The organism is Micrococcus sp. TCR-5 (genome assembly GCF_052220525.1).
GTDB lineage: Bacteria > Actinomycetota > Actinomycetes > Actinomycetales > Micrococcaceae > Micrococcus > Micrococcus luteus.
In genome coordinates, this window is record NZ_JBQPDO010000006.1 from 1 (window position 1) to 112,480 (window position 112,480).

Sequence of the window (112,480 nt, forward strand, 5' to 3'; positions counted from 1 at the left end):
GTCCGGGTCGGGAGCAACGGGGCGATCAACTCCCATTGGGCGTCGGAGAGCATCTGGAACCGGGACATGTCCCCAGGGTCTCAGCTGACTCGTGCATCTATTCTCAGACACGCCCTAGGACTGCAGTGACGATGAACAGCAGCCCCAATAACCCGACCATGACGGTCAGCACCCGCTCGATCAGTTTGTAGCTGCCTGTCCAGAGCAGAATGCCGATCGTGAGGACGATCCCGATGACGACCACGGGCTGACTGAGTCCGGTCACACTAGTCAAGGCGAGGGCGGTGCCGACTGTGTCACCACCGGCGTAGGACGCCCCTCCGATGCCGATCGCCGCGACGACGAGGATCGCCATGACAAGTCGTGCCGGCACCGAGGAGAACACCTCGCGCAGAGCGTGTCCGAGACTCATGCGGGTCGCGAGGCCCAACCGTCCCGACATCTCCTGCAAGACGATGGTGGCCAAAATTGAGAAGACGACAGCCCAGGCCAGGACGAATCCCTGCTCGGCTCCGGTAACGATGGAGGTTGTGATGGTCCCCGGCCCGATGAAGGACGCGGCGATGATTAGCCCCGGACCGAAACGACTAGGCCTCTCGTCTTGGGGCAACACCTCATTGGAGAACCGGCCATCCCTCGCCTGCGTTGCCATCGCGTCTCCTCCATCTCCGGCCCGCATGGGTCAAGATGAAGCGTATGCCGGGTATGATGCACGTCATAGTGGATCTGGACTATTTCATCCCATATGAGCCCCCACGTGTTGCCCCTTATGGTCTGAGACGGGCATCCCTACGATGGAGCCAGGGCTACGGCCCTTTGCCCGACCCGCAGAGCTCGCCGAAAGGAACGCCATGTACACCCGTAGCCGGAACGACGTCGAGAAGGTCGAGTGGGGCGGAGGCACCTCCGAACGCCTCATCACCGCGAAGGACGAGATGGGTTTCGCCGTCGCCCACACGATCGTGCGCGCCGGATCGTCCTCGAAGCTCCAGTACCGCAACCACAAGGAGGCCTGTTACTGCATCGCGGGCAACGGCTCCGTGGTGGAGCCGGACGGCACCGTCCACGAGATCACGCCGGGTGTCATCTACGTCCTGCCGGACCACGAGCCGCACGACCTGCGCGGCGGCACCGAGGACATGCACCTGATCTCGGTGTTCAACCCCGCCATCACCGGCGACGAGAAGCACACCCTGTCGGAGGACGGCTACTCCAGCTACTGAGCCCGGGCACGGTGACGGGAGGCGTCGACGACGGCGCCTCCCGCGTCGGCGCCGACGGCGGCGTCCGGTCGTAGGGTGGCGGGGTGCTCAACCTGTGCGCCCCCGAGCGCACCGTGCGCCGCAACACCCACCTGGCGCTGGTGCTGACCGCGATCGCGGGGATCCTCAACTCCGTGGGCTTCGTCGCCGTGGCCACGTACACGTCCCACATGACGGGGATCGTGGCGTCCATGGCGGACGCGGCGGTCCTCCACGCCCCGGGTCTGGTCGGCACGGGCCTGCTCGCGCTGGCCATGTTCATCCTGGGCGCGGTCGTCTGCGCGCTGGTGTTCAACTGGGGCCGGGTCAACGGCCTCCGCTCGCGCTACGCCAACATCCTCCTGCTCGAGGGCGTCGGCATGCTGGTGTTCGGCCTGCTCGCCGAGCACGTCCGCGATGCGCACCGGCCGCTGGTCGTGGTGGCCGTGCTGTGCTTCACCATGGGCCTGCAGAACGCCTTGATCACCCGCATCGGGGCGTGGCCGATCCGCACCACGCACGTGACGGGCATGGTCACGGACATCGGCGTCGAGCTCGGCAAGATCCTGTACCGCAACGCGCCCGCGGCCGCGGCCCCCGTCGTCGGGGAACCGCGGCGCGTGGGACTGCTGGCGCTGCTCGTGGCCCTGTTCTTCCTGGGCGGGGTGGCGGGCGCGGCCGGCTACCTCTGGCTGGGCTTCGAGGTGGTCATCCCGGTCGCCGGCGTGCTGCTGCTCATCGCCCACCGCCCGCTGATCCAGGACCTGCAGGACGCGTGGCTCACACGAAGGCCGAGACGCCCGTGAGGGCACGCCCCACGATCAGGGTGTTCATGCCGTAGGAGCCCTCGTAGGAGTAGATGGCCTCCACGTCCCCCATGATCTTGGCGATCTCGTGCTCCGTGAGCAGGCCGTTGCCGCCGAGGGCGTCGCGGGCGAGCGCCGCCGAGGACCGGGCCAGCCGGGTCGAGGTGGCCTTGGCCATCGCCGCGTGCATCATCTCCATCCGCCCCTCCTGCCGCAGGGCGTCCACCTGGAGCATCATCCCGGCGGAGGCGGCCAGGTTGCCGGCGACCTCGGCGATCTGGGCCTGGATCAGCTGGAACGCGGCCAGCGGGCGACCGAACTGCTGCCGCCGCAGCGCGTAGGAGCGCAGCACGTCCAGCACGCCCATCTGCGCGCCGACGCCCTGCCAGCCGACCCACATGCGCGAGTCGCGCAGCAGGGCGCGGGTGGCGGCGAAGGTGGTGGCGCCGGGCAGGATCGCGTCCGTGGGCAGGCGCACGTCCAGGGTGATGTCCGCGTTCTGCATGATCCGCAGGCCCATCTTCCCGCTGATCTTGGTGGCCTCGTAGCCGGGGGTGTCGGTGGGCACCACGAAGCCCTTGATCTCGCCGTCGGCGGTGTCGCGCGCCCAGACGAGCGCGACGTCGGCGATCGTGCCGGCCCCGATCCAGCGCTTGGCGCCGCGGATGACCCACTCGTCGCCGTCGCGGGTGGCGGTGGTGGCGAGGCCTCCGGCGATGTCCGAGCCGTGGTCCGGCTCGGTGAGGCAGAACGCGCCCAGGGCGTCGAAGGATTCGAGGCGCCCCTGCCACGTGGCCTTCTGACGCTCTGAGCCCAGGCCGGCGATCATGCCGAGGTTGAGCTCGTTGTGGATGCCCACGAGGGCGGACAGGGACAGGTCCACACGGGCGATCTCCGCGTGCACGAGCTGCTGGAACAGCGAGGACGAGCCGTCCAGGACGAGGCGCCCCAGACCCAGCTCGGCCAGGCCCGGCAGCAGGTCGAACGCGAACTCCTCGGCGTCCCAGTAGCGGGTCAGGTGTGGCCGCACGCGGGTCTGCAGGTGGTCCTCGATCGCGTCGAGCCGGGCACGCTCGACCGGTTCGAGGCGGTCCCGCAGGCGCAGCAGGTCCACGTGGGGCAGGCCGGGGGGGACGGCGGGCGCGCCGGAGTCGGGGACGGGGCGGTCGGCGATGGCGGTCATGGCTCTCCTTCGGGGGCGGTCCGACGACGGCGGGCGGTTTCGCCGCGAATCCGACTGTAGGACTTCCAACTATCCAGGTCTGCCAGTAGTGTTCCAGATCACAGGCCCCCGGCCAAGGATCCGTTCAGCAGCCATCCCGAGGAGGGACCCATGACCGTCCAGGACCCCACCGCCGTCGCCGCCCCGTCACCGACGGAGGTGTTCCGCGCGGCCCGCGACCTGCTGGTCGAGTGCCAGACCGACTATGAGCGCGCCCGCGCCGAGTTCGAGTGGCCCCGCTTCGAGCACTTCAACTTCGGCTTCGACTGGTTCGACCGCCTGGCCCAGGACCCGGCCCGCGCGGACGTGCCGGCGCTGATCATCGCCGAGGACGACGGGCGCAGCACCGAACGCACCTTCGCCGAGCTCTCCGCGGCCTCCAGCCGGGTGGCGAACTGGCTCTCCGCGCAGGGCCTGCGCCGCGGCGACCGCCTCATCCTGATGCTGAACAACCAGGTGGAGCTGTGGGAGTTCATGCTCGCCTGCATCAAGCTGCGGGTGGTCATGGTGCCCACCACCACGCAGATGACCTCCGGGGACCTCGAGGACCGCGTGACGCGCGCCGGCGCCGCGTGGGCCGTGGCCGGCGCCGAGGACCTGGCCAAGTTCGCCGGCGTCGGCGAGGACCTGCACCTGGTGCACGTGCCGGGCGTCTTCGCGGAGGGCCCGGCGCGCCGCGCCCCCGAGGTCGCCGGCCACACCGTGCTCTCCTACGACGACGCCGACGACGCCGCCACCGAGCTGACCCCGGCCGAGCCGACCCCCGCCGACGAGACGCTGCTCTTCTACTTCACCTCGGGCACCACCTCGAAGCCGAAGCTCGTGGAGCACACCCACACCTCGTACCCGGTCGGCCACCTCACGACGCTCTACTGGATCGGTCTGGAGCCGGGCGACGTGCACCTCAACGTGGCCTCCCCGGGCTGGGCCAAGCACGCGTGGTCCAACTTCTTCGCCCCGTGGATCGCGGAGGCCACGATCTTCGTGCACAACGCCCGCAAGTTCGACCCCGCGGCCCTGATGGCCAACATGGAGCGCTACGGCGTCACGAGCTTCTGCGCCCCGCCCACCGTGTGGCGCATGCTCATCAAGGCGGACCTGGCGCAGCTGACGACCCCGCCGACCAAGACCATCTCCGCGGGCGAGCCGCTCAACGCCGAGGTGATCGACCAGGTGCACAAGGCGTGGGGCACCACGATCCGCGACGGCTTCGGGATGACCGAGACCACCCTGCAGATCGCCAACACCCCGGGCCAGAAGGTCGTCATCGGCTCCATGGGCCGCCCGCTGCCCGGCATGGACGTCACCCTGCTCGACCCGCTCACGGGCCAGGAGGCCGAGGAGGGCGAGATCTGCCTGCGCCTGGACCCGCGTCCGGTGGGCCTGCTGAAGTCCTACTACGGCAACCAGGAGAAGACGGACGAGGTGTTCCGCGACGGCGTGTTCCACACCGGTGACATCGCCCGCCGCGACGAGAACGGCGTGCTGACCTATGTGGGCCGCGCGGACGACGTCTTCAAGTCCTCGGACTACAAGGTGTCCCCGTTCGAGCTGGAGTCGGTGCTGGTCAAGCACCCGGCCGTGATGGAGGGCGCGATCGTCCCCACCCCGGACGAGCTGCGCCTGGCCGTGCCGAAGGCCTTCGTCACCCTCGCCCCGGGCCATGAGCCCACCGCGGAGACCGCCCGGGCGATCCTGCAGTTCACGCTCACCCAGCTGCCCCCGTACAAGCGCATCCGCCGCATCGAGTTCCTCGAGCTGCCGAAGACCATCTCGGGCAAGATCCGCCGCGTGGAGCTGCGCAAGGCCGAGGTCGAGCGCGCCCAGACGGGCGCCGCCCCGGACGGCTACGGCACCGAGTTCCGGGAGGAGGACCTGGACCTGCAGCGCTGACCGGCCGTTCCCCGCCACCGCCCCGTCCGTGTCCGGCGGTGGCGGGGGACCCCCGGTGCGCCGCTAGTCTGGAGCGCCATGAAGAAGCCACCCCTCGCCCAGGACCCCATCCGGGAGGCCGCCCGGAACTGGGAGCGTCACGGATGGGGTGACGTCGCCCGCCCGATGGCCGCCATCACCTCGATCATGCGGGCCCAGCAGATCCTGCTGGGTCGGGCGCAGGCCGCGCTCAAGCCCTACGGGCTCACCTTCGCGCGGTACGAGCTGCTGGCGCTGCTGAACTTCTCGCGCGAGAAGCGGATGCGGATGTCCAAGGCGTCCGCGCTCCTGCAGGTCCACCCCACCTCGGTGACCAATGCGGTGGACCGGCTCGAGGCCGCCGGGCTGGTGGAGCGCACACCCCACGAGTCGGACCGCCGCGCGCTCGTGCTCGCCCTCACGGACGAGGGCCGGCGCGTCGCCGTCGCCGCCACGGAGACGCTCAACGCCGAGGTCTTCGGCCGTTCCGGCTTCGGTCCGGCGGACGTGGACACCCTCATCGACGTCCTCGGCCGGTTCCGCGCCGAGGCCGGCGACTTCCAGGCCGACGGCCCCGACGCCGGCGCGCCCGCGACGGCGGAGCACACCTCCTCCTGACGCGCCCTCCGGCCTCCGGACCGTCCGACTCAGCGGGGCTCGAGGCGCACGGCGCCGTCGAGCCGGATGACCTCGCCGTTCAGGAACGGGTTGGACACGATCTGCTCGACGAGCAGCGCGTAGTCCTCGGGCCGGCCGAGGCGGGCCGGATGCGGGGTCTTGGTGGACAGCGCCTCGCGGGCGGCCTCGGGCAGGCCGGCCATCATGGGCGTCTCCATCAGACCGGGGGCGATCGTGACCACGCGGATCTGCGAGGAGGCGAGCTCGCGGGCCGCGGGCAGGGTCAGCGCGACCACGGCGCCCTTGGAGGCGGAGTACGCGATCTGGCCGATCTGCCCGTCGTAGGCCGCCACGGAGGCGGTATTGACGATGACGCCGCGGTCCTCGCCGAGCGGCTCCTGCGCCTTCATCGCGGCGGCGGCCTGGGCCATCATCGACACGGTGCCGACCGCGTTGATCGCCAGGACCCGGCTCAGCACCTCGGCGGGCAGCGGCCCGTCGCGACCCACGAGCTTGCCCGGCGTCGCCACGCCGGCGCAGTTGACCAGCACCCGCAGCGGCCCGGCCTCCAGCGCGGCGGCCACGGCCTCCCGGGCGGTGTCCTCGGCGGTGACGTCGCCCGTCACGAAGCGCGTGCGGGGGCCGAGGGCGGCCACGGCGTCGGCACGGACGGTCTCGCCCTCGCGGTCCGGCAGGTCGACCACCACGACGGCGGCGCCCGCGTCCGCCAGGCGGCGGGCGGTGGCATGGCCGAGGCCCGAGGCCCCGCCGGTGACGATCGCGCTCTGGTTCGACAGGTCCATGGGCGGACCCTCCCTTCCTCCTCGGGATACCCCCCGAGTTCGATAGTTGCATGTCCTACGTTCTCATCTTAGATTAGCGGATGAGTAACCCAGATCACACGCACGGCCGGGCCCGCCCCGCCCGCCGTGGGCGGCGCCGCCCGGCGTCCGCCTTCCGCCTGGACCCGCGAGGAGCCCCCATGTCCGAGAAGACCGCGCCCACCGAGACCGCCCCCGTGATCCCCCACTTCGTGCACGGCGAGCGGCGCGAGGGCGCCTCCGGCCGGCACGGCGACGTCTACCACCCGGCCACGGGCGGCGTGGCGGGGCGCGTGCCGCTGGCCTCCGCCGAGGAGATCGACGCCGCCCTGGCCTCCGCCGAGGAGGGCTTCGCCGCGTGGTCGAGGCTGAACCCGCAGCGCCGCGGCCGCATCCTGCTGCGCTGGGTCGACCTGATCAACGAGAACATGGACGAGCTGGCCACCGTGCTCGCCCAGGAGCACGGCAAGACCTTCCCGGACGCCCAGGGCGACATCCAGCGCGGCATCGAGGTCGTGGAGTTCGCCGCGGGCGCCCCGCACCTGCTCAAGGGTGAGTTCACCGCCGACGCGGGCACCGGCATCGACGTGCACTCCATCCGCCAGCCGCTCGGCGTGGCCGTGGGCATCACGCCCTTCAACTTCCCGGCGATGATCCCGCTGTGGAAGGCCGGCATCGCCCTGGCGGCGGGCAACGCCTTCGTCCTCAAGCCCTCCGAGCGCGACCCCTCCGTCCCGGTGCGCCTGGCCGAGATGGCCCTCGAGGCCGGCATGCCCGCCGGCGCCCTCAACGTGGTGCACGGCGACAAGGCCGCCGTGGACGCGCTCATCGAGGACCCGCGCGTCAAGGCCGTCGGCTTCGTCGGCTCCACCCCGATCGCGCAGTCCATCTACGCCCACGCCGGCCGCATGGGCAAGCGCGCGCAGTGCTTCGGCGGGGCCAAGAACCACGCCGTGGTCATGCCGGACGCGGACCTCGAGATGACCGCCGACGCCCTGGTCGGCGCCGCCTTCGGCTCCGCCGGCGAGCGCTGCATGGCGATCTCCGTGGCCGTCCCGGTCGGCGAGGAGACCGCCGACCGCCTGATCGCGCTGCTCCGCGAGCGCATCAAGGACCTCAGGGTCGGCCCGTCGCTCGAGGCGTCCTCGGACTTCGGCCCCGTCGTCTCGAAGGACGCGAAGGAGCGCATCGAGGGCTACATCGCGGCCGGCGTCGAGGCGGGCGCCGACCTGGTCGAGGACGGCCGGGGCGTCGTCGTCGAGGGCCACGAGGACGGCTTCTACGTGGGCGCCACCCTGTTCGACCGCGTCACCCCGGAGATGAGCATCTATCGCGAGGAGATCTTCGGCCCGGTGCTCTCCGTGGTCCGCGCGAAGGACTACGAGGAGGCGCTCACGCTCGTGAACGAGCACGAGTTCGGCAACGGCGTGGCCATCTTCACCCGCGACGGCGACGCCGCCCGCGACTTCTCCACCCGCGTGGACACCGGCATGGTCGGCGTGAACGTGCCGATCCCCGTGCCGATCGCCTACTACACCTTCGGCGGCTGGAAGGCCTCCGGCTTCGGCGACCTGAACCAGCACGGCACGGACGGGCTGAAGTTCTACACCAAGACGAAGACCGTCACCACACGCTGGCCCTCCGGCGTGCGCGAGGGCGCCAGCTTCGTGATGCCGGCCGGCTCCTGACCGCCCCGCAGCCCGTCCCGACCAGGAGGACCCCATGACCACCGTTCTGTTCCTCGGCCTCGGCCACATGGGCGGCCCCATGGCCGCCAACCTCGCCGCCGCGGGCCACCGCGTGCTCGGCTTCGACCTCGTCCCCGAGGCCCTCGAGAAGGCCCGTGCGGCCGGCGTCGAGACCGTCACGGACACGGCCGCGGCGGCCGCGGAGGCCGACGTCGTGCTGACCATGCTCCCCCACGGACGCCTGGTGCTGGACGTCTACCGGGGTGAGGACGGCGACGGCGGCCTGCTCGCCGCCGCCCGGCCCGGCACCGTGTTCCTGGACTGCTCGACCATCGACGTCGCCGAGGCCCGCGAGGCGGCCGCGGCGGCGGAGGCGGCGGGCATGCGGGCGGCCGACGCGCCGGTCTCGGGCGGCCAGGTGGGCGCCGAGGCCGGCACCCTCGCCTTCATGGTGGGCGCCTCGGACGAGGTGTACGCCGAGGTGCTGCCGCTGCTCGAGGTCATGGGCGCGCGAATCGTGCACTGCGGGGCCGCCGGCCTGGGCCAGGCCGCGAAGATCTGCAACAACATGGTGCTGGGGGTCACGCAGATCGCCGTCGCCGAGGCCTTCGTCCTGGGCGAGCGCCTGGGCCTGCAGCACCAGGCCCTGTACGACGTGATGAGCAAGGCCTCCGGGCAGTGCTGGTCCCTGACCACCAACTGCCCGGTGCCCGGCCCCGTCCCCGGCTCCCCCGCGAACCGGGACTTCCAGCCCGGCTTCGCCGGCGCCCTGATGGCCAAGGACCTCGGGCTCGCGCTCGCGGCCCTGGACGAGCAGGACGTGGCGGCCGACCTGGGCCGCCTCGCGCAGGCCAAGTACGCCGAGTACGCCGCCGGAGAAGGCGCCGCCCGCGACTTTTCCGGCATCATCGAGGACATCCGAGCATCCCACACGGACAGGAGCGAGGCATGAGCGAGCAGACCACCCCGGACGGCGCCGAGTCGCCGATCATCGTGGAGCGGCAGGGCCGGGTCGGCCACATCCGCCTGAACCGGCCGAAGGCCCTGAACGCGCTGAACGAGGCGACGATGCGCGCCGTCGTCGCGGCGGTACAGGAGCTGGACACCGACCCGGAGATCGGGGCGATCCTGCTCTCCGGCTCCCCCAAGGCGTTCGCCGCCGGTGCGGACATCAAGGAGATGGCCACCAAGGAGTTCTCCGAGATGTACGCGGCCGACTGGTTCGCCGGCTGGGACGGGCTCACCCGTGCCCGCACCCCCATCGTGGCGTGCGTGACCGGCTACGCCCTCGGGGGCGGCTGCGAGCTGGCCATGATGGCCGATGTGCTCGTGGCCGGCGAGGGCGCGAAGTTCGGCCAGCCCGAGATCAACCTCGGCGTCATCCCCGGCATGGGCGGCTCCCAGCGCCTGACCCGCGCCGTGGGCAAGGCGAAGGCCATGGACATGATCCTCACCGGCCGCATGATCGGGGCGGAGGAGGCCGAGCGCATCGGACTCGTCTCCCGCGTGGTGGCCGACGAGAAGGCCCTCGAGGAGGCGCTGGAGGTGGCCGCGACCATCGCGTCCAAGTCCAAGCCGGCCTCCTGGATGGCCAAGGAGGCCGTCAACGCCGCGTTCGAGACCACGCTCGCCCAGGGCATCGCCTTCGAGCGCCGCGTGTTCCACGCCGCGTTCGCCACGGCGGACCAGAAGGAGGGCATGGACGCGTTCGCGGCGAAGCGCGAGGCGGGGTGGCAGCACCGATGAGCGACGCGCAGACCACGGCGACGACGGCCCCCGCGGCCGGGCAGGACGGCGCGGCGGACGAGGTGCTCCTCGAGGTCCGCGACGGCCTCGGCCGCATCACGCTGAACCGTCCGCGCGCCCTGAACGCGCTGACGCAGGACATGGTCCGGGCGATCGACGCGGCCCTGACCGACTGGGCCGCGGACCCCGCCGTGCGCGGCGTGCTGATCCGCGGCGCCGGGGAGAAGGGACTGTGCGCCGGCGGCGACGTCGTCTCCCTGCGCGCCTCCCTCCTGGCGGGGCGGTTCGCGGAGGCCGAGGAGTTCTTCCGCGACGAGTACGCGATGAACGAGCGCATCGCCGCCTACCCCAAGCCGTACGTGGCCTTCATGGACGGCGTCGTCCTGGGCGGCGGCATGGGCGTGTCCGCGCACGGCTCGCACCGTGTGGCCACCGAGCGGACGCGCGCCGGCATGCCCGAGACGGCGATCGGGTTCACCCCCGACGTCGGCGGCTCCTTCCACCTCGCCCGCGCACCCTTCCAGGCGGGCCGGCACCTGGCCGCGACCTCGGCGCACGCCTCCGGGTCCGACGCGGTGGCCCTGGGCCTGGCGGACGTCTTCGTGGAGTCCGCCCGGCTGGACGAGCTCGAGCAGGCCCTCGCCGCGGCGTTCGGCGCCCTCGGCCCGGCCGCGGACGCGGGCGCGCGCGACGAGGCCGCCTTCGCCGCCGCCGACGAGGTGCTGGCCCGGTTCGCGGTGGCCGAGGACGCACAGCCCGCCTCCGCGCTGGTGGCCGGCCGGGAGTGGATCGAGGACGTCTACGACCGGGAGACGGCCGCCGAGGTCCTCGCCGCCCTGGACGAGCGCGCCGCCGCGGGCGGGGAGCACGCCGAGGCCGCGGGGCAGGCCGCCGAGGCCATCCGCACCAAGTCCCCGACCGCCGTCGCCGTGGCCCACGAGGCCCAGCGCCGGCTGGCCGCGCGCGGAGCGGACCTGACCGTGGCCGACGCACTGCGCCAGGAGTTCACGATCGCCACCCACCTGATGCGCGAGCCGGACATGGCCGAGGGCATCCGCGCGCTGCTCGTGGACAAGGACAAGGATCCGACGTGGAGCCCGGCCCGGCTCGAGGACGTCTCGACCGAGGACGTGGCCGGGCACTTCGAGCCCGTGTCCGGGGTGGACCCGCTGCAGCTCGGCTGAGCCCGCCCCGACGGACCGCGCCCCGTGGTCACGTGTGGGGACCGCGGGGCGCCGTGCTGGGTGGGGCGACCGGGTGGGGCCCCCGACGTCAGCCGATCAGGCCGCGGCCCACGATCATGCGCATGATCTCGTTGGAGCCCTCGAGGATCCGGTGCACGCGCAGGTCCCGGACGAGCTTCTCCACGCCGTATTCGTGCAGGTAGCCGTAGCCGCCGTGCAGCTGCAGGGCGGTGTCGGCGGCCTCGTAGCCGGACTCGGTGGCCACGAGCTTGGCCATGGCGCACAGGCGCACGGTGTCCGGGTCGTTGCGGTCCAGGGCGTCCGCGGCGCGCATGAGCATCGTGTGGGCGGTCTCCAGCTTCACGGACATGTCCGCGAGCTCGAAGACGAGGGCCTGCTTGGTGGTGAGCGGCTCGCCGAACGCGCTGCGCTCCTTGAGGTAGCGGGTGGCCTTGTCCAGGGCGGCCAGGCCGCCGCCGATCGAGCAGGCGCCGATGTTCAGGCGGCCGCCGTTGAGGCCCTTCATGGCGATGCGGAAGCCGTCGCCCTCCTCGCCGAGGCGGTCGGCCACGGGCACGCGGACGTCCTCGAAGATCACCTGGCGCGTGGGCTGGGTGTGCCAGCCCATCTTCTTCTCGCTGGGGCCGAAGGACAGGCCGGGGGTGTCCTTGTGGACCACGACGGCGGAGATCCCCCGGGCGCCCGTGTCCGCGGTGCGGCACATGACCACGTAGTAGCCGGAGGAGCCGGCGCCGGAGATGAACTGCTTGACGCCGTTGAGGACGTAGTGGTCGCCGTCGCGGACGGCGCGGGTCTTCAGCGCGGCCGCGTCCGAGCCGGCGCCGGGTTCGGTGAGGCAGTAGCTGGCCAGGTGCTCCATGCCCACGAGGTCGGGGATCCAGCGGGCGCGCTGCTCGTCGCTGCCGAAGGAGTCGATCATCCAGGCGACCATGTTGTGGATGGAGATGTAGGCGGCGAAGGCCGGGTCCGCCTTGGCGAGCTCCTCGAAGATCAGGATCGCGTCCGTGCGCGCCAGGCCGGTGCCGCCGTGCTCCTCCCCCACGTAGATGCCGCCCAGGCCGAGCTCGCCGGCCTCGGCGAGGACGTCCACCGGGAAATGCTACTCGGCGTCCCAGTCGAGGGCGTGCGGGGCGACGCGCTGCTCGGCCAAGTCGCGGACGGCGTCGACCAGGGCCTTCTGGTCGTCGGTGATGGGGAACATGGGTTCGTCCTCCTGGGGCTCGGGCCGGCCGCGCGGGCGGTCCACGACGGGGTGGTGCGGGGGTGACACCGCGGGCGGCGACAGGGTGTGACTGTCGTCACCATGATAATAGGACATCCAATGATTTGCCGTGTCGCCACCGGGCCGTGGGCTAGCGTGCTCCCCGTGCAGACCACCACCAGCCCCACCGCGGACTCGCCCACCGGCCCCCGCTCCCACCCCTCCGGCCGCACGGAACAGCTGTTCGGCATCCGCCGCCACGCGCTGATGACCGAGCGGGACGGCGCCCTCAACCCGGCCGCGTTCGAGGTCGGCCCGTGGTGCCTCGACCTGGACGGCCGGCCCACCGGCGCGGCGGCCACCGTGATCATGGACAACGCCACCGCGGTGGCCGTGCACCACGCGGCCCGGGACATCGAGACCGTGGTCACCACCGAGCTGCAGGTCAACGTGCTCGGCCCGCTGCCCGCCTTCGACGCGGCGGCCGTCACGGCCGGGGACGAGGACGGCCCGCTGCTGGAGTGCTGGACCCGCCCGCTGGCCTGGGATGCTGCCGGCGGCGTGGCCCGCGCGTGGCTCGAGGACGCGGACGGGCGTCGCGTGGTCGAGGCGACCGGCTGGTTCCAGTCGGTGCCGGCCGGAGCGCCGGAGCGGATGGCCGAGTTCGTCGCCGCCGGACGGCTGCCCCGCGGGGCCGAGACCCGCGTGCCCATGCCGGGGCTGCTGGCCGCCCGCCCCGAGTCGTTGCCGACGGCCGATCCGGACGTGCGCCCCGCCGTCGACGCCGCGGCGACCGCGGGCGCCCGCTTCGCCCCGAAGCCGGAGCTGGCCAACCCGTCGGGCGCCGTCCACGGCGGGGCCATGACGCTGCGGGCGGTCACCGCCGCGCAGGCGGCCATGCCGGACCGCGAGCGCTACGACGTCCAGGCCGTGCGCGTGGTGTTCGTGCGCCCGGGCCACGGCGAGATGGTCGCCCTCACGCGGGTGCGGCACGCCGGCCGGTCCCTGCGCCTCGTGGACGTGGACCTCGTGCCGGTCGGCGCCGACGGCGTCCCCGTGGCCGACAAGCCGATGGTCCAGGTGCAGGTCACCTTCCGCGCTGCCCGGAGCTGACGCTCCGCACGCCCGAGCACCCGAGCGCTTTCGAACGTGAGAAAGGGCCTATCTCACGTTCGAAAGCGCTCATTCCCCCGAGATCACGTTCGAAAGTCCCGGGTGGAGGAGGAGGGGCCGTCGTCGTGCGGCCGGCTCAGCGGCCCACGGTGCCGAACCGGGAGGCCACGGGGGCCGTGAAGGCGGGCTTCAGGAAGAACCACGCGGCGGCGGTGACCGCCACGCTCACGAGGAACACCACGAGGCCCCACGCGTCGGTGGCACCGCCCCGCGAGGTGTACATGTGGTTCAAGTTCGTCAGCAGGCCCGTGAAGGCCACGAGGAACACGTGCACCACGATGAACGCCACGAAGAAGACCATCACCGGGAAGTGCACCTTGCGGGCCACCTCCATGGGGAACGCCTTGTTCAGTCCCTTGGCCTCCGTGGGGAACCACGAGGACATGCGCCAGCCCGTGAGGGCGGCGAGCGGGGCGGCCACGAACACCACCAGCGCGTAGGAGAGCATCTGCAGCGCGTTGTAGTGCACCCAGCCGTTCTCCGTGGGCCAGTCCAGGGACAGGTACTGGATGCCGGCGGACAGGGCGTGCTGGAACACGTGCGGGTCCGTGGGCACGATCCGCGCCCAGTGGCCGGTGACGATCAGCAGCACCACGAAGATCACGCCGTTGAGCAGCCACAGCGCGTCGAGGGCCTGGTGCGTCCAGATGGTGAGCGAGAACTTCTTCGGGGTGTTGCCCCGCGCGGAGAACAGGCCGTCCTTCGTCGGAGTGAAGTTGGCCGGCGGCCGCGTCTCGTGACGGATCTGCAGGCCCGTCCGGATGATCAGCACCATCAGGAACATGTTCAGGAAGTGCTGCCAGCCCATCCACCAGGGCATCCCCTCGGGGGTGCCCTCGGGCAGGACCGGGTGCCCGTCGTAGGTCGCGATGAAGTCCGCCACCGGGTCGAGGCTCCGCAGCCAGCGTCCGGCCAGCACTGCGAGCAGCGCCAGCACGACGACGCCGGCCACCGCCGGCAGCGCCTTGCGCAGGCGGGACGGGGCGGCGGATTCGGCGGCGTCCGTCTCCGCGGCCCGAGCGGGCGTGCCGGTGGCGGCCCCGGGGGCGGCCCGGGGCGGCTGCGCGGTGGAGGCCGGCGGGGCCGAACGGGTGTCCGGCGCGGTGGGAGCCGGCTCCGCAGCCGGCGCCGCGGCCACGGGGGCGGCGACGGCCGGTTCCGCATCGGCCGGCTCCGCGGCGGCGGGCTCGGCGGTGGCCGGCTCGGCGACGACCTCCTGCGCCGCCGTCTCCGGCGCGGTGGGGCCGCCCACGGCGGCGAGCTCGGTGAACCACTCCCCCTCCCGGGCGAACGGCACGTACCCGGCCATGCGTCGCCGCTTCGCGAGCGGCACGAGGTCGGACTCCACGGGAGCGCCCACCCCGGCCGCGGCCGGCGCACCGGTCGCGGAGGCGACGACGGCCGCCACGTCCGGCACGACGGGCTCGGTCTCCGCGGGTGCGGGGGCCCGCGTCGGGGACGCCGAGGCGGCGATCGGCTCGGGCGCGACGGACCGCGCCGGGGCGGCGGCCGGGATCGATCCCGCGGCCGGGGCGGGGGCGCCGCCGAGCCACTCGGCCTCGCGGGCGAACGGGACGTACCCGGCCATGCGGCGTCGCGCGGACAGGGGCGTGAGGCCCGACGTCGGCGCGGTCGGCGCCACCGGGACGGCGGCCGCGGCCGAGGCGGGGGCCGCCGTCGTGGTGTCCTGCGCCGGGGCGGGGGCGGGCTCGGTCTCGGCCGGGGCGCCCTTCAGGGGGACGTAGCCGGCCATTCGCTGCTTGGGCATGCTTCTCCTCGTCCGAGGGGCGCGGTCCGCAGCGGACCGCGCCCGCACCGGTTCAGCCGCGGCGGGTGCGCAGCTGCTCGATGACCTGCGGGACCACCTGGAAGATGTCCCCGACCACGCCGAAGTCGGCGTGCTCGAAGATCTCGGCGTCCTCGTTCTTGTCGATCGCCACGATGGTCTTGGCGGTCTTCATGCCGGCCAGGTGCTGGATGGCGCCGGAGATGCCGAGGGCGATGTACAGGTTCGGGGACACGATCACGCCGGTCTGGCCCACCTGGCGCTCGGCCGCGGTGTAGCCGGAGTCGACGGCGGCACGCGAGGCGCCCACGGCGGCGCCGAGCTCGTCGGCGAGCTGCTCGACGATCGCGAAGCCCTCCTCGGAGCCCACGCCGCGACCGCCGGCGACGACGGTCTTCGCGCCGCGCAGGGGCGGACGGGCGGAGTTCTGCGTGCGGGCGTTCACCTCGAGCACCCGGGCGCCGGCGGTCACCGGGCCGAGCTCGGCGGCGGCCAGCTCCACGACCTCGGGCGCCTCGACGGCCGGGGCCCGGTCCGCGACGGCGCCGGGGCGCACGGTGATGATCCGGGGGCCGCCCTCGCCGGTGGACTCGCTGAGGTAGTCGCCGCCGAACACGGAGTGGCGGGCGATGACCTCGTCGTCGGCCCAGCGCAGCCCCACGGCATCCGCGCAGACGGGGCCGCGGGCGCGGACGGACAGGCGGCCGGCCACCGCGCGGGACTCGGGGCTGCTGGAGATCAGCACGGCCACGGGCGCGGTGCGGGCGGCCGCGGCGGCGAGGGCCTGCACGGCGGCGTCGCCGAGGGTGGTGGCGGCGTCGTCGGCCACGAGGACGTGGACGCGCGTGGCGCCGTACTCCCCCAGACGGGCGACGGCGGCGTCCCTGCCCTCCGCGCCGGTCACGAGGACGGCCTCGGGCACGCCCACGGTTGCGGCGGCGCCGAGCAGCTCGGCCACGACCGGGCGGAGCGCGCCGTCCGCGCCGATCTCGGCGTGCACCAGCACGGTCTGACCGCTGTTCGCGGCGTCGGTCTGCGTCGTCATCTCGGTCTCCTCCACGTTCGCGCTCACACGAGCCCCCGACCCGCGAGGAACTCCACCAGCCGCTCGGCGGCGGTGCCGTCGTCGGTGATCTTCTCGCCCGCGGCACGCTCGGGACGCGTGTCCGCCGAGACCATCACGGAGCGGTAGGCGGCCTCGGCCGGGCCCGCGGCGATGCCGAGGTCGGCCAGGGACAGCACGGTGAGCGGCTTCTTCTTGGCCGCCATGATGTTCTTGAAGTTCGGGAACCGCGGCTCCGCGGTCTTCTCCGTCAGGCCCGCCACGGCGGGCAGGGCGACGGCGGCGCGCACGTCCGCGTCCGAGGTCGCCACGGTGCCGGTCAGCTCGCCGTCGGCCAGCTCGGGGGCCTCGGCGTGCGGCAGGTAGGGCCGGTCCAGGAGCTCGGCGACCATGGCCGGCACCACGCCGGTGCCGCCGTCCGTGGACAGCGTGCCGGCGAGCACGAGGTCGGCGCCCTCCTTCTCGACGGCCGCGGCGATCACGCGGGCCGTCTCCACGGCGTCCGAGCCGACGAGCGCGTCGTCGGTGATCTGCACGGCGGAGTCCGCGCCCATGGCCAGCATCTTGCGCAGGGTCTTCGAGGAGTCCTCGGGGCCCACCGTCAGGGCCACGACCTCGACGTCCGCGCCGGCGTCCCGCCAGCCCAGGGCGACCTCCATGACGCGCTCACTGATCTCGTCCGGCACGGGCTCGGCCGCGCCGTCGCGCACCACCCAGCCGGTCTCCAGGCTCAGCTCACGCTCCTGCCACGTGTCCGGCACCTGCTTGGCCAGCACCAGGATCTTCACGGCCTCTCCTCCTTGGGTCGCGGTCTCGCCCCGGGGCCTCCGCCCCGAGCACGGTGACTTACGCTACAGACTACGGGTCCGCGCACGTCCGGGCCGCATGACCCCCGCGCGGGAGCGGCCGGGGCCGCCGTCGTCGGCCCGTGCGTCCGGACCATGATCGCCCGAACCGAGGAGGCACCGTGAGCCCCGCCGCCCCGCCCGCCGAGCCGCCGGCCGCCGAGGACCGGCCCCGGGTCCCGGCGGTGCCCGCCTCCTCCCTCGTGCTGGTCCGGCCCGGGGCCAGCGGCGAGATCTCGGTGTTCACCGTCCGCCGCGCCGGGACCATGGCCTTCAGCGCCCACGCCACGGCCTTCCCCGGCGGCCGCGTGGACCCCGCGGACGACCTGCCGGACCGGCTGTGGGAGGGCACGGATCTGGCCGACTGGGGCCGGCGCCTGGGGCTGCCGCGCGAACCCGTGGACGCCCACGGCACCCTCACGGAGCTCGACCCCGCCGAGGGCGCCGGTCGCGTGCTGGCCGCCGCCGTCCGCGAGACGTTCGAGGAGACCGGAGTGCTCCTGGCCCGGGACGCCGTCACCGGCACTCCCGTGGACCCGGCCCGGGTGGCCGCGTTCCCCGACGAGCTGCGCGACGCCGTCGAGCGCCACGAGGTGGACTTCGGGGAGCTGCTCGACCGCGAGGGGCTGCGCCCCGACGCCGGCGCGCTCGTGCCGTGGTCCCGGTGGATCACCCCGCACGGGGGCCCGCGCCGCTACGACACGTTCTTCTTCGCCGTCCACCTGCCGCAGGGTCAGTCCCCCGAGCGGATGTCCTCCGAGGCGGCCAGCCACGGCTGGGCGTCCCCCGCCGAGCTGCTGCGCCGCTTCCGGGCCGGCAAGGTCAACCTGATGGCCCCCACATGGTGGCAGCTGCGCACCCTGGTCGACGCCGGCGAGGACATCCACGCGGGCCGCTCCCGGTTCGAGCCCCTCGAGGGGGTCATGCTCGTGGCCGGGCAGGGGCCCGTGTTCCCCCACGCGGACGAGTATCTGCGTGACCTGACGGCGTTCCGCGCGGCCGCGCAGGTGGAGGAGTCCAAGGACAACATCCTCTGAGCGCTCCCGGCTCCGGGCCGTGCGGTGGGTGACGGGCCGGAGAGCAGCGCGGACCGCGAGCCGCGACCCCATGGCCTGCAGGGCCCCGTGCCCCTAGTCTGGTCTGCACTGGATCTCCCGGCTCCGCGCGTCCGGCCCCCACCCCCGGCCACCGCGCGTCCCGCTCGCACCCTAGGAGCACTGCATGGCGCTCAGCGTCCTCGACCTGTTCTCGATCGGCATCGGCCCGTCCTCGTCCCACACCGTGGGACCCATGCGCGCCGCCCGCCGCTTCACGGACAGCATGGGCCAGCACGGCGTCCTCGAGCGCACGGCCCGCGTGCACGCCGAGCTGTTCGGCTCGCTGGCGGCCACCGGCGTGGGCCACGGCTCGGACACCGCGGTGCTGCTCGGCCTGGCCGGCCAGGACCCTGAGACCATCGACCCGGACGCCTGCACCGGGCTCGTGGAGGAGATCGTCACGGGCGGCCGGCTGCCCCTGGACGGGCGCCACGAGATCGCCTTCGACCGGCAGGGCGACCTGACGCTGCACATGCGCGAGTCCCTGCCCGGGCATCCGAACGGCATGCGTCTGACCGCCTACGACGACGCCGGCGAACAGCTTCACACCCGCGACTACTACTCGGTGGGCGGCGGCTTCGTGGTCACCTCGGACGAGCTCGAGGCCGAGCTGGACGCCACCAAGGACGTCAACCGCACCGACGACGGCGACACCGGCGAACCGTACCCCTTCTCCACGGGCGCCGAGCTCGCCGCCCGCTGCCACGAGGCGGGCCTGAGCATCGCGGAGCTCATGCTCGCCAACGAGGCCACCCGGCACGACCTCGACGAGCTGCGCACCCGGCTGCTGGCCATCTGGGCCGTCATGGAGGAATGCGTCCACAACGGCGTGACCCGCACCGAGCCGATCCTGCCCGGCGGACTGCAGGTCCGCCGTCGGGCCCCCGCGCTGCGGGAGCACCTGCTGCAGACCACCGACCGCACCGACCCCATGTGGGCCATGGAGTGGGTCAACCTCTTCGCGCTCGCGGTGAACGAGGAGAACGCCTCGGGCGGGCGCATCGTCACCGCGCCCACGAACGGCGCCGCGGGCATCATCCCGGCCGTCATGCTCTACTACATGCGCTTCGTGCTCCCCGAGGGCGCCACGCAGCAGGAGCGGGACGACAAGGTGGTCGAGTTCCTGCTCACCGCGGCGGCGATCGGCATCCTGTACAAGCGCAACGCCTCCATCTCCGGCGCCGAGGTCGGCTGCCAGGGCGAGGTCGGCTCGGCCTGCTCCATGGCGGCGGGCGCCCTGTGCGCCGTGCTCGGCGGCACCGTGGACCAGGTGGAGAACGCGGCCGAGATCGGGATCGAGCACAACCTCGGGCTGACGTGCGACCCCGTGGGCGGCCTCGTCCAGGTGCCGTGCATCGAACGCAACGCGATCGCGTCGGTGAAGGCCATCAACGCGGCCCGGCTGGCGCTGCTGGGGGACGGCTCGCACCGGGTGACCCTGGACCAGGCCATCACGACCATGCGCGACACCGGCGCGGACATGAAGTCCAAGTACAAGGAGACCTCGCGCGGCGGCCTGGCCGTGAACGTCATCGAGTGCTGATCGCCCGGGTCCGCGGCCCAGCGCCGCTCCGGTCGGGACGGACGGGGCACCCGTCCGCTACCGTGGGGCCCGACCCGCACCCTGCCCCCGAGCGCGAGAGGACCGACGTGGCCATTCATCCTGTGGACGCGACCCTGGAGGCCGCGAAGATCGATCCCGACCAGCGTGCCGAGAGGCTCAAGGGCGTGAAGCTCGACGGCGCCGGCTGGAAGTACGCGCTCACACGCGCGCTCAAGGAGTTCGGCAACGACGGCGGCACCGACCTGGCCGCGAAGCTCACCTACTACCTGGTGCTCTCGCTGGCTCCTTCCCTGCTGGCCGTGTTCTCCATCCTGTCCCTCGTGCTCGCCTCCAACCGCGGGGCCATCGACGATCTGCTGGGGGAGCTGACCGGCCTGGTCCCGAGCGACTACCAGCCGCTCGTCACGAACCTGGTGACCACCATGAGCGACTCGGCCGGCTCAGGCGGCGGGATCATCGCCCTCATCATCGGCATCGCGACCGCCCTGTGGTCCGCCTCCGCGTACGTGAAGGCGTTCAACCGCTCGGCCAACACGGTGTACGGCTACGAGGAGGGCCGCGGCCTGGTGAAGCTGACGCTGACCAACCTGCTCACCACGCTCATCCTGATCGTGGGCATCGTGGTCGTGCTGCTCTCGCTGGCGCTGAACCGCTCGCTCGTGGACGGCTTCCTCCAGCCGATCGCCGGGCCGCTCGGCATGACCGGCGTGGTGAACTTCCTCTCGGACACGTTCCTGCCGGTGTGGGCGTGGGTGAAGTGGCCCGTCGTCGTCCTGATCCTGCTGGTGCTGATCGCGACCCTGTACTACACCACCCCGAACGTCCAGAAGCCGCGCTTCCACCTCTTCGGCCCCGGCAACATCGTGGCGCTGGTGGGCATGGTGCTGGCCGCGGTGGCCCTGTCCGTGTACTTCACGCAGTTCGCCGGCTACTCGGCGTACGGCGCGATCGGCACGATCATGGCGCTGCTGTTCGCCCTGTGGATCTTCAACATCGTGCTGCTGCTCGGCCTGGAGGTCGACGCCGAGGTGGAGCGTGCCCGCCAGCTCGAAGCCGGCCTGCCCGCCGAGGCTCGGGTGCAGCTGCCCCCGAAGGACGTGGCCGGGGTGGAGAAGCGCGCCGAGAAGCAGACGGCCGTGGAGGAGCGCGGCTACGAGCTGCGGGCGGTCCACGAGGGCCGCTGACCGCACCCGATGCGGGGCCCTCAGCGCCGGGCCGCGCGGTAGCCGCCCGCCTGCGCCGCGGAGGCGGAGGCGTAGCAGTGGCGCGCGTTGGTCTTGCCGTAGTGCTGCTGACCGGGCATGTGGTAGATGCCCGAGTTGTCGTTGGCCTTGACCGGGTGGGAGTCCGGGCACACGGAGTCGGCTCCGCTCACCGGCCCCGCGTCGCCGGCCGCGGGGGCCGCCTCCGGGGCGGGGGCCGGGGCCGCCTCCGGGATGGGCTCGGCCGCGGTGCCGCACTCCCCGGAGAACCTGCCGACGCCGTTCGCCCGGGCCTGCTCCCACGCCGCCTCGACCTCGGGCAGGAAACGGTCGTTGCCGTCGAAGACCGCCGGCTCGCCGTAGCCCAGGCGGGCCATCTCGGCGTTGAGCAGGACGCCGTCGGCGTACACGCCGGCGAGGAGGCGGTCGTAGCGGTCGTAGAGCCGGCGATCGTACCGCAGCACCACCGTGTCGCCGGGGCTGATCATCGACTTCAGCGCCGCCGTCGCCTCCGGTCCCATGCACTCGACCGGCTTCGAGGGGTGGTGGGTCTCGGGGGTGTCGATGTTGAGCAGGCGCACCCGCGTGGACACCTCGCCGAGGGTCACGCGGAGCGTGTCGCCGTCCGAGATCGACTCGACCGTGACCACGTCTCCCTCGACGTCGGCCGGGGCGGCGGGCGCCGCCGGCTCGGCACTGCGGGAGCCCTCAGCGGCACGCGACTCGGCGGCCCCGCTCGAGGACGACGCTGCGGCGCGCGAGCTCTGCGCGGCGGAGGAGGAAGCGGCCAGCGACGACGCAGCGGCACGGCTCGTCGCAGCCGCGTCGACGGAGGGGGTGGACGTGATCGGCATCGTGCTGACCGACGCGGAGGTGTCGGCATCGCTCGCCGGGGTGACGCCGTCGTCGGTGGCGGTGCAGCCGGTGAGCAGGAGCAGGGACAGTGCGGCCGCGGGGAGCGCCGCGCGCAGACGGGCAAGGGGCACGAGGATCCTGGAGGGGAAGGGACGGGGACATGACGAAGGCCCCGCCGTGAGGCGGGGCCTTCGGATCACCACATCATCGCATGTGGGAGGCACAGGTGTTGCCGCACGTCACGACAGCATCGGTCCCCGTTCCGTCAATGACGACGGGGGTCAGCGGCGACCGTCGATGGGGTCGCCGCCGCCGTCGAGGGCGTCGAGGACGAGGTCGCGGGCCTCGCCCGTCGCGGACCGGCGGGAGAGCAGCAGCGCGGCCAGCCAGCACAGCAGGACGATCGCCGCGCCGCCCCACGCCAGGAGGGCGAGGCTGCCCGAGAGCAGCCCCGTGCCGTCCGCGCGGCCGACGCCGATCCACATCAGACCCCACGCGAGCGCGAACGCCGGAGCCGGGCGGCCGCCGTTGTACACGGCCGTGAACGCACCGATCAGCACGGCCACCACGAGCATCACCTTCGCCCAGAGGGACGACTGCCCCGGATCGCCGACGACGCCGGTCGAGGCCAGCCACGCGGCCAGGTTCGCCACGGCGGCGATCGAGACCCAGCCCAGATGCAGGCCCTGCACCCCGTCCAGGAGGATCCGCTCACCCCAGCTGTGCGCGCGGACGGATTCGAGGAGCACCAGGATCCACGCCAGGCACGCCAGCAGCAGCGCGATCACCACGACGCTCAGCCCCAGCAGCCCGGCCTGCACCGTCCAGATCCACGCGGCGTTGAGCAGCACCGAGACCAGGATCCACGGTCGCAGGCGGTCGTGACGGGCGGACTGGGCCGAGGCGAGGAACTGCCACACGGCGTACGCCAGCAGCCCCGCGTAGATCACGGACCAGATGCCGAACGCGGGGGTCGCCGGGGACACCCAGGTGGCGTCCGGGCCGAGCCAGCCGCCCGCGGCCTCGGCCACGGGGGTCAGGCCGCCGACGACGCCGGAGCCCAGGAACGCGGCCACGACCGCGAGGATCACGACCACGAGCATGGCCACCCGGCCGCCCGTCGAGGACAGCCCCGTCCCCGAGCTGGGGACGCGCGCCGCGGCGTCGGGGCCGAAGGGGCTGCGGGACGGGCCGAGGTCGGTGGCGGTGCTCATGGGTGCTCCCGTGGGGTGATCGTCGGGGGTGTGCCCCGGGCGGGGCGGGTCTCAGGGTCAGCGTAGCCGCCGGGCCCATCGCGGGCACGGGCCACCGCGGCCTAGGGTGGGGGCATGCGCACTTCCTCCCCGATAGGACTCCTGCTGGACGTGGACGCCCCCGTGGCCTCCACCGAGACCCGGACCGTGCCGGAGGGGATCATCGACGTGCTCGTCCGCCTCGCGAGGCGCGGGGTGCCGGTCGGCTTCAACACGGGCCGCTCCACGGACTTCCTCCTGCACAACCTGATCGCCCCGCTGCGCGACGCGGGCCTCCCGGACGACGCTCCCTTCCACGCGATCTGCGAGAAGGGCGCCGTGTGGTTCCCGTTCTCCGCGGTGCCCTCCGGGGACCTGCCCGACGTCACCGTGGACGGCACCGCCCCGGACTGGCTCCGCACCGACCCGGACATGGCCATCGACGCGGACACCCGTGACGCGATCTGGGCCCTCAACGATGAGCGCGCCGGGGACCTGCAGTTCACCGACCGCACCAAGCTGGCCATGGTCTCCCTCGAGAAGACGGTGGGCGCGGACCAGACGGAGTACGAGCGGGTGCGCGACGACGTCGCCGCGGGCGTCGAGGATCTGCTCGCCGAGCGCGGACTCGCCGAGGAGGTGCGCGTGGCCCCCTCGGTGATCTCGGTGGACGTCGAGCACCGCTCCTCCGGCAAGGACCTGGGCGTCGAGCGCTGCTTCGACCTGCTGGCGGAGGCGGGCACCCCGGTGCCCGAACGCTGGCTCACCGCGGGCGACTCGCGCAGCGACTACGCCATGGCCGACCGGCTGCACGAGCGCGGACTCGCCGTGGAGCACATGGACGTGCGGCCCGCCGACGGCGTCCCCGAGAAGCCCTACGGCGTGGTGACGGCGGCGATCCTCGCCGAACGCGGCATCGGCGACGCCGACGACGTCCACGAGCGGGCGGGCGAGTCCCTGCTGCGCTGGGTGGAGCGCGACCTGCTGCGCTGACCAGGCCGGACGCCCCCTCCGGGCGGCCGCCCCTCCCCGGGCCTGGACCTCGACCCCTAGCGTGGAAGGCAATGCCGCGCCCCTGCCGAAACCGGCCCGGGCGCCTCCCGACCAGAGAGAGGTTCCACCGTGGCCACCGTCGCCCAGAACATCGTCGAGACCCTCCACGCCTCGGGCGTGCGCCGCATGTACGGCGTGCCCGGGGACTCCCTCAACGGGCTGACCGAGGCCCTGCGCTCCCACGGCGGCATCCAGTGGGTGCACACCCGGCACGAGGAGACCGCGGCCTTCGCCGCCTCCGCCGAGTCCCAGCTCACGGACGAGCTCGCGGTCTGCGTGGGCTCGTGCGGTCCGGGCAACCTCCACCTGATCAATGGCCTGTTCGACGCGCAGCGCTCCCGCACCCCGGTGCTCGCGATCGCCGCGCACATCCCGTCGGAGGAGATCGGCTCGGGCTACTTCCAGGAGACCCACCCGCAGGACCTGTTCCGCGAGTGCTCCGTCTACGTGGAGCACGTCTCCTCGGCGGACCAGATGCCCCGCATGCTGCGCACCGCGATGCGGGCCGCCGTCGAGCAGCGGGGCGTGGCCGTGCTCGTAATCCCGGGCGACGTGGCCCTCACCGAGCTCTCCGCGAAGCCCGAGGTGATCCGTCACACGCCGTCCCGCGTCATCCCGGCCGACTCCGTGCTGCGCGAGGCCGCCGAGGCCCTGGACTCGTCCAAGCGGATCACCATCCTGGCCGGCGCGGGTGCGGCCGGCGCCCACGACGAGGTCGTGGCCCTGGCGGAGCGCCTGCAGGCCCCGATCGTCCACGCGCTGCGCGGCAAGGACCGGATCGAGTACGACAACCCGTATGACGTCGGCTTGACCGGCCTGCTCGGCTTCGCCTCCGGCTACCACGCGCTCAAGGAGGCCGAGACGCTGCTGATCCTCGGCTCCTCCCTGCCGTACCGGCAGTTCTACCCCGAGGACGCCACGGTCATCCAGGTGGACGTGCGCGGCGAGCAGATCGGCCGACGGGTGGCCGTGGACGTGCCGCTCGTGGGCGGCGTGAAGGAGACGGCCCAGGCCCTGCTGCCGCTGCTGCGCGGGAACTCGTCGTCGGCGTTCCTGGACAAGGCGCTCAAGCACTACGCCAAGACCCGCAAGGACCTCGACCAGCTGGCCTCCCCGGGACGCGGACGCGTGCATCCGCAGTACGTGGCCCGCCTCCTCGACGAGCTGGCCGACGACGACGTGGTGTTCCTGCCCGACGTCGGCTCCCCCGTGATCTGGGCTTCCCGGTACCTGACGATGAACGGGCGCCGCCGGATCATCGGCTCCCTGTCCCACGGCTCCATGGCCAACGCGGTCACCCAGGCGGTCGGCGCCCAGGCGGTCGACCCCACCCGCCAGGTGGTGGCGATGGCCGGCGACGGCGGGCTGGCCATGATGCTCGGCGAGCTGATGTCGTTCGTGCAGAACGGCCTGCCCGTGAAGACGCTCGTGTTCGACAACGACTCGCTGAACTTCGTGGAGCTCGAGATGATGGCCGCCGGGTTCGTCCCCTACGGGACGAGCCTGGAGAACCCGGACTTCGCGGCGATCGCGGAGGCGATCGGCATCAAGGGCTTCCGCGCGGACCACACGACGGACCTGCCCGCGGTGATGCGCGAGTTCCTCGCCCACGACGGGCCGGCGCTGCTGGTGGTCAAGACCGAGCGTCAGGAGCTGACGATCCCGCCGAGCATCGAGTTCGAGCAAGCCAAGGGCTTCGCGCTCTACGCCATGCGCACCGTCCTGGACGGCAAGGGCACCAAGCTGCTCGACCTCGCGAAGGCGAACCTGCGCCAGCTCTTCTGACCTGCCGCGCACGACGACGGCCCGGACGCTGGCGGCGTCCGGGCCGTCGTCGTGGTGGGGCGGGGAGAGCCCAGCCCCGCCGGTAGGTCAGGCGCGGTGGGCGCCGCCCTCGGCGACGATCGGGTGCTCGGCCGTGCCGGCGACGCCCTGGGTGATCAGGCCGTCGGCGCGGTGCTCCCAGAAGTCCGCGTTGCGGATGCCGAGCGGGCGCGGGTCGAACTGCGGGTCGAGACCCTGGCGCTTCTGTGCGCGGTAGTCCTTGAGGGCCTTGAGGGCCGGGCCCTGCAGCACCAGGATGCCGAGGATGTTCAGCCAGGCCATGGAGCCCACGCCGATGTCGCCGAGGCCCCAGGCCGCACCCGTGGTGGCGACGGCGCCGTAGGCCACCGACACGAGGATCAGAGCCTGCAGGAAGCGCAGCGCGACGCGGCGGACCATGCCGTTGCGCAGGTTGCGCGTGAGGAACACGAGGTTGACCTCGGCCATGTAGTAGTACGCCACGATCGTGGTGAAGGCGAAGAACGCCAGCGCCACGGCCACGAACGTGGGGCCGAAGCCGGAGAACATGGCGTCGAAGCCGGTCTGGACGAAGGCCGGGCCCTCGGAGGCCGTCGGCGAGACGATGCCCTCGAACAGCAGGCCGGAGCCGGACCCGTCCGAGTACACCCGGTAGGCGCCCGTGGAGATGATGATGAACGCGGTGGCCGAGCAGACGAAGAGCGTGTCGATGTACACGGCGAACGCCTGCACGAAGCCCTGCTTTGCCGGGTGCGAGACCTCGGCGGCCGCGGCGGCGTGCGGGCCCGTGCCCTGGCCGGCCTCGTTGGAGTAGACGCCGCGCTTCACGCCCCACTGGATGGCGAGGCCGAGGATCGCGCCGAACACGGCGTGCACGCCGAACGCGCTGGCGAAGATGGAGCCGAAGACCTCGGGGATCTGGTCGAAGTTCAGGAACAGCACGATCAGCGCGAGGATGATGTACAGCACGGCCATCACGGGCACCACGTAGACGGCGAACGTCGCGATGCGCTTCACGCCGCCCAGGACGATGAAGGCCAGCAGGATGACCATGGCCAGGGCCACGACCCAGGCGGGCACGGCCCACGCCTCGCCCACGGCCGCGGCCACGCCGTTGGCCTGCACGCCCGGCAGGAAGTAGCTGGTGGCGAAGACGGTGACGACGGCGAACAGGATGGCGTACACCTTGAACGCGGGGGCGGCGGCCGTGTGCTTGTAGGCCTTCTCGAAGTAGTACGCCGGGCCGCCGCGGTACTCGCCGGTGTCCGGGTCGCGCTCCTTGTAGATCTGGCCGAGCGTGGACTCGATGAAGGACGTGGCGGCGCCGAGCAGGGCCATGACCCACATCCAGAACACGGCACCGGGGCCGCCGAACGCGATGGCTGTGGCGACGCCGCCGATGTTGCCCATGCCGACGCGGCCGGCGAGCGACATCATGAGGGACTGGAGGGACGAGGTGCCGTCCGCGGAGTCCTGGCCCTCGCGGAGCTGCTTCACCATGTCCGGGATGTTCACGAACTGCAGGAACATGGTCCGGATGGTGAAGTAGAGGCCGACGATCAGGCAGAGCCAGATCAGGGCCGGGGACCAGATGACGTCGTTCACGGCGGTGATGAGATCTGCGAAGGACATGGGGTCTCCAGATCGGGGTGGGGATGGCCGGTGCGGTGCGAGCTCCGAGCGGCGGCCGCCGGCGGTCCCGGACGACTGGGGAGAAGGATACGCGCAAATGTGACCCGCGTCTCGCATCCAGCGCGGCGGGCCGCTGCCGTCGGGCGCGCGGCCCGCGACGACAGCAGCCCCGGACATGCGAAAAGCCCCGGAACCACTGGGGTCCCGGGGCCTACCCGCGGAGGATGGGGGATTTGAACCCCCGAGGGCTGTTAACCCAACACGCGTTCCAGGCGTGCGCCATAGGCCGCTAGGCGAATCCTCCTTGGTGCGCCCTCAGGCGGCGGACCGCGCGAGGGCAGGCTCCATCATAACCAGATCGTCCTGGGCCGCGCCAATCCTCCGCGGGAGGCGCGAGCTCGGCCTGGGCCTCCCCGCGGCCCGAATCGCCGCGCCCGCCGCCGCCCTGGTAGAGTCGTCGGCGGCCCCTCACGTGGTGTCATCTCGCTGAACTCCCCCAGGACCGGAAGGTAGCAAGGGTAGGTGGGCTCTGGCAGGTGCGTGAGGGGTCTTCGCTTTCCCCAGGAGATCCCATGCCCGCCGGACGCTACGCCCCCTCCCCCACGGGAAGCCTGCACCTGGGCAACCTGCGCACCGCGCTCGTCGCGTGGCTCGCGGCGCGCGCCACGGACCGCGCCTTCCTGCTGCGGATCGAGGACCTGGACCGCGTCCGCTCCGGGGCCGAGGCCGACCAGCGGGCGGACCTGGCCGCCGTCGGGCTGGATTGGGACGCCGAGCCGGTGCGTCAGTCCGAACGCACCGGCCTGTACGACGCCGCCGTGGCCGCCCTGCGCGCCGCGCACGGCGCGGACGCGGTCTACGAGTGCTTCTGCTCGCGCAAGGACATCGCCGAGGCGACGTCGGCCCCACACCCGAGGCCCGACGACGGCGCCCCCGCCCCCGGTGGCACCGTGCCGCTGCGTCCGCCCGGCTTCTATCCGGGCACCTGCCGGGACCTGACGGAGGCCGAGCGGGCCGAGCGACGGCGGGTGCGTCCCGCCGCCCTGCGGATCGACGCGGCGAAGGTTGCGGGCCTGCCGGCGGGCGGGATCCCCCGCGCCACCGCCGTGGACGTGCTGCACGGCGAGGTCACGGGCCTGGTCGACGACCTGGTGCTGCGCCGGAACGACGGGGCGTACGCGTACAACCTGGCCGTCGTCGTGGACGACCTGGCGCAGGGCGTGGACCAGGTGGTCCGCGGTGACGACCTGCTCGACTCGGCCCCGCGTCAGCGCTGGCTGGCCGAGGCGCTGTGCGCCGGGCGCGGGGAGCCGACGCCCGCGGTGGAGTACCTGCACGTGCCGCTCGTGCTGAATGCGGAGGGGCGGCGGCTGGCCAAGCGGGACGGCGCCGTGACGCTCGAGGACCTCGCCGCGCAGGACCCGGCGTGGACCCCCGAGCGGGTGCGGGACCGGCTGCTGGAGTCCCTCGGCCTGCCCGCGGGACCGCTGGCGGCCGCCGTGCCCGCGTTCGACCCGGCCGCCCTGCCGCGTGATCCGTGGGTGTTCACCGGGCTCTGAGCGGGCCGGCGCCCTGATCCGCCGCAGGCCCGGCCCCGGTCAGAGGACCTGGGCGGCCTGGTCGAAGTCGAGGCGGCCCTGGCGGGGCTGCTGCGCCTTCTCGTCGTCTGCGGCGGCGTGGCCCACGTTGATCACCAGGAGGGACTTCCAGGCACGGTCCGCATGGAACTCGGCGTCCACGGCGGCGGCGTCGAACCCGGCCATGGGGCCGACCTCGAGCCCGTGCGCGCGCAGGGCCACGAGCAGGTAGCCCACCTGGATGAGCGCGTTCGTGCGGCCCATCCCCTCGCGCATGCCCGGCTTGCCCTCGGCATCCTCCTCGAAGCCCTCCCGGAACGGGGCGAGGTGGCCCATGTGGCGGTGCCAGTCGAGGTCGTAGGAGGCGATCATTGTGAGCGGGGCGCGCTCCGTCTTCTCCCGGTTGAACTCGATCATGAGCGGGGCCAGGCGGGCGCGGGCCTCGGGGCTGTCCACGACGTCGAGCCGCAGCGGCTGGTTGTTCATGGCGGTCGGCGCCCAGCGGAGGTCCGCGTAGGCCCGCTCGATCAGCGCGAGGTCGACGGGCTCGTCCGAGAAGAGCTGCGTCGTGTGGCGGTCCGCGAAGAGGCGGTCGATCTCGGCCTGACTCAGCGGTCCCGCGTCCGGGGCCGGCTGCGTGGGGTGGATCGTGTCCTCGGCGTCGGTGTGCATGTGCGTGGTGGTCATGGGCCAGGGAACGGGCCGGCGGGCGTGCGCATTCCCCGGCTCCCTTAGCCCGTCCGCCCGCCGGATAGGCTTTCGAGGGTGAGCACCGCCCTGTATCGCCGCTACCGCCCGGACCGTTTCGAGGACGTGATCGGGCAGGACCATGTCACGGTCCCGCTGCGCACCGCACTGGCGAAGGACCGCGTGAACCACGCCTACCTCTTCTCCGGCCCGCGCGGCTGCGGCAAGACCACGTCCGCCCGCATCCTCGCGCGCTGCCTGAACTGCGCCCAAGGCCCCACGCCCACGCCGTGCGGCGAGTGCGACTCGTGCCGGGACCTGGCCACCGGCGGGCCGGGCTCGCTGGACGTGCTGGAGATCGACGCGGCCTCGCACGGCGGTGTGGAGGACGCCCGCGGCCTGCGCGAGCGGGCCACGTTCGCCCCGGTCCGGGACCGCTACAAGATCCTCATCATCGACGAGGCGCACATGGTCACCGCGGCGGGCTTCAACGCGCTGCTCAAGATCGTGGAGGAGCCGCCGGAGCACCTGAAGTTCATCTTCGCCACCACGGAGCCGGAGAAGGTCATCGGGACCATCCGCTCCCGCACCCACCACTACCCGTTCCGGCTCGTGCCGCCGGAGCCGCTCATCGCCTACCTCGAGCAGCTGTGCGCGGAGGAGGGCGTGTCCGTGGAGAAGGGCGTGCTGCCGCTCGTGGTGCGCGCCGGCACGGGCTCGGTGCGTGACACGCTCTCCGTGCTGGACCAGCTGATCGCGGGTGCCCAGGAGGGCCAGGTCTCCTACGAGCTCGCGGTGAGCCTGCTCGGCTTCACCCCGGAAGCCCTGCTGGACGACGTGATCGACGCCGTCGCCGCGGACGACACCCCCACCGTATTCCGCGTGGTGGACCGCGTGGTGCAGTCCGGCCAGGACCCGCGCCGCTTCGTCGAGGACCTGCTGGACCGCTTCCGCGACCTCGTGATCGCCCGTGCCCTGCCGGAGGAGGCCGGGGCGATCCTGCACGGCATGCCGGAGGACCAGGTGCGGCGTCTGTCGGCGCAGGCCGCGCAGCTCTCCCGCGCGGAGCTCTCCCGCCTCGCGGACGTCACCAACCTCGCGCTGACGGACATGGTGGGGGCCACCAGTCCCCGCCTGCACCTCGAGCTGCTCATGGCGCGCCTGCTGCTGCCTGCCTCGGACGAGACGCACCGCGGCCTGGCCGCCCGCCTCGAGGCCCTCGAACGGCGCCTGGAGCTCGGTGGCGCCGCGCCCGTCGAGGACGGCGCCCCGGAGGGCACGACGACGCCGGCCCGGTCCGGCACGCCCGCCGCGGACGGCGGCGGATCGGCCGAGAACGCGGAGGGCTCCGGCACTCTGACCGGTGCCGCGCTCGCCCGGGCCGCCATGCGGCGGCCGGAGGAGCCCGCGCCGACCGCGTCCACCGCCCCGCCGGAGCGCTGGACGCCGCCTGCCCCGCAGTCCGCGACAGAGGCGCCGGAGGGGGACGCCGCCGCCGGGGCCACGGGGTCCGAGCGTCCGCAGCAGCCGCCGCAGCCCAAGCGGCCCGAACCGGCTGAGGTCGGGGCCCGTTCCGGGGACACGCGCCGCCCGGAGGCCGGGAGCCGCGCCGAGCCTGAGGGCCGGCCCGAGCCCGAGGGCCGGTCCCATGCCCAGGAGCGCACCGGTGCCGCGCCGGCCCCCGCCCACGGGCCGGAGGAGACGGCCGCGCCGTCGAGCCCCACGCCCGCCCCGGCGGCGAGCCAGGTGGAGATGATCCGCCGGGCCTGGCCGGACATCCTCACGGCCCTCGAGGACGCCTCACGCCTGGTGTGGATGCTGGTGAAGGACAACGCGAGCGTCGCGGGCTACGACGGCTCGTTGCTGACGATCGGCTTCCAGCAGGACGGGCCCCGCCAGTCGCTGCTCGGCCGGGGCGGTGACCGCGTGCTCGGCGAGGCCGTCCACCAGGTGCTCGGCATCCGCCCGCGGCTCGATCTGATCCTCGGTGGGGACGCGCCGACCGGGGACGCCCGCGCACAGTCCGGCGCTCGCCCGGCCGGCCCGGCGCGGACGGACCGGCCTGAGCGTCCGGCCCCGCAGCAGGGCCGGCCCGACCGACCGGCGGCGCAGCCGAACCGGCCCGCTCCGGCACCGGGGCAGGCCCCGCGCGAGCCGGAGTCCTCCCGCCCCACCCCGCCGCGCTCCGCCGCACCCTCCACCGCGGAGGACGACCCGGCGCCGCCGGCCGTTCCGCCCCGGGCCACGCAGCAGCGTCAGACGCCGGAGCCGTCCCCCGCCTGGACGCCCGCGGCTCCCGCCACCTCCTGGGGGCCGGCGCCGACGTCGTCGACGACGCCCGCCCCCGCCCCGCCGGCGGACGGCTGGGGCGGCCCGGACGAGGAGCCGCCCGCCTGGGACGACGCTCCCCCGCCCGAGGAGGACCCGTGGGACTCGCTGCCCGCGTTCGACCCGGACGCGGAGCAGGACGACTCGGACGGCCCCGAGGGCTGGACCCCGCCTGCCCGGGACGCCGAGGAGCGGCCCGTCGGCGCCGCCGGCTGGGACGGCCCCGTGCCGTCGGTCGAGGACTGGGGCGCGCCGCCGCAGGCCGCACCGGCCCCCGGCGGCGCCGCGCCGGACGCCGGCCAGGACTCCCCGGTCCAGCCCGACGCCCCGACCCCCGGCGAGAGCGAGCCGAGCGCCGAGGAGGTCCGTCGGGCCTACGACCCGGGGCCGCTGGTCCGCGAGGAGGAGCACTCGATCCCCGTGTTCGCCCGTCCGGAGGCGGAGCTGCGCGCCGAGTTCGCGAAGCGCTTCGGCGCGACCCGTCCCGCCGGCTTCGACGACGGCGCGGGCGCGGCCGCGGACGGTGACTCCGCCCGGCCTGCCACGCCGTCGCCCGCCCCGGACGACGACGCAGCGGCCACGGAGCGACGCGATCTCCACCCGGCCGCCTCGGGCGCCGGCCCGTCCTCGGACGAGGAGCGGCGCCCCACGGGCTCGCCCACGGCCGACGCGACCCCTGACCCGGGCGTGCCCGCCGACGACGCGGACGCCGCGCCGCGCGCGGCTGCCGGCCCGACCGGTTCGGACTTCCCGGGTTCGGGCCATCCGGCGAGCATGTACCCGCGGCTCATGGAGCGGCTGCGGGCCGGTGGGCCCCTCGAGCCTCCGGTGAACGCGGGCTCGAGCGGCGGCGGCGGGACGGGCGGCGGCCCCGGCGCTCCCGGTGGCCCCGACCCGGACGCCTCGCCGGGCTCCCCCGCCGGGGGCCGGCCGAGCGCGGCCTCGCTCGGGGCGCGCCCCGCCGACGTCGAGCCCGCCGGGGGAGCCTCGGCGCTGCCGTCGTTGGACGCGCGGGCCGCGGCCATCCGCGCCGCCCGCGAGGCCGCCCAGGGTCGCGGCCCGGCCCGGCCCGCCGACACCGGCCCCGCCGCCCCGGCGACGTCCGGTGTGGGGTGGGAGGACGAGGTCGCCAGCGACGACGACGTCCCGCTCGAGGACTCGGGCCTCGTGGGCCGGGCCGTCGTCGAACGGGTGCTCGGCGGCCGTCTGCTCGAGGAACGCCCCAACGACGCCTGAGGCGAACGCGCCCGTACGCGGTCCGGGGCCGCGGGCATGATGGACGCGGCGCCGGACCACGGCGCCGCGTCGGGGCGCACGCCCCACGAGACGCACCATCGGACGAGGGAGACGGATGTACCAGGGCGCGGTGCAGGACCTGATCGACGAGCTCGGCCGCCTGCCGGGCATCGGGCCGAAGTCTGCCCAGCGCATCGCCTTCCACATGCTGGAGGCGGACCGGGAGGACATGCTGCGGCTCGCGGACGCCATCCGCACGGTCAAGGACAGGGTGCGGCTGTGCTCGGTCTGCTTCAACGTCTCCGAGGACGAGGTGTGCTCGCTCTGCCGGGATGAGCGCCGGGACCGCTCCCAGATCTGCGTGGTCGAGGAGTCGCAGGACGTCATGGCCATGGAGCGCACCCGCGCCTTCCAGGGCCGCTACCACGTGCTCGGCGGGTCCATCAATCCGATCGCCGGCATCGGTCCCGAGCAGCTGCACGTCCGCGAGCTGCTCACCCGGCTGCAGGACGAGGCCGTGCAGGAGGTCATCCTCGCCACGGATCCCAACCTCGAGGGCGAGGCGACGGCCACCTACCTCGGCCGGCTCCTCGGCGCCACGGGCATCCGCGTCACGCGCCTGGCCTCCGGTCTGCCCGTCGGCGGGGACCTCGAGTACGCGGACGAGGTCACCCTCGGCCGTGCCTTCGAGGGACGTCGCCTGATCAGCGGCTGACACCGGCCGGTGTCGAGCAGGCCCCGCCCGACGCCGGCCCGGCTCAGGCCACGCGCGTGCCGGCGGGCAGCCGCCCGGCCGGGGTGTCCAGGCGACGGTGGCCCCACCAGACCAGCCCGGCCACGAGCACACCCTGCATCGCCAGACCGAGCGGCCACACCGGCCAGGTGCCCTGCCGGTCCGGCACGCCGGTGCTGTCGAGACCGCGCAGCTCGCCGTCGAGGCACTCGACGTCCCGGACGGGGTCTCGCTGGGTCCAGCGCAGCCCCACGGACAGCAGGTTGAGCGGCCCGGGCTCCGCCCGGGTCCCGTCCTCGAGGAGCCCGCCCTCCCAGGGGGAGGCATCCGCGAGCACGGCGTACGGGTTCGCCGCGAGCAGCCATCCGCTGCGCCGCGGGTCGGGGATCGTCCGAGCGGTCACCGGGCCGACGCACCGGTCGGCGATCCCGTCGTACAGCTCCGGGTGCGCCGCCTCCCACTCGGCCCAGGCCTGCTCCGCCTCCTCCGGGGTCATCTTCTCGAGCTCCGCCTCGGTGAACGGCTCCGCCGTCATGGAGCCGTACTCGGCGTCGTTGGCCCGCACCTCGGTCTGCAGGAACTGCAGAGACAGCCCGAAGGCCACCAGGGTGCCGATCGTCAGCGCCGCCACGATCAGGTACGTCACCACGACGGCGAACAGCGTGCGCCCGGCGATCGCCGAGACGGCCACGCCGATCCCCGCGATCATGCCGAACTCCACGAGGATCATCACGAGCCCCACCAGCACGGCCCACGGGGACACGCGCCCCACCACGGCCGCGACCGCCAGCCACGGCAGCGCGGCCGCGAGGAACGCGGCGGAGGCGATCCACGCGGCCAGCCACTTGCCCGCCATCAGGTGCCCGGTCCGCAGCAGGGTGACCTGGGTGATGGCCAGGGTGCCGCCGGCACGGTCGCCCGAGATCGCGTTGGCCGCCAGGGCGGGCGAGACCAGCAGCGAGAGGGTGAGGACGAAGAGCAGGACGCCGTCGAAGAGCGTCCGCCCCAGGGCGCGCATCTGCTGCTCCGCCAGCTCCGGCTCCAGGCCGGACGCCTCCATCTCCGCCACGCCCAGGCCGCGCAGCCCGAGGGCGCCGAGGGTCACCGCCCCCACCACCACGAAGAAGACGCCCAACAGCACGTACCAGCCACGCGAGCGCAGCCGCTGACGCAGTTCCATGCCCACCACGGTGGCCACGGCCTGGGCCGCGCCGAGGCGTCCCCCCGGCTGCGGCTGCGGCGGGCGGCGGTCGTGGATCGAGGTCGCGACGGCGGTGCTCACGGTCGGTCTCCTTCGGTGCGGGGGCCCTCCAGATGGAGGCCCAGGTAGGCGTTCTCGAGGCGGGAGCCCTCCGGGGCGAAGTGGCTGACGAGCACACCCTCGCGCACGAGGTCCGCGAGCAGCGCGGCCGCGGCGGCCTCCCCCCGCAGCTGCACCACGACCCCGTCCCGGCGCTGGCCCGCGCCGGCGCCGGTGGCCACGGTGACGGTCAGGCCGCGGGCCTCGAGGGCGCGGACGAGGGTGTCCCGGGCCGTCGGGTCGGGCCCGGCGATCCGGTAGGGGCGGGCGAGGTCGTCGGCGGCGCGGAACTCCTGGGTGGCCACCGTGGCGCCCTCACGGAGGAACACGGCGCGGTCGGACATCTCCTCGAGCTCGGCGAGCACGTGGGAGGAGACGAGCACGGCGGTGCCGGCTGCCGCCATGGCGCGCAGGTCGTCCCGCAGCCGGATGCGGGCGGCCGGGTCGAGGCCGTTGGCGGGTTCGTCCAGGAGCAGGACGGAGGGCCGGTGCACGGTGGCCCGAGCCAGGGACAGGCGCTGCTGCTGGCCGCGGGAGAGCACGCGGGCGGGCCGGTGGGCGAACTCCGTGAGTTCGACCCACGCGAGCTGCTCGTCCGCGCGCGCGGACGCCTCCGCCTTCCCCATGCCGTAGAGCCGTCCCAGGCTGGCGAGGATGTCGTGACAGGTCAGCTCCTCCCACACGCCCAGGGTGTCGGGCATCCAGCCGAGCCGCCGCCGGGCCTCGACGGGCTCGCGCACCGCGTCCACCCCGGCCATGGACACGGCGCCGGCGTCCGGGCGCAGCAGGGTGGCCAGGATCAGCAGAAGCGTGGTCTTGCCCGAGCCGTTCGGGCCGACGAGGGCCGTCACGGAGCCGGCGGGCACGGTGAGGGAGACGTCCCGCACCGCATGGACGGCGCCGAACGAGCGGGCGAGGCCGTGAGCCACGATCCCGTCGTAGGCGGCCACCCCCAGGACGGGTGAGGCGGGCAGGGGTGCTGGAGCGGTCATGGCCCCATCCTTGCCGCGCAGTGCACGGACGCGGATCCACCCGGGGGATGATCCCGGCGCCGATCCCCGCTCGCCCGGGGTCGCAGGCGGGGCCGCGGGCGCCGTCGTCCTGACCGGCCACGGGCGCCGGGTCCAGCATCCGGAACAGGGGTTCACCTGGCGGACCCGCGCGAGAGTGCGCCCCTAGACTTGGCCCGAACCGACCCTCGACCCCGTCCGGAGCGACCCATGAGTCTCATCGTCCAGAAGTTCGGCGGCTCCTCCGTGGCCGACGCCGCCGGCATCGAGCGCGTGGCCCGCCGCGTCGCGGACACGGTGCGCGCCGGGAACCGCGTGTGCGTGGTCGTCTCGGCCATGGGCGACACCACGGACGAGCTGCTCGACCTCGCCGCCGAGCTCACGCAGGACGCGCCCGCACGCGAGATGGACATCCTGCTCTCGGCCGGCGAGCGCATCTCCATGTCCCTGCTGGCGATGGCGATCCACGCCGAGGGCGTCGAGGCCCGTTCCTACACCGGCTCCCAGGCCGGCATGCTGACGGACACCTCGTACGGCCGGGCCCGGATCGTCAAGGTCAACCCCCACCGCGTGCAGGAGGCCCTCGACGCCGGCCGCGTGGCCATCGTGGCCGGGTTCCAGGGCATGAGCCCCGAGTCCAAGGACATCACCACCATGGGCCGCGGCGGCTCGGACACCACCGCCGTCGCCCTCGCCGCCGCGCTCGGCGCGGACGTGTGCGAGATCTACACGGACGTGGACGGCGTCTACTCGGCCGACCCGCGCGTCGTGCCGACCGCCCGCAAGCTCACCGAGCTCTCCTCCGAGGAGACCCTCGAGATGGCGGCCTCCGGATCCAAGGTGCTGCACCTGCGCTCCGTGGAGTACGCGCGCCGCTTCGGCGTGCCGCTGCACGTGCGCTCCTCCTTCTCCGACCACGAGGGCACCTGGATCATGCCCGACCCGAACGACACCATCACCCTTCAGGAAGGCGCTCCCATGGAACAGCCCATCGTCTCCGGCGTCGCCCACGACCGCTCCGAGGGCAAGGTCACGATCGTCGGCGTCCCCGACGTGCCCGGCAAGGCCGCCGAGATCTTCCGCGTGATCGCCGTGTCCAACGTGAACATCGACATGATCGTGCAGAACATCTCCCGCGAGGGCTCGGGCCGCACGGACATCTCCTTCACCCTGCCGATCGTGGAGGGCAAGGACGCCATGGCCGCCCTGCGCGCCGCCCAGGACCGGATCGGCTTCCAGGACATCGTCTCGGACCCGGAGATCGGCAAGCTCTCGCTGATCGGCGCGGGCATGCGCTCCAACCCGGGCGTCTCCGCCACCTTCTTCAAGGCGCTCGCCGACGCCGGCGTGAACGTGGACCTCATCTCCACTTCGGAGATCCGCATCTCCGTGGTCACCGCCGAGGACAAGCTCGACGACGCCGTCCGCGCCGTGCACGCCGCCTTCGGCCTCGACGCCGAGGAGGAGGCCACGGTCTACGGCGGCACCGGCCGCTGACGCCGCATCCGCCGCTGCCCCACCGCCCACGACGCCGGCCCCGCACCTTCAGCGTGAAGGTGCGGGGCCGGCGTCGTGCGGGCGGTTCCTCCCGTTCCGTCAGCGAGGACGGAGGGGGTCGGCGGTCACGGGACCTGGACGGTCACGTCGGTCGTGATGCCCGCGTCCCAGGTGACGAGGCCCTTCCAGGTGCCCGAGGTCAGGCCCGACCAGGAGAGGGTCGCCTCGGTGGCCTTGCCCGAGGTCACGGGCACCGGGTTCGGGGAGACGGTCAGGTTGCCCGCGTCCTCGCGCAGCTTCAGCGTCTCGAGGGTGCCGGTGTCCTTGCCGCCGTTGGCCGCGTACAGGTGGCCGACCACGGTATAGGCGCCCGGGGTGGGGTTCGCGATCGTCAGCGTCTCGGACTCGTCCGCGGTCGCCCGGGAGAGCTGCTTGCCCTCGGGGGTGATCACGTACAGGTCCCAGTCGGCGCCGGCGGCGCCCGCGTTGATCGAGGCCACCAGGGACTTGGTGCCCTCCTCCACGGTCACCGTGGACACGGCCAGTGCGCTGGACTCGAGCGAGTTGCTCGCGATGGCGGCGGCCACGGTGGAGTCCACCTTGCCCAGGCCCAGGACCTGCGGGGTCAGCTCACCGGTCACGCCGGGGGTGATCTCCACGTCGGCGGAGCCGGTGGCGCCGGAGCCCTCGCCGGCGGAGGTGACGGTCGCGGACTTCGCCTTGACGGTGACCGGGGAGGTCACCTCCGGGACGGCCTTGCCCTTGGCGGTGGTCCAGGACATGGAGCCGTGGGTCCAGGTGTTCACCGCGGCGTCGGTGCGGGTGACGGTCAGCTCGACGTCGGCGGACTGGCCGGCCTTCAGGTCCAGCACGGCCGGGGAGGCGGTCACCTCGAAGCCGGGCACGTTCGCGGAGAACTGCCAGCGGCCGTTCTCCAGGGCGGTCACGGTGCGGGTCACGGTGGCCGAGCCGACGACGTCGGGGATCGCCAGGGACGGGACGTTCACGTCACGGCCGGCGATGTCGCCGCGCAGCAGCGCGTCCCACTGCTCCTTGCCGGAGTCGTAGACCAGGCCCGGACGGGCGGCGGCGGCCGGATCGGCGGAGCCGGCGCCCGTGGCGAAGTTGTCCGTGTTCACGGTGCCGTCAGCGTTGTACACGTCGCCGGCGGTGGTCATGAGGGCGGACTTCACGGCCATCGGGGACCAGGCCGGGTACTTGCCGATCAGCAGCGTGGCCATGCCGGCCAGGTTCGGCGAGGCCATGGACGTGCCGGACATCAGGCCGAACGTGTTGCCGTGGTAGTCGGGGTCCAGCGGGGAGACGCCGGCGATCACGTTCACGCCGGGGGCTGCGAGGTCGGGCTTCAGGAGCTCCTGGTTCACGGCGTTGGCCGGGCCGCGGGAGGAGAAGCCGGCGATCTGGGGAAGCGGGTCCTCCGGCAGGCCGGTGGTGTCGCCCGGGACGATCGTGGCGGTGAGGTCGGAGGACTTCACCTTCTCGATCACGCCGTTGTCGTTCATGTGCACGGTCGGCACCGCGTGGATGTCCGCGTCCAGCGAGCCGGACGGGGTGTTCACGAGGATCATGCCGACGCCGCCGGCCTCCTCCACCACCTGCGACTTCTCGGTGCGGGCGTTCCCGCCGCGCTCGCAGAGCACGATCTTGCCGGCGGCCTCCTCGGTGAGCCCGCCGGGCAGGCAGAGACGCGCGGCCTCGGCGTCGCCGGCGGCGACCTCGGACGCGTGGATGACCTCGGCCGGGCCCACGCCGGTGCGGGCCGAGGAGGCGCCCCGGAGCTGCGTGCCGTCGGAGAACTGCACGGTGGCGGTGAGCTCGTTGGAGAACGTCTCCGCGGCCACGGTGGTCAGCCACGGGGAGCCGTGGTTCACGGTGTTCGGGCCGGGGCCGGAGTTGCCGCCGGAGGCGGCCACGAAGATGCCGGCCTCGGCGGCGGACTTGAAGGCCATGGCCACCGGGTCCACGATCGAGGTGTTGGAGCCGGAGATCGAGTAGTTCAGCACGTCCACGTTGTTCTCGATGGCCTGCTCGATGGCGGCCACGGAGGCGGAGGTGTAGCAGCCGCCGGTGTTCGGGTCGGTGTCCTCCCAGCAGATCTTGTAGGAGATCAGGTGGGCGGCCGGGGCCACGCCCGCGCCCTCGCCGAAGGAGTCGTCGTCGATGGTCTGCTCCACCCCGGTGTTGCCGAGGATGGTGGTGGCCACGTGGGTGCCGTGGGAGAACACGCCCAGCGGGGAGATGCGCTCCTCCGGGGCCCGCTCGTCCACCGGGACGAAGCGCTCGAAGTCGTCGGAGAAGGCGTAGGCGCCGATCAGCTTGGAGTCGCACGACGACGCCGGGAAGTCCGGGCCGGTCTCGCACTCGGCCGTGGCGGTGGTGCCGTCCGCCTTGAGCACGGCGATCTGGCCGTCCGCGGTGCGGTACGGCACGCCGACCTTGGCCTTGCCCTTGAGCGGCTGGACGGGCTGACTGTCGATGAACGGGTTGTCCGGGTGGATGCCGGAGTCGATGACGCCGACCACCACGCCCTTGCCCGCGTTCTCGGCCTTGCCGTACACGGACTTCCAGGTGCCCTTCTTGCCGGGCAGGCCGAGGAATTCGGTGGAGCTGTAGTCCGGGGCCACCTGCTCGTCCGGCGCGACGCCGAGCACGGCCGGGTCCTTCGCGATCGACTGGGCCTCCTCGGCGGTCAGCTCGGCGACGAACGCGTTCACGGCGCGCTGGAAGGAGATCTCGGCCTTGGCGCCGTGGGCCTTCGCGACCTTCTCCTGCTGGCGCTGGAGCTTGGCCTCGTAGTTCTTCACGCGCGGGTGCGAAGGGTCGAACTTCGCCTTCGGAGCGGCGCCCGGAACGGCGCCGGCCTCGGGGGCGGTCACCGACGGCTGGTCCTTCAGGACCACGAAGTAGCGGCCGTCCTCGAACTGCTGCTGGACCTGCACCTCGCCCTGCGGGCTGGAGACGGTGCTGCCGTCGGGCAGTTCGACGGCGGTGGCCGACACCGCGAGCGCGGGAGCGGCCACGAGGCTCGCGCCGGCGACGGCCGCGGCCAGGGCCCGACGGCGCCGGGCAGGGGTGGGGTTCTGAGGCATTGCCTCCGCCTTTCTCATCAAGGTCCGCCCAGCTCTCACCCGTGGCACGCCGGCGGGGATGACGCCGGGGGACGGGGAGATCGGCGCCCATGTGATGGGCACCACAGCGAGACATGTGCAATCTACCGTCCGGTAGGGCGTTTGACCAGATCTTTGCCAGGCAACGTCCAGGACCGTCGAATTGGGGCCGCCGGAGTGCGCTCCCCGCGTCGGCATCACGTGGGCCCGCTCGCTCATGAGGGGCGCCACGGGGGAGGATGGTGGGGTCATGCCCGAGCCACACACCGCCCCCGCGCCCTCCGAGACCCTGCCGCCCGCCGTCGTCGCCCTGCCCGCCGACGTGTGGCGGGCCCACGCGCTGGCGCACCGCGAGCGCATCGCCCGACGCACGGACCCGCTGGTGGCCCTGCGGATGCGCGGCGAGAAGCACCCGGTGCAGGACTTCCTCTTCGGCTACTACACGCACTCCCCCGCCGCACTGCAGCGCTGGCACCCCGGGCCGGGAGTCCTCCTCGCGGACGACGACGGCGCCGCGGCCCGCGCCGAGGCGACCGAGCTGGGCACGACCCCACGGGGCGAGTGGAAGCACTACCGGCGCGTCGAGGCCGGCGAGGTGGCAGGCGCCGTCGTCGACGGCCGCCCGGTGGGCGGCTGGCTGGTGGACGTGGCGGCGGTGCTGGCCGACCGCGCGTCGGGGGTGGCGTTCACGCGGGAACTGCTCGCGCGCACGGCGGGGCGGGCGCCACGCCTGGGCTGCTTCGGGCTGCACGAGTGGGCGATGGCGTACCGCTCGGACGTGCACGGGGTGCGGCACTCCCAGCTGCCGCTGCGGCTCGGGGCCGGGGGGACGGACGCGGTGGTGGAGGGCTCGCGGATACGGTGCACGCACTTCGACGCGTTCCGGTTCTTCGCACCCGAGGCCCGCGACCGTAACGAGGGCGACGACGGCGTCCTGCCCACGCGCGCCGGGATGCGGGAGATGGAGCAGCCCGGCTGCCTGCACGCGGGGATGGACCTGTACAAGTGGGCGTACAAGCTGGTGCCGGTGGTCGACTCGGACCTGCTCGCGGACTGCTTCGACCTCGCGTGGGACATCCGCAGGCTGGACATGGAGGCCTCGCCGTACGACCTCACCGGGGTGGACGACCTCTCCGACGGGCGCGGCGGCTACGCGGCCGTGCGGATCGAGGAGCCGGCCGGGCGTGCCGAGTACGCGCGGCGCCAGCGCGAGTTCGCCGCGCGGGGCCAGGCGCTGCGGGCGCGGCTGCTGGCGGTGCTGGACGCGGCCGCGGGGGCGGCCCCCGGGACCGGGCCGGACGCCGAGTGGACTTCCAGCGCACGTCCATGATTAGGATGGCCGCTCTACAGGCTGTGAGGCGCATCACTCGCGTCATCCGGTGACCGCCCGGCCCTCTCCGCACCGAACGACTCGAGGACCTGACGTGACCAGAACCGTTCCAGCTCGCCGCCGCACCACGCTCGCCGCCGCCGTCGCGGCCGTCTCGCTCGCCGTCACGGCCGCCGCCCCCGCGCTCTCCGCGCCCGGCAACGGCAACGGCAACGGCAACGGGTCCGCATCGCAGGGTCAGGCCCGCTCCAACGACCTCTCCGCCACGCGCGGCAACAAGGTCAACGACGCCGCCGCGCTCGCGCCGCACCTCGTGGGCCAGACGCTGGACTGGGAGGCCTGCGACTTCGGCAGCGAGCGCCTCAACGCCCGGTTCAACGCGATCCCCGGCACCGCGTGCGCCGACGTCACGGTGCCGCGGGACTGGAAGAACCCCGAGGACGGCCACACCATCACCCTGCGCGTGGCCAAGACCGAGACCTCGAAGGGCAACCCGGAGCGCCAGGGCATCGCACTGGTGAACCCCGGCGGCCCGGGCGGCTCCGGCCTGCCCTGGGGCCCCGCCATGGCCGAGCGCGCCCCGGAGCTCGCCGAGCAGTACGACTTCATCGGCTTCGACCCCCGCGGCGTGGGCCAGTCCACCGCCCTGGAGTGCACCTACACGCCGAACCCCGAGCACGACGTGTGGCAGGACACGAAGGCCCAGGTCGACGCGTGCCTCGAGAACGAGCTCACCCCGTACATCACCACCGAGCAGACCGTGTACGACATGGACTTCATCCGCGCCGTCCTGGGCGAGGAGAAGACCTCCTACATCGGCTACTCGTACGGCACCTGGCTGGGCAGCTGGTACCAGCGCGTCTTCCCCCAGCACACGCACCGGTTCCTGCTGGACTCCGCCGTGGACATCTCCCGCGACGGGCTCCAGACCACCTGGGACCTGCAGCCGCGCTCCCGCGACCGCCAGTTCCAGGACGCGATGCTCCCCTACGTGGCCCGGCACGACGAGATCTTCGACCTCGGGGACGACCCGATGCAGATCCGGGAGCGCTGGGAGGACGTGGGCGGCACCCGCACCCAGCTCGGCATGATCGTCGCCGGCTCGTTCCTGCTGCCGGCCATGTACGACACGTCCCAGTACCTCGACGCCGGGTCCGTCATCGCCGCCTACATCCGCATCATGGAGTCCGAGGCCGCGGCCACGGATCCCGCGGGGCAGCGCACCCAGATCGAGCGCATCCTGGCCGAGGCCCGTGCGTCGCTGCCGGCCGAGGAGCGTGACTCCTTCGACCGCTTCGCCGCCCGCGGCCTGGAGACCGTGGGCGAGCGCGAGCAGCTCGTCGCCGCCACCCAGGCCGGAGACGCCGTCACCTTCGAGGGCGCGTTCTCGGCGATCCGGTGCCAGGACGGCCAGTGGAACACCTCGCAGGGCTACTGGACCTCGTGGGTGGACGACCTCGGCCGCAAGGCCCCGTGGATCGGTGTGCTGATGGGCCCGTCGGAGTGCATGTACTGGCCCGCCCAGACCTCCATGCCCTCCCAGCCCGGCGGCAAGGGCGCCCCGAACACCGTGATCGTGCAGTCCGAGCTGGACGCGGCGACCCCGTACGAGGGCGGCCACCGCGCCGCCGGCGTGCTGCGCAACACGTCCCTCATCTCCGTGGACAACGAGGGCACCCACGGCCTGTTCCCGTACGGCACCGAGTGCGTGGACGCGCCCATCCGTGACTACTTCCTGACCGGCGCCCAGCCGGCCGAGAAGTCGCTGTGCGACGCCGTCCCGCTGCCGCTCGAGACCCAGCCGGTCCAGGTGGCCGGGACCCCGACGCACAAGGGCGACATCAAGATCTCGATGCGCACCGACGCCGTGCGCGAGGCCAACCGGATCACCCACGACGCGATCGAGCGTCAGCTGATCGACTCCCGCGCGGTGACCCCGGACGTCGAGGCCTTCCTGGAGGACTGACGGCCCGGGCACCCCGGCACCCGGTCCGCCCCGACGGCCCGGCGACTCCCCCGCGGAGACGCCGGGCCGTCGTCGCGCCCGGGGCGGCCCTGCACCGCGGGTTGGGTTATCGCGGGTGCCGCCGCCAAACACCCCCGACAACTCGACCCGCGATGGGCAGCCGGAGGGGTGGCGTCGACGCCGAGGCCGATAGCCTCGCGCCATGATCCTGCACATCACCCTCCCGGAGGACTGGGCCGCCGCGCGTCGCACCGGCCGCTACACGGCATCGACGCGCGGCGCCTCGATCGACGACGTCGGCTTCCTCCACGCCTCCGACGACGCCGCCCAGGTAGGAGTCGTCGGCGCGGCGATCTACCCGGACCGGCCGGACGCGTTCGTCTGCGGCCTGGACGAGGACGAACTGGCGGGGGCCGGCCTGCGGGTGCGGCGCGAGCCGGGAGACCCCTCCGATCCCCACTCGGCCGAGTTCCCGCACGTCTATCCGGACGAGGCCGTCTCCGGGCACATCCCGTGCTCGATGCTCACCCCCGTGACCGACCCACGGGCGGACGCCCGCGTGCACCGCGAAGACTCGGCCGAGGCCGCCGCGCTGCTCGACGCCGGGTGGAGCGTGCGCTCCCGCTCCTGGGGCGCGCGCCTCCACCTCGACGACGACGCCGACCTGGCGCCCTACCGTGGCCACGTCGCGGCGGCCGAAGCGCGGGGAATCGAGGTGCGGAGACTGACCGCCGTCGACCTGCCTGCCCTGCGCGCCCTCGACGAGGAAGCGGCTCCCCGGTTCCCACACACCGACGGCTCCCGTCACGAGCCGCTGCCGGACGACCTCGAGGCTCGACTGTCCACCCCAGCGGGGCTTGCCGTGGGGGCCTTCGAGGGAGGAGTGCTCATCGGATTCACCCTGACGTTCCGCTCCCCTGACCGGTGGGAGGTCGACCGCACCGCGGTCGCGTCCAAGCACGAGAACCGTGGCGTGGCGAAGGCCGTCAAGGCGGCGACCCTCCTGGCGACCCATGCCCGCGGTGGGCGCCAGTGGGGCACCGGCGGCGCCGAGGCCAACGCGGCGTCCCTGCGGATGAACACGGCCCTCGGGTTCCGTCTCGAACCTGCCTGGCTCGGGCTGACCCCGCCCATGACGTGGGAAGAGTTCGCACGGGCTCCGGCGTCAAGCTCCCTTGACGACAAGGTCACTTGACTGTCAAGCTTGCTTCACAATGTCCGGTCGGACGCCCCCCACAGGGCCTCCGAGGCGGGCCGGGCCACCGGCCCAGGCATCGACCACAGGAGGGCCCATGACCACGAACCACTCCCACCACACCGCTGCCGCAGCGGACAGCCAGGGCACCGCGGCGGAGCACGCCGGCACAGGCACCGCCACCACCGATCCGCGCCGAGACACCCGCTCCCGCTGGGGCTGCTCCTCCCGTCTCGGCGGCGGCACCGGACGACTGATGGGCGTGAGCCTGGCCGTCGGCGTCGTGGGCGCCCTGGGACTCGGCTCGGCGGCCTGGGCCACCACCGTCGCGGCCGGCCACGCAGACTCCCTTGCCTGGATCGCCGCCGGTGCGATGGCGCTCAACGGCCTGCTCTTCGGCCTCCTCCTGACCTGGCTCGCGCTCGTGGACCGTCACTCGATCCGCGGCGCCGACACGAACCCGGAGGAGTCGATCGAGGGACGCTGGTACGAGAAGGCCACCTCGGGCGCCTTCCATGACACCCTCGTCGTCGTCGGCCTCGGCGCCGCGATCCTCTCGTTCGGCGGGTACGTGATCTCGCCCGCGGCCGTGGGTGCCGCCCTGTTCGTCCTCATGGGCTGCGCCGCCGCGATCCGGTACCAGATCCAGAAGCGCCGGGGCTGAGCCGTGGAGAACACCATCCCCGACGAGCGTGCCCGCCTCGGCTGGTCGCAGCAGCGGCTCGCCGACGAGCTCGGCGTCTCCCGGCAGACCGTCATCTCCCTCGAGAAGGGCCGCTACGACCCCTCGCTCCCCCTCGCCTTCCGCCTCGCGGCCGTGTTCGGGCGGCGGATCGAGGACCTGTTCACCCCGGACGGCAACGCGGGTTGAGTTGTCGCGGGTCCAGGCGCCCAGCACCCGTGACAAGTCAACCCGCGTTGGGCCCGGGGCGGCGTGGGGCGTGAGAGGCTGGGGCCATGAATCGAGAGCTGCGCACCCCTCCGGAGCTGGAGGGCGTGGACTGGCACGACGACGCCCCGCGTCGCCCCCGCCCGATCGTCACCCTGGTGGCGTGGATCGCCATCCTGGGCCTGGTCCTCAGCGTGGGCGCCGGGATCTTCTCCGCCTTCTGACGCGTCACCGCCGGCCGACGCGCCGCCCCGGCCTCAGCGCACGTCGCCGTTAACGTAGCGCCAGATCCCGTCCTCACGGCGGAACCGGCTGACCTCATGGAGTCGGAACCGCCCCTCGGCCCCCGTGCCGACGGCCACGAACTCCACGGTCCCGGCGTCCTGGAACGGCCCGCCGTCCCGCACGTCCAGCACCGCCAGGCGGGTGAACCGCGGCGCCTGTTCCCCCTCGGTCGGCAGCAGCTCGGCCGCGGTGGGCCGGTGCTCGGGAACCCAGGTCGCGGCGAGATAGTCGGCCATCGCCCGCGCCTCTGCCGTCCCGGCCTCGCCCAGCCGCGCGAACGCCGTGTACCGGGAGCGCATGAGCGCCTCGGCGGTGGGCGCGGTCAGGGCGCCGTCCCGGGCAAAACGCGCGTGCAGGCGACCGCAGCACGCCGCGAGCCCGGCTCCGGACCCGCAGGGGCAGGGCTCGGGGCGGGTCACCGGCGCGGGCGTCCGGTCGCGCGACGCCGGGCGGACCGGGCCGTGATGCGGCGCACTCCCGTCAGCACGACGCCGGCCGCCGCGGCGAGCAGCGCGGGGCCGAGCGGGCTGATCGGCCGACGTCGACCGAGCGGGGACACACGGGTCTGCTGAGGTCTCATGCCGCCAGGCTACGCCGGGCCGGCTGCCGCGTGCCGCCCCGTCACACCCACGATCCCGCGTCCGGGCGGCCGAGTAGAGTGGCCGGGCAAGCACGCGGAGCGCCCCGGGCCGGGCGTGAGACGGCATCTACACCGTCCTGCTCCGCGGCATCGTCCCGCACCCAGGAGCGTGTTCATGCCCATCATCGTCGTCGACGTCATGCCCAAGCCCGAGATCCTCGATCCGCAGGGCAAGGCGATCAACGGGGCCCTGCCCCGCCTCGGCTTCACCGAGTTCAGCCAGGTCCGCCAGGGCAAGCGCTTCGAGCTCACCGTGGAGGGCGAGGTCACCGACGAGATCCTCGCCCAGGCCCGCACGGCCGCCGAGGAGATGCTGTCCAACCCCGTCATCGAGGACGTCGTGAACGTGGCCGTCCTGGACGAGGCCGAGGGCGCCCGATGACCGAGCTCCCCCTCATCGGCGACTACTCGACGCCGACGACGCCGCTCAGCGGCGCGCGCATCGGCGTGATCACCTTCCCCGGCACCCTGGACGACGTGGACGCGCTGCGCGCCGTCCGCCTCGCCGGCGCCGAGCCCGTCTCCCTGTGGCACGCCGACGCGGACCCGCAGCGGACGCTCGCCGGCGTGGACGCCGTCGTGATCCCGGGCGGCTTCTCCTACGGCGACTACCTGCGCGCCGGCGCGATCGCGCGCTTCGCCCCCATGATGGACGCGGTGGCGACGGCGGCCGGCGGCCCCGAGGGCGACGCGGACGGCCTGCCGGTGCTCGGCATCTGCAACGGCTTCCAGATCCTCACGGAGTCGCACCTGCTGCCGGGCTCGATGGTCAAGAACGACCACCTGCACTTCATCTGCCGCGACCAGGAGCTGGTCGTGGAGAGCACGGACACTGTGTGGACCCGCGACTTCGAGGAGGGCCAGACCATCACCGTGCCCCTGAAGAACCAGGACGGCCAGTACGTGGCGGACGAGAAGACCCTCGACGCCCTCGAGGCCGAGGGCCGCGTGGTGTTCCGCTACCAGGGCTGGAACCCGAACGGCTCGCGCCGGGACATCGCGGGCATCGCGAACCCGGCCGGCAACGTCGTCGGCCTGATGCCGCACCCGGAGCACGCCGTGGAGCCGGGCTTCGGCCCGGACACCGCCGCCGGCCCCCGCTCCGGCGTGGACGGCCTCGGCTTCTTCACCTCCGTCCTGACCACCCTCGCCAGCCGTGGAGGCCATGCATGAGCCAGCAGTTCAACATCGAGACGGTCGCGGACGCGCAGGCGACGCCGGACGTCGAGCAGCCCTGGGCCGAGCTGGGCCTGAAGGAGAACGAGTACGCCGAGATCAAGAAGATCCTCGGCCGCCGCCCCACCGCGGCCGAGCTGGCCATGTACTCAGTCATGTGGTCCGAGCACTGCTCGTACAAGTCCTCGAAGGTGCACCTGCGCCAGTTCGGCGAGAAGCTCACCGACGAGATGAAGCAGCACATGATGGTGGGCATCGGCGAGAACGCCGGCGTGACCGACCTCGGTGACGGCTGGGCCGTGACGTTCAAGGTCGAGTCCCACAACTCGCCCTCCTACGTGGAGCCCTACCAGGGCGCGGCCACGGGCATCGGCGGCATCGTGCGCGACATCATCTCCATGGGCGCCCGCCCGGTGGCCGTGATGGACCCGCTGCGCTTCGGCGCGATCGACCACCCGGACACCGCCCGCGTGTTCCACGGCGTGGTGGCCGGCATCGGCGGCTACGGCAACTCCCTGGGCCTGCCGAACATCGGCGGCGAGACCCGCTTCGACCCGATCTACCAGGGCAACCCGCTCGTCAACGCCCTCGCCGTGGGCGTGCTCAGGCACGAGGACCTGCGCCTGGCCAACGCCTCCGGCGTGGGCAACAAGGTGGTCCTGTTCGGTGCCCGCACCGGCGGTGACGGCATCGGCGGCGCCTCCGTGCTGGCCTCCGAGTCCTTCGACGGCGACGGCAAGCCCGCCAAGCGCCCCTCGGTGCAGGTCGGCGACCCCTTCTCCGAGAAGGTGCTCATCGAGTGCTGCCTCGAACTGTTCCGCGACTCCCTCGTCGAGGGCATCCAGGACCTCGGCGCCGCCGGCATCTCCTGCGCCACCTCCGAGCTCGCCTCCAACGGCGAGGGCGGCATGCGCGTGGAGCTGACGGACGTGCTGCTGCGCGACTCCACGCTGACCCCGGGCGAGATCCTCATGTCCGAGTCGCAGGAGCGCATGATGGCCGTGGTGACGCCGGAGAACGTCGCCGCGTTCGAGGCCGTCATGGCCACGTGGGACGTCGAGTACTCGTGGCTGGGCGAGGTCACCGGCGACGGCCGCCTGATCATCACCTGGGACGGCGAGGTCATCGTCGACGTGGACCCGCGCACCGTGGCCCACGACGGCCCGGTCTACGAGCGCCCGTACGCGCGTCCGGCCTGGCAGGACGAGCTCCAGGCGCACACGTTCCGCTCCTCCGAGGCCGGTCAGGGCCTGCCCGCCACGGGCGAGGAGCTGCGCGCCGCCGTCGTGGAGCTGATGAGCTCCCCGAACCTGGCGGACACCTCCTGGATCACCCGCCAGTACGACCGCTACGTCCGCGGCAACACCGCCCTGGCGGCCCCGGACGACGCGGGCGTGGTGCGCGTGGACGAGGAGACCGGCATGGGCGTGGCCCTGGCCACGGACTGCAACGACCGGTTCACCTACCTGGACCCCTACACGGGCGCGCAGGCCTCCCTGGCCGAGGCGTACCGCAACGTCACCACCGCCGGGGCCGTGCCCCTGGCCGTCTCCGACTGCCTGAACTTCGGCTCCCCCGAGGACCCGGACGTGATGTGGCAGTTCGCGGAGGCCGTGCGCGGCCTGGCGGACGGCTGCCAGACCCTCGGCATCCCGGTGACCGGCGGCAACGTGTCCCTGTACAACCAGACGAGCAGCACCCCGATCCACCCCACCCCCACGGTGGCGGTGCTCGGCCAGCTCGACGACGTCCTGCGCCGCACCCCGTCCGGCTTCGCCCCGGATGCCGACGGCCAGGCGATCTACCTGCTCGGCGAGACCGCGGACGAGCTGGACGGCTCCGAGTTCGCGCGCCTGCGCGGCCACCTCGGCGGCCTGCCCCCGAAGGTCGACCTGAAGAAGGAGCGCCTGCTCGGCGAGCTGCTGGTCAACATGTCCCGGGACGGCATGATCGACGCCGCCCACGACGTCTCCGGCGGCGGCCTCGCGGCCACCCTGTCCGAGATGGTGCTGCGCTTCGGCGTGGGCGCCCGCGTGGTGCTGGACGAGGTGCTGCGCCGCGACGGCGTGGACCTGTTCACCGCGCTGTTCTCGGAGACGCAGGCGCGCGCCGTCGTGGCCGTGCCCCGCACCGAGGAGGTCCGGTTCACGGACATGACCACGGCCCGCGGCTACGCGGCCGTGCGCATCGGCGTGGTGGACGCCGACTCCGCGGCCCTCGAGGTCCAGGACGCCTTCACCCTGCCGATCGCGGAGCTGCGCGAGGCCTGGGAGGCCACCCTGCCGAAGCACTTCGGCTGAGCCTGGGACAGAAGCGACGAGCCCTGCGCAGTGGTGCCTATCCAGTACCGATAGGCCCCACTGCGCAGGGCTCGTCGTGTCTCAGGGCTCGTCAGGTGGTCCGGTGCATCTCACCGACCCACAGGGAGAGCGTCGAGTGGGACGGGTCGCCGTCGAAGTGCTCATGCGAGACGTCCAGCACGGGGTAGGACGCCAGGTCGACGCCCTCCGGGACGGTCAGCGTCGTGTCCTGGCGGGTCACCGTGCCCAGCGAGATCATGCGGCTGGCGGCCTCGTCGCGGATCCAGACCTCCAGGTAGCCGTCCTCGGGGGCGGGCACCTGGGGCACATGCACGGCCAGGTGCATCTCCCCGTCGGCGGCACGCGTCATCTCCGCGCGGGCCGGCGATCCGTCGGTGGTCACGGACGCCATGACGGCGGTGCCGATGAGGTCGTCGCCGCCGCCCAGGGCGGCACCCACGGCCCCGCCGCCGATGACGAGCCCGGCGGCCGCCGCCGCGGCGACCGGCCACCAGCGGCCGCGGGCAGCGGACGGACCCGAGCCGATCGGACGGACGGGCGCGACGCCGTCGGGCGCGACATCCTCGCCCGTGGCCTCCCCCTGCAGTGGCCCGTCGTGAGCCACGGCCTCCGTCTCGGGTCCCAGCTCAGCGGCGATCCGCCCCCACAGGTGCGGCGGCGGGTCGGCCAGGTCCGGGGCGGGGCCGTCGAGGGCGGCCAGCACACGCAGGATGGCCTCCAGCTCGGCCGCGTCCTCCGGATGGAGCGACGCCGCGACGTCGGCGGGCGCGGCGAGCGGGCCGCCGTCGCCGCGCACGCGCTCGTGCAGCCGGACGGCGAGGTCGGAGATCTCCTCCGCGAGCTGTCGGCCGCGGGGATGCTCACGCTCGGGCATCGGCGGCCTCCAGACGGCTTCTCAGTGCGGCCAGGCCGCGGTGGATGTGGGAACGGACAGTGCCGAGCGGCATGTCGAGGCGCTCGGCGATCTGCTGGTGCGCCAGGTCCTCCAGGAAGGCGAGGCGCAGCACCTCGTCCTGGGGCGGACCCAACAGAGCGAGGGCGTCATGCACGACGACGGCGGCCACCACGGCGTCGCTGACCGCATCCTCCACGCCCTCGGCGCGGGGGAGGTGGACGACCTCCGCCTCCATCTTCCGCGCGTCACGAGCACGGCCGGCGAACATGTCGGCGATGACGCGACGGGTGATGCCCGTCAGCCACCCGCCGAGCGGCCGGGCGGGATCGTAGGTGTCCCGCGAACGCCACGCCCGCGTGAACACCTGCTGGGCGGCGTCCTCGGCGTCCTCCCGGCTGCGCAGCGCGGCGAGACACAGGGAGAAGAGCAGGCGACCGTGGCGCTCGTACGCCTCGCGCACGGCGACGGCCTCCCCCGCGGCGAAGCGGCGGTCGAGCCCGTCGTCCTCAAACATGGGACTCCTCTCCCGCGGTGTGCTGCGTCGGCGCGGCGCGGCCCGATTCAGGCCAGACCTTCCGACAGGCTACCGGTCAGCCCTCGACGGGAGTGGCGATGGTCACGATGTTCTCCGTGTAGTCCCGCTCGTCCGGCAGCCATTCGCCGCCGCAGGTGATGAGGACGAGCTCGGCGGCGCCGTCCCGGCGGAAGTACGGGGACAGGTCCAGCTCGCCCTTCCCCAGACTCTGGGTGGAGGCCACCCGATAGCGCCGGGCGGTCCCCGCCGCATCCGTGACGGTGACCTCGTCGCCGACCGCGGCCTGCCGCAGCCCGTAGAGGGCCCCCACGGGATTGCGCGGTGAACCCGAATGGGAGGCGATCACCGCCGTCCCCTCAGGATCCCCGGGGGCCGAGCCGTGGCGGTACCAGCCGCCGACGGAGCTGTCGTCGGGCAGCTCCATCGCCCCGTCTTCCGTGACCCCGACCGAGACCACGCTCAGCGTGGCCCCGATGGCCGGATAGTCCACGCGCACGGGGATCCTGGCGTCGTCCGATGGGCTCTGGGTGGCGCGCCGGACGGCGATCCCCGACGGCGGCGTCCGCCCGGGGGCGGCCGGAGCCGCGGAGGGGGTTGCGGCCGGTGGGGTTCCCGTCCCCGCCGCGGGGCCCGGCGTCATCGCGACGACGGAGCCCCGCCCCTGCTCGGACGGGAGGGAGGAGACCGCCGCCGACGGCGCGCAGCCGGTGAGGACGACGGCGGCGAGGGCGAGGACCGCCGGCACACGGCCGACGGTCCCCATCTCCGGGCGGGACGGACCCCGCCCGCAGGACTCATCACGCACGGGCCGCCCGGCGGCGGGCCATGAGGACGGCGCCGGCGACCAGGGCGGCCGCACCGGCGCCGACGGCGGCCAGCATCCCGGTGGAGTCCTGGGCGGGGGCGACGTCGATGCCCGCGGGGACGGAGCCCGGCGCGCTGTGGTCGGCGGCGACCTCCTGGGTGGCCAGCGCGAGGGTGCCGTCGGCGGCGGAGCCCCAGGCGTAGGCGATCGTGGTGACGCCGTCCTTGACCTCGACGTCGGCGGGGCCGATCACGGGGTCGGTGGTGCCGGCCACGGACACGGCGGCGGAGACGGTGCCGGCGGGCACCTCGAGGGAGGCCTCGTCCGGGTTCTCCAGGCCGGGCACGACGACGTCCTCGCCGGCCCAGACGTCCACGGCCGGGGCGGCGGCGATGTGACGCACGGTGAGGCGGCCCTCGCCGGCGGCGACGGCGCTCGTGTCGTTCTCGAACGCGGTCACCGTGGGCGTGCCGGCGGCGTCGAGGTGGGCGGCGGCGGTGTAGTCGCCGCCGTCGGCGAGGGTGAGGGTGACGGGACCGAGGATCGGGGCGGAGTCATCCATGGCGTCCGCGGCGGTGATGGCGACCTCGTAGTCGCCGGCGGCGAGCTCCAGGGGACCGGCGAGGTCGCCGGGCTCGAAGTCGTCCAGGGTGAGGGCACCGTTGACGTAGACGTCCACGGGGGTCGCGGGCACGGCGTGCAGCACGGAGAGCTCGGCGCCGGACGGGGCGTCCATGGCGGCGGCGGACAGGGGGGCGAGGACGGCGATGCCGAGGGCGGTGGTGACGACGGCCGGGAGGGACTTGCGCATGGTGTCGTTCCTGTTCGTCGAGGGTCCTGCGGGGCGAGGCGCCGAATGCGCTCACACCAGGACTACCGACGCCGCGACCGATCCGTTGCAGAGGATTTTCCTCCCCCTCCGATCACGCGCCCTGCGCAGTGGGGCCCGTCGTGTTTCGGGGGCTCGTCAGAATTGAAGAAGGTCCGCCCCGTGGATTCATCGTGTACACACCCCTCCCGCGAGCCTCCCCGCCCCGCGGCCTGGGCGCCGTCGAGGGGCTCGACCGGGAAGAGGCCCTCCTCACCGGCGAGAACGACCCCGTCCCGACGCACGCGGGAGACGCCGTGCTCTCGGGCTCGGCCGTCGTCGCGGGCACGGGAGTGGTGCTCGCCATCGTCGTGGCCGTGCGCCTCAGTCGTTGACGCGGCGGGCTCCGATGACCAGAGTGATCCCAGGACAGCGCGCCAGCGCGCCGCCCGGCCCGTCCAAGAGGGTCGGCGCGGTCCCGACACATGAAGGAGACCACCCATGCGCCTCATCACCCTGGGCCTCGGCGCCGCACTCGGCTACCTGCTCGGCTCCGCCGAGGGCCGCAAGAACCTCGAGAAGATGACCCAGAACGCCCAGAAGCTCTGGAACGACCCCAAGACCCAGGAGAAGGTCGGCCAGGTCCAGGAGACCGCCCAGCAGAAGTTCGCTGAGGTGAAGAAGTCCGATCCGGTGCAGAAGGCCACGACGAAGGTGGAGGATGCCATGCAGGGCAACGACAAGAAGAACGACGTCCGCGAAGATCGCGTGACCGAGTCCAACAACGACAACATCACCTCGGCGGCCCGCCACGGTGCCGAGCCGGACACCATCTCGGACCCGTCCACCCCGCTGGGTGACGAGGGTCCGCTGACGCGCTGACCCGCGCAGACACGGCGGCCCGCCTCCCCGAGGGGAGGCGGGCCGCCGCCGCCGTGGGCCGGGTCAGCCGTCCTGCTTCAGGACCTCGTCGGCCGGCGGGGCCTGCACCGGATCCACCCCGCCCATCTCGGAGAGGGTCACCACGGCCTTCGTGCCGGCGGACTCGGTCTCCACGGTGAGCAGGCGGCCGTCCTCCTTGGACACCGTGAACGCGGTCAGCTCCACGCCCTCCTGCGGGCCCGAGACGGGCTCGTCCAGCACGTAGCGGATCGCATCCTGACCGCTGCGGCGGATGCCGTCCGCGTCCGCCTCGACGTCGTCCAGGCCGCCCGACTCCGGCAGGGAGCCCAGCAGGGAGCTCACCATCGCGCCCATGCCGGTGGCGCTGGGATCGCCCTCGTACGGGGTGGCGGTCCAGCGCTCCGCATAGGCGGGATGGTCCTCACCGCTCGCGCCGACGCGCTCCACCGTGAACCGGGAGTACGCGGTGCCGTCCACGATCCGGGACTCGTCCCGGGTGATCAGACCGTCGTCCTTGTACACGGACACGTACCGCATGGACGAGCCGTCCACGGGACCGGAGATGTCCACCGCGTCCGGGACCGCGCGGCCGTTGCTCGGGGCCTCGGACCGCAGCTCGGTGACCATGCGGACGGAGTCGGCCTCCTCGAGCTGGGTGCGGGCGCGGTCCCAGGCGCCGGGGGCGTCGTCGCCCGAGGCGCAGCCGGTCAGCAGCAGGGCGGCCGCCCCGAGGGCGGCGAGGGACAGGCCGCGGCGGGTGCGGCGGGTCTGGGTCTGGCGCTGCCTCACTCGGCCACCTCCTCCGGCGCCTCGGCCGGCTCGATCTGGTTCCAGTCGCTCAGGGCGTACTGCTGGGTGGCCCGGCCGTCGTCGACGGTGAGCGCGACCAGCTCGCCGTCGTCGTCCACCGTGAAGGAGTGCACCCGGGTGGCGTCGCCCTCGACCATCGCCGCGTCGGCGACCTCCTCGGGCACGGCATAGCGGTAGGCCGTGCCGCCGTCCCAGTCGACCTCCTCGGCGCGCACCTCGGCGCCGTCGAGGGCGTCCGCCGCGGGGAGGCCCACCTGGTCGAGGAGGGACTTCAGGGGCGGTTCCTGCCCCTCGCCGGCCGAGACACGGCGCCACTGCGGGTCGGAGTACATCATCTGGACGTCGTCCGGGACGTCGGACCCGTCCACGTCGACCCGCACGAACACGTCCTCGCCGACCTGGCGGGACTCCATGGTGATGTGCGAGTCGCGGCCGACCTGCATGACGCCCTTCGACTCGGCGTCGCCGCCGTCGAGCCGGCCGGCGATGTCCCAGCGGACCGACTGCGGGCCCTGACGGCCGGTGGTGTAGGCGGTCTCGAGTCGGACGGTCTCGGCCTCGTCCAACTGGGTGCGGGCCTGATGCCAGGCCTCCCCCGCCGACTGCGGCTCGGATGCGCACCCGGCCAAGGCCAGGGCGCCCACGACGCCGAGCCCGGCCGCGCGGACGGCACGTCTGCGCTGCATGTTCTCCTCCTGGGGCTGCTGCCGGCCGAGGCAGGGCGCCGCGGCCACTGGCGTCACCCTACCGGCGGCGCAGGGCGAAGGATGCGCCGTGGTGGTTCTGCGGCAGGTGGTCGCCGCGGCCGAAGAGCTTATGGCGCAGCGTGCCGTCCGTGTACGCGGTCTTGTAGCGGCCGAGCTCCTGCAGCTCCGGCACCACGAACTCCACGATGTCCTCGAAGGTGCCCGGGGTGATGTGGTAGGCGAGGTTGAAGCCGTCCACGTCGGCCTCGTCGGCCCACTCGACGAGCTGGCGGGCCGCGGACTCGCCGCCGCCCACGATCACGGGGCCGAAGCCGCCGATGCCCACCCACTCGGCGAGCTTGCGCACGGTCCACTCCTCGTCCGTGCCGGAGGCCTTCTGGAAGGTCTCCACGGTGGACTGGATGGCGTTCGACTTCACGTCCCCGATCGGCTCGTCCAGGTCGTACTGGGACAGGTCGATGCCCATCCAGCCGGACATCAGCACGAGGCCGCCCAGCGGGTCCACGTACTGCGCCAGGTCGTCGTACGTGGCCCGCGCGTCCTCGTCGGTGGCCCCGGTGACGATCGTCTGCATCGCGAAGATCTTCACGTCGTACGGGTCCCGGCCGGCGTCCACCAGGGCCTGGCGGATCTTCTTCACGGTGGCGGCCGCCAGCTCCTTCGTGGGGGAGTTGATGAACACGGCCTCGGCGTGCTTGCCGGCGAAGGCGCGGCCGCGCGTCGAGGCGCCGGCCTGGTAGATCACGGGGGTGCGCTGCACGGACGGCTCGGTGACGGCGTGGCCGGGCACGGTGAAGTACCGGCCCTCGTGGGCGATGTCGTGGACCTTGGCCGGGTCCGTGAACACGCCGGACTCCTTGTCGTAGACGACGGCGTCGTCCTCCCACGAGCCCTCGAGGAGCTTGTAGACGACATCGAGGTACTCGTCGGCGTGCTCGTAGCGCTCGTCGTGCTCCATCTGGTCGTCCTGGCCCATGTTCTGGGCGGCGGAGGGCAGGTAGCCGGTGACCACGTTCCAGCCCACGCGGCCGCCCGTGAGGTGGTCGAGCGTGGCGAGGCGGCGGGCGAACGGGTAGGGGTGCTCGTAGGCGGTGCCGGCGGTGACGCCGAAGCCGAGGTGCTCGGTGACCGCGGCCATCGCGGAGACCAGCAGGAACGGGTCGTTCACGGGGGTCTGCGCGCCGGTCCTGATGGCGGCCTCGGAGGTGCCGCCGTACACGGAGTACGGGCCGAGGACGTCGGCGATGAACAGGCCGTCGAACAGGCCCTTCTCCAGCGTCTGCGCCAGGTGCGTCCAGTAGCCCAGGGTGTTGTAGTCCCGGGCGTGGTCGTCGGGGTGACGCCAGAGACCCGGGGACTGGTGGGCGACGCAGTTCATGTCGAATGCGTTGAAGAGGATCTCGCGGTGCTCGTCCGGGCGGGTGGGTGCTCCGGCCCCGGCGTTCTCGGCGGTGCTCATGGGTCTCCTTTCCAGGGCCGCCCGGTCGCAGGGGCGCGGCCGGGCGGGCGACGGTTCCGCACCATGCAACGCTGACGCGGCCGGCGGTGGAAGCCGGTCCGGCCCAGGGGTTCATGACGGCCCCGCCGGGCCCGGCCACGCGTCCGGCGCCCGGTTCGTGACATGCCCTGACCGTGACGGAGGACACGTCCGCGGGTGGCGTCCCTGCGGCGACTCAGCGGCACCCCAGCGCTGAGCCAGAGAAATCTGCTGCCTCCACCCTGCGGAGACGACCGAAACGTCTGGCTCGGCGCTGGGCTCGGGCCGTGACCGCCGGCCGGCCCGGGCCCGGCGGCGCCCCCGGTGTGACGCCCGTGTGACCCCCCCCCCCCCCGGCGCCGGCGGCGGGGCAGACTCGCAGCCGACCGGGCCCGCGGTGGTCTACTGGCATCCGTATCCGTCCGGCGCCGACACCGACGACGAAGCGACGATGGGAGCCCTCCATGAGCGTGCACGCGCCTTCCCGTGCCACCGCCTCCACCCCGGTCCGGGACGAGGACCGTCACAGCCTCGACGTCGTCTTCCGCGGCGTCGGGCGCACGTTCCCCACCGCGGACGGACCACGCGTCGTCCTGCGCGACGTGGACCTGACCGTGGCGCCCGGCGAGGTGCTCGCCGTGATCGGCGCCTCCGGCTGCGGCAAGTCCACGCTGCTGCGCGCCGTGGCCGGCCTGGACCCGGACTTCGACGGAGAGCTGCTGATCGACGGCTCGCCCGTGCGACCCTACGACGAGCGCACCGCCGTCGGCTTCCAGGAGCCGCGCCTGCTGCCCTGGCGCACCCTGCGCCGCAACGTGGAACTCGGCCTGCCCCGGGGGCTGGACCGCGCCGCGGGCCGGTCCCGCGTGCAGGAGCTGCTCGAGCTCGTGGGCCTCGCGCCCTTCGCGGAGCACCGCCCCCGGGAGGTCTCCGGCGGCATGGCCCAGCGGGCCTCGCTCGCCCGCGCCCTGGCGCGCCGCCCCGGCGTGCTGCTTCTCGACGAGCCCTTCGGCGCCCTCGACGCCCTGACCCGCCTGAAGATGCAAGACCTGCTGCTGGACGTGCACGCCGCCACCGGCACCACCGTCCTGCTCATCACCCATGACGTGGAGGAGGCCCTGCAGCTCGCCGACCGCGTGCTGCTGCTCGCCCGTGACGTCCCCGCGCCCGACGGCGCGGCCCGCCCCGGAGCGACCGTGGGGCGGATCGTGGACGTGCCGGGGGCCCGTCCCCGCGACCGCGCGGACGTCCGCCTGGCCCGGCTGCGCGCCGAGCTCCTCGAGGGCCTCGGCGTCGAGAGCCACGCCCGATGAGCGTCGCCGGCTCCGCACGCCTGACCCGTCGCACGGCGCTCGGCCTGCTGGCCGCGTCCCTGCCCCTGGGCCTGAGCGGATGCGTCCTGCAGGGTGAGGCGACGGCCGGGCCGGTGAACGGTCCGGACACGCTGAGCATCGACTACGCCACCTACAACCCGCTCTCCCTCGTGATCCGCCACCAGGGATGGCTGGAGGAGACGCTCGCGCCCCACGGCGTCCGGGTGAACTGGGTGTTCTCCGCCGGTTCCAACAAGGCCAACGAACTCCTGCGCTCGAACTCCGTGGACATCGGGTCGACGGCCGGCTCCGCCGCGCTGCTGAACCGGGCCAACGGAGCGCCCACGCGCATCGTGGGCATCGCCTCGCGACCGGAGTGGTCCGCGCTCATGGTCCCGCCCGGCTCGGACATCACGGACGTCGCCCAGCTCGCGGGCCGCACGGTGGCCGCCACGCGCGGGACGGACCCGTACTTCTTCGCCGTGCAGGCGCTCGAGGCCGCCGGGGTGGACCCGGCCGACGTCGAGATCCAGAACCTGCAGCACGCCGACGGCCGCGCCGCCCTCGCCGGCGGATCGGTGGCCGCGTGGTCCGGGCTCGACCCGATCATGGCCAAGGCCGAGGCCGAGGGCGCCCGCTTCCTGTACCGGGACCTCGCCCTGAACACGTTCTCCGTCCTCAACGCCACGGAGTCCTTCCTCGAGGAGGACCCGGAGACGGCCCAGACCGTCCTGGACACGTACGAACGCGCCCGCGCCTGGGCGCTCGAGCACCCGGACGAGACCGTCGGGATCCTGGCCGAGGCCGCGAAGATCTCTCCCGACGTCGCCCGCACCGTGATCCTCGAACGCACCAATGCGGACGTCAGCCTCGTGCCGGGCCAGGAGCTGCTCGACGCCCTGACGGGGGTCGGACGGATCCTGGTCGACACCGGGTCCGTCGACTACCAGCACCAGGTGGACGCCGCGCTGGCGAGCATCCTGGACACCCGTTTCGCCGAGGAGGCCATCCGATGAGCACCGCCCTGACCACCCCCGCCGCGACGACGGGCCCCGAGGCGCGCGAGCGGTCGGGTCACGACGACGGCGACACAGGGGCGCGCCGACGGCAGCAGCCCCGGGTGCTGGACCGGCCCGGCGCCCGGGCGGTGGTGGGGCTGGCCGCGCCCGCTGTCCTCCTGGTGCTGTGGTGGGCGGTGACGGCCGCCGGGCTGCTCTCCGCGGTGCAGCTGCCCTCCCCCGGCGCGGTGCTGAGCGCCGGCGTCAACCTGCTGGAGCGGGGCGACCTGTGGCTGCACGTGGGGATCTCCACCCAGCGCGTGCTGCTGGGCTTCCTGCTCGGCGCCGCACTCGGGCTGGCCGTGGGGTCCGCGCTCGGGCTGTCCCGGTGGGCGGACGCGCTGTTCGCCCCGCTGATCGGGGCGCTGCGCGCGGTGCCCTCGCTGGCCTGGGTGCCGCTGCTGATCCTGTGGATGCAGATCGGCGAGGAGTCCAAGGTCACCCTCATCGCGATCGGCGCGTTCTTCCCGGTGTTCACCACCGTCTACGCCGCCCTGCGCCATGTGGACCCGCACCTGGTGGAGGCCGGTCGGGCCTTCGGCTACCACGGGCTGTCCCTGCTGCGGACGGTGCAGCTGCCCGCCGTGGTGCCGGCCGTGTTCTCCGGCCTGCGGCTGGCCCTGGCCCAGGCCTGGCTGTTCCTGGTGGCCGCGGAGCTGATCGCCTCCTCGATGGGCCTGGGCTTCCTGCTCACCGACTCGCAGAACAACGGACGCACGGACCGCCTGATCCTGGCGATCATCCTGCTCGCCGTGCTCGGCAAGCTCACCGACTGGCTGCTCGGCCTGCTGGAGCGCCGGGCCCTGCGCCGCTGGGCCTGAGCCCGGCACGTCCGGCCGCCCGGTCGTCGGGTCAGTCCCCCTCGGGGACCTCGCCGGCCGACGTGTAGGCGGTCGGCGGGGTGCCGTTCACGAGCCAGTCGCCGGCCATGCGCACCTTGAACGCCGCCGGGTCGTGGGTGGCGAGGGTGCGGGCGTTGCGCCAGTGCCGGTCGAGCCGCAGCGTGGCCGACGTCGCCGACGCGCCGAGCGTGTCGAAGATGCGGGTGCACACCTCGAGGACGGCCTCCGGCACCACGGCCTGGGCCCGGTACGCGGCCGCCATCGCCTCGGCGGACGCCGCCACGACGTCGGCCTCCGCCGGGCCGGCCCCGTCGGCGCCGTCCTGCCCCTCGTCGAGCAGCCGCCCGATCTCGCGCACCATCAGCTCGGCCGCGGCCTGCCGCCCGGCCAGCTGCCCCATGATCTCGAGGAGCTGGGGGTCGTCCTTGGGCAGCGCGGCCGTGCCGGTGTTGAAGGTGCGGCGCCGCTGCCGCAGCAGCTGCGTGCCCTCCGTGAGCGCCGCCCGGCCGATCCCGGCCTGCAGCGCCAGCAGGGTCGCCTCCATGAGCACGGGCACGGGCCCGTCCTGCCGCGGCACCTCGAGCAGCTCCTCGGCCGCGGCGTCGTCGAGCACCACGGACCCGGTGGCGGTCAGGCGCTGGCCGAAGCCGTCCCAGTCGTCCTTGATGCCCACGCGCGGCTGACGCACGCGCACGACGGCGACGGCCCGGTCCGGCTCGCGGACCGCGCCCCCGGCCCGCTTGGAGTTCCGGCGGGAGACGAGGTCCGCCCCCTCGATGCCCACGGTCGCGGCGGTCCACGTGGCGAAGGCCGAGCCGGTCGCGTAGTACTTCTGCCCCCGCACGACCCAGGTGCCGCCCTCGTCCCGGCTGGCCAGGGTGGCGGCACGGCCCGGCGCGGCCCCGCCGGCGCGTTCGGCCAGGGCGGAGCCGGCCCAGTCCCCGTCGACGATGTGCCGCAGCCACCGCTCCCGACGGGCGGGCGCCTGGTCCATGGCCGTGGCGATGAACACGAGGTGGGAGCGCCAGACGTGCGCGGTGTTCACGTCCCGGGCGGCCAGGTCCATGAGCAGGCGCAGCACGGTCTCGCTGCCGCCGCCCTCGCCGCCCGCGTCCTCGGGGACACCGACCTTGCCGAACCCGGCGGCCTGCAGCTCCCCGAGGGCGGCGAACGGCAGGTGCCGGCCCGCCTCGCGGGCCCGCTCGCCGTGGGCGACGGAGTCGAAGGCGTCGGCGTACCGGGCGGCGAGGGTGGCGTAGGTGGTCATGGCCCTACTCTGACACGCGCGGGCGGGCCGGCGGCCGGGGCGACCCGGCCGTGGGACGGGATCCACACCGGCCGCCGTCGCCCTGGCCCGCGCCGGGCGCCCGCGGGGGTCCGGCGGGCCGAGCATGACCGCCGGTGACGACGGCGGGCGGGGCGCCGTCGTCGTCGTCCCTAGCCTGGTCGGACCCGCCGACCAGGAGGACCGCCGCCCATGACGCCCACCGAGGACCCCGCCCGCCCCGACCCGGCCGAGGAGGGCGCCTCCGGGGCCGTCCGCGGACCGAACGACGGCGTGCCCGCCGCGGCCCTCGCCACGCTGCCCGGCCCCCTCCCGCAGGCGCTCGTCGACGCCGCCGACCCGGACGTCCACCCCGGCCGCCCGGCGGACCGGCTGCACGGCGGGCGCGGCGACGGCCGCCCGGTGGCCGAGTCGGACCGGCTCGCGTTCTGGGAGGCGGCCGGCCGACGTCTGAGCTGGGAGCGGCCCTTCACCCGGACGCGCTCCCTCACCGCCCCGGACCCGGCCGCCGAGCGCGGCCCGGAGATCCGCTGGTACGAGGACGGCACCCTGAACGTGGCCGTGAACTGCGTGGACCGGCACGTGGCGGCGGGGCGCGGGGAGAAGGTCGCCCTGTACTTCGAGGGCGAGCCCGGCGACCGCCGCGCCGTCACCTACGCACAGCTGCAGCGCGAGGTCGCCCAGGCCGCGAACGCCCTCGAGGAGCTGGGCATCGAGGCGGGCGACCGCGTCGTCGTGTACCTGCCCGTGCTCGTCGAGACGATCGTCATCACGCTGGCGTGCGCGCGGATCGGCGCCGTGCACTCGCTCGTGTTCGGTGGGTTCTCGGCGGAGGCGCTGCGGTTCCGCGTCGAGGACACGGGCGCCAAGCTGCTCGTCACCACCGACGGCCAGTTCCGCCGCGGTGCCGCCGTCCCCGTGAAGGCCAACGCGGACGAGGCCGTGTCCGGGGACAACGCGATCGAGCACGTCCTCGTCCTGGACCGCACGGGCCACCGGGACATCCCGTGGACCGAGGGCCGGGACCTGTGGTGGCACGACGTCGTGGACCGCCAGCCGGACACCCACACCCCGCGCGCCTTCGACGCGGAGCACCCGCTGTTCATCATGTACACCTCCGGCACCACGGGACAGCCCAAGGGGCTCGTGCACACCTCCGGCGGGTACCTCGCCGCGGCCTCGTGGACGCACGACTTCCTGTTCTCCCACCCGGACCCGGCACGGCGCGACGACGACGTCCACTGGTGCACCGCGGACCTGGCCTGGGTCACCGCGCACACCTACGAGATCTACGGTCCGCTCTCGAACGGGGTCACGCAGGTGATCTACGAGGGCGTGCCGAACGCCCCGCACCCGGGCCGGCACTTCGAGGTGATCGAGCGCTACCGGGTGACGAGCTACTACACGGCGCCCACCCTGATCCGCTCGCTCAAGGGCTGGCATCCGGACGGGATCCCGGCGCACGCGGACGGCGGCCCGGACCTGTCCTCGATCCGTCTGATCGGCACCGTGGGCGAGTCCGTGAACCCGGAGGCCTGGACGTGGGCGCGGACCCAGATCGGCCGGGACACCCCGGACCTGCCGATGGTGGACACGTGGTGGCAGTCCGAGACGGGCGCCACCGTGCTCTCCCCGCGCCCCACGGACACGGCCTTCAAGCCGGGCTGCGGCTCCCGGCCCCTGCCGGGGGTGGACGTGGCCGTGGTCGACGACGACGGCGCCCCCACGCCCGAGGGCCTGCAGGGTCGGATCGTGGTCACCCGCACCTCGCCGTCGATGGCCCGGACCGTGTGGCAGAACCCGGCCCGCTACTTCCACTCGTACTGGGAGGACTACGCGGACCAGGGCGAGGCGGGCTGGTTCCTCGCCGGCGACGGCGCCAAGCGGGACGAGGACGGCGACGTCTGGATCCTCGGGCGCGTGGACGACGTCATCAACATCTCCGGGCACCGGCTGAGCACCATCGAGATCGAGTCCGCCCTCGTGGCGCACCCGGAGGTGATCGAGGCGGGGGTGTGCCCCGTGCCGCACGAGACCACCGGGCACGCCGCCGTCGCCTTCGTGGTGGCGCACGAGAGCTGGCTGGCCGGCGATGACGGCCCCGGCGCCTCCGCCGCCGACCGCGCCGAGGAGCTGCGGCGGCACGTGGGGCGGGTGATCGGGCCGGTGGCCAAGCCCGCCGAGGTGGTCTTCGTCCCCGACGTGCCCAAGACCCGTTCGGGCAAGATCATGCGGCGGCTGCTGACGCAGCTGCACCAGGGCACCGCGCTCGGGGACACCACGAGCCTGCAGAACGAGCCGTGCGTCGGGCAGATCGCCGAGGTGCTCCGGGCCGGCCGCCGCGCTCAGGACGCCGGCACCGGCGCCGTCCGCAGCGCCAGCTCGGCCAGCACCTGAGCGGCCCGCGGCACCACGGCGTCGTCGAACACGGCCTGCGGGGAGTGGTTGACCGGGGCCTCGTCCGGGTCCACGCCCTCCGGGACGGCCCCGAGCAGGACGTAGGCGCCGGGCACGCGCTGGAGGACCTCGGAGAAGTCCTCGCTGCCGGGCTCGGGCTCGGGCAGCTCCCGGTAGGCGTCGGCCCCGTAGAGGTCCTCCACGGTTCGGCGGACGAAGGCCACCGCGTCCGCGTCGTTGGCCGTCACCGGGAACGCGCTGTCCGTCCGGACCTGTGCGCTCATGCCGTGCGCCGCGGCGATCCCGTGCACCATGCGCTCCACGGCCGAGAGCAGCCGGGCTCGGGCGGGCGCGGAGAAGGTCCGCAGGGTGAGGGCGAGGGTGGCGCTGTCCGGGATGATGTTGGCCGCCGTGCCGGCGCTCAGGTGCCCGACGGTCGCGACCACCGGGTCGAAGGCGTCGAACTGCCGGGTGACCACGGACTGCAGCGCCAGCACCATCTCGGCGGCCACGGGCACCGGATCCTGGGCGAGGTGCGGCACGGAGCCGTGCCCGCCTCGACCGTGCACCGTCACCACCAGGTCGTCGCAGCCGGCCTGGATCGCCCCCGGGCGGCTGAGCAGGACGCCGCGCGGGTACGTGCCCGAGGAGACATGGATCGCGTAGGCGGCGTCCACCGGCCGCCCGGCCGCCTCCAGCAGTCCCTCCTGGATCATGTGCAGGGCGCCGCCGCCGGTCTCCTCCCCGGGCTGGAACATGGCCACCACGTCCGCGGTGAGCTCCCCACGACGGCGCACTAGCCAGGCCAGCGCGCCGTAGAGGCCGGCGGTGTGCAGGTCGTGGCCGCAGGCGTGCATGGTGCCCGGCACGGAGGGGGCGTACTCCAGCCCGGTCTCCTCCGTGACGGGCAGGGCGTCCATGTCCCCCCGCAGCAGCACGACCGGCCGCCGGGCCCCCTCCGGCAGCGGGGCCCCGCCGCGCAGCACCACGACGACGGAACTCAGCGCCCGGCCCACGCTCGTCTCCAGCGCGGGGCGGCCGGTGGCGGCATCCTCCCCCGCCTCGGCGCGCAGGGCCTCGAGCCGCTCGAGGACGGCGGCCTGGGTGCGGGGCAGGTGCAGGTCCAGCTCCGGATGTCCGTGGAGGAGGCGGCGGAAGGCGATCGCCTCCCGGGCGATGTCCTCCGGCAGGCCCGGGGCGAGGGCGTTCGCGGGCGGGGTGGGGGCGGTGCGGTCCATGAGGACATCATGCCGTGGCGCCCCGCCGGCCCACCCGGATCGCGCAGCGGGTCAGCCGGCCAGCTCCTGCAGCTCGGCCAGGTCGAAGACGTCCTCCGAGGCGGGGGCCTCGGGCGCCTCGACCGCGTTCCACTCGGTGAAGGTGGCATTCGCGTCCACGTCCTCGTCCTCCGAGTTCACGTCCTCGAGACGGTAGAGGGTCGTGCTCTCCGGGTCGATCAGCATCGTCCGGCCGAACTCGTGGTGCTCCTCGGGCAGCGCGTACTTGAGGTACTTCCTGCCCTCGAGCTCCACCTCCTCGGCCTTCAGGTCCTTGCCGTCGAAGGCGTCCGCGGCGGGCATGTCCTCTTCGAGGTCGGACATGATCTCCTCCAGTGAGATGTCCATCTGCGCGGCCTGCTCGGCGTTCGTCTTGATCCAGCGGTCGCCCACGAGGGTGGAGAACATGCCCATCTCCGGGGGCAGGTCGTCACCGTCGGCCTTGAGCTTGAAGAACACGTCGGCGTCCCGGCGCAGGACCTCGATGGCCATGGTGGCCGCCCCCATGTCCACGTTCATGGTGCCCCGGAGGTGGGAGTCGTCGGTGGCGCCGGCGAGGTCCACGTTCGCGGACTGGATGGCGTCCGTGCCCAGGGAGGCGGAGGGCGACGCCGAGGCCGACGCGTCGTCCTTGTCCTCCTCCTTGTCGGCGGCGGTGCCCTCCATCTTCAGGCGCAGGCTCTCGGCATCCACGACCTTCTGGCGGACCTCGGGCCAGCTCTCCTCCAGCGTCGGGTCGGAGGCGCAGCCGGTGAGCAGCAGACCGGAGGCGGCGAGCATGCCGACGGCGAGGCGTGCGGGCGTCTTCATGGGGACTCCTTCACAGAGGTGCGGACGTGCCGGCGGCCGGGGACCGCCGGACGATGTCGCGTCGACCCTCTCACGTCACCCCTGGCCCGTCATGCCCTGAGGGACGCCGGAACTTCTACTGTGCCGACCCTGTGCGGGTCAGCCGCCGGTGGTGCCGTCCTCGAAGATCTGCCCCGCCGGGGTCTGCTTCTCCGCCTGGAACACGTCCTCGGCGCGGCCGTAGGCCCAGTACGCGCTCACCGACAGCTGCCGCCGGTCCACGCCGCGCACGTCCGTGAGGTGCGCCCGGACGCGCTTGACCTGCTCCCGCTCGCCGTGCACGAACGCGTGCACCCGTCCGTCCCGCCACGCCGCGTCCTCGACGGCGGCGGCGAACCGCGTCGTCTCCGGGGTGAAGGGGCCGCCGCGGTGCAGCCAGCGCACCTCGACGCCGGCCGGCGCGGTCAGGGGCACCTCGTTCCGGGCGTCGGTCACCTCGATCAGCGCGAGACCGGCCGCCGCGGCGTCCGTGGCGGCGAGGTCCTCGAGGGCGGCGGCGATCGCCGGCAGCGCGGACTCATCGCCGGCGAGCAGGTGCCAGTCCGCGGTGGGGTCGGGTCGGTAGGCGCCGCCCGGGCCCAGGAACGCGACCTGCTGCCCCACCGGCTCGGACGCCGCCCACGCCCCGGCCAGGCCGCCGTCGTGCCCGGGGGCGGCGCCGTCGCCGTCCGCGCCGTGGACCACGAAGTCGACGTCCATGGTGCGGGCGGCCGCGTCCATGCGGCGCACCGTGTAGGTGCGGCGGACCGGCAGCTGCTCCGGGGCGAGACGCTCGCGGAGGGCGTCCAGGTCGTACGGGGGTTCGAGGCCGAGCGCGGGGTCGGCGAAGAGCAGCTTCACGTACTGGTCCGTGGCGCCCTTCTCCGCCCAGCGGGCGTGGACGGCGTCGAACTGCTCGCCGCCGAGGGTCAGGCGCACGAGGTGCGGGGTGAGCCGGCGGGCGGCCACCACGGTGAGGACGGTCTGGGGCCGGGCCATGCGGGCCTCCTGGGGTCGGGGGCGGGGTCTGCGCGGGCACGCGTCGCCCACCCTCCCACGACGAGGCGGATTAGCGCACGTCAGCGTGACGTTTCCCCGCGGCGTCGGGGTCGGCGGAACCGGGCCCCCCGGTGGTCCTCCGGCAGCAGCGGTCCCGCGCCGGCCGGGGCCGGGGTGGCGCGGCGCGCCCCTAGGCTGAGCCCGTGCGTCTCGTCCTGCTCGTCCTGCTCTCACTGCTGAGCCAGCAGCTCGGCGCGTCCGTGGCGGGCCTGCTGTTCGACGACGTCGGCGCGTCCGCCATGGTCGCCCTGCGCGTGGTGTTCTCCGCGGCCGTGCTGCTGCTCGTCACCCGGCCGAGCCGCGCCGCCCTCGCCGGCCTGGGCCCCCGGGGGTGGGCCGCCGTCGTCGGGCTGGGCGCGGCCATGACCGGCATGAACCTGGCCATCTACGAGGCGTTCGCACGGATCCCGCAGGGCGTGGCCGTGACGTTCGAGGTGCTCGGGCCGCTGGCGCTGTCCGTGGCGGCGCGGCCGTCGTGGCGGTCGGCGGCGTGGGCGGCCCTCGCGCTCGCCGGGATCGGGGTGCTCGGCCGGGAGGGGTTCAGCGCGGGCGGCGGGATCGGCGGGGCGGGACTGGACCCGGTGGGGGTGGCGCTCGCGCTGGCCGCGGCGGCGTGCTGGGCGGCGTACATCCTGCTCTCGCGGCGCGCGGGGACCCATCTGCCGGGGGTGCAGGGGCTGGCCCTGGCGACGGCCGCCGGGTCCCTCGTGGCGCTGCCGGTCGGCGTCGCGACGGCGGGGGCGGCCCTGCTCTCTCCCGTGGTGCTGGGCGTGGGGCTGGCCGTGGCGCTGCTGTCCACGGCGGTGCCGTACGGGATCGACCTGCAGGTGCTGCGCCGCATGCCGACCGCGCTGTTCTCCCTGCTGACGTGCCTGTCGCCGATCGCGGCGGCGTTGACCGCGTGGGCCGTGCGCGGGCAGGAGCTCACCCCGCTGGACCTGGCGGGGACGCTGCTGGTGATCGCGGCGTGCGCGGCCGCCGTCTGGACGGGCCGGTCACCGGGTGTGGCGGGCAGGGGCTGAGGCTAGCCTGTGTCGATGCCCCACCCGTCCCGTCCCGCCCCCGACGACGTCCCCGCCGCCGAGCGCGCCGCCCTGCGCCGTGGCCGGCTGCGTCCGTGGCTGCCGTTCCTGCTCGCGGCCGTGCTGTGCCTGGCGCTGCTGGGGTGGGCCCTCGTCGCCCTGCCGGGCCTGCCGGAGCGCGTGCCCACGCACTGGGGCGTCGACGGGCGGCCGGATGCGTGGGAGGACACCTCGTTCGGCACGGTGGCGGCGGGGCCGCTGATCGGCCTCGGCATGACGGGTTTCCTGGCGCTGGTCTCCGCTATGGTCACCGCCCTCACCCCCACGGATCCGGGACTGTCCCCGTGGCGGCGCGTGCGCCAGACGGGGGTGCACCGCGGGGTCCAGGAAAGCCTCGGGTGGTCGTGCGTGCTCATCGTGCTGGTGCTGGCCCCGACGACGGCCGAGGTGCTCGCCGCCGGGGCGTGGACGATGCCGTGGTGGCTCCTGCCCCTCACACTGACCGTGCTCATGGTGGGCATCTTCCCGGTACTGCGGGCCGGAACGCAGCGGTGGACGCGCTGGTCGGACCGCGTCGCGGCGGACCTCGAGTACCGGCCCACGGCCGCGGAACGCGCCGAGGACGAGATGTGGACGCCCCTGGGGCTCAAGCGCGACCCCGAGGACCCGGCTGTCTTCCCCGCCAAGCGTCCCGGCTACGGGGTGGGCGCGACGGTCAACCTCGCCACCCCGGTGGGCCGGTGGCTGGTGCGCGGATTCGTGGCCGTGTTCATCGTCGGCCTGCCGCTGGCGATCTGGCTCGGCGCGTACGCGGCACGGTGAGGCGGACCGTGCCCGACGACGACGCCGCCCGCCTGCTCCTGATCGCGGACACCCACATCCCGCGGCGCGCCCGCGCTCTGCCCGCGCAGGTGTGGGCCGAGGTGGCGCGGGCCGACGTCGTGCTCCACGCCGGCGACTGGGTGGCCGAGGACGTGCTCGACGACCTCGACGCGAGGGCCGCCCGGCTGGTGGGCGTGTGGGGCAACAACGACGGGCCTGGGCTGCGGGCGCGGCTGCCCGAGGTGGCGCGCGTGGAGATCGGCGGGGTGCGGATCGCGATGGTCCACGAGACGGGCCCGGCGGCCGGCCGCGAGCGCCGCATGGCCGCGGCGTTCCCGGACGCGGACGTGCTGGTCTTCGGGCACAGCCACATCCCGTGGGACACCGTGGCCGGTCCGGACACCGCGAACCCGGGGCTGCGGCTGCTCAACCCCGGCTCCTGCACGGACCGGAGGCGGCAGCCGGTGTGCACCCTGATGCGCGCGGTGGTGCGGGGCGGGCGGCTCGAGGACGTGGAGCTGGTGTCCGTGGACCGCACGCCGTGACCGACGGGCCGGCCGCTCCCCCCTGCAACGCTGGTTGAGTTATCACGGGTCCAGGCGGCTCGCGCCCGTGATAACTCAACCCGCGTCGCGCCGGTGCCACCATGACCGGCGGGCCGGCCGCTCCTGCACAGCCACCACGACGACGGCGGCCCTCCCCAGGGCGCGTCGGTTCGGCCCGTCGCAGGGCCGGGGGGCGGCAGGCTCACCCCATGACCGCGCGCACGCCCCTGCCGTCCACCCTCGCCGCGGGCGCCTTCACGACGGCCGAGCTGCACGCCGCCGGCCTGCCGTGGCGCCGCACCCTCGCGGCAGACCTCGCCCGGATCTGCCGCGGCGTGCACACCGCGGGCATCCCCGACCCGTGCGCCCCGGACGGCGCGGCCGCGCTGGTCCGCCTCACGGGCGGGGTGGTCTCCCACGTCTCTGCCGCCCTCTGGCACGGACTGCCGCTGCCGCCCCGCCTCGCGCGGCCCGCCGGACTGCACCTGACCTTCGACCGCTCCGCGCGCACGCACCGGACCGACCTGGACGGCGTCGTCAGCCACCGGGTGCGGCTGCCCTCCGACCACGTGCTCGAGCTTCCCGACGGCCAGCGCGTCACGACGGCGGCGCGCACCTGGTTCGACCTCGCCGGGATGCTCCGCCCCCACGAGGTGGACTGGCTCATCGCGGACGGCGACCACCTGGTGCGTCCGCCGTGGACGCCGACGGGCCGGGCGGACCCCGTGGCCACCGTGTCCGAGCTGTCGGAGGTGCTCGCCCGCTGCCGTGGCCGGCCGGGTGTCCGTCTCGCACGTGCCGCGCTGGCGGAGGTGCGCGTCGGGGCCGACTCCCCGCCCGAGACCTTCCTCCGGCTCGCGCTGATCCGGGCCGGGCTGCCGGAGCCGGAGCTGCAGGTCGCCGTCGACCCGGCCGACCCGGCCTCGCCCGTCGTGGACCTCGGGTACCGGGGGGCGCGCCTGGCCCTCCAGTACGACGGCGCCGGCCACCGCACGGCTCAGCAGCAGGCGAGGGACGCCCGTCGGGACGCGTACTGCCTCGAACGGGAATGGACGACCCTGCGCTGCACCTGGGAGGACCAGCGCGCTGGGTTCGGGCGGATCGTGGGGCTGGTCCGGCGTCGGCTCGCCCGCACGCGCTGATCCGCCCCCGCCCGTCCAACGCGGGTTGAGTTGTCATGGGTCCCGTCCAACGCGGGTTGAGTTGTCACGGGTCCAGGCCCGCGTAACCGGTGATAACTCAACCCGCGTTGCACGGCACCGGCCGGCGCCGCGTGACGCTCTGCGACGTGCCCACCCTGCCCCCGGCGCGCCTCGCCCGGGACAATGGGGCGGACTGTCCCGAAGCCTCCATCGAAAGGACCCCCGTGGCTGACCACGAGTTCGGCTTCCGCACCCAGGCGCTGCACGCGGGCGCCGTCCCGGACGCCGTCCACGGCTCCCGCGCGGTGCCGATCCACCAGACCAGCTCCTTCGTGTTCGAGTCCGCCGAAGACGCCGCCAACCTCTTCGCGCTGCAGAAGTACGGCAACATCTACTCGCGGATCGGCAACCCCACGGTCGCCGCGTTCGAGGAGCGGGTCGCCACGCTCGAGGGCGGGATCGGGGCCGTCGCGACGGCGTCCGGCATGGCCGCCGAGTTCGTCACCTTCGCGGCCCTCGCCGGGGCCGGCGACCACATCGTGGCGTCCTCCAAGCTGTACGGCGGCACGATCACCCAGCTGGACGTCTCCCTGCGCCGGTTCGGCGTCGAGACCACGTTCGTGGACTCCGCCGAGGCCGCGGACTTCGAGGCCGCCCTCCAGCCCAACACCAAGGCCGTCTACACGGAGATCGTCGCCAACCCCTCCGGTGACGTCGTGGACCTGCCGGGCCTGGCCGACGTCGCCCACCGGCACGGCGTGCCGCTCGTCGTGGACGCGACCCTCACCCCGCCCTACCTGATCCGGCCGATCGAACACGGCGCGGACATCGTCATCCATTCGGCCACGAAGTTCCTCGGCGGGCAGGGCACCACGCTCGGCGGCGTCGTGGTGGAGTCCGGCCGCTTCCCGTGGGACAACGGCAAGTTCCCGTCCATGACCGAGCCCGTGCCCTCGTACGGCGGCGTCTCCTGGTGGGGCAACTTCGGCGAGTACGGTTTCCTCACCAAGCTCCGCTCGGAGCAGCTGCGCGACTTCGGCCCGTCGCTGGCCCCGCAGTCGGCGTTCCAGCTGCTGCTCGGCGTCGAGACGCTGGCCCCGCGCATGGACGCCCACCTGGCGAATGCGCAGGCCGTGGCGCAGTGGCTGGACGAGGACCCGCGCGTCTCCTGGGTCCGCTACGCCGGCCTGCCCGACCACCCGCACCACGCCCGCGCGCAGCAGCTGCTGCCCCGGGGCGTCGGCTCGGTGTTCAGCTTCGGCGTGGCCCCGGCAGCCACGGACACCGACGACGGCGCCTCCGGCCCGGAGGCCGGGCGCGCGACGGCGTCGCGCTTCATCTCCGCGCTGCAGCTGGCCTCCCACCTGGCCAACATCGGCGACGCGAAGACGCTGGTGCTGCACCCCGCCACGACGACCCATCAGCAGCTCACCGCCGAGCAGCTCGTGGCCGCGGGCATCCCGGCGGACCTCATCCGCATCTCGGTGGGCATCGAGGACCTCGAGGACATCCTCTGGGACCTGGACCAGGCCCTGACCGAGGCCACCGGCCGCGCCCGCGACGGCGCCGTCGTCCCCGCAGAGCAGGAGGCCTGAGCCATGAGCACCACCCACCCCGAGCGCACCTGGACCGGCCCCGGCGCCCCCGAGCGCCTGGCGATGCTGCGGCGCACCCGGTCGATCGCGATCGTCGGCGCCTCGGACAAGCCGGCCCGTGCGTCCTACTTCGTGGCCACGTACCTGCTGAGCTCGACCACGTACGACGTCTACTTCGTGAATCCCGTGCTCGCCGCGGCCGGCAAGGAGATCCTCGGCCACCGCGTGTACGCCTCGCTGGACGGCCTGCCCGTCACCCCGGACCTCGTGGAGGTGTTCCGCAAGTCCTCCGACGCCCCCGAGGTGGTGGCGGACGCCGCCCGCGTGGGCGCCCGGACCGTGTGGCTGCAGCTGGGCATCTGGAACGAGGACGCCGCGCGCCAGGCCGAGGCCGCGGGCCTGGAGGTCGTGATGGACCGCTGCGTGAAGATCGAGCACGCCCGCTTCCACGGCGGGCTCAACCTCGCCGGCTTCGTCACCGGCGTGATCAGCTCGCGGCGCCAGGAACTGGACCGCTAGGCGGGCGACGCCCCGTGTCGGGCGTCGTCCGGCCGTCGTTGCGCACCCGCCCGTCGATGGCGTGGGATGGTCCCATGACCTCCGAGCTCCCCTCCTCGTCCCTCTCCCCCGCCTGGACCGGCCGCACCGACGGTGACACCCCCGAGCACCTGCGCTGGCACCAGGTCGTCCGCCCCGCCGACGGCCGCGGCGAGCCCACGACGCCGCAGCGCGACCCCGGCGCCGGCGCTCCGACGTCGGGCGCGCGGTCCACGGCGCTCATCGGCTTCGCCTCGGACGAGGGCGTGCGCCGGAACCACGGCCGCGTGGGAGCCGAGGACGGCCCGGAGGCGCTGCGCGGTGCGCTCGCCTCGCTCGCGTACCTCGAGGGCACGGGCGCGCTCGTGGACGCGGGCGACGTGTCCGTGGACCGCGGCGACGACGACGCCCCGGGCGAACTCGAGGCGGGCCAGGCCGAGCTGGGCACAGTGGTCAGCGGGCTGCTGAACGCCCACGACCTGGCCGTGGTGCTCGGCGGCGGACACGAGACCGCCTACGCCTCGATCACGGGCCTGACCGGCTCCACGCGCGTGGCTGCTGGCACCCGCGTGGGCATCCTCAACCTGGACGCGCACTTCGACCTGCGCGAGGCGCCGCGGCCCAGCTCCGGCACCCCGTTCCTGCAGGCGCTGCGGGACGCCGAGGGGGCGGAGCATCAGCTCTCCTACGCGGTGGTGGGCATCAGCGAGGCCAACAACACCCGGGCCCTGTTCGACACCGCGCGCGAACGCGGGGTCACGTGGGTGACCGACGAGCAGGCCCAGACCGCCGACGTCACCGGCGTGCGCCGCTGGGTGCGCTCCTTCATCAACGCCGTGGACGTGCTCTACCTGACGATCGACCTGGATGTGCTGCCGGCCGCCGTCGCCCCAGGGGTGAGCGCACCGGCCGGCTTCGGCGTGCCGTACGAGGTGATCCACGCGTGCGCGCTGGAGGCCACCCAGTCCGGGAAGCTGGCCCTGGCCGACGTCGTGGAGCTCAACCCCGCCCTGGACGTGGACGGCCGCACGGCGAAGGCCGCGGCCCGGCTGATCCACACGATCGTCAGCCGTCACCGGACGGACGCGTCGCTGCTGGCCTGAGCGGGCCGGGGTCCATTCGGGCGCGGGGGCCGCACCGCGAGGGCCGCGGTGCGGCTGATCCACACGATCGTCGGCCGCCACCGCCGCTGAGGTAGCGAGGTGCGTTGAGGGTCACTCAGCCTCTGTGATGATCAGAAAGCAGACTCTGCATCTTCCAGAGCTTCTTTAAGAACCTCCACGCCTGATTTTGGCTGAGCCGGGCACACCTCCGGCCTCGGGCAGAGCACAGAGATGAGCATCCAGATCGCCAAACGAATCTGCCCAGTCGGATTGATCCCCTCCACGGCTCCCGCTGCAATCTTCTTTGTCGCTGCGATTGCCAAGGCGACGACCGGTCGAGGAAGACCTGCCGTGGCGAGGGCTGTCCTGATGCGAGCGGCTGCTTCATCGATGTATTCGCCTGGATCTAGCGCATTCGCCACCTCGGCAAGTACCTGGCACATAGCATGGCGCCGCACTCGTCCACGCCCCTGTTCGCCGTAGGCTACGGCAAAATCGAGAAGGTGCGTACGAACTTCCCGGATGCTTTCCGTGACCAGAAGGTCACCAGCCAACTGAAGCACTTCATCGATTCGACGACGTCGCTCACATTCCATTGGGGAAGTCTGTCTATCGGCACCCTCCGGCCCTGGGGGCAGAGCGATCAATGTCTCTGTTGGTGGGGTAACGCCCGGACCTGGGGAAGAGCCACAGTGCGGACAACGTGCACGAGCAGTTTCTTTCCTATGGCCTCGCTTGGGGGCCCTGGGGCAGGTGACGGGAGTCATGTCTGAACACTACGTGAGCAGTCATAGAAACTGGAGGCTCGCAGAAGGGCGGATATCACGACTCGGCTCACCGTCCGGTCAGGTCATGCGACGACGCCGCGCGCCTCGTCCCCGCCCGCGTTCGCTTCTGGTCCCGGCACCATCGCAGACGTCCGGACGAGGTCCAGCCGCTCGCGCAGGGAGTACACCTGCGCCTCCTCGGACAGGCCGAACGGCCCCCCGGGGGCGTCGTCCGTGTAGGGAGATTCGAACAGCCGGCCGGCGTCCAGGACGCCATTGGCGGTAAGCTCCTCCACCATGTGACCCAGGAAGCGGATCCGCGCCTGGGTGAGCGTCCGGTCCTGGACGAAGTCCGCGACCACGCCCTGCGCGGCGGCACGATCCATCCCCACTAGCATGCGCACGAACAGGCCCAACTGTCCCTCGCCCTCGGACTTCGCCGCGGCCAGGTGCGCGTCCTCGGCCCCGATGCTCCGGAGCAGCTGTTCGAGCGACTCCAGGTCCGGCTCGGTGAGCTGCTTGCCGTGGCGCAGCTTCTGCAGCGCCAGCGAGGACTCGTTGTGGCGCAGCGGCTCGCTGACCTTGGCCCAGAACCGTTCGATGTCCACGCCGGGCGTCGGCCGCACGACGTCGACCTCCTCAAGCTGCGTGAGCGTGTCCGCAAAGTCCGTGTATACGCGGGAGCGGCGGACCTTCTCGATGAACTGGACGAGCCCGCGCAGCTTCTTCCGGGCGTGCTCGAGCATGCCGAGAGTGACGCCCTCCCACCATTCCTCCCCGGCCACGGCCTCGAGGAGGATGATCTGTTCCTTCACGGCGGGGATGGCGTCCTTGGAGAGCAGGTTCTCCCCGAGGGACTGCACCGTGGCCCGGATGCGCTCGGCCGTGCCAGCCTCCCCGGTGAGGTCTGCCAGCTGCCGGCGCACGATGAGCAGGTCGAAGCGCTTGGCGTCGACGTCCTCCCCCGGCAACCCGGTGACCACCCCGGCCAGCGCACGTGCCCGTTCGGCGGCCTGGGCGCTCAGGGACGTCCACGCCTCAGGCCGCTGGAACTCCTCGACCTCCCGGCGGAGAGGGCGGGCCAGGACGTTCTCGAGGGTCAGGCGGGCGATGGCCGCCTGCAGCTCCTCGGCGGCGGTGCGGCGCAGCTCGCGCACCGCGCGTTCCTCCGGCCCGACGGCGGCGGGCGCCCCAGCGTCATCGTCCAGGGCGTCGAGGGCGACGACGAGCGCGAGCCGGTCCTCGAACAACCGCTGGGTGAGGGACCTCTGGGTGAAGCCGTCGGACTCCGGGAGGTCCTGGTTGAAGAACTCGAGGTTCTGGCACCAGTCGAAGACGAGGAAGTCCTCCTTGTCCCTCCCCGGCCCGTAGAGGTCCGGGCGCAGGCGGGTGCCGCGGCCGATCATCTGCCAGAACTTGGTCTTGGAGCGGATGAGCTTGAAGAACACGAGGTTGACGACGTCGGGCACGTCCACCCCCGTGTCCAGCATGTCCACGCTGATGGCGATGTGCGGGGCCTTGCCGGGGGTCTTGAAGTCGTCCAGCAGGGCGTCCGGGTAGCGGCTGGCGTGGGTGATGATCTGGGCGTACCGGCCGCCGAGCTCCGGCCACTGGGCGTCGAACCGCTGCAGGATGAACTCGGCGTGCGGCTGGTTCTTGGCGAAGACGATGGTCTTGCCGAGCCGTTCGCTGCCGGCCACCTTGTGGCCGTGCTCCCTGAGGGTGGAGAGCACGCGGTCCACGGTGTCCGCATTGAAGAGGAACCGGTTGATCTCCTCGCTCGAAACCTCCTCGGGCGCCTCGTCCTCGCCCCAGTCCAGCGCGTCCCAGGCCTCCTGCTCCTCGGCGGGAAGCTGATCGTACCGGGTGCCGCGACGCAGGAAGGTGGTGCCCACGGAGACGCCCCGCGGCGGCACCAGGAACCCGTCCGCCACGGCCTCGTCGAGGGTGTAGGCATCAGTCGGCACGCCGGGCTCGAGGCCGAAGAGGCCGTAGGTGTTCCGGTCGATCTCGTCCTTGGGGGTGGCGGTGAGGCCCACGAGAAGGGCATCGAAGTGGCGGAAGATCTCGCCGTACTTGGCGTATACGGACCGGTGGGCCTCGTCCACGATCACCAGGTCGAAGTATCCGGGGTCGAAGCGGGCGCCCTGGCCGGTGGACTCCTGGATGAGGCCGAGCATGGTGGGGTAGGTGGAGGCGTAGACGCGTCCCTCCCCGTGCCGGTTCTTCAGCAGGTTCACGGTGGTGCCGACGAAGCCGTGCTCCACGAAGGCGTCCGCGGCCTGCTTCACGAGGGCCTGCCGGTCCGCCAGGAAGAGCACGCGCTTGACCCATCCGGCGCGGGCCATCTGGTCCACCAGGGCGACGGCGGTGCACGTCTTCCCGGTGCCGGTGGCCATCACCAGCAGTGCGGCGCGGCGCTTGTTCTCGAACGCATCAGCGTATGCGACGAGGGTTCACCGCCAGTGCCATGTGTGCGAGAATCGCACACATGTCGCCGACCACTCCTCATTCGCTGGGTGCCCGTGTACGTGCCGCGCGGGAGCGTCGCGGGATGTCCCAGCAGGACCTAGCTACCGCCGTTGGCCTCGAGCGCACCATGGTCAACCGGATCGAAGGCGGACAACGGAAGGTCACTGCCCTGGAGCTGGCCTCCATCGCCGATGCCCTGGGAACCCGAATGCAGTCGTTCTTCACCGAGCCTGCGCCAGCGCTCGTCTCGCACCGTTCCGCCCAGGGGTTGGATACCACCGAGTCGGCCGTGGACCACCTGCTGGCCGAACTCCTCGCAGACGTCGAGTTCCTGCACGGCCTGCATCCCATCGAGGGGTTCGGCGTGCGGGACCCCTGGGAGCAGCCCAAGTCCGTTCACGAGGCCGACGACATGGCCGCCCGGGCACGCGAGCACGTCGGGTATACAGCAACGGAACCCGTAAAGGACCTCCAGGCGCACCTGGCCACTGCTGGCCTGCTCCTGTTCTCCCGCAACTTCGGCGTGGACGCCGCTGACGCGGGAACGGTGCTCCTCGCCGAGGGCGGCATCTCCCTGGTGAATTCCACCCCCAAGGTCGGGCGACGCCGCCTCTCCGCCGTGCACGAGCTTGGGCACTACCTACTTGCCGATGAATACACGGTGGACTGGCGCACCGCCCACACCGGCCCGGACATCGAGGGTCGCCTCGATCGGTTCGCTCGAGCATTTCTCCTGCCAGCAGCTGTCCTTTTACAGGAATGGCCCGCCGCAGCTCACTCAGGCGATGTCCGCACTGCCGCTGTGAAGATCGCCGGCACCTACCTGGTGGACATGTCGACCCTGGCCCGCCGACTCCACGACCTGGAATTGGTGGACGCTTCCACGGCAAACGACATCCGCGCTGTGCAGACCACGCAGACGGACATCATCACCCACGATCTGTACCCGTCTGACGAGATGGCAGGCACTACCCAGCCCCGGGTGTACCAGAAGCACGTCATCGCGCTGTTCGAGGCCGAGAAGCTCTCGCGTGAACGCACACTCGACCTCTTGGATGGGACTTTCGACGACGACGACCTTCCGGACCTTCCCCCACGTCAGGAACAGGAGATCTGGGAGTACGTCTCGTGACCGCCGTTCCGGAGACCTACGTCTTCGATACGGGACCACTGCGCCATTTCACCCTGAAAGGATGGCTCGGTGTGCTCAAGTTCCTGACAGCCGGCCATGCCGTGATTCCGGAGAGTGTGGAGCAGGAGATCAGGGACCAGCAGTACCAGCACCCAGATCTCCGGCAGATCTTGGACGCCGAATGGATCGTCGTGGACCGCAGCGAGGACCTCGAGTTCCTCGCGGCCTTCGCCCGATACGAGGAGCACCTTGTGGCGGGCGGTCGGAACCGGGGCGAATGCGGCGTTCTAGCCCTCGGTCGGACGCACGGGTATCGCATCGTGATCGACGACAACGTGCCCCGCGTCCTGGCCAAGCGCGAGAAGCTCGAGTGCACCGGCACCCTCGGGTTGCTCTGTGAGGCGATCCGCAAGGAGCAACTCACCGTTCCCATGGTTGAGAGCCTCGCTGACGATCTCATCATGGGCGATTACCGGCTTCCCTTCGGCCCAGGGGGATTCAAGTGCTGGGCCGAACAACAGGGACTCCTGGGATAAGCCCTTAGCTGGTGTCGTGCTGCAATCGGACTGATCGCGCCGTTCCGGCTTCACCGCACGACACCAACCACATGGCGTTGCCCGGATTGTCTCCCGCCTGATCCATACGATCGTCGGCCGGCACAGGACGACGACGGTGCTCCTCACCTGAGCCGAGGCGACCGGGCCCGACCCGCAGGCCGCCCCCTCCACACACAGAGTGGTCACGACACGCCGTCCCGTGCAGACGCACGCGGCATGTCGTGACCACTCTGTGGCGTCTGACCACTCTGTGGCGTCAGTGCCCCTCGGCCTCGGCGCCCTCGGACTCCTCGGCCAGGTCCTGCGGCTCGGCATCGGCGGATACGCCCGCGAGCGCCTCCGCCACGGCGGCCAGCACGGACCCGTCGCGCAGGGCCTGCTCGGCGGCGGCCAGCTGCGGGGCCATGTACTGGTCCGGGCCGGGGCCGGGCACGCCGGCCTCGCGGATCACGCGGACGGCGGCACCGGTCGCGGCGGAGGGCTGCAGCGGGGCGCGCAGCTCGATCGCGCGGGCGGCGGCCACGAGCTCGACGGCGAGCACGCGGCGGAAGTTCTCCACGGCCGAGCGCAGCTTGCGGGCGGCGTGCCAGCCCATGGAGACGTGGTCCTCCTGCATCGCGGAGGACGGGATGGAGTCCACGGACGCGGGCACGGCCAGACGCTTCATGTCCGAGACGAGCCCGGCCTGCGTGTACTGGGCGATCATCATGCCGGAGTCCACGCCCGGGTCGTCCACGAGGAACGCGGGCAGCCCGTGTGAGCGGGCCGGGTCCAGCATGCGGTCGGTGCGGCGCTCGGACATGCTGGCGACGTCGGCCACCGGGATGGCCAGGAAGTCCAGCACGTACGCCACGGGCGCCCCGTGGAAGTTGCCGTTCGAGCTCACCCGGCCGTCGTCGAGCACCACCGGGTTGTCCACGGTCGCGGCGAGCTCGCGCTCGGCCACGGTGCGCACGTACGCGAGGGTGTCGCGCAGGCCGCCGGCCACCTGCGGGGCGCAGCGCAGCGAGTAGGCGTCCTGCACGCGGGAGTCGCCCTCCTTGTGGCTGGCCACGATCGGCGAGCCCGCCAGGATCTTCAGCATCCGGTCGGCGGAGGTCGCCTGGCCCGGGTGGGGGCGCAGCGGCAGGTGCAGCTCCGGCACGAACACGCGGTCGGTGCCGAGCAGCGCCTCCACGGACATGGCGGCGGTGAGGTCCACGGTGTCGGCGAGCTCCTCGAGGTCGGCCAGCGCCATGATCAGCATGCCGAGCATGCCCTCGGTGCCGTTGACGAGGGCCAGGCCCTCCTTCTCCCGCAGCTCGACCGGCTCGATCCCGGCCTCGGCGAGCGCCTCGCCGGCCGGACGCAGCGCGCCGTCCTCCCCGACGACGTCGCCCTCGCCCATCAGCGCCAGGGCCACGTGGGAGAGCGGGGCGAGGTCGCCGGAGCAGCCCAGCGAGCCGAACTCGCGCACGGCGGGGGTGATGCCGGCGTTGAGCATGGCCACGAAGGTCTCGACCACCACGGGGCGCACGCCCGTGCGGCCGGAGGCCAGCGTGGTGGCGCGCAGGAACATCAGCGCGCGGACGACCTCGCGCTCCACCACGGGGCCCATGCCGGCGGCGTGGGAGCGGATCAGGGACTTCTGCAGCTGCGCGCGGGACTCGAGCGGGATGTGCTTGTCCGCGAGCGCGCCGAAGCCGGTGGAGACGCCGTAGGTGGGGGTCTCGGCCTCGGCCAGCGCCTCGACGTGGCGGCGCACCGCGCCGACGGTCTCGAGCACGTCGTCGGCGAGCACCACGCGGGCGTCGTGGCGGGCCACGGCGACGACGTCGTCCAGGGTGGCCCCGGACGTGCCGAGCGTGACGGTGGCGGGAGGGGTGGTCATGGTGATGCGTTCTCCTTGCTGTCGGTCGATCAGACGGCCCGGCGGCCGGCACGCCAGACCGCATGGGTCAGCGGCATGCCGGGGCGGTAGGCCAGGTGGATGGCGGCGGGGGCGTCGAGCACGTGCAGGTCGGCGCGCTTGCCGACCTCGAGGCTGCCGACGCGGTCCTGCGCCCGCAGGCCGATGGCCCCGCCGAGGGTGGCGGCGCGCACGGCCTCGGCGAGGGTCAGGTGCATCTGCAGCACGGCGGTGCCCACGTTGAAGTTCATGGACGTGGTGTAGCTGGTGCCCGGGTTGCAGTTCGAGGCCAGGGAGACCTCGATGCCGGCGTCGAGCAGGCGGCGCGCGGGCGCCAGCGGGGCGCGGGTGGACAGGTCGCACGCGGGCAGGCAGCCGGCCACGGTGCCGGGCGTGCCGGTGGCCGAGGCGCGGTCCCAGCCGGTCCAGGTGCCGGCGAGGGCCTCGACGTCCGCGTCGGAGAGGTGGTTGACGTGGTCCACGGAGGCGGCGCCGAACTCCACGGCCACGCCCACGCCCGGGCCCTGCTCGATCTGGTTGCCGTGCAGGCGCACGCCCAGTCCCGCCGCCACGCCCGCGGCGAGCACGCGGCGAGTCTGCTCGGCGTCGAAGGCGCCGGCGTCGCAGAACACGTCCACCCAGCCCGCGTGCTCCCGCACGGCCTCGAGCATCGGTCCGACGACGTCGTCGAGGTAGTCCTCCGCGTCCCGGCCCGGGGGCACGAGGTGGGCGCCGAGGAAGGTCACCTCGTCCACGAGGCCCTCCTCGCGCAGCCCGGCCAGCAGGCGCGCGTGGCGCGCCTCCTCCTCCACGGTGAGCCCGTAGCCGGTCTTGGTCTCGAGGTAGGTGGTGCCGCCGGCCACCGCGTCGGCCACCCGGCCGCGGACCAGCTCGGCCAGGCGGTCGTCCGAGGCGGCACGGGTGGCGGAGGTGGTCACGCCGATGCCGCCGGCCGCGTAGGACTCGCCCGCCATGCGGGCCTCGAACTCCGCGGAGCGGTCCCCGTCGAACACGAGATGCGTGTGGGAGTCCACCCAGCCGGGCAGCACGGCGCGGCCCTCGACGGACACCCGGTCGTCCGCCTCCGGGGCGTCCGCGGCGGCGCCGATCCAGGCGATGCGCTCGTCCTCGACGACGACGGCCGCGTCCGTGAGCACCCGCCCCTCGGGGTCGACGGTGGTCAGCTCGGCGATGTCGGTGATGAGCGTGGAGCGCATGGGGGCCTCTCTGCGGGACGGACGGGGGTGGGGCGGTGGGGTGGGCCTCAGGTGAGCGCGGCCACCAGGTGGGCCAGCGGCGTGGCCAGCACGATGGTGAGCGCCACGCGCTCGACCCAGATCACCAGGAGGTGCCACATCTTCACGGGGATGTCCGTGGCCAGGATGGCAGGAACCACCGCGGAGAAGAAGATGATCGCGGAGACGCAGACGACGCCGATCACGAACCGGGCGACGAGGTCCTCGTGACCGGCCGCCATCGTGGCCGGGATGAACATCTCGGCGATCGAGGTGGCGGAGGCCGAGGCCAGCAGGCCGGGGTCGGAGTAGCCGAGCGCCCAGAACAGCGGGTAGAAGATCACGCCGATCCACTCGAACACGGGCGTGTAGGTGGCCAGGACCAGGGCGATCAGGCCCACGGACATGATGGAGGGCAGGATCTGGAGCACCATCACGAGGCCGTCCCGGAAGTTGACCCAGATGTTCTTCGGCAGGGACGGGGCCTCGGCGAGGGTCTGCTCGGCGGCGCGCAGGGCCACGCGGAAGCGGTCCCGGGTGACGGCCTGCTCGGGCGAGTGGGTGACGCCCGGGTAGCACTCGTCCGGGATGCGGCTCAGCGGCGGGATGCGCACCGTGATGGCGGTGACCGCGAACGTCACCGCGAGGGTGCCGAAGAAGTACCAGAGCCAGATGTCCATCAGGCCCAGCGTCTTGGCCACGATCACCATGAAGGTCGCGGACACCGTGGAGAAGCCGACGGCGATGATCGCCGCCTCGCGGGCCGTGTAGCGGCCGCCGGTGTACATGCGGTTCGTCAGCAGCAGGCCCAGGGCGTAGGAGCCCACGAAGGAGGCGACGGCGTCGACGGCGGCGCGGCCGGGCACGCGCCAGATCGGCCGCATGGCCGGGCGCAGGTAGACGCCCACGAACTCCATGAGGCCGTAGCCGATCACGAGGGCCAGGAAGACGCCGCCGATGGGGACGATCAGGCCCACGGGCACCACGAGCTTGTCCATCAGGAACGGGCCGATGCTCTCGTCCAGGATCCAGCTCGGGCCCACGCCGAACACGACCATCGCCGAGGCGACCAGGCCGAGCACGGCGAGGAAGGCGAAGACCGTCCGGGTGGTGCTGGTGCGCCAGCGGCCCGAGGCGAACGGGTACACGGCGCCGGCGGCGATGATGGCCATGCCCACCCAGCGGTCGGCCGGGCCGAGCAGCCCGCGCACCCAGGTCACCAGGTGGTCCAGCGGGATGGAGCTCGCCCCGTTGATCGTGACGGGCACGAAGAACATGACGATGCCGATCGCCGAGTAGACGATCATGCGCCAGCGCGCCGGCGGGCGGGGCGCGTCGGCCTCGATCGCGGCCATCGCGGTGGTGTCGGTGTGCAGCTCGTGGTCTGCGGGGCGGGACGAGTCCATCGTGGTGTCCTTTCGATCGCGAGCCGGACGGGCGTCCGCCCGTCCGGCTCGCGGCGGTGAAGCCGTCGGACGGCGACGGCGCGGCGGCACCGTCGCCGTCCGACGACGTGACCGGGGTCAGTCCCGGATCGTGGCCTCCATGGGCACACGGACGCCGCGCTCGGCGGCGACCTCGACGGCGCGGGAGTAGCCGGCGTCGACGTGGCGGATGACGCCCATGCCGGGGTCGTTGGTGAGCAGCGCCTCGAGCTTGGCCGCGGCCAGCTCGGTGCCGTCGGCAACGCCCACCTGGCCGGCGTGGATGGACCGGCCGATGCCGACGCCGCCGCCGTGGTGGATCGACACCCAGGTGGCGCCGGAGGAGGTGGCGGTCAGGGCGTTCAGCAGCGGCCAGTCGGCGATCGCGTCGGAGCCGTCCAGCATGGACTCGGTCTCGCGGTACGGGGAGGCCACGGAGCCGGAGTCGAGGTGGTCGCGGCCGATCACGATCGGCGCCTTGACCTTGCCCTCGGCCACGAGCTGGTTGAAGAGCAGGCCGGCCTTGTGGCGCTCGCCGTAGCCCAGCCAGCAGATGCGGGCCGGCAGGCCCTCGAACTCCACGAACTCGGCGGCGCCGTCGAGCCAGCGGTGCAGGTGCTCGTTCTCGGGGAACAGCTCCTTCAGGGCCTCGTCGGTCACGCGGATGTCCTCCGGGTCGCCGGAGAGCGCGGCCCAGCGGAACGGGCCGAGGCCCTCGCAGAACAGCGGGCGGATGTAGGCCGGGACGAAGCCCGGGAACTCGAACGCGCGGGAGTAGCCGGCCTTGCGGGCCTCGTCGCGGATGGAGTTGCCGTAGTCGAACACCTCGGCGCCGATGTCCTGGAAGCCGACCATGGCCTCGACCTGGCGGGCCATGGACTCCTGGGCCTTCTTGGTGAAGGTGTCCGGGTCGGCCTCGGCCTCGGCGTGCCAGTCCTTCTCGTCGATCTCGATCGGCAGGTAGGACAGCGGGTCGTGCGCGGAGGTCTGGTCGGTGACGATGTCGATCTCGACGGTGCCGGCCTTCTGGCGCTCGAGCAGCTCGGGGAACACCTCGGCGGCGTTGCCCACGAGGCCCACGGAGACGGCCTCGCCGTCGCGCTTGGCCTGCATGACGCGCTCGACGGCCTTGTCGATGTCCGTCTCCACCTCGTCCAGGTAGCGCTTGCCCATGCGACGGCGCAGGCGGTCCTCCGAGACGTCCACGATCAGGCAGACGCCGCCGTTGAGGGTGACGGCCAGGGGCTGGGCGCCGCCCATGCCGCCGCAGCCGCCGGTGAGGGTGAGGGTGCCCTGGAGGGAGCCGTCGTAGCGCTTGCGGCCGATCGCGGCGAAGGTCTCGTAGGTGCCCTGCAGGATGCCCTGGGTGGCGATGTAGATCCACGAGCCGGCGGTCATCTGGCCGTACATCATCAGGCCCTCGGCCTCGAGCTTGCGGAACTCCGGCCACGTGGCCCAGTCGCCCACGAGGTTGGAGTTGGCGATCAGCACGCGCGGGGCCCACACGTTGGTCTTGACGACGCCGACCGGCTTGCCGGACTGCACCAGGAGGGTCTCGTCCTCCTCGAGGTCCTTGAGTGTGGCGACGATGGCGTCGTAGGCCTCCCAGGAGCGGGCCGCGCGGCCGGTGCCGCCGTAGACGACGAGGTCCTCGGGACGCTCGGCGACCTCGGGGTCCAGGTTGTTCATGAGCATCCGCAGCGGGGCCTCGGTCTGCCAGGACTTGGCGGACAGCTCGGTGCCGCGCGGGGCGCGGATGGTGCGGGACGGGTCGTGCTGGGTGAAGCCCACGGCCATGGCAGTTCCTCTCGACGGGGTGCGTGCGCCGCCGGGACGAGTGGCCCCTGTGATTTCACGGCTCGGCATGCACTTTCCGAACATTGAAACAGTGACTCGGCTCACGCGCAAGCCCGATCCGTGTGTCCCGCACCCGTTACGCTCCCTGTCATGACCACCACCCCCACCGCCTCGACGCGCACCGTGGACCGGGCCCTGGACCTGCTCGCCGCCGTCACCGAGCAGCCCCGGCTGAGCCTGACCGAGGCCGCCCGTGCCACGGAGCTGCCGGCGTCCACGGCGCTGCGCCTGCTGCGCAGCCTCGAGGGATCCGGCTTCGTGGCCCGCGACGACGACGGCGCCTACCGCCCCGGCGTGCGCCTCATCCAGCTCGGGGCGCGGGCCTTCTCCCGGGACTCGCTCGTGCAGCTGGCCCGCGGGCCGATGGACCACGTCGTGGCCGCCACGGGCGAATCCGTCTACCTCTCGGTGACGACCCCTCCGGACTCCGCCGTCTACCTGGCGATCGTGGAGGGCACGCACTCCGTCCGCCACACGAACTGGGTCGGACGCACCGTCCCCCTGGCGGGCACGGCCGTGGGCGACGCCCTGCGCGGCAGCGTGGCCGCGGGGGACTACACGCTGCGCACCCGTTCCGTGGAGAAGGACGTCACCTCGCTGTCCGCCCCCATCAGCGTGGCGGGCACGGTGGTCGGTGCGCTCAGCACGCTCGTGCCGGCCTACCGCTGCACGGACGAGCTGGCGGACCGGTGCGGGGCGGCCCTCGTCGCCGCCACCGGCGAGCTCGCGCACCTGCTCGGGGCGGCCGACACTCCCAGGGAACGCCCAGCCGACTCCCCTGGAAAGCCCAAGGCGAGTTCGTAGGCTGAAGCCACCTCATCGAAGGTGCGAGTGATGACGGAGAAGGCCCCGGGCCCGGCGAGAGCCGGAACCGGGGCCTTTCTCTGCGGCCGGCGCCCGAGGCGCCGGTTGCGGGGATCAGCGGCGGGAGGAGACGACGCCCGCCCAGAGGCCGCCGAGCAGGCCCGCCACCGGCAGCATCCAGAACAGGTGCAGGCCCGCCCCGTAGAGGACGGTGTTGGAGAACACCGCGAACAGGCCCACGGCACCGAGGAAGCCGCCGACCACGCCACCGACCACGTAGCGCACGACGGAGCGGGCAGCCCCGCCCATCAGCAGCACGACCAGGTAGCCGGCCGCGCCCGCCAGGGCGCCGCCCACCAGGCCGAACATGAACGACTGCACCAGCACGACCCAGCCGTGGCCGGTCTCGCCCAGCGCCACGGAGCCGTTCGGATCACCCAGGTCGCCGGTGAGCACGCGCACGACGTTGCCGATGATCACGACGAGCACCGAGACGAGGATGACGCGGTTGGTGAAGCCCCAGCCCTCCACCGGGCCCAGCGGCTCGAGCACCTCCTCCTCCACCACGGCGTGGCGCACGGGGCGGGCCGGGGCGGTGTGGGCGTTCGCGGCGTGGGGCTGGACGGCGTGGCTGCCGTCGGCGTTGATGGTCATCTCTGATCTCCCGTCCCGCCCCGGGCGGGGCGCGTTCCGAGCGCCGGGGCGCCCGTCTGGTTGCACGTCTGACGTGATTTTAGGCTTTTCCCAGCCCGAGGGGGTAATGGTGACCCGTCCGCCGGGCGGGGGGCGGCTCAGAGGACGTCGGTGCGGCGGTTGGCGAGCGAGGGGAGGAACTCCCGGACCTCGTCGATCCGCTCGCGGGTGACCTCCGCGGTCACCACGGCCTCCCGCTCGTCGGCGAGCTCGGCGACGGGCAGCGCCAGCGGGTCCACGATCATCGAGTGGCCCACGGTGCCGTCCGAGCACGTGTCGGCCGCGGCCACCCACACCGTGTTCTCCACCGCGCGGGCCTTGAGCAGGGTGCGCCAGTGGTCCACCTTGTGCTCGCCGGAGAACCACGCCGCGGGGATCACGAGCACGTCCGCGCCCTCCACCGCCAGACGCCGGGACAGCTCGGGGAAGCGCAGGTCGTAGCAGGTGAGCAGGCCCAGGCGGAGCCCGCCGAGCTCGATCGCCGCGACGCCGCCGTCGCCGGGGGTGATCCGGTCCGACTCGCGGTGCGCGAACGCGTCGTAGAGGTGGAGCTTGCGGTACGCGCCCAGCCGGGCGCCGTCCGCGCCCACCGCCAGCAGCGTGTTGTAGGGACGCCGGTCCGGTCCCGGCTCGTAGCCGCCCGCGACGACGGCGATCCCGTGCTCACGCGCCAGCGCGGCCAGGCCCGCGGCGAACGGCTCCCAGGCCGCGGCGACGGCGTCGGGGAACTCCTCCCCCACCTCGCGGGCCCCGAGCATGGCCTCCTCGGGCAGCACCAGGAGGTCCGCCCCCTCGCCCGCGGCGCGGGCGGCGAGGCGGGCCATCACGGCCAGGTTCTCCTCGACGTCGCCCACGGGCCCGAACTGTCCGACGCTGATCCTCATGCCCCCAGGGTAGCCAGGCCCCTGCCGGTGGCCGTCAGCCCTGGTCAGCGCTGGGGCCAGCCGCCACGCTGGGGACCGGGCACGACGTCGGCCCGCATCGGCCGCCGTCGTCCTCCGCCCCCGATCCGCGCGGCACCGCGCGGCACGTCGACACCACAGGAGCAGACGCGATGACCACCCAGCAGCCCGACATCCCCGGCACGCCGGGGCCGATCACCCCCGACCTCGAGGAGCACACCGCCCTCACCCACCCGGACCAGCCCGTGGCCGTCCCGGCCCCGGACCAGCGCGGTCCGGCACAGGTCTCCCCCACCGGCCAGGACACCGGCGCCGACCCCGCGACCGCCGCGCAGGGCTGCCCGTACCTGACCACCGCGCACGGTGTGCGCCTGCAGGACTCGGACCACTCGCTCAAGGCCGGCCGCCGCGGCCCCACCCTGCTGCAGGACCACCACCTGCGGGAGAAGCTCAGCCACTTCGACCACGAGCGCATCCCCGAGCGCGTGGTCCACGCCCGCGGCGCCGGCGCCCACGGCGTGTTCCGCGGCTACGGCACCGCCGCGAAGATCAGCCGGGCCGGACTCTTCGCCAAGGACAAGGAGACGGAGGTGTTCGTCCGCTTCTCCACCGTGGCCGGCTCCCGCGGCTCCATGGACCTGGCCCGCGACACCCGCGGCTTCGCCACCAAGTTCTACACGGACGAGGGCACGTGGGACCTGGTGGGCAACAACATCCCCGTGTTCTTCGTGCAGGACGCCATCAAGTTCCCGGACGTGGTGCACTCGGTGAAGCCGCACCCGGACCGCGAGATCCCGCAGGCGCAGTCCGCGCACGACACGTTCTGGGACTTCGTGTCCCTGCACACCGAGGCCCAGCACCACACCCTGTGGAACATGTCCGACCGCGGCATCCCGCGCTCCTACCGCATGATGGAGGGCTTCGGCGTCCACACCTACCGTCTGATCGCGGCGGACGGCTCCACCGTGCTGGTCAAGTTCCACTGGAAGCCGATGCTCGGCGTGCACTCCGTGACCTGGGAGGAGGCGCTGCTCACCAACGGCATGGACCCGGACTTCCACCGGCGTGACCTCGCCGACGCGATCGAGGCCGGCGCCTTCCCCGAGTGGGAGCTCGGCGTGCAGGTGTTCGAGGACAACGAGGAGCAGATGTTCGAGGGCATCGACCTGCTCGACCCCACGAAGCTGGTCCCGGAGGAGCTCGCCCCCGTGCAGCCCCTCGGCCGCATGACGCTGAACGCCAACCCGTCCAACTACTTCGCGGAGACGGAGCAGGTGGCCTTCAACCCGGCCAACCTCGTGCCCGGCATCGACGTCACCAACGACCCGCTCCTGCAGGGCCGCCTCTTCTCCTACCTGGACACGCAGCTCACCCGCCTCGGCGGGCCGAACTGGAACCAGCTGCCCATCAACCGCCCGCACGCCCCGGTCAACGACATGCTGCGTGACGGCTTCCACCAGAGCGCCGTGCATCGCGGCGTGGCGCCGTACCGGCCCAACTCGCTCGACGGCGGCCTGCCGTACGAGACCCCCGCGGACGACCACGCGTTCATCGAGCACCCGGAGCCGCTGCCGGCCTCGGTGAAGGAGCGCGCGCACGCCGCGTCCTTCGACGACCACTTCTCGCAGGCGCGCCTGTTCTTCCTCTCCCTCTCCGAGGTGGAGCGCGAGCACGTGGCGCAGGCGTACACGTTCGAGCTCGGCAAGTGCTACGAGCAGACCATCCGCGAGCGCCAGCTGGCCCACCTCGCCGCGATCGACACGCGACTGGCCCAGCAGGTCGCGGACGGCCTGGGCATCCCCGTCCCCGCGCCGACCGAGACCCCGGCCGACGTGCAGCCCTCCCCCGTGCTGTCCCAGATCGGCGGGGCGTGGCCGCTCGACGGCCGTCAGGTCGGCGTCGTGGTGGGCGAGTCCGTGGACGAGAAGGAGCTGGACGCCCTCGTGCAGGGCATCCACGGTGCGGGCATGGTCCCGCTGGTCATCGCACCGAAGGGCGGCCCCGTGGCCGGGGAGATCGTGGCCCAGCGGACCTACCTGACCGCCGCGTCCATCGAGCTGGATGCCGTGGTCGTGGCCTCGCCGGCGGCCCCCGCCGCAGACGCCGCCCCCAGCCTGGACCAGAAGGCCGGCGCCGCCGACTCCGAGGCGGTGGACCCGCGCGTCGTCAAAGTGCTGCAGGAGATGTGGCGCCACTCGAAGGCGATCCTCGCCCTCGAGCCGGCGGAGGCCGTCCTCGCTGCCGCCCAGGTGTCCGGCAAGGGCGTCGAGTCCGCGGCGGACGGCGCGGCCGCCGTGGCGGCGCTGAAGCAGCTCCTGCCCGCGCACCGCGTGTGGGACCGCTTCCCGACGACGGGCCGCCTGGCCGACTGACCGGCGGACCCCCGGGCGCTTTCGAACGTGAGATAGGGCCTATCTCACGTTCGAAAGCGCCCATTCGCCCTCTTTCACGTTCGAAAGTGCAGGCCAGGGTGGGCCGGGGGCGGGGCGGCGGGCCGGGTCAGCCCTCGACGAGGTCGCGGACCTGCACCACCTGGTCGCGGCCCGGGCCCACGCCGATCGCGGAGATCCGGCAGCCCGAGAGCTTCTCGAGGGCCTCCACGTAGCGCTGGGCGTTCAGCGGCAGGTCGGTGAACTCGCGCGCGCCGGAGATGTCCTCGGTCCAGCCGTCGAAGTGCTCGAAGATCGGCTTGGCGTGGTGGAACTCGGTCTGGGTCATGGGCATGCGGTCGTGGCGCACGCCGTCCACCTCGTAGGCCACGCACACCGGGATCTTCTCGATGCCGGTGAGCACGTCCAGCTTGGTGAGGAAGTAGTCCGTGAAGCCGTTGATCCGCGCGGCGTAGTGGGCCATGACGGCGTCGTACCAGCCGGTGCGCCGCGGGCGGCCGGTGTTCACGCCGAACTCGCCGCCGGTGGTGCGCAGCTGCTCGCCCATCTCGTCGAAGAGCTCCGTGGGGAACGGGCCGGCGCCGACGCGCGTGGTGTAGGCCTTCACGATGCCGATGGTCCGGGAGAAGCGGGTGGGGCCGATGCCCGCGCCCACGGCCGCGCCGCCGGCGGTCGGGTTGGACGAGGTCACGAACGGGTAGGTGCCGTGGTCCACGTCCAGGTAGGTGGCCTGGCCGCCCTCCATGAGCACCACCTTGCCCTCGTCCAGGGCGTCGTTGAGCAGGTTCACGGAGTCCACGACCATGGGGCGCAGGCGGTCCGCGTAGCCCAGGAAGTACTCGGCGATCTCGTCCACGGTGACGGCGCGGCGGTTGTAGAGCTTCACCAGCAGCTCGTTCTTCTGCCGCAGGGCGCCCTCGATCTTCTGGCGCAGGATCGACTCGTCGAAGATGTCCTGCACGCGGATGCCCAGGCGGGCCACCTTGTCCATGTAGGTGGGGCCGATGCCGCGGCCGGTGGTGCCGATCGCGCGCTTGCCCAGGAACCGCTCGGTCACCTTGTCCATGGTCTGGTGGTACGGCGCCACGAGGTGGGCGTTGGCGGAGATCTTCAGGTGCTCGCACGAGTGGCCGCGGGACTCGAGCCCGTCGATCTCCTCGAACAGCGCCTCCAGGTTCACCACCACGCCGTTGCCGATCACCGGCACCGCGTTGGGCGAGAGGATGCCGGCGGGCAGCAGCTTGAGCTCGAACTTCTCCCCGTTGACGACGACGGTGTGCCCGGCGTTGTTGCCGCCGTTCGGCTTGACGACGTAGTCCACTCGCCCGCCCAGCAGGTCGGTGGCCTTGCCCTTGCCCTCGTCGCCCCACTGGGCTCCGACGATCGCGATCGCTGGCATCTGCATCTCTCCTCAGGGCCGCGGGTCGTCCCGGACCGGCCCGTACATGGAAAACGCCCCCTTGCGGTGCGCACGGAGGCCGTACCCCCGAATCCTACCAGCGTGACGGATGCCACCCTCTGGCTACGCTGGCGCCATGAGCACCGCAGCGTCCGGCACCCAGCACTCGGAGTTCGCCTCCCCGACCCCCACCCGCAAGGGCCCGAGCGTGGGCACGTGGCGCCCCTGGGCCGTGCTGCCGTGGGCGCTGGCCCTCCTCGCCCTGCCCCTGATCGCGCTCGCCCTGCGCTCCAACTTCGGCGCGAACGGCTGGATGACGGTCATCTACATGGTCTTCGGCGCCCTGCCCCACGAACTCGTCCTCATGGTCCTGGTGGGAAGCCTGTTCCTCCTGCCCCGCGTGAACCCGCAGGATGAGCAGCGGGGCGGCATCCGGCTGGGGCGCCTGCTGCACACGCTGCTGGGCGTCTCCTGGGGGTCCTTCGCGCTGGCCGCGATCATCTTCCCCGACGGCGGCGACCACCCGGACTCCGGCGCCACGACCCCGGTGCTCATGGACCTGCTCGGCACGAGCACCGCGATGGACGTCGGCATCGTGGGCGGCCTCGCCCTCGTGGCCGTCAGTGCGCTCACCGGTCTCGCGGTGATCGTGGTGTGCGTGGTGCGGCGGATCCGCGCCGTTCGCTGAGCACGCTCCCGACGACGGCGGTCAGCGCGGGTTCAGGCGTTGGCGGGCTCGGCCGTGCCCGCGCCCCGGCGGCGCAGCTCGGGCTTCACGGTGCCCTCGGCGCCCGTGTCGGGGCAGGCGTCCTCCGCAGCTCCGGCCGCACCGGAGCCGCACGGGCCGGCGTCGTCCGTGCCGCCGCAGCAGCCGCCGGCCGAGGCGCCGTCGTCGGCCGCGGCCTGCTGCGCACGCTCCTCGGCGCCGAGCACGGTGAAGCCGGCGTCGGCGATCATCTGCAGGTCCGCCTCGGCGTCCTGGCCCTCGGAGGTGAGGTAGTCGCCGAGGAAGATCGAGTTGGCCACCTGCAGGCCGACCGGCTGCAGGGAGCGCAGGTGCATCTCGCGGCCGCCGGCGATGCGCAGCTCCTTGTCCGGGCACGCCAGGCGGACCATGGCGAGGATCCGGAGACACTCGAGGGGCGTGAGCTGCTGGTGGCCCTGCAGCGGGGTGCCGTCGAAGGGCATGAGGAAGTTGACGGGGATGGAGTCGGAGTCCAGGTCGCGGAGCGCGAGGACGGCCTCGACGAGCTGCTCGTGCGTCTCCCCCATGCCCGCGATCAGGCCACTGCAGGAGGACAGGCCGGCGGCGCCGGCCCGCTGCACGGTGTCCACGCGCTGCTCGTAGGTGTGGGAGGTGCAGATGGACTCGTAGTGGGACTCGGCCGTGTTGAGGTTGTGGTTGTAGGCGTCGACGCCGGCGTCCTTGAGCTTCTCGGCCTGGCCGTCCTTGAGGAAGCCGAGACACGCGCACACCTCGACGTCCGGGTGCTGGGCCTTGAGGTCGCCGACCATGCCGGCCACGCGGTCGACGTCGCGGTCCGTGGGGCCGGTGCCCGAGGCGACCATGCACACGCGCGAGGCGCCGCCGGCGATGCCCAGACCCGCCTGGCGGACGGCCTCCTCCGGCTTGAGCCACGTGTAGCGCAGGATCTCGGCCTCGGTGCCGAGCCGCTGGGAGCAGTAGGTGCAGTTCTCCGGGCAGAGGCCGGTCTTGAGGCTGACCAGGTAGTTGACCTTGACGGTGCGGCCGAAGTGCTTCTCGCGCAGGCGCGAGGCCGCCGCGACGATGCGGAACGTGTCCGCGTCCGGGGCGTCCAGCACAGCGACGGCCTCCTCAGCGGTAAGCACGTGGCCCGCCTCGATGCGGTCCACGAGGGCCTCGGGGTCGAGGGCGGCGGCGGGGCGGGGGTCGACGGCGGGGGAGTCCTGGGTGGCGGTCATGCGGGCCTCTCCGGTGGGCGGGGCTCGGCCCCGGGTGGGTCTGACTCGAGGGACTCTAACAGTGTTCATTGAACAGTGTTCAGGAGCGGGGGGCCATGACCCCGACGTCAGCGCCCGTGCCGGTCCAGAGGGACCGGCTCGGGCCGAGGCTGCTCCTCGAACGTCGTCGTCGCCGCGAGGATGCCGTGGGCGGCGGCAGCGAGCACCGCGCCGAGCAGACCGGCCACGACCGCCCGGACGCCGGCGTCGTCGATCACGTTCAGCGCCAGCCCCGGAATGACCGCGGCCCCCATCAGCAGCATCACCCACGCGGTGGAGCCGGCTCCGGCGTCGAACACGTTGCGGCGAGCCTGCTCCGCCTCGACCCGGTGATGCACCCCTCGCAAGGCGAGCATCGCCCCGAGGGCCGTGACGGCCACCAGCGTCAGACCCCACCCCAGTCCCAGATCCTGCCGCAGCCCCGCGAACACACCAGCCGAACCCACCAGGGCAGATGCCACACCGATGCGCCACCGCCACTCACGCTCATTCCCCACCCGGCTCACAGCCCCATGCTGGCACACGGCCCTCGGAGGCGGAGCGGCAGATCATGCGGTCGTGGCCGGCGGGATCACTCCTGCGTAAGGGGCGGATGGAACTCCGAGGCGAGCATCGCGTAGGTGGCACCATCCACCCAGCCGCGCGTGAGATGCAGAGACTCCTCCTTGAACGTGCCCTCGTGACGCATCCCCACCTTCTCCATGATGCGCAGACTCGGAGCGTTGTCCGCGAAGGCATGAGCCTCCACGCGTCGCACACCCAGATCGTCGAACGCGAAGCCCAGCAGGGCTCGCGCAAGCTCGGTGCCATAGCCCTGCCCGGCCTGGCGCGGATCGATCGTCCAGCCGAGCTCGGCCTGGGCGTCCCGGGCTTCCTCCTGCGGGCCGTCCTGACTCCACGCGTCCTGCACCGCGACCTTCCCGACACCGACGATGACGTCTCCGGCCCGCACGGTGAGGCGGTCCCCCGCCCCGAGGTAGGACTCGCGCAGCGCGCCCTCACTCTCCGGACGGCCCGAGGTCCACGTCCACACCTGCTCGAGACGGCAGAAGCCCCACACGGCGGGTGCATCGAGACCCCGGAACGGGGTGAGGGTCAGCCGGCGGGCTCGCAGCGGGAAGCAGACGCCTCGACTCGCGGCGAGCTCCAGGAGAGGGGTGGCCATGACAGACAGGGTACGAACAAAAGTCCTCGAGTCAGCCCCCGGACAGACCAGTGCCCACACCCTGCGTCGATGTCAGATCCACGCGGCCTCTCAGGGCCCGTTGACCTCGGGCAGATCCCGCCACGGAGTCCCGCACCTGCACCGGTAGATGATCGCTTCGCCCATCGTGCGGGCATCCGAGAAGGGTCGACCCTGCCGGCCCGTGCGGTCTGGAGCAGCGGGGCGATCAGCTCCGATTTGGCGTCGGAGACGACCTGGAACCGGGACATAGCCTCCCGGGTCTCAGCGGGTCCCTGGATCCATTCTCAGACACGCCCTAGGCCATCTCCAGCGTCGAGGCCCGCCTCACAACAGAGGAGGTCCTCGCTGCTCACTCCGGCCGGGCCGGCCGACGTCGTCGTGGGCTGGGGTGAGGGCCTGTCCGGGCTGCTGGCGTTCATCACGCAGATGGCGCTCGTGCTCATGCTCGGACACATCCTGGCGAACACCGGCCCGGTGCGCCGTCTGCTCGCCAGGCTCGCCAGCATTCCCCGCACGCCCCTGGCCGCCTACATCTTCGTGTTCGTGGTGGCGGCGGCGGCCTCCCTCATCACGTGGGGCCTGGGCCTGGTGGTCGGTGCGCTGCTGGCCAAGGAGGTCGCGGCGCAGGCCCGTGAGCGCGGGCTGGTCCTGCACTTCCCGATGCTGGTGGCCGCCGGGTTCTCCGGGTTCGTGGTGTGGCACATGGGGTACTCGGGCTCCGGCCCGCTGACGGCCGCCACCCCCGGTTCGTTCCTCACGGAGAGCCTGGACGGCCGGACGGTCCCGGTCTCGGAGACCACCTTCTCCTGGTGGAACATCACCGCCGCCGTGGTGACCGTGCTCGTCGTGGCCCTGGCCCTGTTCCTCGTCGCCCCGCGCGCCGGGGACCGGATCGTGGAGCTGGAGATCGACGCGCGGGACCAGGACGCCGTGCCCGCACCGGAGATCGAGACGCCGGCGGACCGCCTCGACGCCTCCCGTGTCCCCACGCTCCTCGTGGGCGCCATGCTCGTGGTCTATCTGGTGATGCACTTCGTCGGCGGCGGCACCCTCACCCTGGACATCGTCAACTGGTCCTTCCTCGCGCTGATCCTGCTGCTGGTGCGCAGCCCGCACGAGCTGATCGGCCTCACCCAGTCGGCCGCGTCCAACGTGGGCGAGATCCTGCTGCAGTTCCCCCTCTACGCGGGCATCCTCGGCATGATGACGACCACCGGCCTGGTGGCGGTGCTCTCGGACGCCTTCGTGGCGATCTCGAACCCGGTGACGTTCGGCCTGCTGGCGTTCCTGGCCGCGGGCCTCGTGAACTTCTTCGTCCCCTCCGGCGGCGGACAGTTCGCCGTGCAGGGCCCGATCATGCTCCAGGCCGGGGAGGCGCTCGGCGTGGACCCGGCAATCACCATCATGGCCGTCTCCTACGGCGACCAGTGGACCAACATGATCCAGCCGTTCTGGGCAATCCCCCTTCTGGCGATCGCCGGGCTGAAGATGCGCGACATCCTGGGGTACACCACGGTCGTGCTGCTCGCGTCGGGGCTCGTCTTCGGCGGCACGCTCCTGCTCGTCTCGCTCTGACCCGATCGGCCGATGCCGGACGTGGCAGGACAGACGAAGGGCCCCGGGATCACCGGGGCCCATCGCCTGTCATCACTCGCACCTTCATCACTCGCACCTCGATGAAGTGGTTCCACCGTACGAACCGAGCATGGGCGCAGCCGTCACGCAGCCTGGCAGTTGCCTGGCAATGGCCGCCTCAGCCCAGGGCACCGCCGGACTCCGCCAGGTAGCACGTGCCGCACAGGGACTCGTAGGTCACCTGGACACCGTCGATCGCCACCTGGTCCCCCTCGAACACGAAGTGCTCGGCGCCCGTGGCCGGGTCAACGACCTTGCGCGTGTTGAACACCGCCTTCCGGCCGCACCGGCAGATGGTCTTCAGCTCCTCGAGGGAGTGCGCCAGCTCCAGCAGCCGCGCGGAGCCCGGGAAGGAGCGGGTGCGGAAGTCGGTGCGCAGTCCGTAGGCGATCACGGGGACGCCGTCGAGCACGGCGATGCGCAGCAGGTCGTCCACCTGCGCCGGCTCGAGGAACTGTGCCTCGTCCACGAGCAGACACGCCACGGGCGGGGCCTCCACGTGCCCCACGAGGGCGTCCGGGTCGTCACCGGTGGCGTGCCGGCGGAACAGCTCCCGCACGTCCGCGCCCGCCGGGACGAGGAAGTCCACGGCGCGGGTCACACCGAGGCGGGAGACGACGTCGCCCTCCCCCTTCACGTCCACCTCCGGCTTGGCCAGCAGCACCCGCTGGCCGCGCTCCTCGTAGTTGAAGGCGGCCTGCAGCAGGCCCGTGGACTTGCCGGAGTTCATGGCCCCGTAGCGGAAGTAGAGCTTGGCCACGGCTCCGCTCAGCCCTGGGCGCGGCCCTGGCCGGCCTCGATCTGCTCTGCGGCCGTGGGGTCCGAGTCCCGCAGGAAGGTGCGGATGCGCTCGACCTCCTCGGACTCCCCGATCCCGGCGGCCGCGCGGCCCAGCGCGTACAGGGCGCGCAGGAAGCCGCGGTTGGGCTCGTGGGCGTACGGCACCGGGCCGGCGCCGCGCCACCCCGCCCGGCGCAGCGCGTCCAGACCCCGGTGGTAGCCGACGCGGGCGTACGCATAGGAGTCCACGGTCCGGCCCTTGGCCCACGCGTCCTCCGCCATGAGCGCCCACACCAGGGAGGACTCGGGCGCCACCGGCACGATGTCCTCGGGCAGGTCACCTGCCTCGAGCCGGGCCAGCACCTCCGGCTCCTCCGGCAGGCGCGTGGCCGGCGGCTCCATCAGGTTCTTGCCGATCAGGGACTCGGACATGGGATGCCTCTTCTCCTCGCGGACGATGCGGTCGCGGCCGAGTCTATCGACGGCGCCGGACGCCGGACGGATCGCCGTCCCCGCGTCCAGGACGGTCCGGTACCGTAGGCGCAGCGTCCGTCCGCAGCCCCACGCTCCCGGGGCCGGGCCGCCGATGCCGTCGAAGGAGCCTCCATGACCCACCCCGCGCCCGCCCGCCGCCGTGCCCCGCTGGCCGTCGGCGTCGCCGCCCTCGCCCTCGCCCTGGCCGGCTGCGGCTCGGCCGGCCAGTCCGGTGAGCCCGCCTCGTCGACCGCCGCGGCACCCAGCGGATCGGCGGCCTCGGCCGCAGCCGGCTCGGCCACGGAGAGCCCCACCGACCCCGCGTCCGCCGCGGCGTCCCGCGTCCGTGAGGCCCTCGCGTCGGAGTCCGCCGAGGGCACCCCGCGCGCCGAGCCGCGTCAGGCGTTCGAGACCGTCGGCCCGGGCATCAAGGACGGCGCCGCCACCGAGGCCTGGAAGAACACGGCGGCGGTCCGCAACGACACCGTCTCCGTGATGGACTGCACGCGCGACGTCCTGGACCAGCGCACCCTGGACGCCGTCGCCACGCACATCCCGGACAGCTCGAACATCGAGATCGTGCAGCTGTTCGCCTCGCAGGACGAGACCCACGAGTTCCTCACCTGCGTCTACAACGGCTACTTCGAGTACAGCCCCGGCATGCCCCTGGCGCAGGTCCACTACCAGCACAACCTCGACGGCTCCCGCCTGGAGTGGTGCCAGGAGGAGCCCGCCGCCGTGGCGGACGAGTACACGTTCGACCCGAAGACCGGCAAGGGGCTGCTCGCCCTGCTGCGCCCCGGCATGGTCGGCGGCCAGGACGGCGCCCCCCTGCTGCCCCAGCGCACCGCGTGGGCCTGCTCCGAGGACGGCAGCGAGATGGTCTCCGTGACCATGGGCTCGATGGAGGGCTTCGGTGACGCCAACGGCGGCCTCACCCAGGTGAAGAACTCGCCGGTCGCGCAGAGCACCACCCTCGTCACCGAGACCCGCGACCACCTCGCGGACACCGTGCTGAAGGACGCCGGGGACTTCCAGGAGGTCATCAAGCTCAGCTCGCCGTTCTTCCTGAACGCGCAGATGGACGAGGAGACCCTGGCCCAGGCCCGGGAGATCCCCACCGGCCGCGTGCCCGACGAGCTGCTGAACAACCAGTCCACGATCGACCGCCCCGAGGGCGCCCCCGGCCCCGTGGCCCCCGGCCAGCCGCCGCGGCCGTTCCAGGGCGCCGCGCGGGAGGCCGCCGAATCCCAGCGGGCCGCGGAGGCGTCCGCCTCGGCGTCGGCCAGCCCGTCACCGACGAAGTCGGCCTCGGCCTCGCCGTCCCCCTCCACGTCCGGGGACTGACACCCGGCACGACGACGGCCGGTCACCTCGTGAGGTGACCGGCCGTCGTCGTGAGGCCCGGCGGATCAGGCCTTCGCCGCGGCGTCGTCCTGACTGGCGAAGTGCCGGCGGTACGCGCCCAGGGTGAGGAACGCCGGGTACTCCGGCGGCAGGGCCGACTCGCAGAACACGCGCACCGCGTCCTCGAACCGGTGGCCCTCGGGCAGCGGGCCGGCGAGGATCCGAGCGTGCTCCTCGCGGATCAGCTGCTCCATCCAGCCGCGGTTGGCGGTCCGCACGCCGCCCTCGGTCAGCTGCACACCGGTGCCGTTGTGGGCCCACTGCCAGATCTGGGACCGGGAGATCTCCGCCGTGGCGGCGTCCTCCATGAGTCCGTGGATCGCGGCGGCGCCGTTCCCCCGCAGCCAGGACTCGATGTAGCGGATCCCGACCTCGATGTTCATCCGCACGCCGGCCTCGGTCACCGAGCCCGTGGTCGCGGCGACGTCGAGCAGGGCGGCCTCGTCCGGCTCCACGTCCTCGCGACGGCGGGTGCGGATCTGGTTCGGGGCCTCGCCGAGCACGGCGTCGAACTCCTCCCGGGCGACCGGCACGAGGTCCGGGTGCGCCACCCACGAGCCGTCGAAGCCGTCGCCGGCCTCGCGGGCCTTGTCCGCGCGCACCTTCTCCAGCGCGGCGGCGTTGGCCTCCTCGTTCCGGCGGTCCGGGATCACGGCGGACATGCCGCCGATCGCCGAGGCGCCGCGCCGGTGGCAGGCCCGGACCAGCTGCTCCGTGTAGGCCCGCATCATCGGCTGGGTCATGGTCACCTCCGAGCGGTCCGGGAGGACGAACTCGGCCCCGCGGTCCCGGAAGTTCTTGATGATGGAGAAGATGTAGTCCCAGCGGCCGGCGTTGAGGCCCGCGGCGTGGTTGCGCAGCTGGTACAGGATCTCCTCCATCTGGAACGCCGCGGTGATCGTCTCGATCAGCACGGTGGCCCGGATGGTGCCCTGGGGGATGCCCAGCTCGTCCTGCGCCGCCACGAACACGCAGTTCCACAGCCGCGCCTCGAGATGGGACTCGAGCTTGGGCAGGTAGAAGTACGGGCCGTGGCCGCGGCGGATCAGCTCGTCGGCGTTGTGGAAGAAGTACAGGCCGAAGTCCACGAGGGCGCCGGCCATCGGCTCGCCGTCCACACGGATGTGGTCCTCGATGAGGTGCCAGCCGCGCGGGCGGACGATGATGGTCGGCCGGTCCGTGAGCTCGCGCTCGCGCAGCCGGTACTCCTTGCCCTCGGGGGAGGTGAAGTCGATCTGGTCGCGGATCGCGTCGAACAGGTTGACCTGCCCGTCCAGCATCCGGTCCCAGGACGGCGTCGAGGAGTCCTCGAAGTCGGCGAGCCAGCCCGAGGCGCCCGAGTTGAGGGCGTTGATCGTCATCTTCCGATCCACGGGGCCGGTGATCTCCACGCGGCGGTCCTGCAGGCCGGGGGCCAGCGGCGCCACACGCCAGGAGTCGTCCTCGCGGACCCGGCGGGTGGACCGCAGGTAGTGCGGGTTCCATCCGTCGGTGATGCGGCGCTGGGTGTACTCCCGCTCCTCGAGCAGCCGCCGGCGGCGGTCCTCGGCCAGCCGGTGCAGGCGGCCGAGGAACGCCAGCGCCTCGTCCGTGAGGATCTCGGCCTGCCGCCCGTCGACCGGCCCGTGGACGGTCACCACGGGGGCGGCGCCCTCGGGGATGACGACGGGGATGGCCTGGGTGCTCACGTCATGCGGCAGGGGCGTGTGCTCCCGAGCGTCGTCGGCATGGATCTCGTGCAGGGTGGGGGTCGTGGTCTGCGGGCTCATGGGACTGCCTCCTCGCGGTCTCGGCTGAGCGGATCAGTGGAACTGGCCGGACTCCGTGGAGCCCGCCAGGGCCACCGTGGAGCTGTCCGGGTTGATGGCGGTGGACACGGCGTCGAAGTAGCCGGTGCCGACCTCGCGCTGGTGCTTGGTCGCGGTGTAGCCGCGGGCCTCGTCGGCGAACTCGCGCTCCTGCAGCTCGACGTACGCGGACATCTGGCGCTCGTTGTATCCCTTGGCCAGGTCGAACATCGAGTGGTTCAGGGCGTGGAAGCCGGCCAGCGTGATGAACTGGAAGGTGTAGCCCATGGCGCCCAGCTCGCGCTGGAACTTGGCGATGGTGTCGTCGTCGAGGTTCTTCTTCCAGTTGAAGGACGGCGAGCAGTTGTAGGCCAGCATCTGGTCCGGGAACTCGGCCTTGACGGCCTCGGCGAACTTCCGGGCCAGCTCGAGGTCCGGCGTGCCGGTCTCCATCCAGATCAGGTCCGCGTGCGGGGCGTAGGCCTTGGCGCGGGCGATGCAGGGCTCGACGCCGTTGCGGACCTTGTAGAAGCCCTCCGCGGTGCGCTCACCGGTGATGAACTCGGCGTCGCGCTCGTCCACGTCCGAGGTGATCAGGGTGGCCGCCTCGGCGTCGGTGCGGGCGATGATCACGCTGGGCACGTCGGCGACGTCGGCGGCCAGGCGGGCGGCGTTGAGCGTGCGGATGTGCTGGCCGGTGGGGATGAGCACCTTGCCGCCGAGGTGCCCGCACTTCTTCTCGGAGGCCAGCTGGTCCTCCCAGTGCACGCCGGAGGCGCCGGCGGTGATCATCGACTTCATGAGCTCGTAGGCGTTGAGCGGGCCGCCGAAGCCGGCCTCGGCGTCGGCCACGATCGGCACGAGCCAGTCCTCGACGCTGCTGACGCCCTCGGCGTGCTCGATCTGGTCCGCGCGCAGCAGGGCGTTGTTGATGCGGCGCACCACCTGCGGCACGGAGTTGGCCGGGTACAGGGACTGGTCCGGGTACGTGTGGCCGGAGAGGTTGGCATCCGCGGCGACCTGCCAGCCGGAGAGGTAGATGGCGCGCAGCCCGGCCTTGACCTGCTGGACGGCCTGGTTGCCGGTGAGGGCGCCGAGGGCGTTGGTGAACTCACCGCGGGCGTTCTCGTCCTTCAGCTGGGTCCACAGCTTCTCGGCGCCGCGGCGGGCCAGCGTGTGCTCCTCCTGGATGCGGCCGCGGAGACGGACGACGTCCTCGGCGGTGAAGCTGCGCTCGACGCCGGCCCAGCGGGGGTTGTTGTCCCAGTCGTGCTGGAGCTGTTCGGCGGAGGCGGGAGTGGAGTGGTGGGGCTGGGTGGTCATGACGTCCTCCTGAGGATCGGTCCGGTTCGTGAAGGGTTCGGTGCGACGTGTCCGTCGCTGCCGTTGACATCCACCTTGGCCCCGGGCAAGGCCCTCTGGAGCACAAAATCGGTGGAAACTCCGGCCGTTCCTGCCACTGGGTCAGAACGTGACAGTCCTTGCGCCCCGGTGTGGTCTGGATCACGGCAACGGCCCCCCGCTTGTCAAGAATGTGACTTTCTTTCCGAAACACGTGATCTCCTCCCCGGTTCCGTCTACAGTTCCGCGCATGATGACCCGCCCGCTTCCCGAGGACAGCGCGACCGTGGACGCTGTCGCGCTGGGCCGCCGCGTCCGGCACCTGCGCAAGCAGGCCGGCCTCACCCTGGACCAGCTCGCGGAGCACACGGGAGTGAGCGGCTCGCACCTGTCCCTCGTGGAGAACGCCCGCCGCGAGCCGCGGCTCTCGCTGGTCCAGCGGATCGCCGAGGTCCTGGGCGTGCCGGTCGAGGACCTGCTCACCGGCCGGGCCCCCACCCGGCGGGCCGAACTGGAGATCGAGGTCGAACGGTTCGCGCGCTCGGAGCACTACGCCTCCCTCGGCCTGCCCCCGCTGCGCATCGGGCCCCGCACCCCCACCGAGGTCCTCGAGGTGATCGCGGGGCTGGAGGCCGAGCTGCGCCGTCGCCTGGAGGAGCAGGCCGCCACCCCCGAGGAGGCGCGCCGCGCCAACGCCCAGCTGCGCGCCCGGATGCGCGCGGTGGACAACCACTACCCCGACCTCGAGGCCGAGGCGCATCGGCTGCTCGACGCGATCGGCCACACGGGCGGGCCGCTGGGCCTGCACGCGGTCTCGGAGCTGGCCGAGCACCTCGGCTTCACCCTGCGCTTCGTCCCGGACCTGCCGCACTCCACGCGCTCCGTCACAGACCTCAAGCACGGGCGCATCCACATCAGCGGCTCCCGCTCCTCGGACCACGACCGCCGCACCGTGGTGCTCCAGGCCCTCGCCGCCGCCGTCCTGGGCCACGGCGAGCCGCGGGACTACGAGGACTTCCTCGCCCAGCGTGTGGCGGTGAACTACCTGGCGGGCGCGCTGCTCATGCCGCAGCGGGCGGCGTCGTCGCTGCTGCGGGCCGCCCAGAAGCGCCGGGACCTGTCCGTGGACGACCTGAAGGACGCGTTCGGCGTCTCCTACGAGGCCGCGGCGCACCGGTTCACCAACCTGGCCACCGTGGACCTGGGCATCCGCTGCCACTTCCAGAAGGTCCACGAGACCGGGGTGATCCACAAGGCCTACGAGAACGACGGGATCGTGTTCCCCGCCGACCACACCGGTGCGATCGAGGGCCAGCAGGCGTGCCGGAAGTGGGGCGCGCGGCAGGCCTTCTCCCGCAACGACCGGTTCCGCGCCCACACGCAGTACACGGACTCGCCCAACGGGACGTTCTGGTGCACCTCGATGATCGAGAACGGCCCCGACGGGCTGTTCGCCCTCTCCGTGGGCACCCCGTTCGAGCATGCCCGGCACTTCCGCGGCGCGGACACCCGCCACCGGGTCACCTCCACGTGCCCCGATCCGCGCTGCTGCCGCCGCCCCGACCCCGAGCTCGAGGCCGCGTGGGGCGGGCACGTGTGGCCCGCGGCGCGCATGCACGCGCATCTGCTGGCGGCCATGCCCACGCAGACCTTCCCCGGTGTGGACGAGCGTGAGGTCTTCGAGTTCCTCCAGGCCCAGGAGGAGCGGGAGGGCTGAGGACGACGCCGGCCCGCACCCTCACGCGAGGGTGCGGGCCGGCGCGGCGGACGGCGGGGTCAGCCGATGCTCTTGCCGGCCGAGTTCAGCTCGGTGCAGGCCTGGACCACGCGGGCGGCCATGGCCTCCTCGGCCTTGGCGCCCCACACGCGGGGGTCGTACTGCTTCTTGTCGCCGACCTCGCCGTCGACCTTCAGGACGCCGTCGTAGTTCTCGAACATGTGCCCGGCCACCGGGCGGGTGAACGCGTACTGGGTGTCCGTGTCCACGTTCATCTTCACGACGCCGTACTCCACCGAGTCGGCGATCTCCTGGGCGGCGGAGCCGGAGCCGCCGTGGAACACGAGGTCGAACGGGCGCTCCTTGCCGAACTTCTCGCCCACGGCCTGCTGGATCTCCTGCAGGATCTCCGGGCGCAGCTTCACGTTGCCCGGCTTGTAGACGCCGTGCACGTTGCCGAAGGTCAGCGCGGTGAGGTAGCGACCGTTCTCGCCGAGGCCGAGTGCCTCCACCGTGGCGATGCCGTCCGCCACGGTGGTGTAGAGCTTCTCGTTGATCTCGTGGGCCACGCCGTCCTCCTCGCCGCCCACGACGCCGATCTCCACCTCAAGGATCTGCTTGTTGGCGTGGGTGCGGGCGAGCAGCTCGCGGCCGATCCGCAGGTTCTCCTCGAGGGTCTCGGCGGAGCCGTCCCACATGTGGGAGTTGAAGATCGGGTCGCGCCCGGCCTTCACCTCGGCCTCGGAGGCGTCCAGCAGGGGCAGGACGAAGTCCTCGAGCTTGTCCTGGGGGCAGTGGTCCGTGTGCAGGGCGATGTTCACGGAGTGCTTCTTGGCGACCTCGCGCGCGAACGCGGCGAACGCCAGCGAGCCGGCGACCATGTCCTTCACGGAGGAGCCGGAGAAGTAGGCGGCACCGCCGGTGGAGACCTGGATGATGCCGTCCGAGCCGGCCTCGGCGAAGCCGCGGATGGCGGCGTTCAGGGTCTGGGAGCTGGTGACGTTGATCGCCGGGTAGGCGAAGGCGCCGTTCTTGGCGGCGTCGATCATCTCGGCGTACTTCTCCGGGGATGCGATGGGCATGCTGCAGCTCCTAGGCGTCGTCGACTCAGGCAGGCGGGGGAGCGCGGCGGGCGCGACACCCTCGGGCTCATCCTATCCGCGCGGCCGGACCCGCCCCAGGGCCCCGGGCCCGACGGCGACGCCAACCTGGGCACGGCCCCGTCGCTGGCCTAGGGTGAGATGCGTCACATCTGCATCCCAGAGACCGGAGACCACCATGGCCCCCGTACGCCGCCCCTCCCGCCCCCTCGCCCTGGCCGCCGCCGTGGCCGTCGTCGCCGGGTTCGGCGCGCCGCACGCGGCCCTGGCCCAGGAGTCCGCCCCGGCCCCCGACGCGCCGGAGGTGAGCTCCGCCGTCGAGGACCTCTCGCAGCCGGCCACGACGGCCGAGGACGCCCGCTGGAACGCGGCCCGGGACGCCCTGGCGGCCGCCTCGGCCGACGACCCCTTCTACCTGCCGCCCACCACCCTGCCCTCGACCCCCGGCGCCCTGATCCGCACCGAGCCCACCGCCTTCTACCTGGACCCGGTGCGACTGGTGCAGGTGCCGGCGCACGCCACGCGCATCATGTACGCCTCGCAGGACGCCCAGGGCCGACCCATCGCCGTGACCGGCACCGTGCTGACCCCCACCGCCCCGTGGACGGGCGCCGGCGAGCGCCCCGTGATCGGCTACGCGGTGGGCACCCAGGGCGCGGCGGACCGCTGCGCCCCCTCCCGCACCCTCTCCACCGGCGTGCAGTACGAGGGCGTCGGGATCACGTCCCTGCTGAGCCGCGGCCACGCCGTGGTGGTCACCGACTACGAGGGCCTGGGCACCCCGGGCACGCACACCTACATGGTCCGGGAGGCCCAGGCGCACGCCGTCCTCGACGCGGTGCGCGCGGCCGCCCAGGTGGCGGGGTCGGGCGTCACCGCGACCGCGCCGGTCGCGCTCGCGGGCTACTCGCAGGGCGGCGGGGCGGCCGCGGCCGCGGCCGAGCTCGCGCCCGACTACGCCCCGGAGCTGGACCTCAAGGGCGCCTACGCGGGCGCCCCGCCGGCCGACCTCGTGCAGGTCGCGGGCCGGATCGACGGCGGTCTCTACGCGGCCTTCCTGCTCTACGCGATGGCCGGGCAGCTCGCCGCGTACGACGTGGACCCGGCCACGCACCTCAACGAGACCGGCCTGACGGCCCTCGACGGCGCGGCCGAGACCTGCCTGGCAGGCAGCCTCGCCTACGCGCACCTCGACTCCGCCACGCTGACCCACACGGGGCAGGACTTCCCTGAGCTCGTCCGCTCCGACGCCGAGCTGGCCGGGATCCTCGCCGAGCAGCGGATCGGCGCGCAGGGCCGCCGTCCCGATGTGCCGGTGATGATCGCGCACTCCGTCACGGACGACGTCATCCCGTACCGCGCCGGCCGCGACCTGGGCCGCCGCTGGTGCGCGGAGGGCGCGCGGGTGCGCTTCGACCCGCTCCTCACCCCGACCCACGTGGGCGGCCACGTGGCCTCCCTGCCGCGGATGGGGGCGTTCCTGGACGCGACCCTCGCCGACCGCTGGACCGCCGACTCGTGCGGGTGGTTCTGAGCCTCGGCTAGCGTCGGGGCCAGGACCGTCCCGCCCACCGAAGGAGCAGTCATGCGCGCCGAGCAGGTCACCGATCCCATCGCCTACCACGGCGAGGGCCCCGTCTGGGCCGCCTCCTGGGGCGCCGCCGCCGAGGGCGTGACCGCCGGCGGCGGCCTGCGCTGGGTGGACATGCTCGCCGGGGACGTCCTGTCCCTGCGCGCCGACGGGACGGTGGACCGCACGCACGTCGGCGACGTGGCCGCCGCGCTGCGCCCGCGTGCCGGGGGCGGCGCCGTCGTCGCGGTGGAGCGGGGCTTCGCCCTGATCTCGCCCGAGGGCGAGCTGACGACGCTGCCCGAGCTGTGGGGCGCGGACGCCGGGATCCGCATGAACGAGGGCGGCTGCGACCCGGACGGCCGGTTCTACTGCGGCACCATGGCGTACGCCAAGACCCCCGGCGCCGCGAACCTCTACCGGCTCGCCCCCGGACCCGACGGCGGCGCCGGCGAGGTGGACGTCGTGCTGACCGGCGCGACGACGTCCAACGGCCTCGAGTGGAGCCCGGACGGCACACGGGCCTACTACAACGACACCCCCACACGGCAGGTGGCCGTGTTCGACTACTCCCGCGAGGAGGGCCTGACGAACCGCCGCGTGCTCGTGGACGTGCTCGACGGGGAGGGCAAGCCGGACGGACTCACCGTGGACGCCGAGGGCGGGATCTGGGTGGCCGTGATCAGCCACGGGCAGATCCACCGGTACACGCCCGAGGGGACGCTCGACGAGGTGGTCGAGGTGCCCGTGCAGAAGACCACGGCCTGCACCTTCGGCGGCGACGACCTCGGCACCCTCTACATCACCACCTCCTGGGAGAACATGGAGCGCGGCGAGGACCCGTTGGCCGGGGCCCTGTTCGCCGTCCGCCCGGGGGTGACGGGCCTGCCGGTCCGGCCCTTCGCGGGCTGAGGCCGTCACGCCGCACGTCGTCGGCGCGGTCCTGCGCGGTCCTGCGCCGTTCTGCGCGGCGAGCCAGACGAATCTGCGGTCCAGAGGCTCCTTTCAGCGCGGAATCGTCTGGCTCGCGCCGGACTCAGGGGACGGCCGCGTGCTGCCGGATCCACGCGTGCATCGCGATGCCGGCGGCCACGCCCGCGTTGATCGAACGGGTGGAGCCGTACTGCGCGATGGACAACACCGCGCTCGACGCCGCCCGCACCTCCGCCGAGAGCCCCGGCCCCTCCTGCCCGAAGACGAGCACGCAGGCACGCGGGAAGTCGAAGGTCTCCACCGGCACCGACTCGGGGAACAGGTCCACGCCGAGCACGGGCAGCCCCTCCCCCGCCGCCCACTCCGTGAACGCCGCCACCGTCTCGTGGTGGCGCACGTGCAGGTACCGGTCGGTGACCATGGCGCCGCGCCGGTTCCAGCGGCGCCGCCCGATGATGTGCACCCCGGCGGCGTTGAACGCGTTGGCGGTGCGCACGACGGTGCCGATGTTCAGGTCGTGCTGCCAGTTCTCGATGGCCACGTGGAACGGGTGGCGCCGCGCGTCGAGGTCCGCGACGATCGCCTCGAGGCTCCAGTAGCGGTAGCGGTCGAGCACGTTGCGGCGGTCGCCGTGCGCGAGCAGCTCCGGGTCGTAGCGGGGGTCCTCCGGCCACGGGCCGGTCCACGGCCCGACGCCGACCTCGCGGGGCACGGCGCCGTCCTCGGCCGGCGCGGGCTCTCTCAGCGGCCGGCCTCGGACCGGTCGACGGCGGCCCAGGCGGCCCCGGCGGACACCGCGGCCACGGAGAGCACGGCCGGCCACGCGCCGATCTTCTTGGCCAGCGGGTGGGAGGCGCCGAAGCCGCCGAGGTACAGGGCGGCCAGGCCCCCGGTGACGGCCGGCCCCCGCGTGGCCAACCACGTCCGGCCGGCGTACAGGCCGGCGGCGGCCAGCACGACGCCGCCGAGCGGGCGGATGCCGGTCTCACGGGCCGTCAGGTAGCCGCCGATCAGACCGAACGCGGCGACCGGGGCCGTGGAGACGGCGTGGGCGGGGAGCAGGGTCTTGCCGTCACGGACGACGGGCGGGGCATGGCGCGGAGTCTTCATGGCGCCACCGTAGCGCGCGCATCCTGGAATCCGCCGGGGGCCACCGTCGGGGAGAATGTCCTGGTGAGCATGATCGACAACGCCGTGTACGTGGACGGGCGGCGCGTCCACGCCCCCTCCACCCTCGAGGACACCTGGGAGGAGTGTGAGCGCACCGGCGGCATGGCCTGGCTGGGCCTGTACCGCCCGGACGTGGCCGAGCTCGAAGCGGTCGCGGAGGAGCTGCGCCTGCACCCGCTCGCCGTCGAGGACGCCCTCGCCGGAGGCGAGCGCGCCAAGCTGGACCGCTACGGCGAGGACTCGTTCATGGTCCTGCACCCGGCCCGCTACATCGACCGCACCGAGACCGTGGAGTTCGGCGAGCTGAGCGTCTTCACCGGTGAGCACTACGTGGTGACGGTGCGTCACGCGGAGGAGCCGGACCTGGCCGCCGTGCGTCGGTCCCTGGAGACGGAGGGCCGCGAGCGCCTCGCGATGGGGCCGTGGCAGGTCACCCTGGAGATCCTGGACCGGGTCGTGGACGACTACTTCCCGGTGGCCGACGGCCTCGAACAGGACATCGCGGAGATCGAGGACCAGGTCTTCGCCGGCGACGGGCACGTCTCCCGGCGCATCTACGAGCTCTCCCGCGAGGTGCTGAACTTCCAGCACGCCATCCGCGCGCTGCCGTTCATCGTGGAGCAGCTCCAGGAGGAGGTGCGCACCCGTCTGCACGAGGACACCCGCCGCCTCGACGCCGACGGCCTGCCCCCGCGCGACGACGCCCACGCCTGGGAGGACGAGGAGCTCAGCGAGCAGGCGCGCCTCGAGGTGGAGAACCTGCGCCGCCTGCGCGACGTCCACGACCACGCCGTCCAGATCAACGAGCGCGTGACGACCATGCGCCAGATGCTCAACAGCGCCCTCGAGCTGGACTCGACGCTGGCGTCGAAGCGGCTGGCCGAGCAGTCGATCGCCCAGAACGAGCAGGTCAAGCAGATCTCGTCCTGGGCGGCGATCATCTTCGCGCCGCAGCTGGTGGGCTCGGTGTACGGCATGAACTTCGACGGCATGCCCGAGCTGCACTGGGCGTTCGGCTATCCGTTCGCCCTGGGACTCATGCTGGCGGTGGCCCTCACGCTGTTCGTGCTGTTCAAGCGCGCGGACTGGCTCTAGGCGGGCGGCGCGGGGCCGGCCGAGGCTCAGTCGAGGCCGAGCTCGTCCTTGCCGAACGCGTACAGGTACGGCACCCCCGCCTCCTCGGCCACGCGCTCGGCGGCGCCGGTCGCACGGTCCACGATCACGGCCACGGCCTGGACGTCGCCGCCCGCGTTGCGCACGCCCTCGACGGCGGTGAGCGCGGAGCCGCCCGTCGTCGAGGTGTCCTCCAGCACGACGACGCGGCGACCGTCCACGCCCGGGCCCTCCACCTGCCGGCCCATGCCGTACGACTTCTGCGCCTTGCGCACCACGAAGGCGTCGAGCGCGCGGCCTGCGGCGCCAGCCTGGTGCATCATCGCGGTGGCCACGGGGTCCGCACCCATGGTCAGCCCGCCCACCGCGTCGCACCCGATCCCGTTCTCCTCGAGCAGGCGCAGCATCACGCGGCCGATCAGCGGGGCGGCCTCGTGGTGCAGGGTGACCCGACGCAGGTCCACGTAGTAGTCCGCCTCCTTGCCGGAGGACAGGGTCACCCGGCCGTGCACCACAGCCAGATCCTGGATGAGCTGCTTGAGCCGCTCGCGGTCCTGCTCGGGCGTGGGGACGGTGGGGGTCTGCGCGTCGGTCATGCCGCCCATGCTAGTGCGGGCCCGACCGCCCCTGCCGCTTCCGTCCCGGACTGGCTAGGCTCAGGCCATGAGCGAGATCCAGCACGACGACGCCGTCCAGCATCCCTCCGGCCTGCCCCTGGCGCACTGGCTCACCCTCACCGAGGGCCTGATCGCGGCGCGCGTGGCCGAGAGCCTCGAGGAGCACGGCCTCACCCGCGCCCAGTGGCAGTTTCTGAACACCCTCACGGTGGCCCCGCAGTCCCGCGCCGAGCTCGAGGCCGGCTTCGAGGAGGAGCAGCGCGGCGCGGTGTCCGGTCAGATCGAGGAGCTGGTCGAGTCCCACTGGGTGACGGTCGAGGGCGACCTCTACACCCTCACCGCCACGGGCCGTACTGCGGGCGCCCGCGTGGGCGAGGCGGTCGAGGCCCTGCGTGCCGAAGCGACGGCGGACGTCCCGCGGGACCAGATCGACGACGCCGTCCGCGTCCTGCGCCGCATCGCCCGCAACCTGGGGCACCCGGACGCGTGAGCCGTCGTCGCCGACCGACCCTGTCCCCGTGCGCGGGGCCGGTCCTACGCTGACCGGCATGCGTGAACTCCAGCAGCGGATCATCGCCCAGCAGGGCGTCCTCCCCGAGATCGACCCGGCGGCCGAAGTCGAACGGCGCGTGGCCTTCCTCGCCGACTACCTCGCGGCCACGGGCGCGTCCGGCTTCGTCCTGGGCATCTCCGGCGGCGTGGACTCCACGGTGGGTGGCCGGCTGGCCCAGCTCGCCGTCGAGCGTCGCCGCGCCCAGCTCGGCGTCACGGACGCCGTCGCCCTGGGCGGCCCCGGCACCGCCCCGCCGGGTGAGGCGGGGGCGGGCGCCGACGTCGTGCCCTCCCGCGAGAACCCCCGGTTCACGGCCGTGCGCCTGCCCTACAGGGTGCAGCACGACGAGGCCGACGCGCAGGCGGCCATGGACTTCGTGGGTGCGGATCAGGACGTCACCCTGAACATCGCGGAGGCCGTGCAGGGTCTGGCCGCCGCCTTCGCTGAGGCCGTGGGGGAGCCGATCTCGGACTACAACCAGGGCAACGTGAAGGCCCGCATCCGCATGACGGCCCAGTACGCGGTGGCCGGCGCCCACGGGCAGCTGGTGATCGGCACGGACCACGCGGCCGAGGCCGTCACCGGGTTCTACACGAAGTTCGGCGACGGCGGCGCGGACGTCCTGCCGCTGGCCGGCCTGAACAAGCGGCAGGTGCGGGCGCTGGGCCGCGAACTCGGAGCCCCCGAGCCCCTGTGGAACAAGGTGCCCACCGCGGACCTGCTGGACGGCACGCCGGGCCAGACGGACGAGGCCGAACTCGGGATGA

At 73.1% G+C, this 112,480-nt stretch carries 98 protein-coding genes, 1 tRNA gene, 1 other RNA gene and 4 pseudogenes (1 of these 104 cut by a window edge); 54 read left to right on the plus strand and 50 right to left on the minus strand.

Features of this window, described 5'->3' with window-relative positions; all coding sequences use genetic code 11:
- Positions 1-103: 103 nt before the first annotated feature.
- Positions 104-652 carry an Nramp family divalent metal transporter gene (locus ACTSKS_RS04890; protein WP_442927336.1) on the minus strand — a complete coding sequence of 183 codons (549 nt, stop codon included), beginning with the start codon at positions 650-652 and terminating at the stop codon, positions 104-106.
- 199 nt (positions 653-851) lie between these two features.
- On the opposite strand from ACTSKS_RS04890, the gene ACTSKS_RS04895 reads away from it, so the two are divergent.
- Both ACTSKS_RS04895 and ACTSKS_RS04900 read left to right on the plus strand, forming a co-directional pair.
- The gene (locus ACTSKS_RS04895) at positions 852-1,223 is read left to right on the plus strand and encodes an ectoine synthase (RefSeq protein ID WP_036338798.1); all 372 of its coding nucleotides are present in this window, start codon (positions 852-854) and stop codon (positions 1,221-1,223) included.
- Positions 1,224-1,306: 83 nt separating this feature from the next.
- Entirely contained in the window at positions 1,307-2,047 is a 741-nt protein-coding gene (locus ACTSKS_RS04900; RefSeq protein ID WP_036383960.1) for a YoaK family protein, read from the plus strand.
- On the opposite strand, the gene ACTSKS_RS04905 is transcribed toward ACTSKS_RS04900, so the two are convergent.
- On the minus strand, positions 2,022-3,230 hold the full coding sequence (locus ACTSKS_RS04905) for an acyl-CoA dehydrogenase family protein (RefSeq protein WP_036383962.1): 1,209 nt from the start codon (positions 3,228-3,230) through the stop codon (positions 2,022-2,024). The genes ACTSKS_RS04900 and ACTSKS_RS04905 overlap by 26 nt on opposite strands.
- Positions 3,231-3,380: 150 nt before the next feature.
- On the opposite strand from ACTSKS_RS04905, the gene ACTSKS_RS04910 reads away from it, so the two are divergent.
- Positions 3,381-5,162, plus strand: a complete 1,782-nt coding sequence (locus tag ACTSKS_RS04910) for an AMP-binding protein (protein WP_119217562.1) — start codon at positions 3,381-3,383, stop codon at positions 5,160-5,162.
- Between the two features lie 78 nt (positions 5,163-5,240).
- Entirely contained in the window at positions 5,241-5,798 is a 558-nt protein-coding gene (locus tag ACTSKS_RS04915; protein ID WP_036316148.1) for a MarR family winged helix-turn-helix transcriptional regulator, read from the plus strand.
- A 29-nt stretch (positions 5,799-5,827) separates the two neighbouring features.
- Here the strand turns inward: ACTSKS_RS04915 and ACTSKS_RS04920 are convergent, their stop codons facing one another.
- Positions 5,828-6,601, minus strand: coding sequence for an SDR family NAD(P)-dependent oxidoreductase (locus ACTSKS_RS04920; RefSeq protein WP_442927337.1), 774 nt, complete (start codon positions 6,599-6,601; stop codon positions 5,828-5,830).
- A 179-nt stretch (positions 6,602-6,780) separates the two neighbouring features.
- Here ACTSKS_RS04920 and ACTSKS_RS04925 point away from each other — a divergent pair, with 179 nt between their 5' ends.
- From ACTSKS_RS04925 to ACTSKS_RS04940, 4 genes are read left to right on the plus strand one after another with little or no spacing between them, the layout of a single operon-like run.
- On the plus strand, positions 6,781-8,307 hold the full coding sequence (locus ACTSKS_RS04925; protein WP_135019530.1) for a CoA-acylating methylmalonate-semialdehyde dehydrogenase: 1,527 nt from the start codon (positions 6,781-6,783) through the stop codon (positions 8,305-8,307).
- A gap of 34 nt (positions 8,308-8,341) precedes the next feature.
- Complete coding sequence (gene mmsB / locus ACTSKS_RS04930; RefSeq protein WP_135019531.1) at positions 8,342-9,259, plus strand: 3-hydroxyisobutyrate dehydrogenase; 918 nt, start codon at positions 8,342-8,344, stop codon at positions 9,257-9,259.
- Entirely contained in the window at positions 9,256-10,053 is a 798-nt protein-coding gene (locus ACTSKS_RS04935; RefSeq protein WP_100059002.1) for an enoyl-CoA hydratase, read from the plus strand. The genes mmsB and ACTSKS_RS04935 overlap by 4 nt, the downstream gene beginning before the upstream one ends.
- Entirely contained in the window at positions 10,050-11,237 is a 1,188-nt protein-coding gene (locus tag ACTSKS_RS04940; protein ID WP_135019532.1) for an enoyl-CoA hydratase/isomerase family protein, read from the plus strand. Before ACTSKS_RS04935 ends, ACTSKS_RS04940 begins: the two co-directional genes overlap by 4 nt.
- Positions 11,238-11,325: 88 nt before the next feature.
- On the opposite strand, the pseudogene ACTSKS_RS04945 reads toward ACTSKS_RS04940, so the two are convergent.
- Positions 11,326-12,459 (minus strand): annotated as a pseudogene (locus tag ACTSKS_RS04945) (acyl-CoA dehydrogenase family protein).
- A gap of 165 nt (positions 12,460-12,624) precedes the next feature.
- Between ACTSKS_RS04945 and ACTSKS_RS04950 the strand changes: the two are divergent.
- Positions 12,625-13,572, plus strand: a complete 948-nt coding sequence (locus ACTSKS_RS04950; protein WP_078025422.1) for a PaaI family thioesterase — start codon at positions 12,625-12,627, stop codon at positions 13,570-13,572.
- Between the two features lie 136 nt (positions 13,573-13,708).
- Here ACTSKS_RS04950 and ACTSKS_RS04955 read toward each other — a convergent pair whose 3' ends face one another.
- From ACTSKS_RS04955 to ACTSKS_RS04965, 3 genes are read right to left on the minus strand one after another with little or no spacing between them, the layout of a single operon-like run.
- Positions 13,709-15,400 carry a cytochrome b/b6 domain-containing protein gene (locus tag ACTSKS_RS04955; RefSeq protein WP_243733702.1) on the minus strand — a complete coding sequence of 564 codons (1,692 nt, stop codon included), beginning with the start codon at positions 15,398-15,400 and terminating at the stop codon, positions 13,709-13,711.
- Positions 15,401-15,452: 52 nt separating this feature from the next.
- Positions 15,453-16,490, minus strand: a complete 1,038-nt coding sequence (locus ACTSKS_RS04960) for an electron transfer flavoprotein subunit alpha/FixB family protein (protein WP_144879291.1) — start codon at positions 16,488-16,490, stop codon at positions 15,453-15,455.
- Positions 16,487-17,269 carry an electron transfer flavoprotein subunit beta/FixA family protein gene (locus ACTSKS_RS04965; RefSeq protein ID WP_095347321.1) on the minus strand — a complete coding sequence of 261 codons (783 nt, stop codon included), beginning with the start codon at positions 17,267-17,269 and terminating at the stop codon, positions 16,487-16,489. Before ACTSKS_RS04965 ends, ACTSKS_RS04960 begins: the two co-directional genes overlap by 4 nt.
- Positions 17,270-17,448: 179 nt before the next feature.
- On the opposite strand from ACTSKS_RS04965, the gene ACTSKS_RS04970 reads away from it, so the two are divergent.
- From ACTSKS_RS04970 to ACTSKS_RS04980, 3 genes are all read left to right on the plus strand, one after another.
- Positions 17,449-18,363, plus strand: coding sequence for an NUDIX hydrolase (locus ACTSKS_RS04970; RefSeq protein ID WP_206495840.1), 915 nt, complete (start codon positions 17,449-17,451; stop codon positions 18,361-18,363).
- A 184-nt stretch (positions 18,364-18,547) separates the two neighbouring features.
- Positions 18,548-19,966 (plus strand): L-serine ammonia-lyase, encoded by a 1,419-nt coding sequence (locus ACTSKS_RS04975; RefSeq protein ID WP_336644201.1) that lies wholly within the window; start codon positions 18,548-18,550, stop codon positions 19,964-19,966.
- A gap of 107 nt (positions 19,967-20,073) precedes the next feature.
- Positions 20,074-21,171 (plus strand): YihY/virulence factor BrkB family protein, encoded by a 1,098-nt coding sequence (locus tag ACTSKS_RS04980; RefSeq protein ID WP_231866277.1) that lies wholly within the window; start codon positions 20,074-20,076, stop codon positions 21,169-21,171.
- A gap of 20 nt (positions 21,172-21,191) precedes the next feature.
- On the opposite strand, the gene ACTSKS_RS04985 is transcribed toward ACTSKS_RS04980, so the two are convergent.
- Together ACTSKS_RS04985 and ACTSKS_RS04990 are read right to left on the minus strand one after the other, a co-directional pair.
- Complete coding sequence (locus ACTSKS_RS04985; RefSeq protein WP_078025392.1) at positions 21,192-22,175, minus strand: thermonuclease family protein; 984 nt, start codon at positions 22,173-22,175, stop codon at positions 21,192-21,194.
- Between the two features lie 150 nt (positions 22,176-22,325).
- The gene (locus ACTSKS_RS04990) at positions 22,326-23,258 is read right to left on the minus strand and encodes a TspO/MBR family protein (RefSeq protein WP_078025393.1); all 933 of its coding nucleotides are present in this window, start codon (positions 23,256-23,258) and stop codon (positions 22,326-22,328) included.
- A gap of 114 nt (positions 23,259-23,372) precedes the next feature.
- On the opposite strand from ACTSKS_RS04990, the gene ACTSKS_RS04995 reads away from it, so the two are divergent.
- Positions 23,373-24,269 (plus strand): haloacid dehalogenase, encoded by an 897-nt coding sequence (locus ACTSKS_RS04995; RefSeq protein ID WP_049146689.1) that lies wholly within the window; start codon positions 23,373-23,375, stop codon positions 24,267-24,269.
- A gap of 129 nt (positions 24,270-24,398) precedes the next feature.
- Complete coding sequence (poxB, locus tag ACTSKS_RS05000) at positions 24,399-26,114, plus strand: ubiquinone-dependent pyruvate dehydrogenase (RefSeq protein ID WP_078025394.1); 1,716 nt, start codon at positions 24,399-24,401, stop codon at positions 26,112-26,114.
- 87 nt (positions 26,115-26,201) lie between these two features.
- Here the strand turns inward: poxB and ACTSKS_RS05005 are convergent, their stop codons facing one another.
- Both ACTSKS_RS05005 and ACTSKS_RS05010 read right to left on the minus strand, forming a co-directional pair.
- Positions 26,202-27,764, minus strand: a complete 1,563-nt coding sequence (locus tag ACTSKS_RS05005) for an alanine/glycine:cation symporter family protein (protein ID WP_406892647.1) — start codon at positions 27,762-27,764, stop codon at positions 26,202-26,204.
- 218 nt (positions 27,765-27,982) lie between these two features.
- Positions 27,983-28,068: transfer RNA gene (locus ACTSKS_RS05010), tRNA-Ser, on the minus strand.
- 155 nt (positions 28,069-28,223) lie between these two features.
- On the opposite strand from ACTSKS_RS05010, the gene ffs reads away from it, so the two are divergent.
- Together ffs and gluQRS are read left to right on the plus strand one after the other, a co-directional pair.
- Positions 28,224-28,320, plus strand: an RNA gene (gene ffs / locus ACTSKS_RS05015) — signal recognition particle sRNA small type.
- Between the two features lie 16 nt (positions 28,321-28,336).
- A complete protein-coding gene (gene gluQRS, locus ACTSKS_RS05020) occupies positions 28,337-29,323 on the plus strand; it encodes a tRNA glutamyl-Q(34) synthetase GluQRS (protein WP_145951203.1) in 987 nt (328 codons plus the stop codon).
- A 39-nt stretch (positions 29,324-29,362) separates the two neighbouring features.
- Here gluQRS and ACTSKS_RS05025 read toward each other — a convergent pair whose 3' ends face one another.
- Positions 29,363-30,028, minus strand: coding sequence for a malonic semialdehyde reductase (locus ACTSKS_RS05025; protein WP_070709156.1), 666 nt, complete (start codon positions 30,026-30,028; stop codon positions 29,363-29,365).
- Between the two features lie 78 nt (positions 30,029-30,106).
- Between ACTSKS_RS05025 and ACTSKS_RS05030 the strand changes: the two genes are divergently transcribed.
- Both ACTSKS_RS05030 and recR read left to right on the plus strand, forming a co-directional pair.
- Positions 30,107-33,592 (plus strand): DNA polymerase III subunit gamma and tau, encoded by a 3,486-nt coding sequence (locus ACTSKS_RS05030; protein WP_442927338.1) that lies wholly within the window; start codon positions 30,107-30,109, stop codon positions 33,590-33,592.
- A gap of 115 nt (positions 33,593-33,707) precedes the next feature.
- Complete coding sequence (gene recR / locus ACTSKS_RS05035) at positions 33,708-34,307, plus strand: recombination mediator RecR (protein WP_180536803.1); 600 nt, start codon at positions 33,708-33,710, stop codon at positions 34,305-34,307.
- A 43-nt stretch (positions 34,308-34,350) separates the two neighbouring features.
- On the opposite strand, the gene ACTSKS_RS05040 is transcribed toward recR, so the two are convergent.
- Positions 34,351-35,607, minus strand: a complete 1,257-nt coding sequence (locus tag ACTSKS_RS05040; protein WP_442927339.1) for an ABC transporter permease — start codon at positions 35,605-35,607, stop codon at positions 34,351-34,353.
- Positions 35,604-36,617: an ABC transporter ATP-binding protein gene (locus ACTSKS_RS05045; protein ID WP_442927340.1), complete on the minus strand. Its 1,014-nt coding sequence runs from the start codon at positions 36,615-36,617 to the stop codon at positions 35,604-35,606. The genes ACTSKS_RS05040 and ACTSKS_RS05045 overlap by 4 nt, the downstream gene beginning before the upstream one ends.
- 228 nt (positions 36,618-36,845) lie before the next feature.
- Between ACTSKS_RS05045 and ACTSKS_RS05050 the strand changes: the two genes are divergently transcribed.
- Entirely contained in the window at positions 36,846-38,132 is a 1,287-nt protein-coding gene (locus ACTSKS_RS05050; protein WP_036315427.1) for an aspartate kinase, read from the plus strand.
- Between the two features lie 125 nt (positions 38,133-38,257).
- Here ACTSKS_RS05050 and ACTSKS_RS05055 read toward each other — a convergent pair whose 3' ends face one another.
- On the minus strand, positions 38,258-41,242 hold the full coding sequence (locus tag ACTSKS_RS05055) for a S8 family serine peptidase (protein WP_442927341.1): 2,985 nt from the start codon (positions 41,240-41,242) through the stop codon (positions 38,258-38,260).
- Positions 41,243-41,510: 268 nt separating this feature from the next.
- On the opposite strand from ACTSKS_RS05055, the gene ACTSKS_RS05060 reads away from it, so the two are divergent.
- The 6 genes from ACTSKS_RS05060 (at position 41,511) to ACTSKS_RS05085 (ending at position 46,864) form a co-directional block, all read left to right on the plus strand.
- A complete protein-coding gene (locus tag ACTSKS_RS05060; RefSeq protein WP_216886637.1) occupies positions 41,511-42,590 on the plus strand; it encodes a 3-methyladenine DNA glycosylase in 1,080 nt (359 codons plus the stop codon).
- Positions 42,591-42,684: 94 nt separating this feature from the next.
- A complete protein-coding gene (locus ACTSKS_RS05065; protein ID WP_216886636.1) occupies positions 42,685-44,556 on the plus strand; it encodes an alpha/beta hydrolase in 1,872 nt (623 codons plus the stop codon).
- Positions 44,557-44,758: 202 nt separating this feature from the next.
- Positions 44,759-45,751 carry a GNAT family N-acetyltransferase gene (locus tag ACTSKS_RS05070; protein ID WP_145951198.1) on the plus strand — a complete coding sequence of 331 codons (993 nt, stop codon included), beginning with the start codon at positions 44,759-44,761 and terminating at the stop codon, positions 45,749-45,751.
- Between the two features lie 97 nt (positions 45,752-45,848).
- Entirely contained in the window at positions 45,849-46,415 is a 567-nt protein-coding gene (locus ACTSKS_RS05075) for a hypothetical protein (protein WP_158184812.1), read from the plus strand.
- 3 nt (positions 46,416-46,418) lie between these two features.
- The gene (locus tag ACTSKS_RS05080; protein WP_002856639.1) at positions 46,419-46,622 is read left to right on the plus strand and encodes a helix-turn-helix transcriptional regulator; all 204 of its coding nucleotides are present in this window, start codon (positions 46,419-46,421) and stop codon (positions 46,620-46,622) included.
- An 86-nt stretch (positions 46,623-46,708) separates the two neighbouring features.
- Complete coding sequence (locus tag ACTSKS_RS05085) at positions 46,709-46,864, plus strand: hypothetical protein (protein WP_442927342.1); 156 nt, start codon at positions 46,709-46,711, stop codon at positions 46,862-46,864.
- 33 nt (positions 46,865-46,897) lie between these two features.
- Here ACTSKS_RS05085 and ACTSKS_RS05090 read toward each other — a convergent pair whose 3' ends face one another.
- Complete coding sequence (locus ACTSKS_RS05090; RefSeq protein ID WP_442927343.1) at positions 46,898-47,344, minus strand: YchJ family protein; 447 nt, start codon at positions 47,342-47,344, stop codon at positions 46,898-46,900.
- A complete protein-coding gene (locus ACTSKS_RS05095; RefSeq protein ID WP_155643109.1) occupies positions 47,341-47,505 on the minus strand; it encodes a hypothetical protein in 165 nt (54 codons plus the stop codon). Before ACTSKS_RS05095 ends, ACTSKS_RS05090 begins: the two co-directional genes overlap by 4 nt.
- 175 nt (positions 47,506-47,680) lie before the next feature.
- Between ACTSKS_RS05095 and purS the strand changes: the two genes are divergently transcribed.
- Genes purS through purL form a run of 3 tightly spaced genes read left to right on the plus strand, consistent with a single transcriptional unit; the run spans position 47,681 to position 51,041 of the window.
- Complete coding sequence (gene purS, locus ACTSKS_RS05100) at positions 47,681-47,947, plus strand: phosphoribosylformylglycinamidine synthase subunit PurS (RefSeq protein ID WP_002856633.1); 267 nt, start codon at positions 47,681-47,683, stop codon at positions 47,945-47,947.
- A complete protein-coding gene (gene purQ / locus ACTSKS_RS05105; protein WP_206481948.1) occupies positions 47,944-48,738 on the plus strand; it encodes a phosphoribosylformylglycinamidine synthase subunit PurQ in 795 nt (264 codons plus the stop codon). The genes purS and purQ overlap by 4 nt, the downstream gene beginning before the upstream one ends.
- The gene (purL, locus tag ACTSKS_RS05110; protein WP_363932331.1) at positions 48,735-51,041 is read left to right on the plus strand and encodes a phosphoribosylformylglycinamidine synthase subunit PurL; all 2,307 of its coding nucleotides are present in this window, start codon (positions 48,735-48,737) and stop codon (positions 51,039-51,041) included. The genes purQ and purL overlap by 4 nt, the downstream gene beginning before the upstream one ends.
- Before the next feature lie 91 nt (positions 51,042-51,132).
- Here the strand turns inward: purL and ACTSKS_RS05115 are convergent, their stop codons facing one another.
- From ACTSKS_RS05115 to ACTSKS_RS05130, 4 genes are all read right to left on the minus strand, one after another.
- Complete coding sequence (locus ACTSKS_RS05115) at positions 51,133-51,936, minus strand: anti-sigma factor (protein ID WP_442927344.1); 804 nt, start codon at positions 51,934-51,936, stop codon at positions 51,133-51,135.
- Positions 51,923-52,471, minus strand: coding sequence for an RNA polymerase sigma factor (locus ACTSKS_RS05120; RefSeq protein ID WP_170747696.1), 549 nt, complete (start codon positions 52,469-52,471; stop codon positions 51,923-51,925). Before ACTSKS_RS05120 ends, ACTSKS_RS05115 begins: the two co-directional genes overlap by 14 nt.
- A 76-nt stretch (positions 52,472-52,547) precedes the next feature.
- A complete protein-coding gene (locus tag ACTSKS_RS05125) occupies positions 52,548-52,982 on the minus strand; it encodes a class F sortase (RefSeq protein WP_158604212.1) in 435 nt (144 codons plus the stop codon).
- 307 nt (positions 52,983-53,289) lie between these two features.
- Positions 53,290-54,108: a DUF4397 domain-containing protein gene (locus ACTSKS_RS05130; protein WP_442927345.1), complete on the minus strand. Its 819-nt coding sequence runs from the start codon at positions 54,106-54,108 to the stop codon at positions 53,290-53,292.
- Positions 54,109-54,299: 191 nt separating this feature from the next.
- Here ACTSKS_RS05130 and ACTSKS_RS05135 point away from each other — a divergent pair, with 191 nt between their 5' ends.
- Together ACTSKS_RS05135 and ACTSKS_RS05140 are read left to right on the plus strand one after the other, a co-directional pair.
- Positions 54,300-54,500: a P-type ATPase gene (locus ACTSKS_RS05135; RefSeq protein WP_036384100.1), complete on the plus strand. Its 201-nt coding sequence runs from the start codon at positions 54,300-54,302 to the stop codon at positions 54,498-54,500.
- 106 nt (positions 54,501-54,606) lie between these two features.
- On the plus strand, positions 54,607-54,987 hold the full coding sequence (locus tag ACTSKS_RS05140; RefSeq protein ID WP_044658681.1) for a YtxH domain-containing protein: 381 nt from the start codon (positions 54,607-54,609) through the stop codon (positions 54,985-54,987).
- 63 nt (positions 54,988-55,050) lie between these two features.
- Here ACTSKS_RS05140 and ACTSKS_RS05145 read toward each other — a convergent pair whose 3' ends face one another.
- Genes ACTSKS_RS05145 through ACTSKS_RS05155 form a run of 3 tightly spaced genes read right to left on the minus strand, consistent with a single transcriptional unit; the run spans position 55,051 to position 57,984 of the window.
- The gene (locus ACTSKS_RS05145; protein ID WP_060973610.1) at positions 55,051-55,797 is read right to left on the minus strand and encodes a hypothetical protein; all 747 of its coding nucleotides are present in this window, start codon (positions 55,795-55,797) and stop codon (positions 55,051-55,053) included.
- Positions 55,794-56,504 carry a Tat (twin-arginine translocation) pathway signal sequence gene (locus ACTSKS_RS05150; RefSeq protein WP_442927346.1) on the minus strand — a complete coding sequence of 237 codons (711 nt, stop codon included), beginning with the start codon at positions 56,502-56,504 and terminating at the stop codon, positions 55,794-55,796. Before ACTSKS_RS05150 ends, ACTSKS_RS05145 begins: the two co-directional genes overlap by 4 nt.
- Positions 56,505-56,562: 58 nt before the next feature.
- Positions 56,563-57,984, minus strand: a complete 1,422-nt coding sequence (locus tag ACTSKS_RS05155) for an LLM class flavin-dependent oxidoreductase (RefSeq protein WP_442927347.1) — start codon at positions 57,982-57,984, stop codon at positions 56,563-56,565.
- 482 nt (positions 57,985-58,466) lie between these two features.
- Here ACTSKS_RS05155 and ACTSKS_RS05160 point away from each other — a divergent pair, with 482 nt between their 5' ends.
- Genes ACTSKS_RS05160 through ACTSKS_RS05170 form a run of 3 tightly spaced genes read left to right on the plus strand, consistent with a single transcriptional unit; the run spans position 58,467 to position 61,194 of the window.
- Complete coding sequence (locus ACTSKS_RS05160) at positions 58,467-59,315, plus strand: ABC transporter ATP-binding protein (RefSeq protein ID WP_206481957.1); 849 nt, start codon at positions 58,467-58,469, stop codon at positions 59,313-59,315.
- Positions 59,312-60,331 (plus strand): aliphatic sulfonate ABC transporter substrate-binding protein, encoded by a 1,020-nt coding sequence (locus tag ACTSKS_RS05165; protein ID WP_206481959.1) that lies wholly within the window; start codon positions 59,312-59,314, stop codon positions 60,329-60,331. The genes ACTSKS_RS05160 and ACTSKS_RS05165 overlap by 4 nt, the downstream gene beginning before the upstream one ends.
- Positions 60,328-61,194 (plus strand): ABC transporter permease, encoded by an 867-nt coding sequence (locus tag ACTSKS_RS05170; RefSeq protein WP_442927348.1) that lies wholly within the window; start codon positions 60,328-60,330, stop codon positions 61,192-61,194. Before ACTSKS_RS05165 ends, ACTSKS_RS05170 begins: the two co-directional genes overlap by 4 nt.
- A 31-nt stretch (positions 61,195-61,225) precedes the next feature.
- On the opposite strand, the gene ACTSKS_RS05175 is transcribed toward ACTSKS_RS05170, so the two are convergent.
- Positions 61,226-62,482 (minus strand): acyl-CoA dehydrogenase family protein, encoded by a 1,257-nt coding sequence (locus tag ACTSKS_RS05175; protein ID WP_010079560.1) that lies wholly within the window; start codon positions 62,480-62,482, stop codon positions 61,226-61,228.
- A 210-nt stretch (positions 62,483-62,692) separates the two neighbouring features.
- On the opposite strand from ACTSKS_RS05175, the gene acs reads away from it, so the two are divergent.
- Positions 62,693-64,897 (plus strand): acetate--CoA ligase, encoded by a 2,205-nt coding sequence (acs, locus tag ACTSKS_RS05180; RefSeq protein ID WP_145950560.1) that lies wholly within the window; start codon positions 62,693-62,695, stop codon positions 64,895-64,897.
- Here the strand turns inward: acs and ACTSKS_RS05185 are convergent.
- From ACTSKS_RS05185 to ACTSKS_RS05195, 3 genes are all read right to left on the minus strand, one after another.
- On the minus strand, positions 64,846-66,135 hold the full coding sequence (locus ACTSKS_RS05185; protein ID WP_036336723.1) for a M20 metallopeptidase family protein: 1,290 nt from the start codon (positions 66,133-66,135) through the stop codon (positions 64,846-64,848). The genes acs and ACTSKS_RS05185 overlap by 52 nt on opposite strands.
- Positions 66,136-66,186: 51 nt before the next feature.
- Entirely contained in the window at positions 66,187-66,984 is a 798-nt protein-coding gene (locus tag ACTSKS_RS05190; RefSeq protein WP_036336726.1) for a hypothetical protein, read from the minus strand.
- A 138-nt stretch (positions 66,985-67,122) separates the two neighbouring features.
- Complete coding sequence (locus ACTSKS_RS05195) at positions 67,123-68,001, minus strand: siderophore-interacting protein (protein WP_036336727.1); 879 nt, start codon at positions 67,999-68,001, stop codon at positions 67,123-67,125.
- 203 nt (positions 68,002-68,204) lie between these two features.
- On the opposite strand from ACTSKS_RS05195, the gene ACTSKS_RS05200 reads away from it, so the two are divergent.
- The 7 genes from ACTSKS_RS05200 (at position 68,205) to hutG (ending at position 74,827) form a co-directional block, all read left to right on the plus strand.
- Positions 68,205-69,083 carry an EamA family transporter gene (locus ACTSKS_RS05200; protein WP_282963273.1) on the plus strand — a complete coding sequence of 293 codons (879 nt, stop codon included), beginning with the start codon at positions 68,205-68,207 and terminating at the stop codon, positions 69,081-69,083.
- Between the two features lie 15 nt (positions 69,084-69,098).
- On the plus strand, positions 69,099-69,905 hold the full coding sequence (locus tag ACTSKS_RS05205) for a DUF1648 domain-containing protein (protein ID WP_043279474.1): 807 nt from the start codon (positions 69,099-69,101) through the stop codon (positions 69,903-69,905).
- 8 nt (positions 69,906-69,913) lie between these two features.
- Positions 69,914-70,450, plus strand: a complete 537-nt coding sequence (locus ACTSKS_RS05210; protein WP_036315813.1) for a metallophosphoesterase family protein — start codon at positions 69,914-69,916, stop codon at positions 70,448-70,450.
- Positions 70,451-70,659: 209 nt separating this feature from the next.
- On the plus strand, positions 70,660-71,592 hold the full coding sequence (locus tag ACTSKS_RS05215; RefSeq protein WP_049147891.1) for a hypothetical protein: 933 nt from the start codon (positions 70,660-70,662) through the stop codon (positions 71,590-71,592).
- Positions 71,593-71,816: 224 nt separating this feature from the next.
- Positions 71,817-73,187: an O-acetylhomoserine aminocarboxypropyltransferase/cysteine synthase family protein gene (locus tag ACTSKS_RS05220; protein WP_036315810.1), complete on the plus strand. Its 1,371-nt coding sequence runs from the start codon at positions 71,817-71,819 to the stop codon at positions 73,185-73,187.
- Between the two features lie 3 nt (positions 73,188-73,190).
- Positions 73,191-73,706 carry a CoA-binding protein gene (locus tag ACTSKS_RS05225; protein WP_036315806.1) on the plus strand — a complete coding sequence of 172 codons (516 nt, stop codon included), beginning with the start codon at positions 73,191-73,193 and terminating at the stop codon, positions 73,704-73,706.
- A 74-nt stretch (positions 73,707-73,780) separates the two neighbouring features.
- On the plus strand, positions 73,781-74,827 hold the full coding sequence (hutG, locus tag ACTSKS_RS05230) for a formimidoylglutamase (RefSeq protein ID WP_036315803.1): 1,047 nt from the start codon (positions 73,781-73,783) through the stop codon (positions 74,825-74,827).
- Positions 74,828-74,958: 131 nt separating this feature from the next.
- On the opposite strand, the gene ACTSKS_RS05235 is transcribed toward hutG, so the two are convergent.
- From ACTSKS_RS05235 to ACTSKS_RS05245, 3 genes and pseudogenes are all read right to left on the minus strand, one after another.
- Positions 74,959-75,423: a hypothetical protein gene (locus ACTSKS_RS05235; protein ID WP_138976771.1), complete on the minus strand. Its 465-nt coding sequence runs from the start codon at positions 75,421-75,423 to the stop codon at positions 74,959-74,961.
- A gap of 254 nt (positions 75,424-75,677) precedes the next feature.
- Positions 75,678-77,000, minus strand: a complete 1,323-nt coding sequence (locus ACTSKS_RS05240) for a type I restriction-modification enzyme R subunit C-terminal domain-containing protein (protein WP_306432500.1) — start codon at positions 76,998-77,000, stop codon at positions 75,678-75,680.
- Positions 76,989-78,023: pseudogene (locus tag ACTSKS_RS05245) on the minus strand (DEAD/DEAH box helicase family protein); the annotation flags it as partial. The gene ACTSKS_RS05240 and the pseudogene ACTSKS_RS05245, both read right to left, overlap by 12 nt.
- A 62-nt stretch (positions 78,024-78,085) precedes the next feature.
- Between ACTSKS_RS05245 and ACTSKS_RS05250 the strand changes: the two are divergent.
- Both ACTSKS_RS05250 and ACTSKS_RS05255 read left to right on the plus strand, forming a co-directional pair.
- Entirely contained in the window at positions 78,086-79,198 is a 1,113-nt protein-coding gene (locus ACTSKS_RS05250) for a helix-turn-helix domain-containing protein (protein ID WP_029248264.1), read from the plus strand.
- Positions 79,195-79,734 carry a hypothetical protein gene (locus ACTSKS_RS05255; RefSeq protein ID WP_003038432.1) on the plus strand — a complete coding sequence of 180 codons (540 nt, stop codon included), beginning with the start codon at positions 79,195-79,197 and terminating at the stop codon, positions 79,732-79,734. Before ACTSKS_RS05250 ends, ACTSKS_RS05255 begins: the two co-directional genes overlap by 4 nt.
- A 277-nt stretch (positions 79,735-80,011) precedes the next feature.
- Here ACTSKS_RS05255 and hutH read toward each other — a convergent pair whose 3' ends face one another.
- The 4 genes from hutH to hutU all read right to left on the minus strand — a co-directional run bounded on the left by hutH (position 80,012) and on the right by hutU (position 86,099).
- Positions 80,012-81,625, minus strand: a complete 1,614-nt coding sequence (gene hutH / locus ACTSKS_RS05260; protein ID WP_036341290.1) for a histidine ammonia-lyase — start codon at positions 81,623-81,625, stop codon at positions 80,012-80,014.
- A gap of 29 nt (positions 81,626-81,654) precedes the next feature.
- Positions 81,655-82,860, minus strand: coding sequence for an imidazolonepropionase (hutI, locus tag ACTSKS_RS05265; RefSeq protein ID WP_145951192.1), 1,206 nt, complete (start codon positions 82,858-82,860; stop codon positions 81,655-81,657).
- A gap of 47 nt (positions 82,861-82,907) precedes the next feature.
- A complete protein-coding gene (locus tag ACTSKS_RS05270; RefSeq protein WP_036315788.1) occupies positions 82,908-84,284 on the minus strand; it encodes a YjiH family protein in 1,377 nt (458 codons plus the stop codon).
- A 117-nt stretch (positions 84,285-84,401) separates the two neighbouring features.
- The gene (gene hutU / locus ACTSKS_RS05275) at positions 84,402-86,099 is read right to left on the minus strand and encodes a urocanate hydratase (protein WP_036315785.1); all 1,698 of its coding nucleotides are present in this window, start codon (positions 86,097-86,099) and stop codon (positions 84,402-84,404) included.
- Between the two features lie 150 nt (positions 86,100-86,249).
- Here hutU and ACTSKS_RS05280 point away from each other — a divergent pair, with 150 nt between their 5' ends.
- Entirely contained in the window at positions 86,250-86,963 is a 714-nt protein-coding gene (locus tag ACTSKS_RS05280) for an IclR family transcriptional regulator (protein WP_041104426.1), read from the plus strand.
- 114 nt (positions 86,964-87,077) lie between these two features.
- Here the strand turns inward: ACTSKS_RS05280 and ACTSKS_RS05285 are convergent, their stop codons facing one another.
- Together ACTSKS_RS05285 and ACTSKS_RS05290 are read right to left on the minus strand one after the other, a co-directional pair.
- Positions 87,078-87,617, minus strand: a complete 540-nt coding sequence (locus ACTSKS_RS05285) for a hypothetical protein (protein WP_036315779.1) — start codon at positions 87,615-87,617, stop codon at positions 87,078-87,080.
- 137 nt (positions 87,618-87,754) lie between these two features.
- Entirely contained in the window at positions 87,755-88,540 is a 786-nt protein-coding gene (locus ACTSKS_RS05290) for a carbon-nitrogen hydrolase family protein (RefSeq protein ID WP_036315777.1), read from the minus strand.
- 170 nt (positions 88,541-88,710) lie between these two features.
- On the opposite strand from ACTSKS_RS05290, the gene ACTSKS_RS05295 reads away from it, so the two are divergent.
- Positions 88,711-90,930, plus strand: coding sequence for a catalase (locus ACTSKS_RS05295; RefSeq protein ID WP_020624966.1), 2,220 nt, complete (start codon positions 88,711-88,713; stop codon positions 90,928-90,930).
- A gap of 127 nt (positions 90,931-91,057) precedes the next feature.
- Here ACTSKS_RS05295 and ACTSKS_RS05300 read toward each other — a convergent pair whose 3' ends face one another.
- Positions 91,058-92,347, minus strand: a complete 1,290-nt coding sequence (locus ACTSKS_RS05300; RefSeq protein ID WP_073116417.1) for an adenylosuccinate synthase — start codon at positions 92,345-92,347, stop codon at positions 91,058-91,060.
- A gap of 136 nt (positions 92,348-92,483) precedes the next feature.
- Here ACTSKS_RS05300 and ACTSKS_RS05305 point away from each other — a divergent pair, with 136 nt between their 5' ends.
- Positions 92,484-93,035, plus strand: a complete 552-nt coding sequence (locus ACTSKS_RS05305) for a hypothetical protein (RefSeq protein ID WP_442927349.1) — start codon at positions 92,484-92,486, stop codon at positions 93,033-93,035.
- Positions 93,036-93,067: 32 nt separating this feature from the next.
- On the opposite strand, the gene bioB is transcribed toward ACTSKS_RS05305, so the two are convergent.
- The 4 genes and pseudogenes from bioB to ACTSKS_RS05325 form a co-directional block, all read right to left on the minus strand.
- Complete coding sequence (gene bioB / locus ACTSKS_RS05310) at positions 93,068-94,291, minus strand: biotin synthase BioB (RefSeq protein ID WP_170079748.1); 1,224 nt, start codon at positions 94,289-94,291, stop codon at positions 93,068-93,070.
- A 107-nt stretch (positions 94,292-94,398) separates the two neighbouring features.
- Positions 94,399-94,776 (minus strand): hypothetical protein, encoded by a 378-nt coding sequence (locus ACTSKS_RS05315; protein WP_442927350.1) that lies wholly within the window; start codon positions 94,774-94,776, stop codon positions 94,399-94,401.
- A 125-nt stretch (positions 94,777-94,901) separates the two neighbouring features.
- Entirely contained in the window at positions 94,902-95,495 is a 594-nt protein-coding gene (locus tag ACTSKS_RS05320; RefSeq protein ID WP_235188205.1) for a GNAT family N-acetyltransferase, read from the minus strand.
- Between the two features lie 93 nt (positions 95,496-95,588).
- Positions 95,589-95,764: pseudogene (locus ACTSKS_RS05325) on the minus strand (transposase); the annotation flags it as partial.
- 97 nt (positions 95,765-95,861) lie between these two features.
- On the opposite strand from ACTSKS_RS05325, the pseudogene ACTSKS_RS05330 reads away from it, so the two are divergent.
- A pseudogene (locus tag ACTSKS_RS05330) lies at positions 95,862-97,091 on the plus strand (short-chain fatty acid transporter); the annotation flags it as partial.
- Positions 97,092-97,269: 178 nt separating this feature from the next.
- Here the strand turns inward: ACTSKS_RS05330 and ACTSKS_RS05335 are convergent.
- Both ACTSKS_RS05335 and ACTSKS_RS05340 read right to left on the minus strand, forming a co-directional pair.
- The gene (locus tag ACTSKS_RS05335) at positions 97,270-97,911 is read right to left on the minus strand and encodes a thymidine kinase (protein WP_010079593.1); all 642 of its coding nucleotides are present in this window, start codon (positions 97,909-97,911) and stop codon (positions 97,270-97,272) included.
- 8 nt (positions 97,912-97,919) lie between these two features.
- The gene (locus ACTSKS_RS05340; RefSeq protein ID WP_036341078.1) at positions 97,920-98,363 is read right to left on the minus strand and encodes a DUF3151 domain-containing protein; all 444 of its coding nucleotides are present in this window, start codon (positions 98,361-98,363) and stop codon (positions 97,920-97,922) included.
- Positions 98,364-98,537: 174 nt separating this feature from the next.
- Between ACTSKS_RS05340 and ACTSKS_RS05345 the strand changes: the two genes are divergently transcribed.
- The gene (locus ACTSKS_RS05345) at positions 98,538-99,752 is read left to right on the plus strand and encodes a hypothetical protein (protein ID WP_036341081.1); all 1,215 of its coding nucleotides are present in this window, start codon (positions 98,538-98,540) and stop codon (positions 99,750-99,752) included.
- Positions 99,753-99,817: 65 nt separating this feature from the next.
- Here ACTSKS_RS05345 and aceB read toward each other — a convergent pair whose 3' ends face one another.
- Together aceB and aceA are read right to left on the minus strand one after the other, a co-directional pair.
- Positions 99,818-101,581, minus strand: coding sequence for a malate synthase A (gene aceB / locus ACTSKS_RS05350; RefSeq protein ID WP_080695016.1), 1,764 nt, complete (start codon positions 101,579-101,581; stop codon positions 99,818-99,820).
- 33 nt (positions 101,582-101,614) lie between these two features.
- Positions 101,615-102,922 (minus strand): isocitrate lyase, encoded by a 1,308-nt coding sequence (gene aceA / locus ACTSKS_RS05355; RefSeq protein WP_012750705.1) that lies wholly within the window; start codon positions 102,920-102,922, stop codon positions 101,615-101,617.
- Positions 102,923-103,190: 268 nt separating this feature from the next.
- On the opposite strand from aceA, the gene ACTSKS_RS05360 reads away from it, so the two are divergent.
- Entirely contained in the window at positions 103,191-104,657 is a 1,467-nt protein-coding gene (locus tag ACTSKS_RS05360; protein ID WP_051995313.1) for a helix-turn-helix domain-containing protein, read from the plus strand.
- Between the two features lie 59 nt (positions 104,658-104,716).
- On the opposite strand, the gene fbaA is transcribed toward ACTSKS_RS05360, so the two are convergent.
- Positions 104,717-105,739, minus strand: a complete 1,023-nt coding sequence (gene fbaA / locus ACTSKS_RS05365; RefSeq protein WP_036317314.1) for a class II fructose-bisphosphate aldolase — start codon at positions 105,737-105,739, stop codon at positions 104,717-104,719.
- 196 nt (positions 105,740-105,935) lie between these two features.
- Here fbaA and ACTSKS_RS05370 point away from each other — a divergent pair, with 196 nt between their 5' ends.
- Positions 105,936-107,291, plus strand: a complete 1,356-nt coding sequence (locus ACTSKS_RS05370; RefSeq protein WP_078025970.1) for a lipase family protein — start codon at positions 105,936-105,938, stop codon at positions 107,289-107,291.
- A gap of 51 nt (positions 107,292-107,342) precedes the next feature.
- A complete protein-coding gene (locus tag ACTSKS_RS05375; protein WP_127445862.1) occupies positions 107,343-108,239 on the plus strand; it encodes an SMP-30/gluconolactonase/LRE family protein in 897 nt (298 codons plus the stop codon).
- 124 nt (positions 108,240-108,363) lie between these two features.
- Here ACTSKS_RS05375 and ACTSKS_RS05380 read toward each other — a convergent pair whose 3' ends face one another.
- Positions 108,364-108,972, minus strand: a complete 609-nt coding sequence (locus ACTSKS_RS05380; protein WP_317676951.1) for a TrmH family RNA methyltransferase — start codon at positions 108,970-108,972, stop codon at positions 108,364-108,366.
- A 29-nt stretch (positions 108,973-109,001) separates the two neighbouring features.
- Positions 109,002-109,370 (minus strand): hypothetical protein, encoded by a 369-nt coding sequence (locus ACTSKS_RS05385; RefSeq protein WP_141843960.1) that lies wholly within the window; start codon positions 109,368-109,370, stop codon positions 109,002-109,004.
- A 69-nt stretch (positions 109,371-109,439) separates the two neighbouring features.
- Between ACTSKS_RS05385 and ACTSKS_RS05390 the strand changes: the two genes are divergently transcribed.
- A complete protein-coding gene (locus tag ACTSKS_RS05390) occupies positions 109,440-110,525 on the plus strand; it encodes a magnesium and cobalt transport protein CorA (protein ID WP_282963572.1) in 1,086 nt (361 codons plus the stop codon).
- Positions 110,526-110,551: 26 nt separating this feature from the next.
- Here ACTSKS_RS05390 and pyrE read toward each other — a convergent pair whose 3' ends face one another.
- On the minus strand, positions 110,552-111,148 hold the full coding sequence (pyrE, locus tag ACTSKS_RS05395) for an orotate phosphoribosyltransferase (RefSeq protein ID WP_041103612.1): 597 nt from the start codon (positions 111,146-111,148) through the stop codon (positions 110,552-110,554).
- A gap of 58 nt (positions 111,149-111,206) precedes the next feature.
- Here pyrE and ACTSKS_RS05400 point away from each other — a divergent pair, with 58 nt between their 5' ends.
- On the plus strand, positions 111,207-111,650 hold the full coding sequence (locus ACTSKS_RS05400) for a MarR family winged helix-turn-helix transcriptional regulator (RefSeq protein ID WP_206451319.1): 444 nt from the start codon (positions 111,207-111,209) through the stop codon (positions 111,648-111,650).
- A gap of 58 nt (positions 111,651-111,708) precedes the next feature.
- On the plus strand, positions 111,709-112,480 hold the 5' portion of the coding sequence (nadE, locus tag ACTSKS_RS05405; RefSeq protein WP_282963257.1) for an ammonia-dependent NAD(+) synthetase. It continues 137 nt past the right edge of the window; only the first 772 of its 909 coding nucleotides appear in the window; its start codon is at positions 111,709-111,711; its stop codon lies off the right edge, out of view.

Excerpts from the sequence above, each read along its gene's own strand:
- ACTSKS_RS04890 (WP_442927336.1), bottom strand. The coding sequence starts at position 652 with ATGGCAACGCAGGCGAGGGATGGCCGGTTCTCCAATGAGGTGTTGCCC.
- ACTSKS_RS04895 (WP_036338798.1), top strand. The coding sequence starts at position 852 with ATGTACACCCGTAGCCGGAACGACGTCGAGAAGGTCGAGTGGGGCGGA.
- ACTSKS_RS04905 (WP_036383962.1), bottom strand. The coding sequence starts at position 3,230 with ATGACCGCCATCGCCGACCGCCCCGTCCCCGACTCCGGCGCGCCCGCC.
- ACTSKS_RS04910 (WP_119217562.1), top strand. The coding sequence starts at position 3,381 with ATGACCGTCCAGGACCCCACCGCCGTCGCCGCCCCGTCACCGACGGAG.
- ACTSKS_RS04915 (WP_036316148.1), top strand. The coding sequence starts at position 5,241 with ATGAAGAAGCCACCCCTCGCCCAGGACCCCATCCGGGAGGCCGCCCGG.
- ACTSKS_RS04920 (WP_442927337.1), bottom strand. The coding sequence starts at position 6,601 with ATGGACCTGTCGAACCAGAGCGCGATCGTCACCGGCGGGGCCTCGGGC.
- ACTSKS_RS04925 (WP_135019530.1), top strand. The coding sequence starts at position 6,781 with ATGTCCGAGAAGACCGCGCCCACCGAGACCGCCCCCGTGATCCCCCAC.
- mmsB (WP_135019531.1), top strand. The coding sequence starts at position 8,342 with ATGACCACCGTTCTGTTCCTCGGCCTCGGCCACATGGGCGGCCCCATG.
- ACTSKS_RS04935 (WP_100059002.1), top strand. The coding sequence starts at position 9,256 with ATGAGCGAGCAGACCACCCCGGACGGCGCCGAGTCGCCGATCATCGTG.
- ACTSKS_RS04940 (WP_135019532.1), top strand. The coding sequence starts at position 10,050 with ATGAGCGACGCGCAGACCACGGCGACGACGGCCCCCGCGGCCGGGCAG.
- ACTSKS_RS04955 (WP_243733702.1), bottom strand. The coding sequence starts at position 15,400 with ATGCCCAAGCAGCGAATGGCCGGCTACGTCCCCCTGAAGGGCGCCCCG.
- ACTSKS_RS04975 (WP_336644201.1), top strand. The coding sequence starts at position 18,548 with ATGGCGCTCAGCGTCCTCGACCTGTTCTCGATCGGCATCGGCCCGTCC.
- ACTSKS_RS04990 (WP_078025393.1), bottom strand. The coding sequence starts at position 23,258 with ATGAGCACCGCCACCGACCTCGGCCCGTCCCGCAGCCCCTTCGGCCCC.
- ACTSKS_RS04995 (WP_049146689.1), top strand. The coding sequence starts at position 23,373 with ATGCGCACTTCCTCCCCGATAGGACTCCTGCTGGACGTGGACGCCCCC.
- ACTSKS_RS05005 (WP_406892647.1), bottom strand. The coding sequence starts at position 27,764 with ATGTCCTTCGCAGATCTCATCACCGCCGTGAACGACGTCATCTGGTCC.
- gluQRS (WP_145951203.1), top strand. The coding sequence starts at position 28,337 with ATGCCCGCCGGACGCTACGCCCCCTCCCCCACGGGAAGCCTGCACCTG.
- ACTSKS_RS05025 (WP_070709156.1), bottom strand. The coding sequence starts at position 30,028 with ATGACCACCACGCACATGCACACCGACGCCGAGGACACGATCCACCCC.
- recR (WP_180536803.1), top strand. The coding sequence starts at position 33,708 with ATGTACCAGGGCGCGGTGCAGGACCTGATCGACGAGCTCGGCCGCCTG.
- ACTSKS_RS05045 (WP_442927340.1), bottom strand. The coding sequence starts at position 36,617 with ATGACCGCTCCAGCACCCCTGCCCGCCTCACCCGTCCTGGGGGTGGCC.
- ACTSKS_RS05050 (WP_036315427.1), top strand. The coding sequence starts at position 36,846 with ATGAGTCTCATCGTCCAGAAGTTCGGCGGCTCCTCCGTGGCCGACGCC.
- ACTSKS_RS05055 (WP_442927341.1), bottom strand. The coding sequence starts at position 41,242 with ATGCCTCAGAACCCCACCCCTGCCCGGCGCCGTCGGGCCCTGGCCGCG.
- ACTSKS_RS05060 (WP_216886637.1), top strand. The coding sequence starts at position 41,511 with ATGCCCGAGCCACACACCGCCCCCGCGCCCTCCGAGACCCTGCCGCCC.
- ACTSKS_RS05070 (WP_145951198.1), top strand. The coding sequence starts at position 44,759 with ATGATCCTGCACATCACCCTCCCGGAGGACTGGGCCGCCGCGCGTCGC.
- ACTSKS_RS05075 (WP_158184812.1), top strand. The coding sequence starts at position 45,849 with ATGACCACGAACCACTCCCACCACACCGCTGCCGCAGCGGACAGCCAG.
- ACTSKS_RS05085 (WP_442927342.1), top strand. The coding sequence starts at position 46,709 with ATGAATCGAGAGCTGCGCACCCCTCCGGAGCTGGAGGGCGTGGACTGG.
- ACTSKS_RS05095 (WP_155643109.1), bottom strand. The coding sequence starts at position 47,505 with ATGAGACCTCAGCAGACCCGTGTGTCCCCGCTCGGTCGACGTCGGCCG.
- purS (WP_002856633.1), top strand. The coding sequence starts at position 47,681 with ATGCCCATCATCGTCGTCGACGTCATGCCCAAGCCCGAGATCCTCGAT.
- purQ (WP_206481948.1), top strand. The coding sequence starts at position 47,944 with ATGACCGAGCTCCCCCTCATCGGCGACTACTCGACGCCGACGACGCCG.
- purL (WP_363932331.1), top strand. The coding sequence starts at position 48,735 with ATGAGCCAGCAGTTCAACATCGAGACGGTCGCGGACGCGCAGGCGACG.
- ACTSKS_RS05115 (WP_442927344.1), bottom strand. The coding sequence starts at position 51,936 with ATGCCCGAGCGTGAGCATCCCCGCGGCCGACAGCTCGCGGAGGAGATC.
- ACTSKS_RS05120 (WP_170747696.1), bottom strand. The coding sequence starts at position 52,471 with ATGTTTGAGGACGACGGGCTCGACCGCCGCTTCGCCGCGGGGGAGGCC.
- ACTSKS_RS05130 (WP_442927345.1), bottom strand. The coding sequence starts at position 54,108 with ATGCGCAAGTCCCTCCCGGCCGTCGTCACCACCGCCCTCGGCATCGCC.
- ACTSKS_RS05140 (WP_044658681.1), top strand. The coding sequence starts at position 54,607 with ATGCGCCTCATCACCCTGGGCCTCGGCGCCGCACTCGGCTACCTGCTC.
- ACTSKS_RS05150 (WP_442927346.1), bottom strand. The coding sequence starts at position 56,504 with ATGCAGCGCAGACGTGCCGTCCGCGCGGCCGGGCTCGGCGTCGTGGGC.
- ACTSKS_RS05155 (WP_442927347.1), bottom strand. The coding sequence starts at position 57,984 with ATGAGCACCGCCGAGAACGCCGGGGCCGGAGCACCCACCCGCCCGGAC.
- ACTSKS_RS05160 (WP_206481957.1), top strand. The coding sequence starts at position 58,467 with ATGAGCGTGCACGCGCCTTCCCGTGCCACCGCCTCCACCCCGGTCCGG.
- ACTSKS_RS05165 (WP_206481959.1), top strand. The coding sequence starts at position 59,312 with ATGAGCGTCGCCGGCTCCGCACGCCTGACCCGTCGCACGGCGCTCGGC.
- ACTSKS_RS05170 (WP_442927348.1), top strand. The coding sequence starts at position 60,328 with ATGAGCACCGCCCTGACCACCCCCGCCGCGACGACGGGCCCCGAGGCG.
- ACTSKS_RS05175 (WP_010079560.1), bottom strand. The coding sequence starts at position 62,482 with ATGACCACCTACGCCACCCTCGCCGCCCGGTACGCCGACGCCTTCGAC.
- acs (WP_145950560.1), top strand. The coding sequence starts at position 62,693 with ATGACGCCCACCGAGGACCCCGCCCGCCCCGACCCGGCCGAGGAGGGC.
- ACTSKS_RS05185 (WP_036336723.1), bottom strand. The coding sequence starts at position 66,135 with ATGGACCGCACCGCCCCCACCCCGCCCGCGAACGCCCTCGCCCCGGGC.
- ACTSKS_RS05190 (WP_036336726.1), bottom strand. The coding sequence starts at position 66,984 with ATGAAGACGCCCGCACGCCTCGCCGTCGGCATGCTCGCCGCCTCCGGT.
- ACTSKS_RS05195 (WP_036336727.1), bottom strand. The coding sequence starts at position 68,001 with ATGGCCCGGCCCCAGACCGTCCTCACCGTGGTGGCCGCCCGCCGGCTC.
- ACTSKS_RS05205 (WP_043279474.1), top strand. The coding sequence starts at position 69,099 with ATGCCCCACCCGTCCCGTCCCGCCCCCGACGACGTCCCCGCCGCCGAG.
- ACTSKS_RS05215 (WP_049147891.1), top strand. The coding sequence starts at position 70,660 with ATGACCGCGCGCACGCCCCTGCCGTCCACCCTCGCCGCGGGCGCCTTC.
- ACTSKS_RS05225 (WP_036315806.1), top strand. The coding sequence starts at position 73,191 with ATGAGCACCACCCACCCCGAGCGCACCTGGACCGGCCCCGGCGCCCCC.
- hutG (WP_036315803.1), top strand. The coding sequence starts at position 73,781 with ATGACCTCCGAGCTCCCCTCCTCGTCCCTCTCCCCCGCCTGGACCGGC.
- ACTSKS_RS05235 (WP_138976771.1), bottom strand. The coding sequence starts at position 75,423 with ATGGAATGTGAGCGACGTCGTCGAATCGATGAAGTGCTTCAGTTGGCT.
- ACTSKS_RS05240 (WP_306432500.1), bottom strand. The coding sequence starts at position 77,000 with ATGATCGGCCGCGGCACCCGCCTGCGCCCGGACCTCTACGGGCCGGGG.
- ACTSKS_RS05250 (WP_029248264.1), top strand. The coding sequence starts at position 78,086 with ATGTCGCCGACCACTCCTCATTCGCTGGGTGCCCGTGTACGTGCCGCG.
- hutH (WP_036341290.1), bottom strand. The coding sequence starts at position 81,625 with ATGACCACCCCTCCCGCCACCGTCACGCTCGGCACGTCCGGGGCCACC.
- hutI (WP_145951192.1), bottom strand. The coding sequence starts at position 82,860 with ATGCGCTCCACGCTCATCACCGACATCGCCGAGCTGACCACCGTCGAC.
- ACTSKS_RS05270 (WP_036315788.1), bottom strand. The coding sequence starts at position 84,284 with ATGGACTCGTCCCGCCCCGCAGACCACGAGCTGCACACCGACACCACC.
- hutU (WP_036315785.1), bottom strand. The coding sequence starts at position 86,099 with ATGGCCGTGGGCTTCACCCAGCACGACCCGTCCCGCACCATCCGCGCC.
- ACTSKS_RS05280 (WP_041104426.1), top strand. The coding sequence starts at position 86,250 with ATGACCACCACCCCCACCGCCTCGACGCGCACCGTGGACCGGGCCCTG.
- ACTSKS_RS05285 (WP_036315779.1), bottom strand. The coding sequence starts at position 87,617 with ATGACCATCAACGCCGACGGCAGCCACGCCGTCCAGCCCCACGCCGCG.
- ACTSKS_RS05290 (WP_036315777.1), bottom strand. The coding sequence starts at position 88,540 with ATGAGGATCAGCGTCGGACAGTTCGGGCCCGTGGGCGACGTCGAGGAG.
- ACTSKS_RS05295 (WP_020624966.1), top strand. The coding sequence starts at position 88,711 with ATGACCACCCAGCAGCCCGACATCCCCGGCACGCCGGGGCCGATCACC.
- ACTSKS_RS05300 (WP_073116417.1), bottom strand. The coding sequence starts at position 92,347 with ATGCCAGCGATCGCGATCGTCGGAGCCCAGTGGGGCGACGAGGGCAAG.
- ACTSKS_RS05305 (WP_442927349.1), top strand. The coding sequence starts at position 92,484 with ATGAGCACCGCAGCGTCCGGCACCCAGCACTCGGAGTTCGCCTCCCCG.
- bioB (WP_170079748.1), bottom strand. The coding sequence starts at position 94,291 with ATGACCGCCACCCAGGACTCCCCCGCCGTCGACCCCCGCCCCGCCGCC.
- ACTSKS_RS05320 (WP_235188205.1), bottom strand. The coding sequence starts at position 95,495 with ATGGCCACCCCTCTCCTGGAGCTCGCCGCGAGTCGAGGCGTCTGCTTC.
- ACTSKS_RS05340 (WP_036341078.1), bottom strand. The coding sequence starts at position 98,363 with ATGTCCGAGTCCCTGATCGGCAAGAACCTGATGGAGCCGCCGGCCACG.
- ACTSKS_RS05345 (WP_036341081.1), top strand. The coding sequence starts at position 98,538 with ATGACCCACCCCGCGCCCGCCCGCCGCCGTGCCCCGCTGGCCGTCGGC.
- aceB (WP_080695016.1), bottom strand. The coding sequence starts at position 101,581 with ATGAGCCCGCAGACCACGACCCCCACCCTGCACGAGATCCATGCCGAC.
- aceA (WP_012750705.1), bottom strand. The coding sequence starts at position 102,922 with ATGACCACCCAGCCCCACCACTCCACTCCCGCCTCCGCCGAACAGCTC.
- ACTSKS_RS05360 (WP_051995313.1), top strand. The coding sequence starts at position 103,191 with ATGATGACCCGCCCGCTTCCCGAGGACAGCGCGACCGTGGACGCTGTC.
- fbaA (WP_036317314.1), bottom strand. The coding sequence starts at position 105,739 with ATGCCCATCGCATCCCCGGAGAAGTACGCCGAGATGATCGACGCCGCC.
- ACTSKS_RS05370 (WP_078025970.1), top strand. The coding sequence starts at position 105,936 with ATGGCCCCCGTACGCCGCCCCTCCCGCCCCCTCGCCCTGGCCGCCGCC.
- ACTSKS_RS05375 (WP_127445862.1), top strand. The coding sequence starts at position 107,343 with ATGCGCGCCGAGCAGGTCACCGATCCCATCGCCTACCACGGCGAGGGC.
- ACTSKS_RS05385 (WP_141843960.1), bottom strand. The coding sequence starts at position 109,370 with ATGAAGACTCCGCGCCATGCCCCGCCCGTCGTCCGTGACGGCAAGACC.
- ACTSKS_RS05390 (WP_282963572.1), top strand. The coding sequence starts at position 109,440 with ATGATCGACAACGCCGTGTACGTGGACGGGCGGCGCGTCCACGCCCCC.
- pyrE (WP_041103612.1), bottom strand. The coding sequence starts at position 111,148 with ATGGGCGGCATGACCGACGCGCAGACCCCCACCGTCCCCACGCCCGAG.
- ACTSKS_RS05400 (WP_206451319.1), top strand. The coding sequence starts at position 111,207 with ATGAGCGAGATCCAGCACGACGACGCCGTCCAGCATCCCTCCGGCCTG.